Genomic DNA, 114,817 nt, shown 5'->3' on the forward strand with positions numbered 1-114,817 from the left:
ATCAGGCGCGCGGAGAACGATTTCGAGGACCGCGCCGCGCTGAATCGCACCGTGAACGACCAGCCCGTTTAGGGGCGCGCGCAACGACCTGTCCGACGGCTTCGCCGGCGGACCCCACACCATCGGGTTATCGCGACGGGATCAATGTCGCGAGGGGCGCACTCGCGCCTCGTTCCTGAACATGAAGAGGACAGGTGCATGACACAGTTATTCGATCTGAGCGGCCGCACGGCGCTCGTCACCGGTTCGGCCCGGGGCATCGGCTTCGCGCTCGCTGAAGGGCTGGCGACCGCGGGCGCGAGCGTGATCCTGAACGGCACGCGTGCGGACACCGTCGCCGAAGCGGTCAGCCAGCTCGCAGGCAAAGGATTCAACGCACGAGGCCGCGCCTTCGACGTCACCGACGAACAGGCCGTCGCCGATGCGTTCGCGCAGTGGGACAAGGACGGCGTGCAGGTCGACATCGTCGTCAACAACGCCGGCATCCAGTTTCGCAAGCCGCTCGTCGAACTCGAACTGAGTGACTGGCAGCGCGTGATCGACACCAACCTGACGAGCGCGTTCATCGTCGCGAAGCAGGCGGCGCGCCGCATGATCGCGCGCGGCACGGGCGGCAAGATCATCAACATCGGCTCGCTCACGAGCGAAGCCGGCCGCGCGACAGTCGGCGCGTACACGGCGGCGAAGGGCGGCATCAAGATGCTGACCCGCGCGATGAGCGCCGAATGGGCGGCATCGGACATTCAGGCTAACGCGATCGGGCCCGGCTACATCCTCACCGACATGAACAGGCCGCTGATCGAGAACGCCGCCTTCGACGCGTGGGTCAAGAGCAGCAATCCATCGCAACGCTGGGGCAAGCCGGAAGAACTCGTCGGCACGGCGGTGTATCTGGCGTCGCCGGCATCGAGCTATGTAAACGGCCAGATCATCTACGTCGACGGCGGCTGGCTGGCCGTACTTTGAATGCAGGCTCGCGCGGCGACATCAAAACTAAAGCGGCTCGCGTGAGGCAAACCGTCTGTGTGACGTATCGATCTGGAGACATCATGGAAAGCGTCAAACCCGTGGCAACCCAAAGATGGTGGTATCTGATGCCCATCATCTTCATCACCTACAGCCTCGCCTATCTCGACCGCGCGAACTACGGCTTCGCGGCGGCGGCCGGGATCAACAGGGATCTCGGCATTTCGCAGGGCACGTCTTCGCTGATCGGCTCGCTGTTCTTTCTCGGCTACTGCCTGTTCCAGGTACCCGGCGCGATCTACGCGCAGCGCAACAGCGTGAAGAAGCTGATCTTCTTCAGCCTGATCCTGTGGGGACTGTGCGCCGCGGCAACCGGGATGGTCAACAACATTCCGATGCTGATGGTGTTGCGCTTCGTGCTCGGCGTGGTGGAAGCGGCTGTCATGCCGTCGATGCTGATGTACATCAGCCGATGGTTCACGCGCAGCGAGCGCTCGCGTGCCAACACGTTTCTCATTCTCGGCAATCCAGTCACGGTGCTGTGGATGTCGGTGGTGTCGGGCTATCTGGTCCACAGCTTCGGCTGGCGCGAGATGTTTATCCTCGAAGGCCTGCCGGCGCTCATCTGGGCAGTGGTCTGGTGGTTCACGGTGCAGGATCGCCCGGCCGACGTCACCTGGATGACCAACGCGGAAAAGACCGAATTTGCCGCCCGCCTGAAGGCGGAGCAGGCGGACATCGCGCCCGTGCGCGACTACAAGGCGGCCTTCCGTTCGCCGATCGTGCTGAAGTGCTGCGCGATCCATGCGCTGTGGAGCATCGGCGTATACGGCTTCATCATGTGGCTGCCGTCGATTCTCAAGGCCGCGTCCACCATCGACATCGTGTCGGTCGGCTGGCTTGCCGCTGTTCCGTATCTCGCGGCAATCATCCTGATGCTGCTCGCGTCCTGGCTTTCGGACAAGACACGCAACCGCAAGCTGTTCGTCTGGCCGCTGCTGCTCGTGGGGACCATCGCGTTCGTGGCTTCGTACCTGATCGGCGGATCACATTTCTGGATTTCGTTTGCGCTGCTGGTCGTTGCCGGTGCAACGATGTATGCGCCGTATGGCCCGTTTTTCGCGCTGATTCCGGAACTGATTCCCGGCAACGTGCTGGGCGGCGCGATCGGTCTCGTCAACGCATGCGGCGCACTGGGCGCGTTCGCGGGCTCCTATGTCGTCGGGTATCTGAACGGCGCAACCGGCAGCCCCGCGGCCTCGTATATCTTCATGGCGGCCGGCCTGCTGCTTTCCGTGATCCTGATGATCACCGTGCCGGCACATTCCGGCCAGCGCGCGAAGGATGAAGATTCGCTCTCGCTGCGCCGCACGTAAGGACCCACGCGATGCGTCTTCGTTTTATCGATTCGATTCTGGCAGGCTGAAAATGGCAACCCTGATTACTGACGTAAAGGTCATCCTGACCGCGCCGGAAGGCATCAACCTGACTGTCGTCAAACTCGAGACGAACCAGGCCGGACTGTACGGGCTCGGCTGCGCGACGTTTGCCTACCGGCATGTCGCGGTCAAATGCCTGATCGAGGAATATCTGAGACCGCTCCTGATCGGCAGGGACGCCGAAGCGATCGAGGAGCTTTGGCAGTTGATGCACCAGAACGCGTACTGGCGCAACGGTCCGGTCGAGAACAATGCGATCTCCGGCATCGATATGGCGTTGTGGGACATCAAGGGCAAGATGGCCAGCATGCCGCTGTACCAGCTGTTCGGCGGCAAGTGCCGTGAAGGCGTGCCGATATATCGCCACGCCGACGGCAAGGATCTGAACGAGCTATGCGACAACATCCAGAAATACCAGGAACAGGGCATTACCCATATCCGCTGCCAGAACGGCGGCTATGGTGGTGCCCGTTACGGCAAGGCACCCTCCTCTGCACCTGAAGGTGCGGTGGAAGGCGTCTACCTCGACAGCAGGAAATACATGCGCGAGACGCTCAAGCTGTTCGATGGCATTCGCAGCAGGATCGGATTCGATGTTGCCTTGTGTCACGACGTGCATGAACGTCTAAAGCCTGTTGAGGCCATCCGGTTTGCGTGCGAACTGGAGCCGTATGACCTGTTCTTTCTCGAAGATGCCATCTCGCTGGAAGAAGGCGAGTGGATACGCCAGTTGCGGGCAAAGACGACCACACCGCTGGCTCAGGGTGAACTGTTCAACAATCCTGCTGAATGGAAATTCCTGATTACCGAGCGGCTGATCGATTACATCCGGGTTCATCTCAGCCAGATTGGCGGCATTACCGCTGGCAGGAAGCTGCAGATCTTTGCCGAGCAGTTCGGCGTGAGGACGGCATGGCACGGTCCAGGTGATATGTCGCCGCTGGCTCACGCGGCCAATATTCATCTTGATCTGCCAGCGCGGAATTTTGGTGTGCAGGAGTGGTCCGGCACCGAGCCGCCTAACTTCGTCATCCAGGACCTGAAGGGACCGAAAGAGGCTCTGCTCGATGTATTTCCGGGCCTGCCCGAATTCAGGAACGGTTATGTCTATGCCAACGACAAACCGGGTCTGGGCGTGGACATCAACGAGGTCGAGGCGGCGAAATACCCCTGCGAAAATACGATAGCGACGTGGACGCAGACGCGTTTGAAGGATGGGACGCTGCAGGCTCCGTAAGGCGGTGGATCCAGCGTCGGCTTTTCCGGGTACCCACGTTAGCGGCACACTCAAGTCTCTCTGCCATTTACATGGCAGATATCGAACGCGATGCCGTTGCGCGCCCAACTATCCGCTGTCGTCGAACCATTGCTCCGGGTGACAGCTGATCCAGCCCGGCGCCTGCGTTCAGACAAGCGGTGCTTCGTCCGTCGACTGTTGCCCAGTCTTCGCGCGGCCCTTTTTAGCCGTCGCCGGGTCGCGCACGATCGTGACGGGGCACGGTGCATAGGCGAGAACCTGGCGGGCGACCGAACCGATCAGCCAGCGATCGAACGGCGTATGACCGCGATGCCCGACGACAAGATGATCGATCTCGTGCTGTTCCGCGTATAGCACGATCTCCTTCGCGGGCTGCCCCACCACGAGATCGAACGCCGGATGTTCACCATCGGAGGCGAGCTTCGCCTTGATGTCGTCGAGGATCTCGTTGGCATGGCGCAATTCGAAATCGATGATTGTCTTTTTTTCCAGATCTATCGCGCCCCAATCCGGCGCGCGCGCCACGACGAGCACATGCAGACGCGCGTCAAAGCGCTTCGCGAGATCGACCGCGAAAGTGACGGCATGTCGCGCGGATGGCGACCCGTCATAACCTGCCAGCACGTTTTGCATGATCTGCTCCCGTCCGGTTCACCGGAGCATGCTTCGATTGAACTGCGACCGTTCCTCGACATCGCGGCGTCCGCGGAAAAACGCGTGTGAGCATTTTCCGCGCATGCCGCGTGGACCCATGCGAACGACGCCAACCTCTGTAACGCCAGATCAGTTGTCGTCGCTTCGGCTTGGAACATGCTCGTGAGGGACGGGCTCGGCCGCGTCGGCGTCGGGAAAATCGTCTTTCGCGGGTTTCGTCGATTCCGGCGAACCGGTCTTGCGGGTCGTCCCGGATGAGGGCTGTGCGGGGTCGAGAGGCTTGTCAGTCGACTCAGCGGACGGATAGGAGGAGGACATGATTTGCTCCTGCGCTGATGAATGCTGCTTCTACCATGATAGACCGCATTGAGTTCGGGGTTGCGCGAAAGCCGTGCCGGCGGCTGCGTTTTGCGGCGATGCCCAAACTGGCGACGCAACGTTCGCCCGGCCTGGTCGTGTTCGCAGGCGTCGCCATCGTTTCCGCCAGGGATTTACCCTCATCAGCCTCTTTCCATACCGCGCCGCACCATTGACCTCGGGCCTTACTGCTTAAGCAGGGCAAGCCACAAAGCACGCCAGCCTTGTGCGCATGCTCACGACAAACCTTCATTGACACTTCACCTCCCACCTGCTGTACTAAATAAAGGCAATTGATTTAGTCTCTCCTTGCAGTCACGCGAAGGCGGGATACCGAATCAACAACCAAAAAGACGCACGCAGCGTCCCGCATGTCATTGAATCGACCTTGAAGTCGAAACGTCGTTGCCAATAACCCGGAGGAGCGATCCATGAATTCCAGCAAGCATCTTGTCGTCAAGCGTGTTGTATCGATGTGCGTCGCCGCCAGCGCCGTATGGTGTGCGGGCGTGACCCATGCCGCCGACCAGCCTGTTATCGGCCTGATCACGAAGACCGACACCAACCCCTTCTTCGTGAAGATGCGCGAGGGCGCCGAAGCCCAGGCGCAGAAAGACGGTGCGAAACTGCTGACGGCCGCGGGCAAGTTCGACGGCGACAACGCAAGCCAGGTGACCGCAATCGAAAACATGCTGACGGCTGGTGCCAAGGCGATTCTGATCACGCCAAGCGACACGAAGGCGATCGTGCCGAGCATCAAGAAGGCACGCGCGGCCGGTGCACTCGTGATCGCGCTCGACACGCCGACCGATCCGCAAAGCGCAACGGATGCCCTCTTCGCCACCGACAACTTCAAGGCCGGCGTGCTCATCGGTGAATACGCGAAGGCCGCGCTTGCCGGCAAGCCCGCGAAGATCGCGACGCTCGACCTGGCGCCAGGCGTGTCGGTCGGCGTTCTTCGCCATAACGGCTTTCTCCAGGGCATGGGCATCAAGGAAGGCGACCCTTCCATCGTCTGTAGCCAGGACACGCGCGGGGACCAGGCCAAGGGCCAGACGGCGATGGAAAACTGTCTGCAGAAATCACCCGGCATCAACGTGGTCTACACGATCAACGAACCCGCTGCAGCGGGTGCATATCGCGCGCTCAAGGCAGCAGGCAAGGAAAAGGGCGTGATGATCGTATCGATCGACGGCGGCTGTGAAGGCGTGCGCAACGTGAAAGACGGCGCCATCGCCGCGACCTCCCAGCAATATCCGCTCAAGATGGCAGCGCTTGGCGTGAGCGCGGGCGTCGACTATGTGAAGACCGGCAAGAAGGCCACCGGCTATCACGACACCGGCGTCACGCTTATCACCGACAAGGCGATGTCAGGTGTCGAAAGCAAGGACTCGAAGTTCGGTCTCGAGAATTGCTGGGGCAAGTAACACGCCCTGACGCCACGTAGCGGGCGAACACAACGTTCATGTATCAGTGGGACCCGCGCCCGCGGGTCCCTGCGGATTCGCGCGTGCCACCCATCACGCGATCGCATCGAGGAACACATCATGTCTACTCCGTCGGCCTCCGGCGCCCGCCGTTTCGGCGATCATCTGCCCTCTCTCGCTGAAATCGGCCCATTGCTGGCACTGCTGCTCGCATGCGCTTTCTTCGTCTCGCAGAGCAACCGTTTTCTGTCGTTCCAGAATCTCTCGCTGATTCTTCAGCAGACGATGGTCGTCGCCGTCATCGCGATCGGCCAGACGCTGATCGTGCTCACCAGCGGCATCGATCTTTCGTGCGGGATGGTGATGGCGTTCGGCTCGATCGTGATGACCAAATTCGCCGTCGTGCTCGGCGTGCCGCCCGTCATTGCGATTTTCTGCGGCATTGGCGCAAGCGCGCTGTTCGGCCTGCTCAATGGCCTGCTGATCACGCGCATCAAACTGCCCGCCTTCATCGTGACACTCGGCACGCTGAACATCGCGTTCGCGTTGACGCAGCTTTATTCGAATGCGGAGAGCGTCACGAATCTGCCCGACGCGATCATGTTCTTCGGCAACACGTTTCGCATCGGCCCCGCGGAAGTCACGTACGGTACCGTGCTGACCCTGCTGATGTATCTGGCGACGTGGTTCGTGCTGCGCGACACGGTGCCGGGCCGGCATCTCTATGCGCTCGGCAACAACGCGGAAGCCGCTCGCTTGATGGGCCTGAAATCGCAACGCATCCTGATCACGGTATATACGCTTGCCGGCGTGTTTTACGGCATCGCCGCGCTGCTTTCGGTGTCGCGCACCGGTGTGGGTGATCCGCAAGCCGGGCAGACGGAAAACCTCGACAGCATCACGGCGGTCGTGCTTGGCGGAACGAGTCTTTTCGGGGGGCGCGGGTCCGTCGTCGGGACGCTGCTGGGCGCGCTGATTGTCGGCGTGTTTCGCAACGGCCTCACGCTGATCGGCGTCTCGTCGGTGTATCAGGTGCTGATAACGGGGATTCTCGTCATTCTCGCGGTCGCCGCCGACAAACTGTCACATCGCCGCTAACGCGAAGAGGAGCCTGCCATGTCGACACCTCACACTACTTCTTCCGCCACGCCGGTTCTGGAGGCGCGCGGACTGATCAAGCGCTACGGCTCGGTGACCGCGCTCGACGGTTGCGATTTCGAAGTGCTGCCCGGCGAGATTCTCGCTGTCATCGGCGACAACGGCGCCGGAAAGTCATCGCTGATCAAGGCGCTTTCCGGCGCTACCGTGCCCGACGAAGGCGAATTGCTCCTCGATGGTGCGCCCGTCAGGTTTCGCAGCCCGCTCGACGCACGTTCGCACGGGATCGAAACGGTTTACCAGGACCTCGCGGTCGCGCCGGCGATGAGCATCGCCGAAAATCTTTTCCTCGCACGCGAACTCGTCAAACCCGGATGGCGCGGCTCGATCCTCAAGATGATCGACAAGCGCCGCATGCTGGAGGAAGCGACCGCTCATATGAAAGGGCTGCAGATCGGCATTCGTTCGATGCGTCAAGCCGTTGAAACATTGTCCGGCGGGCAGCGTCAGGGCGTAGCTGTAGCACGCAGCGCGGCGTTCGCGCGACACGTCGTGATTCTCGATGAGCCGACGGCGGCGCTCGGCGTCAAGGAAGGCAACATGGTGCTCGAACTGATCCGGCGCGTGCGCGATCGCGGCCTGCCTGTCATCCTGATCAGCCACAACATGCCGCACGTGTTCGAAGTCGCGGACCGTATCCATATCCAGCGGCTTGGACGGCGCGCCGCACTCGTGAACCGCGCGGACATCCATATGTCGGAAGCCGTTGCGATCATGACGGGTGCAAAGGAAGCCGACGTCAAGGCGATCGCATGACATCGACGCTTACCACCGGCGCGTGATGATGGATAACACCCCACAATCGCCGCTCAGGCACCCGGTCGGCTCGAACCAGGTCGGCATGCGGCAGTTCAACGAACGGATCGTGCTGCAGGCGATACGGCTGCACGGTCCGTTGCCGAAAGCCGACGTGGGGCGGCTCACGCGCCTGTCGATGCAGACGGTATCGATGATCGTCGACCGTCTGATCAATGACGGCCTGCTTTCGAGGCAGCCTCGCGTACGTGGCCGCATCGGGCAACCGTCGGTGCCGATCGCGTTGCGCGCGGACGGCGCGTTCACGATCGGCATCAAGGTCGGCCGGCGCAGCCTCGATGTGCTGGCGATGGATTTCGTGGGCAACGTCTGTAGCCGCGACGTGTTCGAGTACACCTACCCCGATCCGGCGCTGCTGTTTCCCGCGCTCGAAGCAAGACTCGCGCGTACCCACGCGGCGCTCGGCGCGCACGCTAAAAAGGTCGTGGGTGTGGGGGTTGCGGCGCCGTTGTGGCTCGGCGGCTGGCGCGACTTTCTGGGTGCGCCGCCCGAGGCGCTCGAGGCATGGAACGAGATCGACATCCGCGCGCGTATCGAGACGATGACCGGATTGCCCGTCGAGTTCGCCAAGGACACGACCGCTGCATGCGCGGCGGAACTCGTGATGGGCCAGGGGCGTGGCATTCACACTTTCCTGTATCTGTTCGTCGGGACGTTTATTGGCGGCGGACTCGTGATCGATGGCCGCCTGCATGGCGGCCCGCACGGCAACGCAGGCGCGGTCGGCTCGATTCCGCTTGCGCGCACCGGCACGAAACCCGCGCGACAGCTTTTGCATGCGGCATCGGGCTTCGTCCTCGAACGGATTTTCGCGGATGCCGGCGCGCCGCCCGCGGCCGCGCACGATCATCGCGCGTTGAGCCCCGAACTGTGGCGTTTGACCGAACAGTGGCTCGATACCGCGTGCCCCGCCATCGCCACCGCGCTCACGAACGCTTCGGCGTTGCTCGATCTCGAAGCAGTGGTGATCGATGGCGAACTCGACCGGCAGTTGCTGCGCGAGATCATTCGCCGCACGGAGCGCGTGCTCGATCGTTTCGAGTGGGAAGGCATGGTGCGCCCACAACTGCTGGAAGGCGCGATCGGTGCCGACGCGCGCGCGATGGGTGGCGCCATTCTGCCGCTATACGCGCATTTCGCGCCGATGCACGAACTGTTTCTCAAGCCGGCGGTGGAAGCCGGCTTCTAGCCGGCTTCTAGCCGGCTTCCTTGCGCGGCTTTAGCAGACCGATATCAACCCTTGGTCGCACCAAACGTCAGACCGGCGACGAACTGCCGCTGCATCGCAAAGAACATCGCCACCGAAGGCAGCGCCGCCAGAATCGAGCCTGCCGACACGAGATTCCATGCGGTCGTCCACTGCCCCTTGAGCGCCGCGACGCCGACGGTGATCGGGGCGGCCTCGTCGCCTTGCGTCAGGCACAGTGCCCAGAAATAGTCGTTCCAGACGAACGTGAAAACGAGAATGCCAAGCGCCGCAAGCGCCGGGCGGATCAGCGGCAACACGATGCGAAAGAATACGGTCCACTCGCCGGCCCCTTCGATCCGCGCCGCTTCCACGAGTTCGAACGGCAACTGCTTGATGAAGTTACGCAGGAACAGCGCGCAAAATCCGGTCTGAAACGCGATGTGAAAGAGGATCAGCGCGCTGACCGTGTTGAAGAGACCCATTTGCAACGACAGGTCGCGCACCGGAATCATCAGGATCTGGATCGGCACGAAATTGCCTGCCACGAACGTGCCGAACAGCAGCATGTTGCCGCGAAAGCGGTAAACGGCAAGCGCGAATCCGGCCATCGCGGCGAGCGCGATCGAACCGATCACCGAGGGCACGGTAATCAGCACGCTGTTCCAGAAGTAATGCAGCATGGGCGAGGTGGTCAACGCCTCGCGATAGTTCGCGAGCAGCGTGATGTGTTCGGGCCAGCCCCAGTAGTTGCCGCGCGCAAGTTCGTCGGTCGAGCGCACGGACGTGACGAGCACCGCGATCATCGGCAGCAGCCAGATGATGAGCGCGACCGGCAGCGACATCTTGTACAGCACCCGGTTGGCCGGTTTCCATTTTTCGACGGGAAGCGGATACATGGCGATCTCCTTTACTGCTCTTCGCGCACCATGCGGCGCAACTGGAAGACGATATAGACGAGCACGATCGCGAACAGCACCACCGCGATTGCGGCTGAATAACCGAGGCGGTAATACTTGATCGCCTGGTCATACATGTAATAGGCGAGCACCGTCGAGCTTTCGAACGGACCGCCACCGCTCATCACCGCGATCAGGTCGAAACTGCGCAGCGCGCCGATCACGGTCACCACGATCGCCATGAACGTCGTGGGCCGCAGTTGCGGCAGCACGACGTGCCACAGCATCGCCCAGCCTTTCGCCCCTTCCATCCGCGCGGCTTCGAGCTGCTCGGCGTTAAGCGACGTGAGGCCCGTGAGGTAAAGAATCATGCAGTACGCCGTTTGAGGCCACAGCGCGGCGAAGATAATGCCGAACGTCACGTAGTGCGGATCGCCCAGCACGGGCACGCCGTGCCCGACGATCACTTTCAGCAGACCGAACGTCGGGTCGTAAAACCAGCTGAAAATCAGGCCCACGACGACACCCGAAAGCACGAACGGCGCAAAAAACAGCGATTTCACGAAGCGGATGCCACGCACCGCCTGATTCAGATACAGCGCGATCGCAAGCCCCATCGGCGGCGAAAGCATGAAGAGGACGAGCCACAGCACGTTGTTCCTGAGTGCCGTGTAGAACGTCGGCGCATGGAACAGCTCGACGTAGTTCGCGAGGCCGACGAACGTCTTTTCCGTCATGCCGTCCCAGTTGTAGAAACTCAGCAACAGCGACGAAATGATCGGCCACACGACATAAATCGCCACCATGATGCAGGCAGGCGCGAGAAACAGAAACGCGGCGCGCCGCTGCTGCCTCGCGCTCGGCGATGTCCGGCGCGATTTCACGCGGCGCGGCGTCGCAACCTGCGGCACATCGACGTCAACACGATGAGTCGGGACAGTTTTCATGACGGAATACCTTTACGGCGTCTTCGATTTTGCGGGGCCGGCATGGGTGAAACCGCGTCACGCATGCTGGCACCATTCGATACCCGGCTTACTTCTTGTAGATCCGCTTGCGGGTCTGTTCGAGCTGCGCGAGGATTGCGTCGAGCTTCGTCGGATCCGACACGAACTCCTGCATTCCCTTCATGCCTTCATCGGCCATTTCCTTCGTCATGTCGCGGTCGTAGAACTGCGCGATGCCGCCCTTCGTGTTCGACAGGATCTGGAAACCGATCTTCGAGATCGGATCTTCCGGTTCCGGCGACTTGCTGTTAGCCGGCAACGATCCCAATCCCTGTGCCAGCTTCGAGCTGATATCCGGTGTTTCCATGAAGGCCAGGAACGTGTGCGCATCCGCCTTGTTCTTCGCTTTCGACGGAATATGCAGCGATTCGACCGGACCATCTTCAGCTGTCGGCACCTTCGCATCGATGATCGGGAACTGGAAGTAGCCCATCTTCGACTTCACGTCAGGCGGAAAGCCGCCGGTAATGAACGTGCCCATCAGCATCATCGCCGCCTTGCCCTGGAACAGGAACGGCTGCACGGCGTCCAGATCGTACGACAGCGAGTTGTCGATAAAGACCTTGTCGTCGAGCAACTGCTTCCACGTCGTGTACACCTTCTTCACGCGCGGGTCGGTGTACGGCACTTCGCCCGCCATCAGCTTCTGGTGGAACGCGTTGCCGTTGATGCGCAGGTCGAGATAGTCGAACCAGCCTGCAAGCGTCCAGGCATCGCGCCCGGCCACGGCAACCGGCGTGATGCCAGCCGCCTTCAGCTTCTTGCAGGCGTCGAGAAATTCATCCCACGTCTTCGGCTCAGCGGCGATGCCGGCCTTCTCGAACAGGTCCTTGCGATAGAACATGCCCCACGAGTAGTACACGGTCGGCGCGGCGTACTGCTTGCCGTTATACGACGAAGCTTCCTTCGTCGACGCGTACATGCTGTTCCAGTTGTTTTTGTTCCAGTCATTGGTGAGGTCTTCCAGGAGACCGCGACGCGCGTAATACGCCATCCGTTCGCCGTCATGCCAGTTCACCACGTCGGGGGCGACTGTCGAGAGCCAGCCCGGCAGCTGTACCTTGTACGCTTCCTCGTCGATGAACGACACCTTTACGTCGACATCCGGATGCGCTTTCTTGAAGTCGTCGATCGCCGATTGCCAGACCGCGCGCTGGCTTGCGCCCTTGAACGCGATGTTGACCGCGAGCGTGCCGGCCTGCGCGATGTTGCCGACGACGCTCGTCAAACCGGCGGCAGCCAGCGCGATGCCGATCAGCCCCTTGCGTACCGCACTTTTCGTGCTTGTCATACCTGTCTCCTGATGGATTTTGGATGATGGAATGTCATGCGGCGCGATAAACCGCCACGCCCTGCGGTTCGACCGACGACGACCCGATCACGAACGCATCCGCACGGACGTTGTCGATCGTGTAAGCGGTATCGCCGTAGTTGAAAACGTACTTGAGCGCACCACGCTGGCTGACGCGAATCGTGTCGGCGAGCGGTGCCGCATCGAGGTGCGCGGCTGCTGCGACCCGCGCGAAGATGCGCTGCGTGAGCGCGTCGTCGAAGAGGCTTGCGCAGTAATGCAGCGCGCCATGTCGCACGAAAGCCGGATGACCGTCGTCGAAACGCGCGAGTACGTCCATGTTCGCCGGCACCTCGAGCAGATCGCGCCAGTGGCGTGACTCGCCCTTTAGCGCAGCGCTGTCGCTCGTGACCGGCACGGTGACGTTCGGGCGCATCGAATCGACGCGCCAGACGCGCAACGGCAGCACGTCAGCGAGCGCGCCCGGCGGCAGGTTAGCGGGAATCCGCAGGTCGCGCGTCTTGGAACCCGTGCGCGGTCCGAACACGACCTGCGCGCCGCTTGCCCCGAGCCTCGCGCCAAAGTCATCCGGCACCACCGGCAGCGGCGGCACGACGATCATGCTGTAGCCGTCGAACGATGCATCCGCCGGAATCACGTCGACATCGAGACCGAGCGAGCGAAGCGCCGAGTAATACTCGAACGCGAAACGCGGATAGTGGAAGTCGGCGGCCTGCGGATGAATCTCGAACAGCCACTTCGCCTCGTAGTCATAGACGAGCGCGACCTTCGCACGCACCTTCGGTTCGCCGTCGGCGGACACGACCGCGCGGATTTCCTCCGCGACGCGGGCGGCTTCCTCGCCGCCCAGATCGAGCCGGTTGTCGGGCGTGTTGAGTCCTGCGTGCATCTGCTCCTGCGCGAACGGCGCCTGACGCCAGCGGAAATACGACACGCAGCCCGCGCCGTGCGCGAACGCTTCCCAGCTCCACAGGCGCACCATGCCCGGCAGCGGCGCGGGATTCCACTGCGCCCAGTTCACGGGGCCCGGCTGCTGCTCCATCACCCAGAACGGCTGCTTCGACATGCCCCGATAGACGTCGTGATTGAACGACGCAAAATCCGGATGACCAGTCCGCAGGTAACGCGCCTTGATATCGGGCGCGAACCATTGCTCTTCGAGCGCGCCAAGCGGATAGCTGTCCCACGCCGCGATGTCGAGATCGGCCGCGACCTTGTAGTGGTCGAACTCCGTGAAAAGCTGCATGAAGTTGTGCGCGACCGGGCGGCCCGGCGAATGCTCGCGCAGGATGTCCGTCTGCATGCGGTTGAACCGGACCAGTTCGTCGGAAGCGAAACGGCGATAGTCGAGACGATGCGACGGATGCGCCTCGGTCACCGTTGCGACCGGCGGATCGATTTCGTCGAAGCTGCGGTATTCCATGCTCCAGAACACCGTGCCCCATGCGTTGTTCAGCGCATCGATCGTGCCGTAACGCTTTGCGAGCCAGCCGCGAAAACGCTTCGCCGCCGCCGGCGAATAACTGACCACGGTGTGATGGCAACCATATTCGTTGTCGGTCTGCCAGAACGCGACCGCCGGATGCGAACCGTAACGGCGCGCCACCGCTTCGCAGATGCGCCGCGACGCCTCGAAATACGACGGCGACGAGAAATCATAGTGACGTCGTGAACCAAACGCACGCGGCCGGCCGTCCGCGCCCACGGCGAGAATGTCGGGATGCTGGTCGATGAGCCACTTCGGCGGCGTGGCGGTCGGCGTACACATGACGACCTTGAGGCCCGCCGAGCCGAGCACGTCGATGGCCTGGTCGAGCCACGCCCACTGATACACGCCGGGCTCCGGCTCGATACGGCTCCACGCGAATTCGCCGATGCGCACACGCTCGATGCCAAGCGCTTTCATGCGCGCGGCGTCGTCGCTCCACATGTCGGACGACCAGTGTTCCGGGTAATAGCAGACTCCTAAACGCATGCAGCGCTCCTACGCAACCTGAGTGATGGGATGAGCCGAGGCGGGTACACGATGCGGCAGTGCGAAACCGTCCTCAGTGAAGAGATGACACGACGCGGCGGGTAGGTTGAATGCCAAACACTCCCCCGTGCGCGCGCTGATATCGCCCGGCGCCTTGGCGATCAGCGTGTCGCCGCCAGGTTGATCGAGATGCAGATAGCTGTGCTCGCCAAGCTGTTCGATCAGCGTGACGCTGCGTTGCACGGTTTGCGACGGCGCGCTCGCCGGCGTGTCACTGGTTGCGTCCGCAACCGCGTTGACTTCGAGATGCTCGGGACGGATGCCGAGCGTGACCGACTGCCCGGGCGTCAGCGTGTCGGCCACCACCGGCACATCGAGCGACTCTCCCGTGTGCGCAAGCGTGATCCGCACCGATTGCGCGCTGATCGACGCGACGGTCGCCGGCAGGAAATTCATGCGCGGCGAGCCGATAAAGCCCGCCACGAAGCGGCTCTTCGGCCGGTGATACAACTGGAGCGGCGTGCCCACCTGCGCGATGCTGCCGTAGCGCTCGGTGTCCTTGCCGGCATGCAGCAGAACGATGCGGTCCGCGAGCGTCATCGCCTCGATCTGGTCGTGCGTCACGTACACCACGCTCGCCTTCGCGAACTGCTTGTGCAGGCGAGCGATTTCAATGCGGGTCTGACCGCGCAGCGTGGCGTCGAGATTCGACAGCGGTTCGTCGAACAAAAACACACCGGGTTCACGCACGATCGCGCGGCCAATCGCGACCCGCTGACGCTGCCCGCCGGAAAGCGCTCGCGGCTTGCGGTCGAGCAGCGCTTCGAGCTGCAGCACGCGTGCGGCTTCCTTCACCCTGCGGTCGATTTCGTCTTTCGGTTTTTTCGCGAGCTTCAGGCCAAACGCCATGTTCTCGAACACGGTCATGTGCGGAAACAGCGCGTAACTCTGGAACACCATCGCGACGCCGCGTTCGGCAGAGGGCACGTCGTTCATGAGCCGGCCGCCGATGTGCAGGTCGCCGTCGGTGACGTCCTCCAGACCCGCGATCATCCGCAGCAACGTCGACTTGCCGCAGCCCGACGGCCCGAGGAATACGCAGAATTCGTTTTCGCCAATCTCCAGATCCACGCCGCGAATCACCGGCGGGTGTTCGCCGTACGCTTTGTGTACTGCCTTCAACGAGATGCTGGCCATTGCCCTGCCTCCATGTTCTAATGCGTCACAGCAGGAGGTTAAGCGCTTAATCAAGCGGCAGAGAAAAAGACGATTGAAACCCAATCGCCTGATCTTGCGCTGTCTCCGGTATGTTCTGTTTCAACGACTCTATCGCGATCGCCGCCGTTGTTGCAAATGTCAGGATGCCATCCCACATGTCAGGCCGTCGATGACCACGCTGAACGAAGTCGCCGCCCACGCGGGCGTCACGCCCGCGACGGTATCCAACGTATTGCGCAACCGAGGACGGGTCGGCGCGGCCACGCGCGAACGCGTGCTGCACGCGGTCAAGGAACTCGGCTATCGCCCTCACCTCGCGGCACGCGCGCTGGCCGAAGGCCGTGCCCCGACGTTTGCGCTGATGGTATCGAGCATCGCCAATCCGTTCTACCCGGAATTTACCCTTGCCGCCGAACGCGCGGCGCGCACCAGTGGGCACTTTCTGATCGTCTGCAACACGAACGACGATCAGGAGACGGGCCGCGCCTACCTCGAACAGATCGCCGGCACGCTTTCGGAAGGCGTGCTGGTGACGAACGCGGAGCTTGTTTTCGACGACCTGCGCGCCATCGCCGAACGCGGCACGCCGGTCGTGCTGTGCATGTGGGAGCGTCCCGACGATCCGCCTGGGCTGCCGTGCGTGGCGGTCGATTTCCGGCTTGCGGGCGCGCTCGCGGCGCAACATCTGCTCGACCTCGGACACACGCGCGTGGGCGCGCTCGTCGGCAGCAAGAGCAGTCACGATGACCTGTCGCCGTTCGGCATTCATGGCGCGCGGCGCGACGGTTTCGTCGAACGCTTCAACGCAGCCGGCAACGCGCGGATCGTCGCGGAGTTCATCTGCGAGGCGGATACGATACGCGGCGGTTATGACGCGGCGCGGCAACTGCTGAAGGCGCATCCCGACGTCACCGCGCTTTACGCCACGAACGACCTGCCCGCACTGGGCGCCATGCATGCCGCGGCCGACATGGGCCTTTCGGTGCCCGACGATCTTTCCGTGGTCGGCATCACCGATATCCAGCTTGCGCGCGAATCGCGCCCTGCACTGTCGACCGTCGCCGTGCCGACGGAAGAAGCCGCGCGCATGGCCGTCGATCTGTTGCGCGAGTTGATCGACCGTGCGCCGCGCGCGTCACGCGGCAACCCGGGCAATACCGGCACGCCGCCGATGCGCGTCACGTCGGCGCCCGTGATGGTGCCGCGCGCCTCCACCGCGCCGCCCCGCACGCAGGATCAGCGCACGCGCTCTAGCTTGCGCAGGCGCTGAATGAACTGCTGCGCAGGAGACGAAAGCACGCCGCCTTTACGCGTGACGATGCCAAACGTCGGCGAAGGCGATTTCAGCGCGACGGGCAGGATGCGCAACATCTTCTGACGCGCGAAGCGTTCGGCGATATCGGTCGGCAGCAGCGCAACCAGATCGGTGCTTTGCTGAAGCAGCGTGAGGGTGACGAACGTCGATGCCGTCGATATCGGATTCGTCGGCATGCTGATTCCGGCGAGGTCGAGTTCGCGCTCCAGCAACGCATGCAGCGGCATGTGACCCGGATACGTGATCCATCGATAGCCGCTTAACGCATGCAGGTCGATTTCCTTCGCGATGCGCGGATGATCGTAGCCGACCGCGACCGAAAGTGGTTCGTCGCCGAGCGATTGATAGTGATAGCGCGAAGGCTCGTCGCTGACGGTCGAGCGGCCGATCACGAGATCGAGACGGCCGTCGTCGAGCAACATCAGCATGCGCGCGCTCGTGTCCTCGACAATTTCAACTGAGAGATTCGGCAGGCTCGCGTGCAGCTCGTCCAGAATGGGTGCGACGACAGCGGGAATCGCACCCATGATCGTGCCGACTGCAAGCCGGCCGCCTTTTCCCGAGCGAATCTCGGCCATGTCGTCGCACAGCGCGCTCAGGTCCGTCGCGACGAGCCGTGCATAGCGGATCACGCAGTGACCGAACTGGTTCACGATCAGGCCGCTTTTCGCGCGCTCGAAGAGCGGTGCCTCGAGCATCGACTCCAGTTCGTGCAGCGCCTTGCTCGCCGCCGACTGTGTCATCGACATCGCGCTCGCCGCCTTGTGCAGCGACTTGTGATCGTCGAGCGCGATAAGCAGTTGAAGCTGCTTCATGCGCAGCCTCGACATCAGCACCTGCAGCGTGTTTTTCATGTGAGTCGCAAAAGTGATCGCCGTCTGGAAACGATCACTATACCGCGATCAATACCTGACACCGGCCTGACCATGACATCAGGAACCAGCCCGACCGTTCTAAACCGGGGCAACCGCGTGATGCCCACGCTGGCCCGCGAAACTTGAGTAACATAGCCACGCATGCCGTCACTCCATCCGCCATGACAGTTGGGCGGCTCGCCGAACCCAACCGCACCTGTCGTATTCAACGGCCGGCTGCAGGCTGCTGTCGGCCGGTTTCCTGAAACCACGTTAAGCATCCCGTGCCCTCCTGGGGTATCGGACACCTGAATCCATATGCAGAGTTTCTACGAAGCAACCGTCACGCGTCCCGAGCATGCGCGGCTCACCGGCCGGCGGAGCGCTCAGGTGTGTATCGTCGGCGGCGGGCTGGCGGGGCTTTCGACGGCGCTCGGGCTCGTCGAGCGCGGCGTTCGTGACGTCGTCGTGCTCGAAGCGAAGCAGATGGGCTTCGGCGCGTCGGGCCGCAACGGCGGTTTCGTGTTCGGCGGCTACAGCCTCGATTGCGCGGACCTGCTGAAGGCGCTCGGTCCCCAACGCGCGCGCGAACTCTATGCGCTCACCACCGACGCCGTCGACCTGATGCGCGTACGCATCCAGCGTTATCACATCGACTGCGACGCGACGCACGCCGGCGTGATTCTCGCGAACTGGTTCGATGAACCCGCGCGGCTCGAAACGCAGCGACGTCTGATGAAAGATTCGTTCGGCGTCGACTGGGTGCCGCTCACCAAAACGCAACTCGCCGAAAAACTGAAATCGCGGCGCTATCACGGCGGCCTGCTCGAACCCAACGCGTTCCACTTTCATCCGCTGAAATACGTACACGGCGTGGCGCGCGCCGCGGTTTCAGCCGGTGCGGATCTTTACGAACACTCGCCGGTCGTGAGCCTCGTGCGTCAGGGAAACGGCTTTCTCGTCACAACCGCCGAAGGCGCGATCGACGCCCGGCACGTCGTGATGGCAGGCGGCGGCTATGCACGCAACGTGTATCGCCGGGTCGAGCGCGCGGTGTTACCGGTGGCGACCTACGTGATGGCGACCGAGCCGCTCGGCGCCCGCCTGAAAGACGCGATCGACTGTGCGTCGGCGGTATACGACACGCGCTTCGCGTTCGACTATTACCGTCCGCTGGCCGACACGCGGATTCTGTGGGGCGGGCGCATCTCGATACGCGATCGCGAGCCGGAGGCTATCGCGCGCCTGCTGCGCCGCGATCTGCTAAAGGTGTATCCGCAACTACACGACGTGCGCATCGACTACGCATGGGGCGGCTTGATGAGCTACGCGCGGCACAAGATGCCGCAGATCGGCCAGAGCGCCGACGGCGTCTGGTATGCAGTCGGCTTCGGCGGACATGGCATGGCGCCCACCACGGTTTCGGGCGAACTGCTCGCGGCGGCGATCGCGGGCGAGCGCCCGGTTCCCGAAGCATTCGGCCATTTCGGCCTGACACGCACGTTCGGCGCGCTCGGCCTGGCCGCGGCACAACTCACGTACACGACGATGCAAACGCGCGACGCACTCGCCGCACGCCACCGGCGGGCACGCTAGCAACACGCGCCCGCAACGTGCGAAAGGCGCGCCGAAACATGCCGCAAACCCGCGCCGGACGGGGCTTTTCGGCGTGCTAGAATGCGCCGTCATCGCCGCTGAAATGCAAAATGAAAAAGGGAATCAAGGCAGCCGGGCCCGACCATACCGGCATCCCGTCTGAAGCCCGGCGCAAGTACGATCCCGAACAGACCAGACGGAACATCCTCGACGTCGCGACCGAGGAATTCTCCGCGATGGGCCTCACCGGCGCACGGGTCGACGCGATCGCCGAACGCACGAACACCACGAAGCGCATGCTGTACTACTACTTCGGCAGCAAGGAAGGGTTGTACGAGGCCGTGCTCGACAAGGTGTACGGCGACATCCGCACGCACGAGCAGGATCTGAACATCGGCGAACTGGATGCGCGCAGCGGCCTGCATACGCTCGTCGAATTCACGTTCGACTATCACGACAAAAACCGTGACTTCGTTCGTCTCATCAACATCGAGAACATCCACGACGCGAAATACATCGAGCAGCTGAAGACGTTCAAGCAGCGCAACGCGAGCGTGCTGCGAACGATCGAGGACCTCCTCGCGCGTGGCGTGGCCGCCGGCCAGTTCCGCGACGACATCGACGCGTTCGATCTGTATCTGATGATCAGTTCGCTGTGCTTTCATCGCGTCGCGAACCGTCATACGTTCGGGGCGGCGTTCGGGCGCGATCCCTCGCATCCGCGCCTGCGGGCGCGCCATCGCGCGATGGTGGTCGACGCGGTGCTGCGTTTCGTCAAGCGCGAGGACTGACGGGCCGCGCAGACGTTGAGGGCCCCTGCCCGGCTTCGCCTGATATAACCCGTTTCGCAATAGTTCACACCATTGCGAAAAAATCTGTCAAATACTTTGCGATCCTGATAATCATCAAAGACTCACCGTATCGGCTTTGACGGCACTTCGGTGCGCGCGGGACAGTGTTGAACGCTGTACCCGTCACCGCAGTCCTTTCAAACCCACTACAACGAGAATCCGAAGATGCCGAGTACCCGACATGCCGCCACGTCATCCGCTCAATCTGCTCCTCACGCAACCGCTCACGCGCACAAAAACCCGCCCGCGCACAACCGTTATCCGACCGTGCTCGTTCACGGCATGGCCGGCTGGGGGCGTGACGAAATCTTCGGGCAGCTTTTCCGTTATTGGGGCGGCGCCAAAGGCGACATCCAGGAATACCTGAACAGCAAGGGTTACGAAACGTTCACTGCATCGATGGGACCGCTGTCGAGCAACTGGGACCGGGCTTGCGAGCTGTATTGCTTCATCAAGGGCGGAGTCGTCGATTACGGCGCGGTTCACTCGGCGCGTTACGGCCATCAACGTTACGGGCGCAGCTATCCAGGCGTGTTCCCGCAATGGAGCGAAGCGCACAAGGTACACATGATCGGCCACAGCATGGGCGGCCCGACAGGACGCACGCTGATCCAGCTGCTCGAACACGGTGACCCCGACGAGGTGGCATTCAATCCGGGCCCGCGCGAGGCGCCTACCTCGGATCTGTTCAAGGGCGGCAAACAGTGGGTGCATAGCTTCACGTCCGTGGCAGGCGTGCAGAACGGCGCGCTCACGGCGGATGACTACCTCAACTTTCCGACGTTTCTCAGGGATATTTTCTATAGCGTGGCGGCGCTCGCGGGCGTGGCCGGCAAGGAACCGCTCTACGACTTCAACCTGCAGCATTGGGGCCTGGAGCGCGAGGAAGGCGAAGGCCACGAGGAATACATCCGGCGCGTGTTCGAAAGCCACATCTGGAAAACCAATGACGGCTGCATCTACGACCTGTCCACCGTCGCCGCGCATTTCCAGAACACATGGGCGCTGACGTCGGAGAACGTGTACTACGCGTCGTATGCGATCGACGGCACGTTCCCTGGCCCGCAAGGCATTCGCGTGCCGACACCCAACATGAATCCGCTGCTGAAACCCACGGGCTCGGCAGTGGGCCTGAACAAGAAAGACCTCGGCGGCGGCTATGCGGCCTGGCGCCCCAACGACGGCCTCGTGAGTGTGCCTTCAGCGCAGTTTCCGCTCGGTCACGCGCATGCGTTCGTCGAACCGGGCAAGCCGTTCGAGCCGGAAAAGGGCGTCTGGTATGTGCATCCCACCCTGATGGGCAAGGACCACTTCAATATCGTGATGCCGCTGCACGAAGTCACGATCGACGAACTGAACGCGTTTTACGAGGACATCGCGCGTTACAACCACGCGTTGCCCGCATGACGCCGGTCATTTCAACAGCGATTCGAAGTGCGCGAACATGCGCCCCGCGTCGGGCTCGCGCCCGGTAAAGAGCCGGAACGCATCGACCGCCTGATAAACCGCCATGCCGCCGCCGCTCAGCGTGCGGCATCCGGCGGCCTCGGCGGCCTGCAACAGCGCCGTGCGGATCGGGAAATAGACGACGTCGGCGACCCACATGTCCGTGTGCAGCAGTTCCGCGGGCAGCGGCATGCCAGGTAGCTTCGCCATGCCGACCGGCGTTGCGTGAATCAGGCCAGTCGCGCCCGCCATGACCTCCGGCAGCGAGCCGCCGGATTTCACGCGGGCTGTGGGGAAGCGCGTTTGCAGGTCGTCGGCGAGCGCGGTGGCTCGCGCCGGTTCAACATCGAACACCGTGAACGCGCGCGCACCCATCGTCAGCGCGGCGTGTGCAACGGCCGCGCCTGCACCACCCGCGCCCAGTTGCACCACATCATCCAGCGACACATCCGGCAGACCGCGTTTGAACGCGCGCGCGAAGCCGGACCAGTCGGTGTTGTGCCCGATGCGCCGGCCGTCCTTCAGCAGCACGGTGTTCACCGCGCCGAGCGCACGTGCGTCGTCGGACAGTTCGTCGAGTAGCGCAATGACCTGCTGCTTGCACGGGTACGTGATGTTCAGCCCGTTGTAACCCATCCGCTCGGCGGCGACGAGCAGGTCCGGCAGCGCGGACACGTCGAGCTTCAACGCCGCCAGATCGATGCGGCGATAAACGTAGTTCAGGCCAAGCTGGCGCGCCTCCTGCTCATGCATCGCCGGGCTCAGCGAACCGTCAATGCCTGAACCGATCAGGCCCACGAGATACGATGTCTGCTCCTTCATTTCCACTCCTGCCTTCGTCCGGGCCCGGTGGGCCGGTGTTGCGTGCGTGCAGCGCGCCTGTCACGGTCGCCGGCGTACACGCGGGGTTTTATGAAAAATTTGTACGATCTAGTTAGTTTGTTTATAGTGTAGCGCAAGTTATCCGGCCGGTGTGCATCGCCGTATTCTGCAAACATGTAGTTGACGGGTACGCCCCGGTGTCATGACACTGCGATCTGCTGAGCGCGCCGTCATGCCGTCCGCACGTTCCGTTTTTAGCCTCAGTCAGGCAGGAGTCGTCCATGAAGCGTTCGATCGCCACCGTGTCCATCAGCGGGACGCTTGTCGAGAAACTGACGGCCATCCAGGCGGCTGGTTTCGACGGCATCGAGATCTTCGAAAACGATCTGCTGTACTTCGACGGCTCGCCCGCCGACGTGCGGCGCATCGCCGCCGACCTGGGTCTGGAAATCGTGCTGTTCCAGCCGTTTCGCGATTTCGAGGGGGTGAGCACCGGGCGTCTCGCGCGCAATCTCGACCGCGCGAAACGTAAGTTCGATCTGATGCATGAACTGGGTACGGACCGCATTCTCGTGTGCAGCAACGTGTCGCCGGATACGATCGGCGACGACGCCCTGATCGTCGACCAGCTCGGCGCGCTCGCGCGCGCGGCGCAGGAAGCCGGCGTGATCGCGGGTTACGAAGCGCTCGCGTGGGGACGGCACGTGAATTCGTACCGCCACGCGTGGCGGCTCGTCGACGCGGTCGATCATCCGAATCTCGGGCTCGTGCTCGACAGCTTCCACACGCTGTCGATCAACGATCCGGTCGACGAAATCGCGGCCATTCCGGGCGAACGCATCGCGTTCGTGCAGATCGCGGACGCGCCGAAGCTCGCGATGGACGTGCTCGAATGGAGCCGTCACTACCGCTGCTTTCCGGGCCAGGGCGATTTCGATCTGGCCAGCTTCACGGCGCGCGTGATCGAGACCGGCTACGCCGGCCCGCTGTCGCTCGAAATCTTCAACGATGGTTTTCGCGCGGCCCCGACGGCGATCACCGCCGTCGACGGCTACCGCTCGCTGCTCTTCCTCGAGGAAGAAACGCGCGCGTCGCTCGCGCGCGAGGGCAAGCCGGCCGAAAAGACCGGACATCTGTACGAATCGCCGTCGGCGCCCGTTCACGTCGGCTTCCAGTTCCTCGAATTCGCCGTCGACGACACCGCGCGCAATCAGCTCATCGACTGGCTGACGCGGCTGCGTTTCCGGCGCACCGGACAGCATCGCTCGAAGGACGTCGCGCTGTACCAGCACGGCGCCGCGTCGATCGTGCTGAACGCCGAGGCCGATTCGTTCGCGAGCGCGTTTTTCATGCAGCACGGGCTTTCGCTGTGCGCGTCGGCGTTTCGCGTCGACGATGCGAAGCTCGCGTTCCAGCGCGCCGCCGGCTTCCGGTACGCGCCGTTTTCCGGTCGCGTCGGGCCGAACGAACGCGTGTTGCCGGCGGTGCAGGGGCCGGACGGCAGCCTCAACTATTTCGTCGACGAAACCCCCGACGAGCCGACGCTCTTCGAAGCCGATTTCGTGCTCACCGATGCAAACGGCCTCGACGAGGCCGGAACGCTGACGGGAATCGATCACGTGTGCCTGTCGCTGCCGGCCGATTCGCTGAACGCGTGGGTGCTGTTCTTCAAGACCGCGTTCGGCTTTCAGGCGGAAGCCGACTGGCTCGTTCCCGACCCGTATGGTCTCGTGCGCAGCCGTGCGGTGCGCAGTCGCGACGGCTCGGTGCGCATCGCGCTCAATGCCTCGGTGGACCGGCACACGGCGGTCTCCGAATCGCTGTCGATGTATCGCGGATCGGGCCTGAACCACGTCGCGTTCGGCACCGCCGATATCTTCAGCGCCCTCCCCGAATTCATCGCGAACGGCCTGCCGCTGCTGCGCATTCCGCGCAACTATTACGACGACCTTGCCGCGCGTTACGGCCTCGCCGACGATCTGCTCGACGCGTTACGCGCGCACAACATCCTGTATGACCGCGACGAGCGCGGCGGCGAATTCTTCCACGCGTACACGGAACAGCTCGACCACCGGTTCTTCCTCGAAATCGTCGAGCGGCGTGGCGGTTACGACGGCTACGGCGCGGCGAATGCGGCCGTCAGGCTCGCCGCGCAGGCGCAGCAGAAGAAAAAATAGAACGACCGCGCCGGTACGCCCTGCTGCCCTCGCCGGAGGAACCGCTCAAGCCCCCGGCACGGCATCCTGACGTCCGCGTGCGCGGCCAGTTGGGGGCCGCCCAGGCCGGGCCCGATATAATGACGGTTAATCCGCACCCTCGCGCCTGCCCGTGTTCACGCTGAAATACGGCCTGACGGCGCCATCCTGGCGTCACGAACACGGCCCGCGCGGACTGAAATGGCCAGGAGCGTTATGAAGAAAGTTGCCGCAACCCTGTCGATCCCTCTTTTTCTCGCTGCCTGCGCGCAGTTCCAGAACCCCGATTCCGGCGAGCCGGTCGCCGATCGTCCGACACAACACTCCGTGAGCGACGTGGTCAGTTGCCTGACCGGACAAGCGCAGAAACACAACGCCCCGTTCAAGACGACGTCGATTCCGCAAGGCGAGATGCTCGACTTCGGCGATTCGAATATCGTGAAGGTGCGCACCGACAATGGCGCAACGCAATACCGCTTCTACGCGGGCACGCGCCACGTGGACAACCTGTGGCTCGAAAGCGCCAGCAAGACCTGCGCGCCCTGATTCGCCGGATATCGCACACCTGCGTCCCATGCGTAGCGACGGGTGCCGGCAGCGCGACCGGCGATTCCGCGTAAGCACCGGTAATGCGGGCCGGTTCGCATCCCCGGACGCGGCGCGCGCCCTTAATAATCGTTTAAGAATGGCTCCGTAGGATTCGCCGGACACCAACGTAGACAAGGTGCGCCCAATGAACGAACAGAACACGAATCCCGGGATGGCCCCCGCCACCCCAAAGCGGCCGACGATATTGCGCCGGCTGCTGAGCCATCACGAACTCGCCACGTTGCTGCTCCTGCTGCACGCGCCGGTCGATGCAATGGCCAAACCCGAAATTCCCGGATTGCAGGAAGCCGGCCTCGTCGAGCAGGTCGCGTCGGCGGACGCAAGTGCGCCGCGTTTCCGTTTGACGCCGGAAGGCAACGCGATCCTGCGAGGTCTGGGTGTTAAATAAGCACCTAAACATAAGCACAGGCAGGTAGCCGGACCGGTTTCAAACGCCGATGGTCTACGTCGGCGCTGTCAGGTGTGGGCATGGCCGTCAGGCCTGCCACACCGCGTACCCTGCCTCACGCAGTCCGATTCCAAGCTCCACTTCCATGTCGGCCGCTCCGTCGTACGGCATCGGGTTGTACACCTCATACAGATGCGGCAGCAGCCGCAAGCCATAGTCGCGCACGTAGCGGTTCGACTGGATGCCGGCCTTGTGCCGGTCGAAGCGCAAGTCCGGGTCGAGCCCGGTCATCCCGACATAGACACACGGTTTATCAAAGCGGTAATCCGGATTCGCGCGACGAAAACGCGCTTCGTTCCACACGGTCTCGTCGAGTTCGACGACGTACACGTAGTAGTGGTAAGTCTTCTTCAGACGCGCCATGTGCCCCTGCTTCAGCCTCGCGCGCTGCCGTGCAGCAGCATCCGGTATTCAGTCGGCGTGAGGCCGACCGTCGCCTTGAACTGCCGCGTGAACGCGCTGTGATCGGTGTAGCCGCAGAGCGCGGCGACATCGGTGACCTTGTCGGTGGTGACGAGCAGCGCGGTCGCGGCGTCGAGGCGCGTTTTCAGCAGCACCTGACGCGGCGTCAGGTGAAAGACCTTGTGAAAATACCGTTCGAGCTGGGCCACCGACATGTCCGCCATCTCCGCCAGTTGCTTGAGGTTGAGCGGCTGCACGTAGTTGTCCTGGATGTACTGCACGACGGCCGCCAGCTTGCTGTACGCCGGATGACCGCTCTCGTCGGCCCTGAGGTCGCGCGAGATGCCCGCGAGGCCCACCACGTGGCCTTGCGCATCGTGCAGCGGCTGCTTGCACGTCAGACACCAGCCGGGCTGCCGACCGGGATACAGATGCAGTTCGAGCTGGTCGAGCATCTGGCCGCCGGCGCTGATGACCGCCTTGTCCTGCTCGGTATAGATGCGGCCGAAGCGCCGTGGAAACACCTCTTCGGCGGTTTTGCCCAGCAGCCCGGCTTTCTCCTTGAAGCCGCAACGCGAAGCGAGCGTGCGGTTCACGAGGACGTAGCGTGCCTCGGTATCCTTGATGAAGAAGGCGACGTCGGGCATCGCGTCGAAAACCGGCTCCAGCAGCGTGAAGTGTGAAAGCATGCCGGCCAGCGTCGCGGCGGCCGGCTCGAGCGTTGCGGCCAGCGTGTTCATCGTACGGGTCCCGTGAGGTCGGTAGCGGTGCGGCAGGTGGAGTCGGCTCGATTATAGGGCTGTACGGCGCGTGGCAAAAATCGGTGAAGGCAGCGGCGTTTCAACTTTAGCGCGTGGATTCGCTGTCGTCGCCAGCGGCGATCAGCGTCGCGATCCGCGCGGGGCTGAATGGCGGACGAGGCTGCGACTGGGCGGCATCCCAGTCGAAGAAGGTCTGCGCGGCCGCGCCGCAGATGCGCCCCTGACACGCGCCCATGCCGCAACGCGTGTGCAGCTTCGCGTCGCGCCAGCTGACGTGCGCGCGAACCTCGCCCACCGTGACGTCTTCGCAGCGGCACAGCAGCGTGTCACCGGACGGCAAGGCGCGCGCCCGGTCGGTGAGCGTGAAGGCGTCTTCGACGCGTCGGGCGAAGCGTCGCCAGCGATCACGTTGTGCGTGCAACGAAGCGGCCTCCTGCGTGGCGACACCCGCGGCAGTGAAGCCCGCGATCTGCCCTTCGATACGTGCCAGTTCCATGCCGCCGATTCCCGTGCATTCGCCCGCTGCCAGCACGCCATCGATCGAAGTGCGCTGCGCGTCGTCGACGGCAATCGCGCCCGCGGCATCGAGCACGCAGCCGAGCGACTGCGCGAGCGTCACGTTTGGCACGAGACCGTAACCGCACGCGATGCGATCACATGCCAGCGTCACTTCGTTTGATCCGCGCACGATCACGACGGCTTCGACACGGCCATTGCCTTGCGCTTCCTTCACCACGCTGTTCGTCCAGTAGCGCAGCCCCGCGAAACCGTGCGTGAGCCGCGCGGCCTGCAACAGTTTCGACGGTGTCCGCACAAGCGCCACGCCAAATCGCGCGACCGCGGCGGCCGATGCCTGCTCGATCACCGCGACGACGTGCGCGCCCGCTTCGCGCGCGCTGGCAAGCGCCGCGATCAGGAGCGGCCCGCTGCCCGCGATCACGACCCGCTCGCCACGCACGGGCGTGCCGCCCTTGATCAACGCCTGCAACGCGCCCGCGCCGGTCACGCCGGGTAGCGTCCAGCCCGCGAACGGCAGGAAGCGCTCGCGCGCGCCGGTCGCGAGAATCAGCTGACCGTAACGCAACGTGACGCCGCCTTCGACACCCGATTCGAGCAACAGTCCGCGTTCGGGCAACGGCGCGACGACACGCGTCGAAGGCCAGAGGCTGACGTTGGCGCGACCTTCCAGCGCGGCAAGTGCGTCGCCCAGCAACGCGCCCGGCGCATGCGCCGGGCCCTGCCGCCAGACCTGGCCGCCGGGGCGCGGATTGTCGTCGAGCACGGCGACGCGCGCGCCCTGCCGCGCCGCCGTGCGCGCCGCGTCCAGTCCCGCCGGACCGGCGCCCACGATCACGACGTCGTAGTGCGCGATCATCGCGGCCCCGTCGTTTCGATGATCTGGCCTTCGCGGCAAAGCGTCTGGCAGGCGAGCACGTGCGCGCGGCCATCGATCGTCACGCGGCACTCCTGGCAGACACCCATTCCACACAGCGGCGCGCGCGGCTGCCCGCTCACCGAGGTGCGCGAACAGCGTGTACCCGCAATCGCAAGCGCGGCCGCGACCGTTGCGCCCCCGGCGATCGTGATCGTGTCGCCATTCACCGTGACACGAACCAGCGCGGTCTTTGCTTCACGCATGATGCGTTTCCTCGCTGAAGCGGGCGGGCAGATACGGTTCAACCGGAATCGGCGGCGCATCCTGCGTGATCTGCGCGGCGAGGAGTTTTGCGCTCGCAAGCGAAGTCGTCACGCCGAGACCTTCGTGTCCAAGCGCGAGCCACACGCCGGGCGCCATGTCGCCAGCTGGACCGATCAACGGCAAGCCATCCGGCGACGCCGCGCGAAACCCGGTCCATGCGCGGATGCCGTTCAGCGCCGGCAACGCGGGCAGATAGTGCGCCGCGCGCCGCAGCATCTGCGCGAGGACGGGCATTTCGACGGCCGGATCAGTCGAATCGAACTGGCGCGACGAGCCGATCAAAAGCTGCCCCGTCGGACGCGGCTGCGCGTTGAACGCCACCGACGTGCCGCTCGCGTGATGCGCGCTCTTGATGTAGCCGAGTTCGAGCAGCTGATGTTGAATCACGCCGGGGTACCGGTCGGTGATCAGGAGATGGCCTTTCTTCGGCTGCAACGGCACCGACGGCACGAGGTGGTGCGCCGCGATCCCGTTCGCGACGATCACATGCGCCGCGCTGATCCGCTCGCCGCTGCGTAACGTCACATGCCGGGCCTCGACGTTCGTCGCATCGGTGCTGAGCCGCACGTTGATGTTCGCCGCGGCCGGCGATTGCGTGAGCAACCATTGCGCAGCGGTCGGCGCGTACACGATACTGTCGTGTTCGATGCGCAGGCCGCCTGCCATCGAGGGCGCGAGCGCCGGTTCGCACGCGCGCAGCGCCTGCGCGTCCAGCAGTTGCGCCGCGACGCCCTGCGCCGCGAACGCGTCGTGCATCGCGCGGGCGGCTGCGAGTTCCTCATCGTCGGCGGCAACCCATAGCGTGCCGCAGCGCGCGAACGCGTCGCGTGTGCGAAGCTGCGGCGCAAGCTCCAGCCACAGGTCGCGCGAGTAACGGCTCAGTGCGAATTCCGCCGGCGTGTCGTTCATCACGACAATGTGACCCATGCCGGCCGCCGTCGCACCGCCACCGATGCCGCCCGCGTCGATCACGTCCACGCGCATGCCGCGCGTCGCCAGTTCCGCCGCGCACGCGGCGCCGACGATGCCCGCGCCGACGATCAACACATCCGCCGTCATTGCGTCCGGATGCCCCACGCGAACGGATCGCGTTCGTCGAAGCACAGCTTGCCCTCGGCCATGATGTGCGCGTGACCGGTAATCGTCGGGATGACCGTATCGCTCATATGGCTCGCATCGCCCGCGCGCCAGCTCGCCTCGAACACGCTGCCGATGATGCTTTCCTGGCGCCACACCGCGCCTTCGGCAAGCTTGCCGTCCGCCGCGAGGCACGCCACTTTCGCGCTCGTGCCGGTGCCGCACGGCGAGCGGTCGTAGGCGTTGCCCGGACACAGCACGAAGCTGCGGCTGTCGTTGCCCGGCAGCGCCGGCGGCCCGAACAGTTCGATGTGGTCGATCAACGCGCCGTCGGCGCCGGTGATGTTCTGCGCGATCAGCGCGTCGCGGATCGCCGAGGTATACGTCGTGAGTTCCGCGATGTTGGCCGGCAGCAGCGTGTACCCATGATCCGCGACGAGGAAAAACCAGTTGCCGCCCCAGGCGACGTCGCCCGTCAGCGGGCCGTAGCCGGGTACGTCGACCGTCACGGCACGTCGATGCCGGCGCGCAGGCACGTTGCGCACGGACACGCTGCCGTCGTCGTTGAGCGTCGCGTCGACCACGCCCACCGGCGTTTCGATGCGATGCTGACCGGGCCCGATGCGTCCCATATGCGCAAGCGACACGACGAGCCCGATCGTGCCGTGCCCGCACATGCCGAGATACCCGACGTTGTTGAAGAAGATGACGCCCGCCGCGCTTTCGGGGTCGTCCGGCTCGCACAGCAGCGCGCCGACCACGACGTCCGATCCGCGCGGCTCGGTGACGATGCCCGCGCGCCAGTCGTCGAAGCGCGTGCGCAGCACGTCGAAACGCTCCGCGAGCGTACCGCCGCCCAGCTCCGGGCCACCCGACACGACGAGGCGGGTCGGCTCACCGCCCGTGTGCGAGTCAATCACGTTGAGGGTTTTCATGTCGCCATGGTAGGAACGAAGCCCCCGCCAGTCTTGTCGCGATTCCACGCACACGATGACGATTTCGGCATAGCGCGCGGCGAGGCGCGTTGTTTCGTCACGGGCGCCGCCTTGCGCCAGCGTGCGCCGGGTGGACGCGTGCGCGCCCTGTGCTGAAATCGTCATCCGGTACGCGAGAATCACGCAAGACCCCGATATTTTCGGCGATTAGACTTCGCTCAGATCATCATCATCAACAACCATCTTGCATGGGACCAGAGTAACGCGCTAAAGCGCGAACTCTGGTCGACAGGAGAGCCGCCGTGGCGCATATCTGGGAAGGCGTATTGCCCGCAGTCACCACCAAATTCAACGCGGATTTCAGCATAGACCGCGCGTGGACGAAGAAAAACATCGAGGCGCAGATCGATGCCAGCGTCAACGGCATCATCGTGTGCGGCTCGCTAGGCGAAGCATCGACGCTCTCGCTCGACGAAAAGCTCGAGGTGCTCGACATTGCCGTCGACGCGTCCCGTGGACGCGTGCCGGTGTTGCTGACCATCGCCGAAAACAGCACGCTCGATGGTTGCCGTCAGGCCGAAGCCGGTACGAAGCGCGGGGCGTCGGGTTATATGGTGCTGCCGGGTTTGCGTTATCTGTCGGACCGGCGCGAGACGTTGAACCACTTCCGGATGATCGCGAACGCGAGCGCGTTGCCGCTGATGGTCTACAACAATCCGCTCGCGTACGGCGTCGACATGACGCCCGACATGTTCGCGGAAATCGCCGACGAAAAGAAAATCGTCGCGATCAAGGAATCGAGCGGCGACGTGCGGCGCGTGACGGACCTGATCAACGCGGTGGGCGATCGCTTCGCGATTCTGTGCGGCGTCGATAACCTCGCGATGGAAGCGGTGCTGATGGGCGCGCATGGCTGGGTCGCGGGCCTCGTGTGCGCGTTTCCGCATGAGACGGTCGCGATTTTCAGGTTGATCAAGGCCGGCCGTATCGAGGAAGCGCGCGCCATCTATCGCTGGTTCGCGCCGCTGCTCGCGCTGGATGTGTCGGCGAAACTCGTGCAGAACATCAAGCTCGCCGAGGCGATCGTCGGGCTCGGAACGGAGCCCGTCAGGCCGCCGCGCCTTCCGCTTGCGGGCGACGAACGCAAATCCGTCGAAGCCTTGATCCGCCATTCGATCGAGACGCGCCCGACGCTGCCTGCGCTTTGAGTGTGATCCGCACGCGAGGGTTGAACGTGTGTACACGTTCGCGTGCGCCATGAGGTTTTCAGCGTCTTCGCACGCCCGCGTCATGATTCACGGGCGCTGCGCTCACGCGGCCTTTTGCTGCTCCGCTTCACCGGGGCGCAGATAGAGCAGCCGGTAGCCGCTCTTGTAGACCGGCTGCAGGCGGAAATCGTTTTGCGGATCGATGGCGAGCAGCACGCGCAGGCGGGACACGTGGCTGTCGATCGTGCGCGTGAACTCGCGGAACTCGCGCCCCCACACCATCGCGAAGATGTGATCGCGCGACAGCACGCGGCCGATGTTGGAAAAAAACAGCGACGCCAGTCGGTACTGGGTGCCCGACAGATGAATCGGGTTGCCGTGCAACGTCACCAGCTGGCGACGCGTGTCGAAGTGATACGGGCCGCAGTCGAAACGCGCCGCGCCGTGCCGCTCCGGATACGCGCGGCGCAGCAGCGCGCGAACGCGCGCGCGAAATTCGAAGGGACGCACCGGCAACGTCATATAGTCGTCCGCGCCGTACGACAGGGCGCGCACCATGCTTTCCTCCGAACCATCCGTCGATGCGAACATCACCGGCAGCTGTTCGCCGCCCACCGCGCGCACCGATTTCAGAATGTCGGTACCCGACAGACGCGACCCATGCCAGTCGAGCACCAGCATGTCGACGCTCGAACGCACCATTGCCTTTGAAAGACTCATGCCGTCCTGATACGTCAGGCACGTATGCCCTGCCTCGGTGATGATCTTTTCGATGATCTTGCAGTACACAGGGTCGCGCTGGAGGATAGCAATACGCATGAGAGAACTCTTAACAGGTGGATTCGCCCGCGATTCTGTTGGCGCGCTCTCCCCCGGCCCATAAGAACAGTCCGAATTTCGGCACGCGCTGGCATATACGCGGATACGCGCTGCCAGGTATCACGGTGCACCCACACGGTGCGCCGTCTGCGTTTACGCGTGATGAGCGGTAACGCATCCACACTTCACGGCAGCACGAAACATCGCGGGCCGCGAACGTCTACGATGTTTCGTATGAACTCGCCCCACACCATTTTCACCCCCGCATTCGCGCGCATCGTCGCGACGGTCAGCGTGGGCTTCGTCGTCACACAGCTCGACGTGACCATCGTCAACATCGCGCTCGCGAACCTGGGCGCCGACCTGCACACGAACGTATCGGGCCTGCAATGGATCGTCGATGCATACACGCTCGCCTTCGCGGTGACGATGCTGTCGTTCGGCGTACACGGCGACCGCTTCGGCGCGCGTCGTCTGTACGCGTTCGGCATGGTGCTGTTCGCGCTCGCCTCGCTGGCCTGCGGACTGTCGGTGAACGGCGCGATGCTGGTCGCCGCGCGCACCGCACAGGGCATCGGCGCGGCGGCGATGCTGCCCAATTCGCTTGCGTTGCTCAACACGGCATGCGGACACGATCCCAAACTTCGGGCGCGTGCCATCGGATGGTGGACGGCTGCCGGTGCCATGTCGATCGCGGCCGGCCCGGTGGTCGGTGGCGCGCTGATCGCCGCGTTCGGCTGGCGCAGCATTTTCCTCGTGAACCTGCCGATCTGTGCGGGCGGGCTCCTTGCAACCTTCGCGTGGATTCCGCGCGGCAGCGCTGAATCGAAAACATCGAGCCAGGACGCGCAAAGGCCACGCAGTGTCGATCTGCCGGGGCAACTGCTCGCCATCGTCATGCTGACCGCGCTCACCGGCGCCGTGATCGAATGGCGACCACTAGGTCTCGCCCATCCGCTGGTAGCGGGTGGACTGGCGCTTGCGCTCGTCGCCGGGATTGCGTTCGTGGTGCTCGAAAGCCGTGTTCGCGAGCCGATGCTGCCGCTGTCGCTGTTTCGCAACCGCACGTTCAGCGCCGCCGTGCTGTTCGGCAGCTGCGTGAATCTGACGTACTACGGCATGGTGTTCGTGCTGAGCCTGTATCTGCAGCGCGTTCGCGGCGACACGCCGTTGCAGGCCGGCCTCGCGTTTCTGCCGCTGACAGCCGGCTTTCTCGTCTCGAACGTGGCGAGCGGCTGGGTGGTGAGTCACTGCGGCGTGCGCCTGCCGATGATCGCGGGCGCGTGTGTCGGCGCGGCAGGCTACGGCCTTTTGCATTTTGTCGGCGCGTCGACGCCGCTCATCGCGATACTCGTGCCGTTTCTGCTGATTCCTTCCGGCATGGGACTCGCGGTTCCTGCGATGACCACGGCCATTCTGGCTGCGGTCGAACCGCGGCGCGCGGCGACGGCATCCGCCGTGCTCAACACCGTGCGCCAGGCAAGCGGGGCGATCGGTGTGGCGGCGTTCGGCGCGCTTGCGAGCGGTGCCGGGACCGCGAACATCGTCGATGGATTGCAGACGTCGGCGGCCATCTGCACGGCGCTGCTGCTCGCGGGTGCCGCACTCGGGTGTCTCGTACATCCTGAACCCCACGCGCGCGAACCAGACCGCCTGAATCTCGCGCCCAACGGCGAATCATGATTTCCATGAACCGCTAAAAACACAACACCCACGATGCCTGAGCAGCGTGGGTGTTGTCATCGCACGGGCCATCCGATGTGGCGCGTGACGAAACCTCTCGTCAATCAGGCGTCAAAGCGGGGCTTCCTGGATTTCGCCGGTATCGAGCGCGCGTTCGACAAGCCCTTCTTCCTGCACCTTGCGGATTGCGTTTTGAAGGAGTTCCGCCGGGTCCTCGATTTCCGCCTTGATGGTGCTGAGAAAACCTGATGCGTCGAGTATGACCAGCGTCTTCGCCGAACCGGCGTCGCTGATGATCACGCGATGCGGCGTCGGTCCTTCACCGAGGCTCGCGCAAAGCTGAAACACCTTGCCGCCCACGGTCTGGTTGAAACTTTGAATCATCATCTGCTCCCTGCATGGAGATGCCAGAAACCATCCTCGCACAGCCGGCGAATTCCCGCTGGCGCCCGCCCGCCGCATCCCTCAAAGGACCGGCACAACCGGACCGGCAACTTACAGACCCAGCCCGCGACGCGGCGCACGCGCGCCGTCGATGCTGATACGGCCGGCGCCCGTCACGAACAGCAGCAGGAAACCGCCGGCAATCCCGATGTTCTTCCAGAAATGAATGACCATGTCGTGCTGGAGCGCGGCATCGGTGATGTTCCAGAAGTCGTGGCCCATGATCGCGGTGGCGACGGTATACAGCGCCATGACGATGCCAAGCGGACGGATCTTGAAACCGAGCACGAGAAAGAGGCCACCGAGCGTTTCGACGGCAACCGCAATCGGCGCCGCGATCGGCACGAACGGCACGCCCTTCGACTGCAGGTATCCGACGAAGCCTGCGTAACCGGTCAGCTTCATGACGCCCGACCACAGAAACAGCACAGCGAGGGCGATGCGTGCGATGAGGATTACGCCGGAATCGACGGAACGCGTCATGAGAGGGCTCCTGTGGGAAATAGACAGAAGACCGGGCGAAAGTGCGACAGTTCCCGGACGTTGACCGTCAGAATATGTGTATTGGCGCGGTTTTCCAAGCGAAAAGACGTGCGCCGACGCTGCGTCCCGGCCGCGAAGCCGTTCGCGGTGCATTTCACCTGGGGACTTCCTTCGGGGCGTCTGGTGCGAGGAGTACGCCCTTCTTGAAGACGAAGCAGCCATAGCCGCGCGCTTCGCCCGTCACGATCACGCAATACGCGTTGCGCGCGCGTTCGTAGAACGCAAACCGGTCGAGCGAGGCAAGCGGAACTTCGCGGCCTTCGGCGGCGTTGATTTCGGCCTGCACTTCGCGCTGCACGACAGGAATCGTGTCCGGTTCGCCGACCACTTCCATGCGCAGCGCGGGATCGTCGACGAATGTATCGAGCGGCATCACGGAAAGCACCGCGCGAACCGCGCGCGCCGAGTCGACACCATCGAGACGCAGCAACGTGCCGCGCACCGTTGCGCGGGCAACCGAGTCGGACGGAAAATTCGCATCGCAGATGACCAACTCGTCGCCGTGCCCCATCGCGCGCAGCGCATGCAGAATGTCAGCGTTTAGCAGCGGGTCCAGATTCTTCAGCACATCGTCTCCTTCGGTTCGGTTAGCGCGACGGCCGCCTTCGCATGCGGCGCGGTCGGGAGCCGCATACGAAGGCGGCCCGTCCCGCATGGTAACGACACCCGGCGGATCGTGCTCGCGCGCACATACTGGACATGCGGCCGTCGCGCGTTCGTGCGGGTCCGGGTTTTGGGCCCGCACGAACGGCTGACACAGGCACGTGCCGCGCACAGGAATCCGCGAATCAGACCGCAAGACCCGGAGTGTGCCGCGCGGTCCGGTTGCGTAAGCTGTCGCCATGACATCGCTGAATGAAACCGGACCGGACATGGACCAGACAACACTCTTCGAACCAGAACGCGAACCGGCATCCCCCAACGCGGGATGTACACGACGTGACTCTCCGGAGCCGGCCGGCTCGATTGCACAGCGCGTCGCGGCCATCGACTGGCCGTGCATCGAAGACAACCTCGACCGGTACGGTTGCGCCACCGTGCCGCAACTGCTCACCGCCGCTGAATGCGAGGCGCTGACGGCCGGCTACACACGGGGCGACCTCTATCGCAGCCGCGTCGTGATGGCGCGCCACGGGTTTGGGCGTGGCGAGTATCAGTACTTCACGTATCCGTTGCCGGATGTCATCGGCAGCTTGCGGGCCACGCTTTATCCGCATCTCGTGCCGGTCGCCAATCGCTGGAACGCGCTCATGCATCTCGATCCGCGCTATCCGGCTGCGCACGACGCATTCCTGCACCGCTGTCACGCGGCGGGCCAGGTGCGCCCCACGCCGCTGATCCTCCAGTACACCACCGGCGACTACAACTGCCTGCATCAGGATCTGTACGGCGAACACGTGTTTCCGATCCAGGTGGCGATCCTGCTGTCGGTGCCGGCGCGCGACTTCACCGGCGGTGAATTCGTGCTGACCGAGCAGCGGCCGCGCATGCAGTCGCGCGTCGAAGTCGTGCCGCTCTCGCAGGGTGACGCCGTGATCTTCGCGGTCAACGAGCGCCCAGTGCAGGGCACGCGCGGCGCGTATCGCGTGAAGCTGCGGCATGGCGTCAGCCGTCTGCGCTCAGGGCGTCGGCACACGCTGGGCGTGATCTTTCACGACGCACAGTAAGACGCGACGCCCGCGTCGCTTCGACATCGATCCAAAACCGCTCCCGCCAGCAACGGCGCGGGCTGACGGCCTGTTTCCCGGCTACGGGGCCCATCTGGCCTGAGGTTGTAATATTCGCGCCGATTTTAGTGGCATCGTGTCAGGCAGCCTGCATGGCTGGCTCGGACTGGTCGCTCTGCTCTCCAGTAACATTTTCGGCACCTGGTTGCGCCCCTTTTTCGGGCTCGAAGGGGTTCGAATCCGCCAGATCGGCTGTCGACAGTTACAAACCTGGTGTGATTTGTAACAGTAGATCGTGAGTTATGCGTTACAGATCATCACAAACGGGACCGCCAGATGGCACCGTATCTTTTACCGAATTGAAAGGTTTTTTTTACGGGCCTTTTTCAGTCGCGTTTTGACCCCGCCCTGCATCTCCCTCTCATCCGCTTTCCTCAGTACTTTCCCGAATGCCCATTTCATAAGGCTTTCCGGTGAATCAGACTTTTAATCCGACGAATTAAACACGCTACAGAGTCTGTGTTTCAGGCAGATGAAAAAGTTACCGGAAATGCCGTCTGTTTTTTGAGATATTTTTTGAGAAAGGGATTGATTTTCAGGAAATGTCTTCATACAATTCGCTGCAAGGTGTTACGAGATGTAACACCTTGTATCAAAGTTTTGATGACGCCGGAAATCTTCAGTGTCCGGGGTGGGTACAAAACATAACGGCAAAAAATGCCGAAAAAATGTAATTCGGGGCTTCGGGAAACGCAAAATGGACCGCAGCAGCGAGACGCTGGATTCAATCCGCGAGATTAACTTGTCTTACATCATGCTTGCGCAACGCATGCTGCGCGAGGACAAGCCCGTCGGCATGTTCCGGTTGGGACTGTCGTCGCAACTGGCTGATTTGCTGTCGGGGCTGTCGCTCGCGCAGATCGTCAAGCTGGCCGCTTCCGACCAGCTTTTATGTTTTTTCCGCTTCAACGACCACGCCATGTTGTCGGCGTTGACGCAAACGACGAAGCATGCGGAAGTCGCGCCGACTCACGCGGCTATCCTGCTTGCGGGCCAACCCGCTGAGCAGTTCGCATAAAGGTGACAGCGATGTTGAAGCGAAGTCTGACGGAAGACGCGCAGGAAGTATTTCGCGCCATCGCGCTGATCGAACTCGGCGCACGCATGCAGGTGCTCGAAAGCGAACTGACGCTCTCGCGCGACCGCATGATCCGCCTGTATCGCGAGGTCAAGGGCGTGTCGCCGCCGAAGGGCATGCTGCCGTTCTCGGCCGACTGGTACATGACGTGGCTCGCCAATATTCATGCATCGCTCTTCTATAACACCTACCTGTTTCTGAAGAACGAAGCGCGCTGCTCGCATCTCGAAGCGCTCACCAAAGGTTATCGGCTGTATCTGGAACATTGCCGGCACAGCGATTCCGAACCGGTTCTGGATTTGACGCGCGCATGGACGCTCGTGCGTTTCTTCGACGCGGACATCCTGCAACTCACGCCGTGCTGCCGTTGCACGGGCAAGTTCGTGGCGCATCGTCACGATCTGCAGCACAACGTGGTGTGTGGCGCATGCCAGCCGCCTTCGCGCGCGGGAAAGACAAAGAAAGCCGCCGCTGCGGCAAAGCTGGAAATGGCGCAGATCGCTGAAGCTGCCTGAGTTCAGCGTGTGAAGTGAAGTGCCTTTAAAAGCCGGTGCCCACGCGCCGGCTTTTGTTTTTGTGCGCCATGTTTTCCATGCAAAGTTTGGCCGACCTCGGCGCCGCGTGATCTACGTTAGTTAGTCAGGCAATCCAGCCAACGGTCTGCACCACGAGCCAGAGGTTCGCCGCGCTGATCACGCCAAACAGCAGCCACGCCAGCAGACGCGTGGACAACCGGTTCGTGAAGTCGCCCATCAACGCACGATCGTTCGTCATGCGGATCAGCGGCCAGAGCGCGAACGGCAATTGCAGGCTCAGCACCACCTGGCTCGCGACGAGCAGTTTGCCCACCGCGCCGCTCCCCATCATCTGCACGCCGATCAGGGCTGGAACCAGCGCCAGCACACGCGTGATGAAACGGCGCTGCCAGCACGGAATCTTCAGGTTCAGAAATCCTTCCATGATGACCTGCCCGGCCACGGTGCCGGTGAAGGTCGAGCTTTGCCCGGACGCGAGCAACGTCACCGCGAACAGCACCGCCGCGAGCCCGCTGCCGACCACCGGTGCGAGTAGCTTGTACGCATCCTCGATTTCGGTGACCTGGTTGTGACCGGTTGCATGGAACGCGGCTGCGGCGAGAATCAGGATCGCCGCGTTGATGAGGAGCGCGAGCACGAGCGACACGATCGTATCGAGGCGCGACAAACCGATCGCCGAAGCGATGCTGCGCCGGTCGCGCCTGACGACGCGCGTCTGCACGATCGACGAATGCAGATACAGGTTATGCGGCATCACGGTCGCGCCGAGAATGCCGATCGCGAGATACAGCGGTTCGCGCTCGCCGAGCGCGTGCCACGACGGCACCAGCCCGCGCGCCACCGAAGGCCAGTGCGGCTGCACCAGCACGAGTTCGATGATGTAACCGACGCCGATGGTCGCGATCAGTCCGAGGATGATCGCTTCGAGCGAACGGAAGTTCTTGCCCTGCAGGCCGAGCACGATCAGCGTATCGAACGCGGTAAGAATCACGCCGGTCGTCAGCGAACATCCGAGCAGCAGATGAAATGCGAGCGCACCGCCCAGCACTTCAGCCAGATCGCACGCGACAATCGACAGTTCCGCCAGCAGCCATTGCACGCGCGCGACGTTCGGCGAATACCGCGCACGCGAAAGCCGCGCGAGGTCCTGCCCGGTCACGATGCCAAGACGCATGCTCAGACATTGCAACGCCATGGCCGCGAGACTCGACAGCATCACGACAAACAGCAGGTTGTAGCCGTAGCGCGAGCCGGCTTCGATATCGGTCGCCCAGTTGCCCGGGTCCATGTAGCCGATCGAAATCAGCAGGCCCGGCCCCGCGAACTGCAGGATTTTTTTCCAGAACGGTGCGCCCTGCGGCACCTCGACCGATCCCTTGACCTCGGATGGACAGAACGGCGCGGTAGCGGTGGTGGGTAATCGGTATGACAAGCGGGTCGTCTCTCGAGGTGAATGAACGCCTGCCAGCAGGCGTTGCGGGGCGACCTCAAGTGTACAAAGAAACGTCCGGCAGTGTCCCGCCCGGTGCAAACGCGTACACGCCGAAGCGGCGAAGCCCAGGTCGAACGCATTCAAAAAAAACGGGCGAAAATCCGGAGGATTTCGCCCGTTGCGCTGCTACACAATCAATTTTTACTGCGACGATGCCAGGCTGGAACCGCTTTGCGCCGGGTTCTTCGCAACCGGCTGCGGCGTGGCTTTGTTCGAGCCGACATCCGTTTTCGCGTCCGCCTTCACGTCACCCCAGCCGCCGCCCAGCGCGCGGATCAGGTTGACGGTCGAAACGGCCTGCGTGCCGGCCAGATGGCTCGACTGCAGTTGCGACTGCAACACCTGGCGCTCGCTGTCGATCACGTCGAGATAGCTGATCTGGCCTTCCTGATACTGCGTGTGCGACAGATGCGACGCGCGCTGCGATGCGCTTACCGCATCGTTCTGTTCGCGCATCTGGTCGTCGAGCAGACGCAGGTCGGCCAGGTTGTCTTCCACTTCACGGAACGCGACCAGAACCTGCTGGCGATACTGCGCGACGTCCTCGTCGTACTTCGCACGCGCCTGGTCGAGCCCGGCCTGACGACGGCCGCCGTCGAAGAGCGGCAACGTCAGCGCCGTACCGGCGAACGGCCCGAGCAGGAACGCACGGCTCGACCACATGAACAGGTCGCCGAGCGTCGCCGATTCAAAGCCGAACGCCCCCGTGATGTCGAGCTTCGGGAAGAACGCCGACTTCGCGAGCCCCACCCGTGCGTTAGCCGCGGCCATCGCGCGTTCTGCCGCGGCAATGTCCGGCCTGCGTTCGAGCAACGCGGAAGGCAATCCCGCCGGCACACGCGCGGTGACGAGCGCAAGCGGCGTTTCCGGGAACGAGAAATCGGCGGGCGGCTTGCCAAGCAGAATCGCGAGACTATGTTCAGACGCCGCGCGTTGACGTGCGACCCCCACCGCATCGGCGCGTGCGCTCGACAACTCGTTCTTTGCCCGCGAAACGTCAAGCTCGCTGATATCGCCTTCCTTGAAGCGCTGCTGGACGAGTTTCAGCGTGTCTTCACGCAGCACGACCGTCTGGCGATACAGGTCCTGATCGGTGTCGAGTTCGCGCAGCTGGAAGTAGTTCTGCGCGACGTCAGCCTGTAACGCAAGCTGCACCGACAGGAACAGCGCTTCGCTTTGCTGTGCATCCGCACGCGCGGCGTTGACGTTCGAGCTGACCCGGCCGAACAGATCGGCCTCGTACGCGACCGTGCCCTGCGCACGCCACACCGTTTGCGTCGGCACGTTCGCGTTCTGCGGCAGGCCTTGCGACACCGGCGAAAGGCGTTCGCGCGTCGGGCTGAAACCTGCGTCGACCTGCGGGAACCACGCGGCACGCGCGGACTGCTGCAACGCACGCGATTGCTGCACGCGCGCCGCGGCCGCTTTCAGATCCTGATTCGCATCCGCGGCCTGCTTCTCCAGATCGTTGAGCGTCGCGTCGCCGAAAATCGTCCACCATTCGCCGCGATGCGCGTCGTCGGCCGGTTGCGCGGGCATCCACGTGCCCGCGTCCTTTGCGTCGATCACAGGTGCTTCCTTGAACGCAGCAGGCATCGGCACATCTGGACGCTTGTACGTCGGCTCGACCGAGCAGGCGACGAGCAGCATCATCAACAGGCTGCTCGCTGCCGCGCGGCCCCACCCGCGCATGGATTCAAACCGTTTCATTGTTTTCTCCCTCAAGCGTCCGTCGCCGGCACGCCACCCTTGAAGCGCGGCGCGTCTTTCTGCGCGACGTGAATCGTGCCCCCGGCCAGCGTGCGCAGCACCACGTAGAACACCGGCGTCAACATCAGGCCGAACAGCGTGACACCCAGCATGCCGAAGAACACGGCGATACCCATTGCATGACGCATTTCCGAACCTGCGCCCGACGACAGCACGAGCGGCACCACACCCATGATGAAAGCGATCGACGTCATCAGGATCGGGCGCAGGCGCATCCGGCTCGCCTCGATTGCGGCGGCCAGCGGCGTGCGTCCATCGTGTTCCAGCTCGCGCGCGAACTCGACGATCAGGATCGCGTTCTTCGACGCGAGCCCGACGAGCACCATCAACCCGATCTGCGTGAAGATGTTGTTGTCGCCATTCGTGAGCCACACACCGGTCAGCGCGGACAGCATGCTCATCGGCACGATCAGGATCACCGCGAGCGGCAGCGTCAGGCTTTCATACAGCGCGGCGAGCACGAGGAACACGAGCAGCACGCTGATCGGGAACACCCACATCCCGGCGTTGCCAGCCAGAATCTGCTGATACGTGAGATCGGTCCATTCGAGCTTGATGCCATGCGGCAACGTCTCCGCCGCGATGCGCTCAGCCGCGGCCTGCGCTTCACCCGATGAGTAGCCAGGCGCCGGACCACCGTTGATATCCGCGGCGGTGTAGCCGTTGTAGCGCACGACCATCTCAGGGCCAAACGTCGGCGTGACTGTCACGAGCGACGACAGCGGCACCATGTCGCCATTGCGGTTACGCGTCTTCAGCTGCAGGATGTCGTCGGCACGCTGACGGAACGGCGCGTCGGCCTGGACCCGCACCTGATACACACGGCCAAAGCGGTTGAAGTCGTTCACGTATAGCGAGCCGAGATAGATCTGCATCGTGTCGAACACGTCCGTCACCGGCACACCCAGCTGCTTCGCCTTGACGCGATCCAGATCGACGTTCAGCTGCGGCACGTTGATCTGATAGCTCGAGAACGTCGGGCCCAGTTCGGGCGCCGTCGCCGCACGCTTCACAAACGCTTCGGTTGCCTTGTTCAACTCTGCGTAGCCGAGCGCGCCGTGATCCTCCAGCTGCATCTTGAAGCCGCCCAGCGTGCCGAGCCCCAGCACTGGCGGCGGCGGAAACACGGCGACGAACGAATCCTTGATCGCGCTGTATTTGCCATTCAGCGCACCCGCGATCGCACCCGCCGAAAGCGACTTGTTGCCGCGATCGTGGAACGGCTTGAGCGTGACGAACACAATGCCCGCGCTCGAACTGTTCGTGAAGCCATTCACCGAAAGACCCGGGAACGCCACCGCGCTCTCGACGCCCGGCTGCTTCAGCGCGATGTCGCTCATTTCGCGAATCACCTTTTCCGTGCGGTCGAGCGATGCACCGTTAGGCAATTGTGCAAACGCGATCAGGTATTCCTTGTCCTGCGCCGGAACGAAGCCGCCTGGCACGACACGCGCGACCAGCAACGTTGCGCCCAGCAGCACCGCATACACGACGAGCATCGCGCCCTTGCGGCCCAGCACGCCCTTTACACCACGGCCATAGCCTTCCGAACCGCGATGGAACACCTTGTTAAAGCCGCGGAAGAACGGTCCAAGCACACGGTTCATGACACGCGTCAGCCAGTCTTCCTTTTCACCGTGGCCACGCAGCAACATCGCGGCGAGCGCCGGCGAGAGCGTCAGCGAGTTGAATGCCGAGATCACCGTCGAGATCGCGATGGTCATCGCGAACTGCTTGTAGAACTGGCCCGTCAAACCGGTCATGAAAGCGAGCGGCACGAACACGGCGACGAGCGTCAGCGCGATGGCGATAATCGGCCCGCTCACTTCCTGCATCGCCTTGTACGTCGCGTCGCGGGCACTCAACCCGCTTTCGATGTTCCGCTCGACGTTTTCGACGACCACGATCGCGTCGTCCACCACGATGCCGATTGCGAGCACCATGCCGAACAATGACAGCGCGTTGATCGAAAAGCCGAACGCCAGCAGCAGCGAGAACGTCCCGATAATCGACACCGGCACCGCGATCAGCGGAATGATCGACGCGCGCCACGTTTGCAGGAACACGATCACGACGATCACGACAAGCGCGATGGCTTCGAGCAGCGTGTGAATGACCGCCTCGATACTCGAACGCACGAACTGCGTCGGGTCATAGACGATCTTGTAGTCCACGCCCGCCGGCATGTCCGCTTTCAGTTCCTTCATCTGCTTGCGGACTTCATCGGAAATCGCGAGCGAATTCGCGCCCGGTGCCTGGTTGATCGCGAGCGCAACCGCCGGCTTGTTATCCAGCAGCGCACGCAAACCATATTCCGAAGCAGCGAGTTCGATCCGGCCCAGATCGCGCAGATACGTCACGCCGCCATCAGGGGTGGTCTTGACGACGATGTCGCCGAATTCGCCTTCGGTCGAAAGACGTCCACGTGCATTGATCGACAGTTGCAGCGCCGTGCCCGGCACCGAGGGCGACCCGCCGATCGTGCCCGCGGCCACCTGGATGTTCTGCTCGCGGATCGCGTTGACGACCTCGGTCGCGGTCAACCCGCGTTGCGCCACTTTCGTCGGGTCGAGCCAGACGCGCATCGCGTAGTCGCCCGCGCCCCACAGCTGCACCTGCCCGACGCCCTGGATCCGTTCGAGCCGGTCCTTCACGTTCAGCAGCGCGTAGTTGCGCAGGTACGTCATGTCGTACCGGTTGTTCGGCGAGATCAGGTGGACGACCATCGTCAGCGTCGGCGAACTCTTGATCGTCGTAACGCCCAGGCGTTGTACGTCTTCCGGCAGGCGCGGCAGCGCCTGGTTGACGCGGTTCTGCACGAGCTGCGTCGCGAGGTCCGGGTTCGTGCCGAGCTTGAACGTGACCGTCAGCGTGAGATTGCCGTCGCTATTTGCCTGCGACTGCATGTAAAGCATGTTCTCGACACCGTTGATCTGCTCTTCGAGCGGCGAAGCCACGGCTGCCGCGATCACCTTCGGGTTCGCGCCCGGATACTGCGCATGCACCACGACGGAAGGCGGCACGACTTCCGGATATTCGGAAATCGGCAGCTGGAAGAGCGCAATCACGCCTGCCAGCAGGATCAGGACCGATAGCACACCCGCGAAGATGGGCCGGTCGATGAAGAATCTGGATATGTTCATTGAGGGCTCTTGATATTGGAGAGCTTGCGCGAAATGAAAGCGAATGCGCAGATCGCGTTCAGGTCTTCGCTCATGAGTTTTTCGCGGTCGTGGCACGGGCCGGCGTTTTCGTCTGTGCGAGCGGTGCGCCGTTCGGGTCGGTGTCGCCCGTCATCGGCACCATGTGCGCGCGGACTTCCGCACCCGGACGCACGCGTTGCGTACCGTTTACGACAATGCGATCGCCGCTCTTGAGGCCACTCGTGACGACCCGCAGATTGCCCTGCTGTCCGCCCAGCTGCACCTCGCGATACACAACGTGGTTGTCCTTGTCGACCACGAACACGAACTGCTTGTCCTGGTCCGTCCCCACGGCCGCGTCGTCGATCAGCAACGCAGGATGCGGCGCGCTGCCGCCCACCTTGATGCGCGCGTAAAGGCCGGGCACGAGCGTGCCATCGCTGTTGTCGAAACGCGCGCGAACGCGGATCGTGCCCGACGACGTATCAAGGCGGTTGTCCACTGAATCGATCGAACCCGAGCGCGAATAGCCGCTTTCGTCGGCAAGGCCGAGATCGACCGGCACCTTGCGGCCGTCCTTGACGTGGCTGATGTATTTCAGATACGTCTGCTCGTCGGCGTCGAACGATGCGTAGATCGGCGAAACGGAGACCAGCGTCGTCAGCGGCGCCGCGCCGGCACCGGCCGAGACGACGTTGCCCACCGTGATTTCCGCGCGCGAAACACGGCCCGCCACCGGCGCGACGATGTTCGTATAGCCGAGATTGATCTTCGCGGTTTCAAGTGCGGCGGCCGCGGCCTTCAGGTTCGCGCTCGCTTCACGCGCCGCGTTCTGCTTCTCGTCGTAATCGCGTTTGGCGATGGCGTTGTCGGCGAGCAGGCGTTGCGCGCGCTCCCAGTCGCTTTGGGTGTAGCCCGTGCGCGCCTGCGCCGCGGCGAGCTGTGCCTCTGCGCGATCGACTTCAGCGGCATACGGACGCGGATCGATCACAAAGAGCGTATCGCCCTTCTTCACCAGCGCGCCGTCCTTGAAGTTCACCGAGACGATCGTGCCCGACACCTGGGGGCGGATTTCGACCTTTTCGACTGCTTCGAGCCGGCCGGAATAGGTCTGCCAGTCGGTAATGGTCTTTTCGATGACCGTTGCGACGTCGACCTCGGGCACGATGGTCGGCGCGGCCTGAGCAGGCGCGCGCGCATCGACGCGAATCGCGCCGAGCGTGCCCAGACCTGCAACAACGAGAACTGAAACGACAGCAATCGTTAGACGTGGACGAGAAAGATTGAAAATGGACATGACAGACTCCCGGATTCGTTGATGAAGTTGTGGTTATCTTTGGGTGCGCGCGGCGAAACGGCATTGCAGAAACCGGACTGCTTCCTGCAACGCAGCCGGATGTTCCGCGAGCGCCGCGTGCGAAACACTGGGGTAGCGGGCGACCTGCGTCAGCACGCCCGCATCGATCAGGCTGCTGGCGTATTTCTCCGCCTCGACGTGCAGCACGTCGTTTTGCGCGGTGACGATCAGCGTCTCCGGCAAGCCGGCAAGACGCGACGACTCGAGCGGCGCGGCATACGGATGCACCCGCTGCGACGCCTGCGGCAGGTACGCGCGATAACACGCCGCGCACTCGCTCGCCGTGATGTCGGAACGCAAACGCTTTTCGTCGCCCAGCCGCGTCAGGCTTGGATCGAGCATCGGCGCAAAGAGCACCTGGGCGTCGATGCGCACGTCGCCGCGGTCGCGCGCAATGAACGCAAGACAGTTCGCAAGCTGGCCGCCTGCATCGTGTCCCGCCACGCCCAGCCGTTTCGTGTTGCCGCCAAACGCGCGCGCCCGCGTCTGCACCCAGAGCGCGGCGCGATGTGCGTCTTCAGGCGCTGCGGGAAACGGGAATTGCGGCGCAAGCGAATAGCCGACCGACACGACAAGCGCTGGTAAGTGTTCTGCGAAATAACGCGCGGGGGCGTCCGCGCAATCGATCGAACCCTTGACGAAACCGCCGCCGTGAAAATAAAGCAGTACAGGCAGTGCGGTTTTACCCGGCCGTCGATAAAGGCGCAGCGTGATGTCCTGCGCGTACCCTTCGATCTCCACGTCGGTGACGGCCAGTGCGGGCGCAACGTCCGCCGCGAGGCCTTCGACGGCGACAAAAGGGTAAGACGGCTTGAAAGCATCCATGTCGAAGCGGCGCAATGCGCGAAGTTTCCGAATGGAGCGAATTGTGGGTTCTGCAAACTCACAGATAAATGCCTATAATCCGGCAACACAATTCGGTGCCCCTGAACAATCGGATCGCTCATTCGCGATTCGGGTGACAGTCCAGTTGCACCCGCCCCTATCCGGAGGTCAGCCATGGACCGTCTCCAGGCCATGCAGGTGTTCACACGGGTCGTCGATACCAACAGCTTCACGCGTGCCGCGGAAACGCTCGACATGCCGCGCGCGTCGGTCACGACCATCATCCAGAATCTCGAAGCGCTGCTTGGCGTGCGCCTGATGCACCGTACGACACGGCGCCTCTCGTTGACGCCGGATGGTGCCGCTTACTACGAGCGCTGCGTTCGTATCCTTGCCGACGTCGAGGAAACGGAATCCAGTTTCCAGCGCGGCAACAAGAAGCCGACCGGCAAACTGCGCATCGACATGCCGGGCTCGATTGGCCGGCTGATCGTGATTCCCGCGCTGTGTGAATTCCACACGCGCTACCCGGACATCGATCTGCAACTTGGATTGACTGACCGTCCGGTCGACCTGCTGCAGGAAGGCGTCGACTGCGTGGTGCGCGTGGGCGCGCTGCAGGATTCGTCGCTGGTCGCGCGGCGCATCGGGCTCTTCGAGCATGTGTCGTGTGCTTCGCCGGACTATCTGGCGAACTTCGGCACGCCCCGTTCAATCGAGGATCTCGAGAACCACAAGGCCGTGAATTACTTTTCGAGCCGCACCGGCCGCGTGATCGACTGGTCGTTCAAGGTCGACGAAAAGGAAATCGAGGTGAAGATGAAAAGCATCGTGTCGGTCAACGACGCAGATGCTTACGTGACGTGCGGTCTCGAAGGTTTTGGGCTGATCCAGCCGGCGTTCTACATGGTGCTGCCGCATCTGCAATCAGGCCAGCTCGTGGAAGTGCTGCCCGACCTGCGGCCGTTGCCGATGCCGATTTCGGCGGTGTATCCGCATAGCCGTCACCTGTCGGCAAAGGTGCGCGTATTCGTCGACTGGATTGCGGAAGTATTCGATCGTTGTCCGCTCTTGAGCGGTCGCGGCAGTCTCGACAAGACCTGCTCGATGCGCACGTTCGAGCAGCGCGAATCGGCGCCCGCACTTGAAACGCCGGTCACGCCGGAGTGGGTCGCCTGACCCATGTCTAAAGGACGATCGCGGCCCCGCGCCGCGATTGTTCTGAAATCCCGACAATTCATTTCGCCGAATCCGGGTTTATCCGGAGTGCCACAAAGCCTACATTTCACCCTGTCGCAGCGCTGACTGACAGCGCGGCAAACAGAATCGACAGGAGTGAATCATGAAGCGCAATCTCTTTGCAGGTCTCGCACTTTCGTTGCTCGTCAGCGCACCGGCTTTTGCAGGCGGCGGCATTGGTCACGCTGGTTCGTATAACGATCAATGGTGGAATCATTCGAGCACGACGACGCGCGCCGAAGTGAAGGCTGGCATCACCGACGCGTATCGCGACGGCACGTTGCCGGCGCTGAACAAGACGAGCTATCCGGAACAAGGCCTGATCGGCCGCACCCAGGCTGAGCGCCTTGCCGTTCAGGCGGGTGACGGCGGTGTCACGCGCGTCGCGCGCGCCGGTCAGTAACACGGTTGGTACTTCGCGGCGCCTCGGGTGCGAAGCTTGCGCGGTGGCGCCGCCCTATTTTCAAGGAGTTGATCATGAACAACGCCAATCCTTCTGAACTCGACCACTGGAATTCGGACGCCCCTGTATGGGTGCCCTTTCGTCAAGTTCAGCATTGAAGTCTTTATCGGACTTCTGCTTGCCTCTGTGGCGCTTGGGGCTTTAGGGTTTTTCGTTTTCCTCGCTTTGATGTACTAAGGTCTGCAGGCATTCAAAACGTTGTCGCCACGGGAAACCCTTCGTTGAAAAAGGCGTTGGGCTTCCGTGTGTGGCGGCGCTGCGAGAACCAGCGTGATCGAGGCCACGGTGAAGCTGGCTACCGGATGGTTTAACGCTCGCATGTTTCCACGCTTCAAGAGATCCCCACCGGCCCTCCGACGCAGGCGGGTCGGATCAGGCGAGTGACGAACTGGATGTGATCGCCCCGGTAGTACAACTTCTCATAATCCACCGGACGACCTTCAGCCGAATATGAGTTACGTTCGATAAAAAATATTGGGCTGCCAGGCTCGATGTTGAGAACCCCGGCAACTTTGCTGTCAGCGGATATTGCCTCAAGGCGATATTCAGCCTCCGAGAGCGGCGTCTGGTATTTGAGTTCAAGCAGCGTGAAGATCGGCTCGGTCTCAAGGTTATCGGCTATCACCTTTTCGCCGAGGTCGCGTGGCAGATACGTCTCGTCATAGCAAAGGGCGATGTCGTCAGCAAGTCGAACGCGCCGGATGTACATCACTGATGTACCAGTCTCCACCTGCAACTTTGTTGCCACGGTCTCGTCCGCAGGCACGATCTGATAGCCTAGCAGGCGCGCCGTCGGCCGTCGGCCGAGTGCATGCATGTCCTCCACGAAACCCGTCAAACCTGCCAGGGACGTTGCTATTTTCGGTTGAGCGACGAAGGTGCCCTTCCCGCGACGAATCTCGACCATTCCGCGTCGCGCCAGATTCTGGATGGTCGTACGCACTGTGGTGCGACTCACTTCGAATTCGCTCACCAGTTGATCTTCAGCGGGCAGTTGATCTCCCGGATTCAGCTCGCCAGCATTGATTCGCTGGGAAAGGATCTCTTCAAGCTGCGCATAGAGCGGCAGCGCGGATTCGGCGTTTGGTTTCACGGTGGGACCCTGACGTTATGACGTCATTATATCGATAGACCTGGTCCGTCGCTGTCTGCGCACCGCAACCATCACGCTCCGCCGGCCATGCGATCCGTGCGCACCGCGCAAAGAACCGATCGTCACCCACTTGTCACCCCCTCGCCTGATCACCCGTTGGCACGCTCATCACAACGCCACGAACACAACGCAAGGTCAATTCGACATTGACATAACGACATCATGATGTCATGATGTATTACATCAACTACCGCATTCTGGTGCGAAAACGCTCCTCTCGCTGCGACCCGCCGTAGCGACTGCAGTCGCTATCTGAATGACGGGCACGACAAAAACAGTATTCAGGTCGATCGAACAGGAAAAAAAATGCACGTCGGATTCACCCTCTGGCTTTTCTTCGTAGCATTAGGCGCCAGCGCCCTGGGCGGTATGCTGGGCATGGCGAGTGGCCTCTTTATCGTGCCCGCGCTGACGGTGTTCGGTCATATGGATATCCACACCGCGATTGGTGCAAGCATCGTGTCCGTCATCGCCTGCTCTTGCGGCGGTGCAGCCCATTTTCTTCGGGAGCGCCTGACCAACGTCAGACTGGCTGTTCTTCTGGAGACTGGAACAACCCTCGGGGCACTATCAGGAGTTCTGGTAGCGGGTGTGATCCCGGTCGGCGCACTTTACTTTCTCTTTACCGGCATTCTCCTACTCTCCGCGTGGCAGATGTTCATGCGGCGCGTCGACCCTTCAATCGCGGCCGGCCCGGGCCCGCGTGGACGTCTCGCTACTACACTCAACCTGAACGCCAGCTACCCTGATTCCGCATCTGGACGCGATATCGCCTATGAAGTCCAGCGAGTCCCAGCGGGCCTGTCACTGATGTATGTTGCCGGGCTTGTCTCCGCACTCCTTGGAATCGGTAGCGGTGTACTCAAGATTCCGGCGATGGATACCGCGTTGCGACTGCCGATCAAGGTATCCACGGCAACGTCTAACTTCATGATCGGAGTCACTGCGGCCGCGAGCGCCTGCGCGTATTTCCTTCGCGGCGAAATCGTGACTTCCATCGCGGGGCCGGTCGCCCTGGGGTCCGTAGTCGGCGCAATCCTCGGCGCCCGTATCCTGATGAAAGTGTCCAGCGAGAAGCTCCGGCTTCTGTTCGTCACGGTCCTCGTAGCAGTCGCAATGCAGATGCTGTTGCAGGGGTTCGGACTCAATCCCTTTGGAGGTACAGCCTGATGAACACCACAACGATCAGATCATCCACGCTTGAACGATTACTTGCCGCATTCCTCGAATACGGAACGTGGGTAGGCTCTACCGTCGTGGCAGTGGGAATTGTGCTTGCTGTGTGTGTCCCCCTGGGTTTCACAGGGCTGGCCGGATCACATGCGAGCATGACCACGGTTTCGACCGGCGTCGCCATCTTCATTCTTCTTCCGATCCTTCGTCTTGCGCTCATGCTCGGTGTCTATCTGCATCAGCGGGACTACCGGTTCAGCTTTATCGTGGCGCTGGTCCTTCTGATCGTCGGCATGGGCTGCTTTGCCGGTGTCCGACTGGGCCCACTTGCCGGATGAATCCACCGTGCAGAAGAACAACCTGCCATGAAATACACCCCGGACTGCAATCAGAGATTTATCCCTGGATTTCAAATCGCCACCCGATTCTTTCCATTTAATTAGTTAGCCTTACAGTATTTCCTAATTTAGATTTGCTATTAAAAAAATGATCTATCAGGAGACATATCGTGACGACGTTTCGGAAAACACCTGACGCGAACCGGTTAATTGAGGTTGACACTCGCGAAAACGACAATGTACTTACTCGCATCGCCCTTAAGCTTACGGGCTGGATGGAAAAGTGGTTTCCTGACGCATTCGTTTTCGTTCTCCTCGCCGTTGTGTTCACGGCCGGAGGAGCGCTGGGCATAGGAGCGAGCCCTATTGCGATAGCAAAGGCGTTTGGCGATGGTTTTTGGGACCTCATCTCCTTCACTTTACAGGCGTCCCTTGTTGTCATCGGCGGCTATGTCGTCGCCAGTTCGCCGATTGCCGCGCGCACAATCCGCTCGCTCGCCGGCATTCCCAGGACAGGACCGAGCGCGGTTGCTTTCATCGCAACCGTCAGCTGTGTGACCTCCCTGCTGAACTGGGCATTCAGCCTGGTCTTTAGTGCGCTGCTCGTCAGGGAAATCGCACGACGCAATGCGGATCTTGATTATCGTGCGGCGTCCGCAGCAGCGATCCTCGGCCTCGGTAGCGTATGGGCACTGGGGCTCAGTTCCGCTCCTGCCCAGCTTCAGGCAAATGCAGGCAGTCTGCCGCCCGCGCTACTGCGCATCACGGGCGTTATTCCATTTAGCGAGACCATCTTCCTGTGGCAGTCCATCGTCATGCTCTGTGTCCTGCTCATCGTTTCGATAACGGTCGCCTATCTGTCCACTCCGCGCGGTGCGAATGCAATGACTGCACAATCTCTGGGCATCGATCTCAACGCTCAGGTCAGCCGCGAAAAGCGCGCTGAACGTCCGGGTGAGTGGCTCGAATGCAACAGGCTGCTGCCTATGCTGATCGTCGGAATGGCTGCCGTCTATCTGGGCTTCACAATGGCGGAAAAGGGCATTCTCGCTACGATATCGAATCTCAACACCTACAACTTTCTCTTTCTTGCACTCGGCCTGCTTCTGCACGGAACGCCCCGCCGCTTCACACGTGCTGTAAGCGCCGCGGTCCCGTCCGTTAGCGGCGTGCTGATCCAGTTTCCTTTCTATGCTGGTGTTGCGGCGATTCTCACGCACGCCGCAAATTCAAACGGTCTCACTCTCGCAACAGCGATTGCACACGCGTTCACCTCGTTTTCGGGTCAACAATTCGCTCCGGCGGTCGGCGTATATTCCGCCGTGCTTGGCGTTCTCATTCCTTCTGGCGGCGGGAAGTGGCTTGTCGAGGCCCCTTATGTGATGCAGGCCGCCAATAACGTCCATGCACATCTCGGCTGGGTCGTCCAGATCTATAACGCTGCGGAGGCGTTGCCCAACCTGATAAATCCGTTCTGGATGATCCCCGTGCTGGGTCTCGTGTCGCTAAAGGCGAGAGATATCGTGGGATTCTCATTCCTGCAGTTTCTGATCAATACACCGCTCGTCCTGTTCATGGCGTGGTTCTTCGCCGGCACGCTGCATTACCATCAACCCGTGTTTCCTTGACGAAGCTACGCCGCGCGACAGATTCCGTCATCATCGATACGCACAAAGCACTTAGTCGAACCTGGTATTCATTCTGGACCTTGAGGCAGTGGGAAGTCACACACACAGAAGGATGTCGATGAACAGCACTAACGAAATCACCTCGTTATCCGCCCTTACGCTCTCGGCGCTGATCCGTGAGCGGGAACTCTCATGTGTGGAAGTCACCGAGGCCTTCCTGAAAAGGATTGACTCGCTCAATCCCACAGTCAATGCGTTCTGTACCATTGCGCACGAAGTCGCGCTCGCCGCGGCAGCGAAGGGCGACGAAAACTTCGCAAAAGGACGCGCAATCGGGCCATTGCACGGACTACCCATCGCACTGAAGGACTTGACTCCAACCAGGGGAATCCGGACAACTCGAGGCTCGCTGCTTTATGCCGACCATGTGCCGGAGACAGACGCCGGACTCGTACACAGGCTCAAGAGCGCCGGTGCGATTATCGTTGGAAAGACAAACACATCGGAATTTGGCCACAAGGCCGTGACCGACAATCTTGTTTTCGGCCCCACTCGTAACCCGTGGAGCCTCGACCGGATTGCCGGCGGCTCAAGCGGCGGGTCGGCAGCGGCTGTGGCTGCCGGGCTCGTGCCCTTCGCAGAGGGAAGCGATGGTGCTGGGTCGATCCGCATTCCCGCCAGCCTGTGCGGAGTTTTTGGTTTTAAGCCGACATATGGGCGTGTGCCGGACGTTGCGGGAGCGTTCTCAAGCCACGCTCCGTTTTTTCACAACGGCCCGCTTGCCCGCAGCGTGGCTGATGGTGCATTCCTCTACCAGGCAATGACGGGTGAGGACTGGTCTCACCCATTCTCCATCCCGACGGAGCAGGACGTGCTTGCGTCCCTCGATACGGGAATAGCGGGACTGCGCGTCGGCTTCAGTTTTGACCTGGGTCGCTTTGAAGTCACTGACGATGTGAAGTCTGCCTGCCTCCGGGCAGTCAACGTGTTTGAAAGTCTCGGCTGCACCGTTGAAGAAGCCTCGATCGAGCTTCCGCCCGACATCGAAACAATGTTTTATACGCTGTGGCGGATAAAGTTGTCGGGTGCGTATGCCGGTCTTGCTGATCACGAGTTCGATCTTCTCGACCCCGTCGTACAGACCTTGATAAGGCAGGGCAAAGCATTGTCCGCTAGTGACTACAGTTACGCCAATCGCGGAAGGGAAATCGTTTGGGGCATATTCTCGGCGTTTTTCAGCAGCTACGATCTGCTGATTTGCCCGACTACTGCAATCCCTGCTTTTGCTTCTGACAGCGGCCCGCCTGCAACGATTAACGGGGTAAGCGTCGATCCTTTACTTGGCTGGCTCCTGACCTATCCGTTCAACCTGACCGGGAACCCCGCCGCCTCCATTCCTTGTCCCGTTGCGTCCGGCAGCATGCCCATTGGCATCCAGGTCATCGGCAGGCGACTGGCCGACTCGCTTGTGTTACGTGCATGCAGGGCCTTCGAGCGGGTTTCTCCGTGGCCCAGATTCGCAGATATAGTCTGAGGCAAACGCGACGCACATCAGGGCGTTTTCAAAACCCGGGTCCGCCTGAGACTGGACCCGGCAGCAGCACCGCGATGCGCGCGTACCAGGCGTCAAGCAGATGCGCACGAACCATCCTGTATATCTCCCAAAGACAGGATGTTGGCAGATTTCCGACGAAGTTAACACAGCCCCGTCTCACGGCGGCAACGTTCTGAATGTCTACAGACCCCGGCTGGCCGATCTCATCGGCGAACCACATCGGGCTCGAAGAACACCCATCTCACTTGTGGAAATCGCGCCTGCATGTCGGCCTCGATCACGTTGATCGCGTCGACCATCGCGCGCCCGCTGTCGTAGTCGATCATCTCTGCCTGCACGGCAACCACCACGTCCTTGCCCCATTGCAGCGTAATCAGGTTAATCACGCCGCGTACTTCAGGCCGGGCACGCACGAACGCCTCGACTTCGCGACGCACTTCCGGGCTCGCGGATTCGCCGACGATCATCGACTTCACCTCCGTCGCCACGAGCCACGCAATCACCATCAGCAGCACGCCGACGCCAATCGATCCCAATGCATCGAAGACCGGATTGCCCGTGATCATCGTCAGCAGCACCGCGACGAACGCAATGGCGAGACCCGCAAGCGCGGCGACATCTTCACCGGCAACCACCAGCAATTCCGACTCGCGCGTTTCGCGAAACCATCGCCACATCGACTTGCGCGGATGGCCCTTGCGGATTTCCCTGACGGCGCCCGCCAGCGAAAGCGCCTCGAGCACCACCGAAATGCCCAGCACCGCGAGCGCAACGTACGCATGCGAAAGCGGCTCACGCGCAATCAGACGGTGAATGCCTTCATAAACGGAAAACGCGCCGCCGACAAAAAACAGCAGCAACGCGACCAGCAGCGAATAAAAATAGATCTCGCGGCCCGACCCCATCGGATGCAACCGGCTGGCCGGCTTGCGCGCCTCGCGCAGGCCAACGAGCAACAAGATCTGATTACCGCAGTCAGCCGTCGAGTGAATCGCCTCCGCGAACATCGAACCCGATCCGGTGAACGCCGCGGCAGCGTACTTGCAGATCGCGATGCCCAGATTCGCGGCAAGCGCGTAAAAGATGGCCTTCGGTGATTCTTCTGTCATCGTGTGAAAAAGGATTGAAGGTTGAAGTCAGGCAGCAAAAAAAATCCGCCGACGATGACATGCGGCAGACATGCATCTGCTTATCCAGCGAAAGCCAGGACAGCGCCGCATGGCGCTGCCCTGATGCGTCTCACGCCCGTTCAAGCACCGCCATTTCGCGCACGATCACGAGCAGCATCGAAAGACTCGCGCCCCCCGTTGCACGCAGATCGGCAAGCAGCCGCGCGTAGCGTTCAAGCGCGGCTTTGCGCTTTGCGTCCCATGTCTCGACCATCGACTCCGGCGTATCGTGTTCTGAAGCAGAAGCGAGCGCGCTGGTCGTCAATGCACGTTTGAGGCGCGCCAGTTCGGCGAGCGCGGCCGCGCGCGCAAGCATATCCCAGTGTGTCGGCGTTGGGAGCGCCATCGCGCGTTCGGCAATCCAGCTGTAGTTCAGCCGCGTGCCAAGTGCGAAGTACACCCCCGCGACGAGTTCGAGATTGAGATTGCACGTTGCCGCCACCTCGGCAATGTCGAGCAGCTCGGCCGAAATTCCGCCGCTTGCCACGCGCAACGCCAGATCGCCATCGACGCCCGCATCCACCAGTACGCGCTGACGCTCCGACAACGCTTCCATATCGGCCTGCGGCAACAGCGCCGGCAGTTGTGGTGCGAGTCGCTGCACGGCCTCGCGACACCGGCCAAGCAGATCCGCCACGCCGCCATCCTGCACGGCGCCAAGCTGAAGCTGCCGCATGAACCAGAGCGCGGCACGCTCGAGCAGATGCGTGACCTCGACGAACATGCGTGCCTGAACGTCGTCGGCGACGCGGTTATCCAGTGCATCGATCTGCCGCCACACCGCGTTCAGATCGAACACGTCGCGCCCCATGATGCACGCGCGCACGATATCGCCCGGTTTCGCATCGGTCTCTTCCATCAGTCGATGCACGAATGCGCAGCCAACCCGGTTCACCAGCGCGTTCGTCAAATGCGTCGCCAGAATTTCGCGCTTTAGCGGATGCTGCGTCATCGGCGCGCTAAAGCGCTTTTGCAGCGGCCGCGGGAAATAATCGACCAGCATGTCCGCCACCAGCGGATCTTCAGGCATGTCGGATTCAAGCAGCGCGTCGTAGAGCCACATCTTGCTGTAGGCGAGCAACACCGCACGTTCGGGCGTGGTCAACCCCAGCTTGCCCGCCTGGCGCTCCGCGATTTCTTCGTCGGTCGGCAGGAATTCGATCACCCGGTTAAGGCGGCCAGCCCGTTCCAGCCAGCGCATCAGGCGCACCTCAGTGTCGAGCATCTCGACGCCATAGCGCCCTGCAATCGAGAGCGCCTGGGTCTGATAGTAGTTGTCGTGCAGCACCAGCAGCCCGACCTCGTCGGTCATTTCCGCGAGCAGCGCATTGCGCTGCTTCTCCGTCATCTCGCCATCGGCGACCACGAGACCCAGCAGAATCTTGATGTTGACCTCGTGATCCGAGCAGTCGACACCCGCCGAATTGTCGATCGCGTCCGTGTTGATGCGCCCGCCGCGCTGCGCGAACTCGATGCGGCCCAGTTGTGTCAGGCCAAGGTTGCCGCCTTCCGCGACGACCTTGCAGCGCAGATCCGCGCCGTTCACGCGCAGCGCGTCGTTCGCGCGATCGCCCACCTGCAGGTGCGTTTCGCCGCTCGCCTTCACATAGGTGCCAATGCCACCGTTATAGAGCAGGTCGACGGGCGCCATCAGGATCGCGCGCATCAATTCGTTTGGCGCCAGCGTGGGTGCCGTGATGCCAAGTGCCGCCTGCACCGCAGCGGACAACGGAATCGTTTTCGCGGTGCGCGGGAACACGCCGCCGCCCGGAGAAATCAGCGCGGTGTCGTAATCGGCCCAGCTCGAACGCTCCAGCGCGAAAAGACGGCCGCGCTCGGCAAGACTCGTCGCCGGGTCCGGAGTGGGATCGAGAAAAATATGTCGATGGTCGAACGCCGCGACGAGGCAGATATGCGGCGAAAGCAGCATGCCGTTGCCAAACACGTCGCCGGACATATCGCCGACGCCAACCACCGTGAAATTCGTCGTCTGCGTGTCGACGCCCATTTCGCGGAAATGCCGCTTCACGGATTCCCACGCGCCACGCGCGGTGATGGCCATGCGCTTGTGGTCGTAGCCAACCGAACCGCCGGAGGCGAACGCGTCGTCCAGCCAGAAACCGTATTCGTGCGAAATGGCGTTCGCGTAGTCGGAAAACGTGGCCGTCCCCTTGTCCGCGGCGACGACAAGATAGGGATCGTCCGGATCGTGACGCACCACGTCGGCAGGCGGCACGATCGCGCCGCCCGCGAGGTTGTCGGTCACGTCGAGCAACCCGCGCAGGAACGTCTGATAACACGCGACGCCTTCGCGCAACCATGCTTCGCGATCGGAAGGCGGCGGCGGATTCTTCACGACAAAACCGCCTTTCGAGCCCACTGGCACGATCACCACGTTCTTCACCATCTGCGCCTTCATCAGGCCCAGCACTTCCGTGCGGAAATCCTCGCGACGGTCGGACCAGCGCAATCCACCGCGTGCCACGCGCCCGCCGCGCAGATGAACGCCCTCGACACGCGGCGAATACACCCAGATTTCAAACATCGGTTTGGGCTCGGGCAAGCCCGGCACCTTCGACGGATCGAACTTGAACGAAAGATACGGTTTGGGCTCGCCGTGTTCGTCGTGCCGGTAATAGTTGGTACGCCGTGTCGCGTCGATGACGCCAAGAAACTGCCTGAGAATGCGGTCTTCGTCGAGATTGGGCACCTGATCGAGCGCGGTGCCGATCGCCTTGTTCAACTGCCCGATTCTTGCATCGCGTGTCGCGGTCGCGGACGGATCGAAATGCGCGATGAACAGGTCCACGAAGTGGCGCGCGATATCCGGGTTGCCTGTGAGCGCGCGCTCGATATAGGCGTCGCTGAAAGTGGAACCCACCTGGCGCAGGTATTTCGCGTAGGCGCGCAGGATCGTCACTTCGCGCGCGTTGAGTCGTGCGCGCAGCACCAGGCGGTTGAAGCCGTCGTTTTCGATCGCACCTGTCCAGACCTGTTCGAACGCATGTTCGAACAGGTCCTTGACGTGCTCGATATCGAACTCGACGTCATCCGCGAGTTCGAGGCCGAAATCGTGAATCCAGGCGGGCGTCGCATCGGGCGCCTCGATCAGGTACGGACGCTCTTCGTCCACGCGCACGCCGAGATTTTCGAGCATCGGCAGGCTGCGCGACAACGCAATCGGCTCGCCCGCCCGGTAGACCTTGAAGCGGAACGCGCGCGGCCCCGACTCGATCGGACGGTACAGGTTCATCGCAAGCCGGCCGGTACCCTGGAGACGCTCGATCAGATCGATATCGTGTACGGCCGTTCGTGCCGGATAGTCGTCGCGATAGCCGGCGGGAAACGAGTCCGCGTAGCGCTGCAGCAGCCGGTTGCCCTGCTCTTCGCCGAACGCGTCGAGCAACGCATCGGCCAGATCGTCCTGCCAGCGGCGGGTCACCTGCACGAGGCGCGCCTCGAGTTCGCGCGTGTCGACGTCGGGCATCGCGCCCGGCTCGGCATGCACGACAAAATGAATCCGCGCGAGCGTCGACTCCGACAGCAGCGGCGTGAACTCCACGCTCGCGCCGTTAAAGGCGCTTCGCAGCAGCTTCGCGATACGGTGACGCAGATCGGTGTTGTACTTTTCGCGCGGCACGAAAACGAGGCACGACACAAACCGGTCAAAGCGGTCGCGTCGCACGAAAAGCCGTGTGCGCTGATGTTCCTGCAGACGCAGCACGCCTAGCGCGGCGTCATATAGCGATGCTTCATCGGCCTGAAAAAGCTCGTCGCGCGGCCATGTTTCGAGCACGGTGACGAGCGACTTCGCGAGATGTCCCTTGGGCAGGAAGCCCGCCCGCCTGACGATATTCGCGCACTTGCGGCGCACGATCGGAATCTCGGCGCTCGACACCATATACGCCGTCGACGTATACAGCCCGATAAACCGCCGCTCGCCGATCACCTTGCCGTCCGCGCCGGTCAGCTTCACGCCGACGTAGTCGAGATACCCCGGCCGGTGCACGGTGGCCCGCGAATTGGCCTTGGTCAGAAAGATCGGCGACGCACCCTCGATAATTTCAGCCGCCGCCGGGGGCAACGGCGTCACGTCGGCCGAGCCCGCCGGGCGCTGCGTTTCGCGCAGGATGCCAAGCCCCGAACCCGGGACGCCGCGCAGTCCGAAGCCACCGCCATGCGATACCAGTTCGTAATCGCGCTGGCCGAGAAACGTAAAGTGATCCACCGCCATCCATTCGAGGAACGCCCGTGCCTCGACCGCTTCGGGGCTCTTCTCGTGTGCTTTCATGTCCTTGATCGTATTGCGCGCGATATCGACGATCTTCGACCAGTCCTCGACTGCCGCGCGCACATCGGCGAGCACCTTCGCGATATCGCTGCGCAGGGCTTCGAGTTTCGCTGCGTCGCCGCATCGATCGACTTCGAAGTGAATGAACGACGCAAGTTGCGATTGAGGATCCGCGGCATCCGCCGAACCCTGACCTGCCCGCACGATACTGCCGTCGCTGCCTCGCCAGATACGAAACACCGGATGCACGACCGAATGCAGCGCGAGGCCCAGCCTGTTGACCGCCATCGACACCGAATCGACCAGGAACGGCATGTCGTCGTTCACGATTTCGATGACCGTGTGGTCTGAGTGCCAGCCATGCTGTTCGAGTATCGGGTTATAGACCCGCAGCCGTTCGCTACCAGGCACAAAGCGCTGCGCGGTTTGCCAGTGCGCCATCGCGGCGCCATACAGATCGGCGATGCCACGGCTTTGCAGATCGTCGGCATCGACGAAGTCGTAGTAGTGCAGCAGAAACGGCTCGACGATCGCGAACGCGGGTTCCGGTAATCGGCCACGCGCGAACTCGACAAGATCATTCAGCAGATGCCCAACGGCCTCTTCGTTCCTGGCTTGCATGGCGTCCTCCACGGCGGGTGACCATCGATTGCACTGTCAAAGCGAAAGTATGCGCCTGCCATGTGAAAAGCAATGTGCGTCCGCACATCCGCGCCATCCTGCCGCCTCGGGGGCACCCCGTTGTGTCCTGCTCCGTGTTCCGGATTTTCTTCGCTTCTCCGCACACTTTCCGTGGAAGCGCGTTGCACGGAGACGGCCGCATCGTCTGAAAACAACTTCGTCGTGACATCAGCGTGACATCGCGGGTTATGTGGTCCAGCGCACAGATTTTTTCCCAGACCAAAACCACATGGACTCCAAAACAGTTCGTATAAAAATAGTGAATGTTGCTTAAATAACGAATCTCAGGGGTTCAACTAATTAGCGCTCTGGCAATGCATGAACTAGTCTTCTAAGGTCCATGTCAGCGTCGATAAACGGACCGGAAAATCCGGGTTGATATATGACGCGTGGGCTCGCATGACTGATGCTTCCATATGTATCAACGGACTGTCGCCGGTGTCGTCTGACGAGGCGTTGATGCGGGATTTCCGCTCGTTTCCAGCGCCGGATCCGGACCGTTCATGTCTTTAGCTCTGGCCTGTTGTCCGGTCAAAACCGGGATGGCTCAGCAGGCAGGATCATGGGAGATTGAACCATGAAGTGCGTGCCCTATCGACGCATCGGCGTCATCAGCTACGCAGCATTGCTGATGTTCAGCGCCGAAAGCCACGCGCAGTCACTCGAGACGCAGGCCGAACAGGCCAACCAGGCCGGCGTCGGCGCATTGCGCGACGAACTCAATCAACGCATCAAGGAAATCGATACGCTCAAGCGCAAGCTCGCCGAGCAGGAGGCGGGTCTTGCGCGACTCAGCCGCGCGCTGGATGCCGGCACACTCGATACCCAGCGTGGCACAGGGGGAACCGATGCCAACGGGTTGCCCGTCGGCACCGCCGCGCCGGACGCGGGCGCGGTGGCAGGCGCCGCCGCTGCCGCGCAGGCCGATACCTCGGGCCAGGCAACCGCGCCCGCGCAGACGGCGCAACCCGCTGCCGGTCAGACGGCGCAGCAGGCTCAGCCGGTGGGCCAGGCACCCGTGGTCGACTCACGTCCGCCTGCGGTCGCGCCGATCTTCGACCAGCCAGGCGTGCTGACGCCGCGCCATACGCTGGTGGTCGAACCGTATTTCAATTTTGCGTATTCGTCGGAGAACCAGCTTTCGCTCGTGGGGTACACGGTCATCCCGGCGCTGCTGATCGGGTTGATCAACGTGAGCGAGGTAAAGACGACGACGCTGACAGGTGGCGTTGCCTTTCGCTACGGCCTGACGAACCGGCTCGAATTCGAGCTCCGTGTGCCGTACGTGTATCAGACCAACGACACCGTGGCGCGCCAGATCTTCACGGGAGCCGCGTCGAACAGCGTGATCAGCAGCAACGGCAACGGTATCGGCGACGTCGAGATGACGTTGCGTTACCAGTTGAACGAAGGCGGCCCGGACAAGTTCTACTACGTCGGCTGGCTGCGCTTCAAGACGGCAACCGGCAGGGGCCCATTCGACGTCGTAACCGACTGCGTGACGACCTGTATCGCCAATACGACAGGAACCGGTCTGCCGCTGCGGCAACCCACCGGCTCCGGGTTCCTCGCGATCCAGCCAGGTCTCACCTGGCTCTTCCCGACCGACCCGGTCGTGTTTTTCGGCAACTTCAGCTATCTGCACAGCTTCGGGAAAGACGAGAGCCTCACGCTCATCAACGGCCAGGAACCGCTTGGCAAGATCCAGCCGGGCGACATCTGGGGATTCAACATCGGCATGGGCCTCGCGCTGAACGAAAAGGCGTCGGTCAGCATCGGCTACGACATGAGCATCGTTCAACCGACGAGCCAGAACGGCCAGACAGTGGTCGGTTCAGTGCGCACCATTCTCGGCACGCTGCTGATCGGCTATTCGTACCGGGTAACGCCGAAGACCACGGTCAACTTTTCGATCGGCGCCGGGTTGACGCGCGACACGCCGGACCTCTCCCTCACCATGCGCGTGCCGATCTCCTTCTGATTCTGAACAACGTGGCGGCGGTGCGCGGGCCGCATCGCCGTGCCATCGCATCCCCCAGCGACCGTACCGTATCTGCTAGCGTGGACGCACGGCGGTCATGAGCGCGGAATTCAGCGTCGAGCCGATGTTGAACGCCTTGAATGCGGCAAGCGAGTTGACACTCGTGTTGATCGTCGTCAGCGCCGCGACCTGCTGGTTGTTCAACGAGTTCTGGATGACCGAGCCGGTCAGCGCGGGCAACCCACCCGGCGCCACCGTGTTGTTCAATCCGTTCTGAACCAGCGCGCCGGTGTTGGCGTTCGCGAGCATCTGCGCCTGCTGCGGCGTCATCTGCGCGACGTTCGGAATGTTGAAGCTCGTCGACGCAACGAGATTGCCGTTCACGAATGCCTCGCGCGAAATGCCGAACGACACCACGAGGCCCGACGGCAGGTCGAACCCGCCGCGCATGCTGTCGAGACGGTCGCTGTCCACCGCGACAAGGTCCGCTGACGCCCACGCCGGGTCCTCATCATCGTGTTTCGTCACATACGGCATCGCCGGCTGGGCCGTCAGATCCACGGTGGATTTCAGCGACACGGCCGCACGTTCGAGCAGACCTTCTCCCGATGACGCCGTCACGGGTGCCGCTTCGTTCGAATGCGGGACGTTCGGGGGAACAGTAGCTGGCGTCGTGCGTGTCGCGCTACCGGTGCGGGCAACCGCTGAATCTGCGTTGCGCGTGATATTAGAGCGTGCGTCAGAAGTGGAAACGATGTGTCTGGCCGGATCATCCGGCGCGTTTGGCACAGGCGTGGAATTGTGTACCGTGCTCATCACTGGAACAGCGACGCTCACCGACACGCGCGGAACATCCGCAACGCGCGCGGACTTCGGCGCGGCATGCTTCAGTGGTGCGGCATTGTCGTCTGCTGAAACAGCCGGACGATCTTGCGCGCGTATGGGATGCGCAGCGTGCGTGACGTGCGCGACGTGTTGCACGGTAACCGTCACGGGCACGGCGGCAGCGCTTGTCGAACCGGCCGGCGCTTCGTCCGCCTGCAACGTGTCTGGAGCGGCATCCGCCGCTATCGGTGCGGCATCGTTTGCCGATGAAGCCGGGCCATCCTGCTGCGCATGCACGACATCCGGCACGACGCTCAATACCGCCTCGACATGATCTGCCGGCACAGCGTTCGACACCGCCACAACTTCATGCACCGACGCAACATCATCGGCAGACGCAACCGGCATCGCCTGCGAATCCGGGACCGCGCTCACCACCGGGGCACGCTCATCCACCGACACGGCAGGCACGGAGAACACCGTGTGTACGTACGGCACATGCGCGGCGTCAGGTACGACGATCGAAGCCTCGCCGGAACCCTGCGATGGCCAGACCGCCCTGCGCGCTGTGTACACGACATCGGACGTTGCATCCGTTTGCGAAGACGCAACCACATCCGTTGCAGGCGCAACACCCGCGCCAGTACCCGCATCAGCCTCGGGCACAACGTCGGGCACATCGCCTTGCGCCACGGGCTCCGTATCCCGAACGGTGTCGTCCGTCATGCCCGGCGCCGGGTCCGTCAGCGTATTGCGCAACGAAAGAACTCTTCCGGTAGCCAGCGCCGAAGGGTCGCTGGTCGCGGCCTCCGCGCCCAACGACGACATCGCCCCACACACAAGGGTCGCGATGCCAGCGAGCTTCAGATGTTCAGGTTTCATCATCGCTCTCAGAATTCACCGGGGCCGAGCTTCGGCACCACCACACTAAACAGGCCTTCGCGCGGAATGCCGGTGTAAAGCGGCGCATCCGGCGCGACGTGCCAGTCTCCGGCGTCGTTGAATTTCGCCATCTCGTGCCGGTTGTGAATCACGAACAGCACGCGGTCCTGCCACTTCTCCTCGAAACTCGCCTTCGACATCGCCCGCGTGCCGGTGGCCGGATCGCCAATCAGGATCCGTCCGTTGCGCACGCCCTTGATCACGACGAAGTGGTGATAGCCGTGTTCGACGATCAGCACGATCGCAGGCGTTTTTGTCTGCTCGAGCTTTTCGAGCGGTGCTTCATAACCGTCCGCCTCGAAACCCCGTGAGCCCAGAAAGCGCCGGATATCGAGCAGGGAAAATCCTTCCCTGCGGATTTTTTCCTGGTCGCCGTGCTGGAACATCTCGGCGAAGACCTGCTGTTCGTTGACCGGATAATCGTATTGATAGGTCAGCAGTGTCGCCAGTGCCGCCGAGCCGCAGCTGAAGTCATATTGCTGCCGGATGGTCCGCTTGAAACGGGCCTCCTTCAGGCTCGTCACGTGCATCGCGTAATAGCCGCCGGAAGGATCGGCGATGGCGATCGGATCCGCGAGGGCGGCCGACATCCCGACCCCGCACGAAAGCGCGATGCAGGTGGCGAAGAATTTCATCACTCAGTTCCCGAAGCGAACGTTCAGCACCGTCGCGTTCTGGATCAGCACGTTGGCGCCGGTGTTCTGAATGACCGTCGGCAGTCCGCTCGAACTGGCGAACGAACCTTCGCTGATCGAATTCGAGCCGGTCTCGACCTTGTAAGCCGAGTTGTTGGCCACCGCTCCGGTCAGGTAGTTCTGGCCAATCAGTACGTCGCCGCCCCGATGTTCATCGAGTTGTCCGTCGGTCATCGCCACGCCGAAGCTGTCGCGCGACGTGCTTCCGGATGCGGGTGTCGAGGAGGCGGTTGCAGGTGTGACGGTGTCGGACACCGTCGCGGGTGCGACCGGCGCTTCACCCGTCGCGGCGGCCTGCGCCGCGGGAGGAGGCAATGGCAACTCGTCCGCCGCCTGGGCAGCGAAAGCAGCTGTCGCCATCACGACCGGTAACACGAGCAGCGAAATACTCTTTCGCGCTTGCATGAATGTCTCCTTGGTCTTGCATGCGGCGAGCGGCAGCCGCATGAGCAGACCGGATAGTTGCGTGCTGTGCTGGCCGGAGGCCGGAGACCGGTCACGCTGTCTGCCTGACATCGTGCCGGTGCTGCCGTGAGGCGCTTCGGTGTGCGCCCCACGGCAAACCCCCTTTCAGCGTTCAGGAGAATCCACCATGGCTCAACGGCCCACAGTCAGATTCGCCTGCACGGTGACCGCCTGTTGCACGAGCGAAGCAGCGCCGGCGTTCTGGCTCATGACCGAGATACCCGCTGCCGACTGTGCCGCCGCCGTCATCGTGTTGCTCATGTCGAACGTGCCTGCATCGACCGCATTGGCACCACCCGCACCGCCCGCGCCGCCAACACCACCGTTGCCGGTTCCGCCGGTACCCGTGGCCCCTGCCGCGCCCGCTACACCTGCCGCACCTGCCGCACCTGCGCCGCCGGTTGCACTGCCGTTGCTGGCTGTCGACATCGAGCTGCCGTTGGTACCGCTACCGCCGGTACCCGTGCCGCCCGCGCCGCCATTGCCCGCGGTAGCGGTCGCCGCGCCGCCGTTGCCGCCGGTACCCGCGCCCGAACCGCCCGATGCCGTGACCGCGCCGGTCGTGCCCGCGCCGCCCGTCGCCGTGCCAGCTCCGCCGGTACCGCTACCCGCGCCACCTGCTCCGCCTGCGCCGCCCGCACCACCGGCCGACGTCGAGGTTGCAGTGGAGTGACGCACTGCGCTCGACCCGCCGCCGTCGCCGCCACCACCACCGCTGCCGCCCCTGCCGCCGTTGCCGCTGCCGTAACCGCCAATGCCGATGGCGGGGCCTCCGCCAGCCGCGCTGAGCGCGACGGACGATCCACCACGGCCTGTGCCGTTACCGCCCTGCGTGCCGCCGGCGCTCGCGGAGCCACCGCGGGCACCATCGCCGCCGTAACCCGTCCCGGCAGTCGCGCTGCCGTTCTTGACGTTACCGGCGCTTGCGCTGCCGTTCTGCGCACTACCGCCATCGCCGCCGCTACCGCTTGCGCCGGCGTTACCGCCATTGCCGCCGTAGCCGTCGCCGCCATAGCCCGCACCGCCCTTGCCACCACGGGCGCCTGCCGCGCTGCCCCAGTTCCCGGCGTTGTTGCCGATCCCTGAGACGCCGACATAGCTGACCGAGCCATTCAGCCGGGTCAGTGCGACAGCCTTGGAACTGTTAAAGGAGTCCTGATTCACCGCCGCATACGACGCGATTTCGTTGGCGTTGCTGCCACTCGTCGTCGTTTGATTGCCGGTTGCGGAAGCGGTCAGACTGTTCGCGCCTGTCGTGGACGTCTGGTCGCAGGACTTCGTGTTGTCGCTACAGGGGTTGGCCATTGCGTACCCGCTGCAACCCAGGGCCAGGGCTGCAGCAGACGCCATTAGCGTTCTTTTCATCACACTCTCCTGGTGCCTAATGGCCAACGGTCAGATTCGCCTGAACAGTGACGGCTTGCTGTACGAGCGACGCCATCCCGCTGTTCTGGTTCATCACCACAATGCCCGCCGCCGACTGTGCCGCACCCGTCATGGTGTTGGCCATGTCGAAGGTGCCCGCGCTGACAGCATTGGTTCCACCTGCGCCACCGGCACCGCCGACTGCTCCGTTGCCGACTCCGCCGTTACCCGTTCCACCCGCGCCGCCCGCACCACCAGCCGCGCCCGCCGCACCGACACCCGCGGTTGCGCTGCCGTTCGACGCCATCGAGCTTGCGCCGCCGTTGGTCGCCGAGCCGCCGGTACCTGTGCCGCCAGCACCGCCCGCACCCGCCGTCGACGTCGCTGCACCGCCGTTGCCGCCAGCGCCCGCACCGGAGCCGCCCGTACCCGAGGTCGCGCCAGTCGTGGCCGCTCCGCCGGTACCTGAACCCGCGCCGCCCGTGCCGCCGCCTGCACCGCCTGCCGCACCGGCGCCGCCCATACCGCCTGCGGAAGTTGCCGTCGCGGTCGAATGATGATTAGCGCGGGCACCACCGCCGTCGCCACCATATCCGCCGCCACCGCCACCGCCGCCGTTGCCGCCTACCGAGCCGCCAACGCCACCCGCAAAGCCGCCTGCTGCGAGGCTTCCTGCTGCGCCCAGCGCGCCGTTGCCGGAGCCATTGCCGCCCTGCGTGCCGCCCGCGTGCGCGGAACCGCCTCTGCCGCCATCGCCCGCATAACCGTTGCCGGCCGTTGCGCTGCCATTGGTGGCCTTGCCGGCTGTCGCGCTGCCGTTGTTCGCGTCGCCGCCGCTACCGCCGTTGCCGCCAGCGCCGCCATTGCCGCCATTGCCACCATAGCCAGCACCGCCATAGCCAGCACCGCCCTTGCCACCGGTGGCGCCTGCCGCGCTACCCCAGTTGCCGGCCTGATTGCCGATTCCGGAGACGCCGACGTTGCTGACCGTGCCGTCCAGCTTGCTCAGGGCGACGACCCTGGTGCTGTTGAAGGAGTCCTGCCAGACACTGGCGCCGGATGCAATTTCGTTGGCGTTACTGCCAGTGCCCGCTGTTTGAGTTGATGTCGCAGTGCTGTTCAGCGTATTGGCGCCGGTTGTAGAGGTCTGATCGCAAGCTTTTGAGTTGTCACTACATGGATTTGCCATCGCGTAGCCGCTGAAGCCTAAAGCCAAGGCCGCAGCGGACGCCAGTAGAGTCTTTCGCATGGAATCCTCCTGATCTTCATTCGGGGGTGGGCGGCTTGGCAGACTTCACCAATCCGCCGCACCTAAACGCATAGGCGATGCCATCTGCGTAAGTGCTTGAAATTAAAGAGGAAGATCGTTTTACCGCAATGCGGGACAATTTTCCGAGGGTTTTCCCTGTAGTTCTTTGTTTCGAAATTGAAACATGTAGCCATGCGAAACAACCGTCCCCGTTTTTTGTGCAATTGCACATTTCGTTTTAATTCAAACGGTTAGCGGTTGATCGTGAGACAGAAGATGTATTCCGAAAAACGTTTCGGTTTTGTCGGACCCAATTGATGCATGCGGGGAAATGTGGGCTCGGGACGTCCCACCAATTGGGGGTGCAGCCTTGGCTGGCGTGGCTTCTGTGCGATAGAACACATTTGTCGGGGGTCGAAAGAAAGAATCGCGATCCCCTCGAAAACGTATCTTTTGAAGTCAAGGCGCGTTTAAACGTTTGCTTTTCGCGGCCCTCATCACTCATTTGCGGGACGGGTAAACCCGTTCTGAGCGCACCGTATTTTGTATTTGATTCGCACTGCAGCAGAAATCGTTACCGGCTTTGTTCGACGAACTGACATCACCCAGCCAGTCATTGCGATATCTTGAATAAAGACCGGTCGTCTGACTGGATCATCCACCTGGAAACTGCTTCACATACCCACGCGGAATCGTCGTGCGGCAGGTCGTGACCCGCCCACGGATGCCGACGATGCGGCGCACGCCAGGCCGCGGCAAGCTGCGCGGAACACGCCGGATTCACGAGGCGGTCATCTTCCGACGAGAGGATCAGCGTCGGGCATGATGGCGGCGTTTTCCCCGCATTGAACTGCGCTGCAGCAAACAGCTGACGCAGTGCATTTGCGCGACTGACGGGCGAACTCATGCGGATGGCACGCCACGTCGCAAGATCGTCGATGATGTTCTGGCGATTGCCGCACGTCAACCGGTGAACAATCGCCTCCACCTGCTGCGGATCGCTCCACTTCGCCGCAATGCGCAACAGGTCCGGCCACGCCTGCGGACGTAGCCGTTCCCGCGCGCGACTGAACGGGCGCATGCTTGTGTTGATCAGAACAATGCGTTCGATATCCTGCGGGTGGCGCTGTGCCCACGCCGTCGCGACCATGCCGCCGAGCGACATCGCGAGCAGCCGGTAGGGCTTCGGCAGGCCGCTTTGCAATGCCACGAGCCGCACGAACCCAACCATGTCCGCGACGTCCAGCGGGGCCCGCAAACGGGTGTGGATGCCGTTGCCGGGCAGGTCGGGCAGCAGCACATGCTCCGTCTCCGTGGCGGTGCCCAGCAGCGCTGGCAGTACACCCCAGTGTCTCGCTTCGCGCGTGAGTCCGCGCAGCAAAATCCATGTGCTCATGTGTCCGCGTCCCGGTACCAGTGATCGATCGCGCTTTGCTGTAACTGCTGCCTCTGTTTGCCCTCGGGCAGCCAGCGATGCGCGGAAAACGCCGCGCGCGTGAGGAACTCAAGCAGGTTCGCGTGCCGCCTCAGCACGCGTGCCGTGCGATGCGCCTTCACCGGATTGAACATGCCCTGGCGTGAAAACAGTTGCCACGGATTTTTCTTGATCCACAGCCATGAGCCAAGCTCGAGCGTCATGGGCAGCATGACGTTCTGCGCGGGCGTGCGATCGTACGCGCAATCCCACAGGTCGCCGTGCAGCAGGTACTGATGGCTTTGCGGCTCGAACGTGTAGCCGTGATACGGATGCGCGCGCTCGAACATGGTCTTGAGCGCGAACATCTCCGGCAGATGACGCATCAGCTTGCGCGTGCGCGCATACGGAAACCAGATGCTGTCGCCCCAGCCGTATCCCGAATGACAGTCGAGCGCGAAGCTAAGGGGCCGCGTCGCGAGCTCGTTTTCGACGACCCGCAGCAGCGCCGCCGCTTCCGGCTCCATCGGCGCGCCGCGACTTCCGCGATACCACGGCAGCCACGCACCCACGCGCTGCCCGCCCGCGAGAAACGGAACCCGCGCATCGGCGTCCTGCGGCGCGTTGCGCATCAGGTCGACGCCGTTCGGATTCGCGCGCGTCGCGGCCCACATGCCACCGGGATTGACGATCGGCATGAAGATGAGGCGAATGGACTGCAGTTGCCGCACGAGCAGTTCGTCCCATTCCAGCCGGCCAGGCAGCGCGCGCATGTAGTCGAGCACGAGTTGCGTGCCGATGCGCTCAAGCCCGTGAATGCCGCCGAAGAAACCGATGGCCGGCGCCCGCGGATCGGTCGAGCCGATGCTGGCCATGTGGACCGCGAACACGCGTCCATGCACGCGCGTTTCGCAGACGGTGGTGATGTCGAAGCTGGCGCTGCCGTCATCGAGGATCGACTTGAGGTCCTCGTATTCCGCAAAGCTGTCGGGCAGGAAGCTGAGTGGTTGCATGGCGACGCCAGAATTCATTCAAACGTTAATGGGGACGGCACGCGCTGATTCGCCAATATATCCCGCAAGCGGGTCGCGAAGCATGACAACGCGTGTCGTTAAAGCGCGTGTCACGCCGGTGTCACGGAACGACACCGCCTTGCGCGGCAACGGCTTTCGCTTTCGCCTGATTAAAGATTCTGATAGAAAGGCGTGTCCGGCGACCTGTCCGGCCGCCGGCCGGGTTCCCCTGAAACAGTCACATGTCCGCGGTTGCCGCCGCCTTCCCGTCCAGGCTCTTGATGGAAACGTTTGTCGTCTTGCTGGTTTTGTTTTCCGCGTTGCTGCACGCCAGCTGGAACGCGTTTCTGCATCTTTCCGAAGACCGCATCTGGCTGCTCGGCATGATGGCGATTCCGTACGTGATCGTCAGCGCGATCGGCGTGTGCGTGCTGCCGTTGCCCGCGCCCGGCGCGTGGCCGTATATCGCGGCCTCCGTCGTGCTCGAATGCGGTTATTGCCTCGCGCTGATCCGCGCGTATCGCAGCGGCGACTTCGGCCAGATCTACCCGATTGCGCGCGGTCTTTCTCCGATGCTGGTCGTTGTCGGCGCGTTCGTCTTCGCGCATGAGGAACTCAAGCCGCTGGCCGTGGCCGGCGTCGCGCTCGTTTCGTCCGGCATCATCTCGCTCGCGTTTCGCCGCGACATGCGCTTCTCCGGCGAAAGCGTGCCGTTCGCGCTGCTCACCGGACTCTTCATCGCGACGTATTCGGTCGTCGACGGCATCGGTGCGCGCGTGTCCGGCAACGGACTCAGCTACATCATGTGGGTCTACCTGATCTGGAACGTGCCGCAGTTTCTGCTCGTGTGGAAATGGCGCGGCGGCGCCCAGGGCCTCTTCATCGGACGTGAAAAGGTCTTCAAGGGCATCCTCTCGGGTGTCATCGCGCTCACGGCGTACTGCTTCATCATCGAGGCGTACCGCTATCTGCCGATCGCGATGGTGTCGGCGCTGCGCGAGCTCAGCACGATTTTCGCGGTGCTGATCGGCTGGCTCGTGATGCGCGAAAAGCTCACGACGCGACGTATCGTTGCCTGCACGCTCGTCACGCTCGGCGCGGTGCTGATCCGGATTTGAGGGCGGGCGTTACGCCGCGCGTCTCGTCTCAAGCCTGGGCGAACTGCACGAGCGTCGAGTCGATTGCATCGGCAAGCGTGTCGAACGCGGGCGCGATCTCTTCGTCGGGTACGCACGCGTAGCCGATCAACAGGCCCGAAGGCGCGCTGGCCGGCTCGGCGTAATAGCCCGACAACGGACGCACGATGATATTGCGTTCGAGCGCCGCGGCCGCCACCGCGCGATCGTCGGCGTCGTCCGGCAACTGCATCACGAGATGCAGCCCCGCATCGCCGCCCACCGCCGGCAATTCATCCCCGTAGCGGCGCCCGGCGGCGTCGAGCAGTGCCTCGCGACGCTGCCCGTAGAGCGTGCGCATTCTGCGGATATGCGACGTGAAGTGCCCTTCCGCGATGAATTCGGCCAGCACCGCCTGCTGCAGCAACTGGCCTTCGCGATACAGCTCCGCGCTCGCCGTCGCGAAACTCTCGGCGAGCGCTTCGGGCACCACCAGATAACCAATGCGCAGCCCCGGAAACAGCGTCTTGCCGAAGCTGCCGACATAGATCACCTGCCCCGCCGTATCCAGTCCCTGCAGCGAAGCGAGCGGCCGGCTGCCGTAACGGAACTCGCTGTCGTAGTCGTCTTCGATAATCCAGCATTGATGCTGGCGCGCGTATTCGAGCAGCATCCGGCGCCGCGCGAGACTCATCACCATGCCGAGCGGATATTGGTGTGAAGGCGTGACGAGCATCAGCTTCGGCGGCTGTGCGAGATCGTCGGATGACGGGTTGATGCCTTCTTCGTCGACGGCGACCGGATGCGACTGCAGGCCCGACACGTGCAGCACGCTGCGCACGCCCCAGTAGCACGGGTCCTCGGTCCAGATCACGTCGCCGGGGTCTGAAAGCAGACGCACGGCGAGATCCACGGACTGATGGATGCCCGTCGTGATCACGATCTGCTCCGGCGTGCAGCGCACCGACCGCGACGTGCGCAGATACTCGGCCAGCGCATGGCGAAGCAGCGGCAGGCCACCACCCGGCGCGTACGTCAGCAGGTCCGGCCGCATGCAGCGCCAGTACTTGTTGTGCAGGCGGCTCCAGACGCGCGCCGGAAAGCGCGTGACGTCCGGCACGCCGGGCATGAACGCGCCCCACTGACGCTTCGACACGCCCGCGCCCGACAGCAGCCGCGCACCGCGCGCGGACAGCGCACGCGCGGCGGCCCGCGGCGCGGCATCGGAGGCGACAGTAGCCAGTGGAACGGAGGCGCTACCCGCCGCGCCTGTATCCGGAGCGCCGACGATCTCATCCGGCGCGCTGTCGGCAACGAACGTGCCGCGCCCCGTCGCCGAGGTCACGTAGCCTTCCAGCGCGAGCTGCTCGTAGACCTGCGTCACCGTATTGCGCGCGATACCGAGTTCGGCGGCGAGAAGCCGCGACGACGGCACCTTGCTGCCAGCGGGCAGTTCCCTCGACAGGATTGCCTGCTGGAGCAACCGGTGCAGCTGCCGGTAGACCGGCTGACCGTTGCCACGGTCCAGCCGCTGGGCCAGCCAGTCCGACAAAACGCTCGCGCGCATGATTGGCTCCTGTATTTTTATTGAAATGGCTCTGAAGTTTAGAGCCAAATCTGATTATAGTCGCTGCATGTGCTGTCAACGGGCGGCAACCCGATCCTGCCTGTTTCCAGCGTGTTTCCCGCGTATTCCCAGCGTATGCCCGACAACCCGGATGTGAAGGAGATGACCATGGCCGACAACAAGAACGCAGGACTTCAGGCTCGCAAGGACGCCGCCACGCCGCGCGGCGTTGGCGTGATGTGCGATTTCTACGCCGAGCGTGCCGAAAACGCCGAGCTGTGGGACATCGAAGGTCGCCGCTTCATCGACTTCGCGGCGGGCATCGCCGTGACGAATACGGGTCATCGTCACCCGAAAATCGTCGCCGCGATCCGCGAGCAGCTCGACCATTTCACGCACACGGCGTATCAGATCGTGCCGTACGCGTCGTACGTCGAACTCGCCGAGAAGATCATCGCCCGCGCGCCTGGCGACTATCCGAAGAAGGCCGCGTTCTTCACGACCGGCGCCGAAGCCGTCGAAAACGCCATCAAGATCGCGCGTGCCGCGACCGGTCGTCCGGGCGTGATCGCGTTCACGGGTGGCTTTCACGGCCGCACGATGATGGGCATGGCGCTGACCGGCAAGGTCGCGCCGTACAAGATCGGCTTCGGACCGTTCCCGTCGGACGTCTTCCACGCACCGTTCCCGAATCCGCTGCACGGCGTCACGACCGCCGATTCGCTGCGCGCCATCGAGCACCTGTTCAAGGCCGACATCGATCCGAAGCGCGTCGCCGCGATCATTTTCGAACCGGTTCAGGGCGAAGGCGGCTTCAATCCCGCGCCCGCTGACTTCGTGCGCGCGCTGCGCAAGCTCTGCACGCAGCACGGCATCCTGCTGATCGCCGACGAAGTGCAGACCGGCTTCGCGCGCACCGGCAAGCTGTTCGCGATGCATCATCACGACGTCGTGCCCGACCTGATGACGATCGCGAAGAGCCTCGCGGGCGGCATGCCGCTATCGGGCGTGGTCGGCCGCGCCGACATCATGGACGCCCCGGCGCCAGGTGGTCTCGGCGGCACATACGCCGGCAACCCGCTGGCGCTCGCCGCGGCGCACGCCGTGCTCGACATCATCGACGAAGAAAACCTGTGCGAACGCGCGACGACGCTCGGTGACCGCCTGAAGGCGAAGCTTCTCGCGCTGCAAGGCGAAGTGCCGCAGATCGCCGACGTGCGTGGTCCCGGCGGCATGGTCGCGGTCGAGTTCTTCAAGGCCGGCACGCGCGAGCCGGACGCCGACTTCGCGAAACGCGTGCAGACGCGCGCGCTCGAACGCGGCCTGCTGCTGCTGACGTGCGGCGTGTATTCGAACGTGATCCGCTTCCTGTTCCCGCTCACGATCCAGGACGCGGTGTTCGACGAGGCGCTCGCGATTCTCGAGGGCGTGTTGAAGGAAACGGTCGGCGTCGCCGCGTGATTCCGGATTTTCTCCAGACTGGCTCGGGCAAACCCACATGACGATCAACGCATTTGACAACCTGAAGGACCCGTCGCTGCTGCGCACGGACGCCTTCATTGCAGGACGCTGGCAACAGGCGGACGACGATTCGACGTTCGACGTCGTCAACCCGGCAACGGGCGAGCGCATCGCGAAGGTGCCGCGCATGGGCGCGCAGGAAACGCATCGCGCGATCGAAGCGGCGAACGCGGCGTGGCCCGCCTGGCGCGCGAAAACCGGCAAGGAACGCGCCGCGATTCTGCGTGCGTGGTACGAGCTGATGCTCGCGAACGCCGACGACCTCGCGCTGATCCTCACCCTCGAGCAAGGCAAGCCACTCGCCGAGGCAAAAGGTGAAATCACGTACGCTGCGTCGTTTCTCGAATGGTTTGGTGAAGAGGCAAAGCGCGTCAACGGAGACACGATTCCGACACCTGCTGCGGACAAACGCATCGTCGTGACGAAGGAGCCGATCGGTGTCTGCGCGGCGATCACGCCGTGGAATTTCCCGGCTGCGATGATCACGCGCAAGGTCGGCCCGGCGCTCGCCGCCGGCTGCCCGATCATCGTGAAGCCGGCCGAAGCCACGCCGCTCTCCGCGTTCGCGCTCGCCGTGCTCGCCGAACGCGCGGGCGTGCCTGCCGGCATCTTCAGCGTGCTGACGGGCGACCCGAAAACGATCGGCGCCGAGATGACCGGCAACCCGGTCGTGCGCAAGCTGTCGTTCACGGGCTCGACGGCGGTGGGGCGTCTGTTGATGGCGCAATGCGCGCCGACGGTGAAGAAGGTTTCGCTCGAACTCGGCGGCAACGCGCCGTTCATCGTGTTCGATGACGCCGATCTCGACGCCGCCGTTGCGGGCGCGATCGCGTCGAAGTATCGCAACAGCGGACAGACGTGCGTGTGTACGAACCGCTTCTACGTACACGAACGCGTCTACGATGCGTTCGCCGCGAAGCTGCGCGACGCGGTGGCGGGCCTGAAGGTCGGCTTCGGCACCGGGGCGGGCGTCACGCAAGGACCGCTGATCAACGAAGCGGCCGTGCTAAAGGTCGAGTCGCATATCGAGGACGCGCTCGCCAAAGGCGCGCGTATCGTGACCGGCGGCAAGCGGCACGCGCTGGGCCACGGCTTTTTCGAGCCGACGATTCTCGCGGACGTCACGCCCGCGATGAAGGTCGCGCGCGACGAAACGTTCGGCCCGCTGGCGCCGCTCTTCCGCTTCTCATCCGACGAAGAAGTGATCCGTCTCGCGAACGATACCGAGTTCGGGCTGGCTGCCTACTTCTTCAGCCGCGATATTGGTCGCGTGTGGCGCGTGGCTGAAGCGCTCGAATACGGCATGGTCGGCATCAACACCGGCCTGATTTCGAACGAAGTCGCGCCGTTTGGTGGCGTCAAGCAATCGGGGCTCGGGCGGGAAGGCTCGCACTATGGCATCGATGATTACGTCGTTATCAAGTACATGTGTATCGGCGGTATCTGAAGCACGTATCTGACGCTGAACCGCGCGTGACGTCGACCGGCACGCGCGGTTTATAAGCAATGTCAGGCGCCGAGGCTCGCCACCTGGTCCGCGTGATACGACGAACGCACCAGCGGCCCCGCTACCACCTCGCGAAATCCCAGCTTCAATCCCTCCTCACGTAAAGCGTCGAACGCATCTGGCGGCATGTAACGCCGCACGGGCATGTGAAACCGCGACGGTGCCAGATACTGCCCGAGCGTCAGGATATCGACGTCATGCGCACGGATATCCTGCATCGTGCGCAGCAGTTCGCCATCGGTTTCGCCAAGACCGACCATCAATCCAGACTTCGTGACGACGCGCCGGTTCGAGCGTTTCACACGCGCCAGCAGTTCAAGCGATCCTTCGTAATGCGCCCCCGCGCGCGCGGCGCGATACAGCGAAGGCACGGTTTCGATGTTGTGATTGAACACGTCGGGCCATGCCGTTTCGAACGCTGTCAACGCACGATCGATGCGACCTCGAAAATCCGGCGTCAGCACCTCGACGCGAATTCCCGGCACGCGCTCGCGAATCAGCGCGATAGAGCGGACAAAATGCGCGGCGCCGCCATCGCGCAGATCGTCGCGGTCCACCGACGTGATCACGACATAGCGCAAGCCGAGCGCCGCCACCACGTCCGCAAGCCGCTCGGGCTCTTCTGCATCGAGCGGCTCGGGCCGCCCGTGCGCCACGTCGCAGAACGCACACCGACGCGTACAGATCCCTCCCATGATCATGAACGTCGCCGTACGTTGCGCGAAACACTCGCCGATGTTCGGACACATCGCCTCCTCGCATACCGAATGCAGGCGATGTGCGCGCAGAATCGCCGCCATTCCCGCGACGGTTTCGCTCATCATCGGCCGGGCGTGCAGCCACGGCGGCTTCGGCAGGCCGCCGCCATCACCCGCTGACACGGGCACGATCTTCACGGGAATGCGGGCCAGCTTCTCGCGGCTGCGCAACCCGTGCTGACCGAGCGCGGTCGTGCTCTGATTCCCGGGCACGGTATTCATCGTCATTGCCCGAAAAATTCATTGAGCAGACGGTTCACTTCCGAAGCTGCTTCCATCTGCACCATGTGCCCCTTCCCCTGGACCACATGAACACGCGCGTTCGACGGCAACCCTTCGGCGTGACGTGCCGGGATGATCTGGTCTTCGCTGCCCCAGATCACCAGCGTGCGCGGCGCGAGCGTCTCCAGCCGGTCGCGATAGTTTCGCCGCTGCACGCCGCCCTCGAAGGCCGACGCGGCGATCTTCCGCAACGCGTCGCTCACGCCTTCGAGCCGCTTGTAGCGAACGATGTCTTCCACGAGCTGGCGCGTGACCAGCGATCCATCGGCGAACAGTTTCGTGAGATGCGGCTTCAGCGTGTTGCGGCTGGTGCCGGCCGTGAAACCTTCGATGTACTCGCGGTTGATCTCGTCGCCAAGGCCCGCGCCACCAATCAACGCAAGCGAAGCGACGCGTTGGGGCGCGCGCGCTGCCACCGTCATCGCGACGAGCGCGCCCATCGAATGCCCGACGAGATGCGCCCGTTCGATGCCGCGATCGTCGAGAAACGCGATCACGCTGTCGGCGAGTTCATCCGCGCTGCCGGTTTCGACTGCTTTACCCGAGTCGCCGTGCCCGGGCAGATCGAGCGCCCACACCGTGCGATGCGCGGCGAGATCGGCGTGATTGAAGAGCCAGTTGTTGAGATCGCCGCCAAAGCCGTGAATCAGCACCACCGGCGTGCCGCCATCACCGAGCTTCAGGTAACGCATCGTGCGACCGCCAATCTGCGTTTTCTCGGGCTGCGGACCCGTGTCGCCGTCCGCGGCCGTCGGCGGCACGAAGTCGCGCTGGAACGCTTCGACGGCCGCATCGATTTCACTGTCGGGCGTTTCCACGTCGGCCACGACGCCAAGCAGCGCGCCGACCGGCAGCGTCTCGCCTTCCTGCGCGACCTGCCGCCGCAACGTGCCGACAAACGCGCATTCCACGCCGGAGGAAATCTTGTCGGTTTCCACGTCGAGTACTTCGTCGCCTTTTCCAACCTTGTCGCCCACCGACTTCAGCCAGCCGTTGACCTGGCCCTGCTCCATCGAAAGACCCCACTTGGGCATCGTGATCATGTGAATCGACATTGCTCAGCTCCTTACCTTGCGCACGGCCGCCGCGATCTGATCCGGCGAAGGGATATACATGTCTTCAAGCACACCGGAAAACGGCACGGGCGTGTGCGGCGCGGTGACCAGTTCGATCGGCGCCTTCAGTGAATGGAACGCGCGCTCAGCGATCAACGCCGAGATGTCCGTCGCCATCGAGCAGCGGCGATTCGCCTCGTCCACGACGACGACGCGCCCCGTGCGTTCAGCGCTTTCGAGAATGGTTTCCTCGTCGAGCGGCGAGGTCGTGCGCAGATCGATCACGTCGACCTGGATGCCTTCTTTGGCGAGTTTTTCCGCGGCTTCGGTCGCGTAATGCACCATGCGGCCGTAGGTGACGATGGTTGCGTCGTCACCTTCGCGCACGACGTTCGCCTCGCCGAACGGAATCGCATACGACTCTTCCGGCACGTCACCTTCGCGGGTGTACAGCAGCTTGTGTTCGCAGAAAATGACCGGATCGTCGTCGCGGATCGCCTGGATCAGCAGACCCTTGGCATCGTACGGCGTCGAAGGACACACCACCTTGAGGCCGGGAATATGCGTGAAGAGCGACGTCAGCATCTGCGAATGCTGGGCCGCCGCGCGCAGGCCCGCGCCCTGCATCGCGCGGATGACAACGGGCGTCACCGCCTTGCCGCCGAACATGTAGCGGAATTTCGCGGCCTGGTTGAAGATCTGGTCGAAGCACACGCCCATGAAGTCGATGAACATCAGCTCCGCCACGGGCCGCAAGCCGCACGCCGCCGCGCCGACCGCCGCGCCGATATAGCCGCCTTCCGAAAGCGGCGTGTCGAGCACGCGCCCCGGGTACTTGTGATACAGCCCTTTCGTGACGCCGAGTACACCGCCCCACGCGTCCTGTTCACCGGGCGAGCCTGCGCCGCCCGCGTTGTCTTCGCCCATCACGATGACGCTGTCGTCGCGCGCCATCTCCTGGCTCAGGGCTTCGTTGATTGCCTGAGAAAATGTGATCTTCCGTGCCATGTCTGTCTCCTGTCGATCAGAGTTCGCGCTTTAGCGCGTTACTCTGATCCCATGCAATTTATTGCGGTCGACCGGAGTTCGCGCTTTAGCTGTCGATCAGAGTTCGCGCTTTAGCGCGTTACTCTGATCCCATGCAAAGCTCTTACTCTGGTCCCATGCAATTTATTGCGGTTCTGTCGGGTTCTTCTCGCGTTTGCGCCACACCGTGACGACGTTACGGATACGACACGTAAACGTCGGTCAGCAGGTCTTCGGCGGTTGGCATCGGCGCGGCCTTGGCCTCGCTGACAGCCGCGTCGATCAACGTCTTCACCTTCGCGTCGATGCCGCGCAGATCGTCGCTCGTCGCCATCTCCGCGCGCACCACGCGTTCTTCGAAGCGCTTGAGACAATCCTTCTCATCGCGCAGTTTCTGCACCTCGCCAGGCGCGCGATAGGTTTGCGCATCGCCCTCGAAATGCCCGAAATAGCGGGAGAATTTGACTTCGACGAGCGTCGGGCCGCCACCGCCGCGCGCACGTTCGATCGCTTCACCGAGCGCTTCATGCACGGCAAAGAAATCAAAGCCGTCGACGATCACGCCCGGCATGCCAAAACCGCTCGCGCGGTCGGCGATGTTGTCGGTCGCCACCGAGTACGTCGACGACGTGGCTTCCGCGTAGCCGTTGTTTTCCGCGACGAAAATCACCGGCAACCGCCATACCGAAGCAAGGTTCATCGATTCAAAAATCACACCCTGATTCGATGCGCCGTCGCCAAAGAAGCACACGCCCACGCCACCGGTTTTCTTCTGCTTCGCGGCGAGCGCCGCGCCGCACACGAGCGGCCCGCCCGCGCCGACGATGCCGTTCGCACCAAGCATGCCTTTGGACAGATCGGCGATATGCATCGAGCCGCCCTTGCCGTGGCACACGCCGGTCTTGCGGCCGTAAATCTCGGCCATCATGCCGCGCACGTCCACGCCCTTCGCGATGCAGTGACCGTGGCCGCGGTGCGTCGTCGCGACATAGTCCGCGTCGTTCAGATGCAGCATCGTGCCGACCGCCGACGCCTCCTCGCCGGCATACAGATGTACGAAACCGGGGATTTCTCCCGTCGCGAATTCGACGTGCAAACGTTCCTCGAATTCGCGAATCGTGCGCATCATCCGATACGCCTCCAGCAGTTTGTCCTTGCCCAACTGTGCTGAAACAGACATGGTGCGTCTCCTTGATTGATTTCACTGCCTGCTGCAATGAGCGTCGAACGAACGCCATCCGTTTCGTCCGACACCGACTCCTTACACACTGTCTCCTGCCACCACTTCACGCATGAGCTGCCGCGACGCCGAATACCGCAGCACGCGCTCGACATCCACCGTGAGCGGCCCATGCCAGTCGAGCGCCACTTCATAGCGGTCGCCGCGTTCGAGTTCGATCTCGCGTTCGCCGTCGAACGCGAGCGTGCCGTGTTCTGCATGAAGCGGCGTCCACGCGCCCGCTTCGAGACGCTCGCAGGCGCGCATCGTCACCTGGTCGACGCGTCCGGGCGCAATCGGCGCGACGATCGGCACGCCGGGCTCGCCGGGGCGCGCGAACGTCAGATGCAAGCCGTGCGACGCCGCGCGATCGACGGGCGCAAACGCGCCACCAATCGACGACAGCCCGATGCCATCCGGTGCCGCGAAAGTCAGAAAGAGCGTTTCGATATCGGCGGGCTCGGACACCGCGCGCGCACCGACAAAACGCTGACGGCTCACGCACACGTCAACGAGCGCGATTTCCTCGCGTCCGCGGTTTGGACCGTCGACGCAGCGCACGACAAGCCGCTTGTTGCGCACGAGCGCGATGTCGGGCGGTACCGCGCGCGAAGCCACCAGCGCACCCGCGAGACCTGCGACGGTGGCTTCACGCAGATCGGGAAATGCGTTGTTGGTGCCGGTCGAAAGCGTCAGCAACGGCACGTCGCCGCAATGCGCGGCGGCCGCGCGATGGGTGCCGTCGCCGCCGAGCACCGCGATCAGGCCAACGCCTTCACGCACCATGTGCTGGACGCCCGCGTGCGTATCCGCGGCGCTGTCGGAAAACGGCAATGCCAGGAATTCGACCTCGGGCCAGCGCTGACGCGCGGCGATGGCCCGGTGTGTTTCGATCGCGCGCAGCAGCAACGCGGAAACGCCCGTCTTGTCGCGCAGCGTCAGCACGCGATCGACGCCGAGCGCGCCGAGACCCGCGAGCAGCCGCACGATCATGTTGGCTTTCTCCGCCGTCGGGAAAACGGAGGCGTACGTGGTGAGGCGCCGGATATCGCGGCCTGATGCAGGATTCGCAATCACGCCGACTGTGACGGGAACAGACACGGGCTTGTCTCCAACCAGAGTTGTCCGCGTATCCACGGACTGATCTTTTTGTGAAACGCAACGCGCGCTTCGGTGCAGGGAGACTCTGCAAGGGGTGTGCCAGAACGCATCCGGCGCCCCGGAATACGAAGAAAAGCCCGTATTTAAAGGGGTTTGCGCCATCGATGCCGTTTCAACGCGCGGGGAAAAACGCGGGCGTGGGCACGCATGCTGCGTCTCATCGCCGACGCGATGCACACACGCGCGATACGCCACACTGCGAACGAATCCGCGTGTGCCATGCGGGGCGTGCGATTGCCGGCGGCCGCCAGCATCTCAACGCACGTTGAGACAAACGTCTCAAGCGTCTTACGTGCTGCAGTGCAGTGTGATCGCGTTTCCGAGTTGTGCTACAAGGTCGGACAGGAATCCTCCAGCATCGCTCGACGGGAGTCGATCATGCCTTACGTCTCGCAAACACAGCACGTCGATCGCGTGCGGGGCGCCATCGAAGGACGTCTGCCCGCGCCCGCCGGCTCGCCGCGCCTCGTGTCCTCGTGGCAGCGCTCGTTCGAAACCTGGCAGCTCGACCCCGGCTCGGCCATTGGCCCGCGCGTGTTGACGTCATCGGAACTGCGTGAAATCCAGGGGAAGGAAGAAGCCTTTCTGCGCGCGTCGGGCCAGTGCCTGACGCGGTTGCACGACATGATTCGCGTCGCCGATTACTGCGTGATGCTGACCGACGCGCACGGCGTGACGATCGACTACCGGATCGATCGCGACCGGCGCAGCCATTTCAAGCACGCGGGTCTCTACATCGGCTCGTGCTGGTCCGAACGCGAAGAAGGCACCTGCGGCGTCGCGAACGTGCTGACGGATCTCGCGCCGATCACGGTACACAAGACAGATCATTTTCGCGCCGCGTTCACGACGCTGACGTGCAGCGCCGCGCCGATCTTCGCGCCCGCGGGCGAACTGATCGGCGTGCTCGACGCGTCGGCGGTGCAGTCGCCGGATAACCGCGACAGCCAGCGCCTCGTGTTCCAACTGGTACGCCAAAGCGCGGCGCTGATCGAAGACGGCTACTTCCTGAATCAGACGACGCAGCACTGGATCCTGTTCGGCCATCAAAGCCGCAACTTCGTCGAAGCGCAGCCCGAACTGCTAATTGCGTTCGACGAATGCGGCAACATCGTGACGGCCAACCGCAAGGCGCGCGAATGTATTCCGGACCTGGGCGGGCCGCGCCACATCGACGACATCTTCGATACGTCCGAGGTTCATCTGCACGACCTCGCGCGCACCGACGCAATCGTCGGATTGCGCCTGCGCGCGACGGGTGCCACGCTTCACGCGCGCATCCGCGCGCCGATGCGGCGGCCCACGCGCGTCACCGCGACAGGGGCAGCCGCGCCGCGCGAGTCGCACGCCGGGCGCCATCTCGGCGCGATGAGCCGGTTCCTGCATAGCACCGATCCGCGCATCGCGCAGAACGCGCAGGTTGCGCTGCGTATTGCTGGAAAGCAATTGCCTGTTCTTATTCTCGGCGAAACGGGGGTGGGCAAGGAGGTGTTCGCGCGGGCAATTCACGAGGCGGGTGAGCGTCGCGCGCGACCGTTCGTCGCCGTGAACTGCGCGGCGATTCCTGAATCGCTGATCGAGAGCGAACTGTTCGGCTATGCGCCCGGCGCCTTCACCGGCGCCCGAAGCCGCGGTGCGCGCGGCAAGATCGCGATGGCGAGCGGCGGCACGTTGTTTCTCGATGAAATCGGCGACATGCCGCTCAGCCTGCAGACACGTCTGCTGCGCGTGCTGGCGGAAGGCGAAGTCGTGCCGCTCGGTGGCGACGTGCCGGTGCGCGTGGACATCGACGTGATCTGCGCGACGCACCGCAGCCCTTCGCAGATGGTGAGCGAAGGCGCGTTTCGCGAGGACCTGTTCTACCGTCTGAGCGGCGCGACGCTGACGATGCCGCCGCTCCGTGAGCGCACCGACATTCGCGACGTGATCGAAACTGTCTTCGATGAAGAAGCCCGGAACGCCACTCATGTGCTGACGCTCGACGCGCATCTCGCGGAACAGCTGGGGACGCTGCCGTGGCCCGGCAATATCCGCCAGTTGCGCAACGTGCTGCGCTACGCGTGCGCGGTATGCGATTCGTCGCGGGTCGAGATGCGCCACGTCGCGCCGGATATCGCCGTGCTGCTTTCACCTGCTAACGTACGTGAACTGTCACATGCATCTTCACCAACGGATGAACGTGCGCACATTGTCGAAGTGCTCACGCAACAGCGCTGGCGTCCCAACGCAGCGGCCGAGGCGCTAGGGATGTCGCGTGCGACGTTGTACCGGCGCATGGCAAAGCTGAAGATCGTCGGGCCGCATCGCTGCTGACATCAAGCGCCGACGCTTCGCTGTTCATGCTGGAGGATGAGCCGGCGAAAAAAAGCCCGTTGCGATTGCAACGGGCTTTTCGTTTCATGACGGGCACGAAGCCACGGGCTTACATCGGCGTGACCTTGACGGCCGCCGCGGAAATGAACACCGCATGCACGGTGTCGCCCACTTTCACGCCACTCAGATCGATATCGGGGCGTGCTTCGACGGTCTGCGTCCGGTATGGCCCGCGCAGCGTGACGAGGCGCTTCTTGCGATCGATCTTCTGCACAGTCGCGAGAATCTCGATCTGCCGTGTCGACTCGAAGCCACCCGATGCCGGTTGATAAGCCTGCGTATCGACGCGCTTTCGCAGGCCCGCATCGGCGCCGGTGACCTTGTCGGCGGTGACCAGCAACGCGTTCTTGTACAAAACGTCGACGGTGTCGCCGATCTTGAGCGTGTCAAAACCGGCGACTTCCTCGTTCACCACGACGACGACCACGTTGCCCGCCGCACCTTTCACCGTTAGTGTGCGCGAAGCGGGCTCGATGCCAATGATCTGTCCTTTCATGTGAACCGGCTGTACCGCGTCAAGCACGCCTTTTGCCGAACTCGCCAGCGAGTCCTCTGCCCAGACGGGTTGCGCGGCAGCCAGCGAGAGCAGCAAGGCGGTTCCAAGGGTTGCGACCTTCATCGAACGTTCTCCTTTGAAAGACTGATCCAGCGATTTCGAACGGGCTGAAAAACGCGCGCAAACCGCGAAAAAAGACACAATCGAATGAATCATGCTGCCGGCTGAAACAGTCGACGGCATCCGGCGAAATGATTGTACAGACCCCGCCTCGCACGTTCAAAAACAAAAGGACACCCTCGTGGGTGCCCTCTCTACGCTTAAGACGCGCTAAAGCAGCAAACCTTAAACCCGCTCGATCGCGATGGCGATGCCCTGACCGACGCCGATACACATCGTACACAGCGCAAAGCGGCCCTTCGTGCGCTGCAACTGATACATCGCGGTGGTGACGAGGCGCGCGCCGCTCATCCCGAGCGGATGGCCCAGCGCGATCGCGCCGCCGTTCGGATTCACGCGTGCGTCATCATCGGCAACGCCGAGCATGCGCAGCACCGCGAGACCTTGCGACGCAAACGCTTCGTTCAGTTCGATCACGTCGAACTGGTCGATCGTCATGCCGAGGCGCGCAAGCAGTTTCTGCGTAGCCGGAGCCGGGCCGATGCCCATCACGCGCGGCGCGACGCCCGCGGTCGCGATACCGAGCACGCGTGCGCGCGGCACGAGACCAAAGCGCTTCGCGGATTCTTCGTTCGCCAGCAGCAGGGCCGCGGCGCCGTCGTTCACGCCCGAAGCATTGCCTGCCGTCACCGTGCCGTCGGGGCGCACGACGCCCTTCAGTTTCGCCAGCGTTTCGAGGCTGGTTTCGCGCGGATGTTCGTCCTGCGACACGACAATCGGGTCGCCCTTCTTCTGCGCAACCGACACCGTCACGATTTCCTGCGCGAGCGTGCCGTCACGCTGCGCGCGCGCCGCCTTCTGCTGGCTGCGCATCGCGAACGCGTCCTGATCGGCACGGCTCACACCATGATCCTGTGCGACGTTTTCACCGGTTTCCGGCATCGAGTCGACACCGTATTGCTGCTTCATCAGCTTGTTGACGAAGCGCCAGCCGATGGTCGTGTCATGGATCGCCGCTTCCCGCGAAAACGCGCTGCCGGCCTTGTTCATCACGAACGGCGCGCGGCTCATGCTTTCGACGCCACCGGCGACCATCAACGCAGCCTCGCCCGATTTGATCGCGCGCGCGGCGATGCCCACGGCGTCCATGCCCGAGCCGCACAGACGGTTGACCGTCGAGCCCGGCACGTCCAGCGGCAACCCCGCGAGCAGCAGCGACATGCGCGCGACGTTGCGGTTGTCTTCACCCGCCTGATTGGCGCAGCCGTAAATCACATCGTCGATGGCGGACCAGTCGACGTCCTTGTTGCGCTCCATCAGCGCCCTGAGCGGCACGGCGCCCAGATCGTCGGCGCGAACCGACGACAGCGCGCCTGCATAGCGGCCTATCGGCGTACGAATTGCATCGCACAGGAAAGCTTCAGTCATGTGATGTCTCCAGTTGTGAGCTGCGCCGCTTCGTGCTTCCGGCCGGCAGCCTGGCGCGAAACCCGCCCGCCAGCCGGGCATCGTTCACGCTGAGCGGAACAGATTCCGTCACGCCCGGCCGCATGGCAACGGTGACGTCCCACGCCGCTCATCGCGGGACCGGAATGATTGGGCCGCAACCCGAAAATTGTTCTTTATACGAACAACATGTCGAATAGCGAACATTGAGCCTCAATAGTAGGGTCCGTCGGCGACATATGTCAAGCCGCGTCGGGCGCGAAGACGGGTATACGTACACGCAAAAAGTGCCGAAACACAGCGCGCGGACGACAACCCGCGCATAGGCACGCAAAACCCGCCGCGCTACGGGCAAAAGTTGTCCAGATCACGCTCTCAAGCAGCACGTTCACCGAAAAATCCCGCGCCGCCAGGATGAGTATGTTCGCGTTTCCGGTCCCGGCGCCACACGCGTTACAACCAGCGTCTGAGCCATCCCAGCCCGGCCGACGTACCCGCGCGCGGCAGGTATTCGCAACCGGTCCAGCCGTCGTAGCCCAGCGAATCGATCAGCTCGAAAAGATACGGATAGTTGATTTCGCCGCTGTCGGGCTCGTGCCGCTCCGGCACGCCTGCAATCTGGATATGCCCGATATGCGCCATATCGCGCCTGAGTTTGACTGCCAGATCCCCTTCGACGATCTGGCAGTGATAGCAGTCGAACTGCACCTTCAGGTTCGACGCGCCGACTTCCGCGCAGATGGCCTGCGCATCGTCCTGGCGGTTCAGAAAGAAGCCCGGCATGTCGCGCGTGTTGATCGGTTCGATCACAACCGTGATGCCGTCGCCCTGAACGGCCTGCGCGGCGTACGCGAGATTCTTCAGATAGACCTCGCGATGACGTTCGCGCGACTGGTCCGCGGCGATCAGCCCGGCCATCACGTGCAGCCTCCGGTTGCCGAGCACGCGCGCGTATTCCAGCGCGTGGTCGATGCTGCGGCGGAATTCGTCCTCACGCCCCGGCACCGATGCGAGCCCCCGGTCGCCGGCGGCCCAGTCGCCGCACGGCGCATTGAAGAGCGCCTGTGTCAGTTGATGTTCGTCGAGCCGCGCTTTCAGATCGACGGCAGGAAACGCGTACGGGAACAACATCTCGACGCCCTTGAAGCCATCACGCGCCGCGGCGCCGAAACGATCGAGGAACGGGTGTTCGTGGTACATCATCGTGAGATTCGCGGCAAAGCGTGGCATCGTGCTGTCTCCTGCATGACGGGTTTGCGTCCGTCTATCATACAAAGAGTTGTGGTCCCCCCAAGGTGTCGCCAGGGTTGGCGAAACGCGGGCCATACGCTATCGTCTCGGCTTTCGAGGCCACTTCGCCGGCCGTCGCTTTTTCCCTGAGGCACATGAGCAAAGCTCTTCCCGCATCCCCGTCGCTGTCCGCCAACGTCGCGCAAACACCGGAAGCCCCCGACAAACCGGGCGATTCGTACGTGCAGTCGTTTGCCCGCGGCCTTGCGGTGATCCGTGCGTTCAACGCGGAGCGCCCCGAACAGACGCTCACCGACGTCGCCGCCGCGGCCGGTCTCACGCGCGCCGGCGCGCGCCGCATCCTGCTCACGTTGCAGACGCTCGGTTACGTCGAAACCGAAGGCCGGCTGTTCCGGCTGACACCGAAAATCCTCGACCTCGGTTTTGCGTATCTGACGTCGATGCCGTTCTGGAATCTCGCTGAACCGGTGATGGAGGAACTCTCGGGGAAAGTACACGAGAGCTGCTCGGCGGCTGTGCTCGACCGCACGGAAATCGTCTACGTGCTGCGCGTGCCGACACACAAGATCATGACGATCAACCTGTCGATCGGAAGCCGTCTGCCCGCTTACTGCACGTCGATGGGACGCGTGCTGCTCTCCGCACTCGACGACGAAACGCTCGACGCGACACTCGGTGCGACGCAGCTCTACGCCCACACGCCGCGCACGGTGACCGACAAGGACGAACTGAAAAAGCTGATCGCGCAGGTGCGCCGCCAGGGATGGGCGATTGTCGACCAGGAACTGGAAGGGGGTTTGATATCGCTGTCCGCGCCGATCCGCAACCGCCAGGGTCGCGTGATCGCCGCGATGAACATCAGCGGCAACGCGCAGCGCAATTCAGCGAAACAGATGGTGAAGGCGTTTCTGGAACCGCTGCAGCACGCCGCGCAGACCGTCTCCGACATGGTCGCGCGACGCGGCTAGCATCCGGGCCGCGCCGCGTCCGGACGTCGATATAACTACTCGAGAAAACGCTCGACGAGGCGCGTCCAGAACGCGGCGCCCACCGGCAGATTGAAGTCGTTGAAATCGTAATGCGGGTTGTGCACCATGCACCCGTCCTCGCCAACGCCGTTGCCGATACGCAGGAACGTGCCGGGACGCTCCTGCAACATGAACGCGAAATCCTCGCTGCCCATCAGCAGGTCGGCGTGCGCGACCACCTTGTCGTCACCGACCAGTTCGCGCGCCACGTCGATCGCGAATTGCGTCTGCGCGTCCGAGTTGACGACGACCGGATAGCCTTCGATGTATTCGACCGTCGCCTTGCCGCCGTAGCTGGCCGCCTGGTCTTGCGCGAGTTCCGTGATGCGCTGTTTCAGCAACGCGCGCACTTCCGGGCTGAACGAGCGCACGCTCAGTTCGAGCTTCGCCGAACTGGGGATCACGTTGTTCGCGATGCCCGAATGCATCGAGCCCACCGTCACGACCGCCGGCTGCGACGGATCGACGTTGCGCGCGACGATGGTCTGCAACGCCATCACGATGCTCGCGGCGATCACGATCGGATCGACCGTCAGATGCGGTCGCGCTGCGTGACCGCCCACGCCTTCGATGTCGATGATGGCCTTGTCGCCGGCCGCCATGAACGCGCCCTTGCGGAACAGCAGCTTGCCCGGCTCGGCGCCCGGATGGTTGTGCAGGCCGAACACGGCGTCGCACGGAAAGCGCTCGAAGAGCCCGTCCCCGATCATCTGCTTCGCGCCGCTGTCGATGCCGGTTTCCTCGGCGGGCTGAAAATACAGATGCACGGTGCCCGAAAAACGGCGCGTCGCGGCGAGATGCTGCGCGGCGCCGAGCAGCATCGTCGTATGGCCGTCGTGGCCGCATGCGTGCATCTTGCCGTGCGTGCCGCTCGCGTACGGCAGGCCGGTCTGCTCGACGATCGGCAATGCATCCATGTCGGCGCGAATCCCGATGCTGCGTGTGCCTTCGCCCAGTTTCATCGTACCCACCACGCCCGTCCTGCCGACGCCGCGCGTCACCTGCCAGCCCCACGCCTCGAGCTTGTCCGCGACGAGCGCCGCGGTGGCGACTTCTTCGTACGCCAGTTCGGGATGGTGGTGAATGTGGTGGCGAATCTCGCGCAGGCTTTCGGCGGCGGGAACCAGGTCGTCAATTTCGGCAAAACGCCGTGCTACGTTCATCGCTGACTCCAGTCATATCAGGCAGGTCGCGCCGCGCGTCGCGGCGAATGGCCAGCATTATATCGACGCCATCCCGCTTCGATACGGTGCCCGTGTTCCTGCCCGAACCCCGAACCGGACGGCGCCGGTGCTATCGTCGCGTCGCCGCGCGACGCACGACTTCGACGAACGCGTGCCCCGCTTCCTCGAGCGCACCGGAGTTGTCGATCACGGTCAGCGAGACGCCTTGTGGCAACGTGAAGGTGGCGCGCCGCGCCAGCCGCGCGGCAACCTGCCCGGGCGTTTCGCGCGCCCTCGCGCCGAGCCGCGCTTCGAGAATATCGGGCGCCGCGTCCACATGCACGACGGCTGCGCGCGGATAACGCGCCAGCGCCTGTGCCAGATGCGCCCGCGAGCCGTTGACGACCACGGTGCAGCCGCGTGCGAGCCATGCATCGAGCTCGATGCCGATGCCATAACGCAACGCGTGGCTCGACCACTCGAGCGCAAACAGGCCCAGCGCGGAGCGCGCGGCGAATTCTTCTTGCGTCAACGCAACGTGGTTTTCCCCCTCGCCTGCCGCACGCGTGATGTAACGATGCGCGAACACAACGGGCTCACCGGGGATTTTCTCGCGCGCGAAGCTGAGCAGCGAGTCCTTGCCCGCGCCGGATGGCCCCATTACGTAAATCAACTGGCCACTCATCGAGTCTCCATCGAACGGGGTAAAACGCCTGACGCTACCGGTCAGGCCCAAGGATGGCCGCTTTCCTCGATGCATTCTAACGCGCGTGCCACATCGACCCCGCGACATGGCGCGCGCGCCAAAGCCGCGTCCGGTGCGCCTGTCGCGTCGATGAAAGCGCTGCCGCGCGACGCCGGAGTTCGAAACCCTGCCGGTTTCCGGCAGCGCGGCGTTACGTGGCGACGCGGCGCGCCCACGCCCATAAGGAACGACAACCTGGCTCCAGTCATCGACAGCAAAGCTGTCAACCGCCTTTCATCCAGACCTTCAAAACGCGCTTGCTGCAGATGCACATTGGCGCGGAAAGAGCACGCCCGTTTGCTATCCGGTGTTTCACTAGCTACATGGATTTTTTTTCTTGGTAAGCTTGGCGCGCACTGCTGGCCCAGGCTGGCAGACAATAACCATGTCCGTGCGCGACTCGCGCCGGGCAGTGTTCCGCGGCGGCACAACCCATGCGGGGCAATCTGAACCACTCCGAGGAGTAAATAAGTGAAAAAACTGCTGGCGACTTTGACGGTTGCCCTGCTTGCCACCGTCTCGATTACCGCACACGCTAAAGACTGGTCCACGATCCGCTTCGGCGTCGACGCCAGCTACGCTCCGTTTGAATCCAAAGGTCCGGATGGCAAACTGGTCGGCTTCGACATCGACCTCGGCAACGCAATCTGCGAACGCCTGAAGGCAAAGTGCGTGTGGGTTGAAAATGACTTCGACGGCATGATCCCGGCCCTGAAGGCCAAGAAGTTCGACGGCGTGCTGTCGTCGATGTCGATCACGCCGCAACGCGCGGAACAGATCGCCTTCTCGTCGAAGCTGTTCAACACGCCGACGCGCCTGATCGCGAAGAAGGGTTCGGGCATCCTGCCGACGGCCGAATCGCTGAAGGGCAAGAACGTGGGCGTCGAGCAGGGCACGATCCAGGAAACCTACGCGAAGGCGTACTGGGAAGCCAAGGGCGCGAAGGTCACGCCGTACCAGAACCAGGACCAGGTCTATGCCGATCTGCTGTCGGGCCGTCTGGACGCAGCGCTGCAGGATGCGGTGCAGGCTGAGATCGGCTTCCTGAAGACGCCGCGCGGCGCGGGCTTCGAGTTCGTGGGCAAGGATCTGAATGATCCGAAGATCCTCGGCACCGGTGCTGGCATCGGCATGCGCAAGGAAGACACGGATCTGAAGGCGAAGGTCGACAAGGCTATCGCCGAGATCATCAAGGACGGCACCTACAAGAAGCTCGAACAGAAGTACTTCGACTTCGACGTGTACGGCAGCTGATCCACGACGGCGCGTCTTCGGGCGCGCCGCTGAGGTTTGAGGAAACGGGCTCCGCGAAACACGCGGAGCCCGTTTTTTTTCGGCCTCGCGCCGGGTTCTCCTGCTGGCCTGTCCGGGCCGGCGCGACATGCGGCTTGCGCTGCTTCGTCTGACGGAGAAACCACGCTACCTCGTCAGAATCGGCTAAGATCGAACGATTCGCAGCCAGTTCGTGCAGGAAGCGTCACGACGTGTCTCCCGTTTCATGACGGCAGAACCCGCTGGTTGTCACTGATTTTTCGTTCGCCTGTTCAACGCTTTCACCCTCTGCAACCAACCGAAAAACGCTGCCTGCCATCTGCTCGCAGCGTCTGAAGAACCATGCAAACCCAGACCCATCCGCTGATTTCCCCGACGCTCGGCACCGCGCGTAACCTGACGAGTTTTCACTACGGCGCTGGCGGTGGACAGAAAATCTATATCCAGTCGTCGCTGCACGCCGACGAGTTGCCCGGCATGCTGGTTTCGCACGTCCTGCGCCAGAAGCTTGCCGCGCTCGAAGCGGCCGGCAAGGTGCGCGGCGAGGTCGTGCTCATGCCCGTCGCCAATCCGATCGGCCTGAACCAGCACGTACACAGCCATCTGGCGGGACGTTTCGAAGCGAACAGCGGACAGAACTTCAACCGTAACTTCTACGATCTGGCCGGGCTCGTGCAGCCTGTGATCGAAGCGCGTCTCACGCCTGACATCGATGAAAACCGTCAGGCCATCCGCCGCGCGATGCGCGAAGGCCTCGACGCGCAACAGCCGAAGAACGAACTGGAATCACAGCGTCTCGCGCTACAAAAGCTCTCGTACGATGCCGACGTCGTGCTCGATCTGCATTGCGACTGGGAAGCCGCGATGCACATCTACACGAACCCGGACATCTGGCCGGAAGTCGAGCCGCTTGCGCGCTATCTGGATTCGAAGGCGTCGCTGCTCGCGCTCGATTCGATGGGTAACCCGTTCGACGAAATCCACAGTTTCGCCTGGTCGGATCTGCGCCGCCGTTACGGCGACCGTTTCCCGATTCCGAACGGCTCGGTCTCGGTCACGATCGAACTGCGCGGCCAACGCGACGTGTCCTACGAACTCGCCGAACGCGACGCGCAGGGCATCATCGAATATCTGACGCATCGCGGCGTGATCGAAGGCACCGCGGCCGACATGCCGCCGCTCGAATTCGCCGCTACGCCGCTCGCCGGCAACGAACCGCTCGCCGCGCCGATCACGGGTGTCGTCGTGTACCGGCCGGCCGCCCAGGTGGGCACGTGGGTCGATGCAGGCACAGAGATCGCCGATATCGTCGATCCGCTGACAGGCCAGGTCGCGACGCTGAAGAACACGGTGGCCGGCGTGCTGTACGCGCGGCATTCCGCGCGCTTCGCGACCGCCGGGCTGGAAGTGGCGCGTGTGGCAGGCGCCAAGGCGTATCGCACGGGGTCGCTGCTGTCGGCATGACGCGCGCGGCTTGCGCGGTTTCATGACCGCCGTGCCCAATGGAAATCGCCCGCTGATGCTGATGCGGGCGATTTCCGTTTGAGAGCATGCGCGCTGCAAAGAAGCGCCTTAAAACGCCGGCACAATCGCGCCCTTGAACTGCGTGTCGAGGAACCGGCGCACATCATCCGATTCGTACGCGGCCACGAGTTTCTTCACCCACGGCTTGTTGCGGTCCTGCTCGCGCACGGCGATCAGGTTCGCGTAGGGTCCCTTCAGGTCTTCGATGGCGATCGCGTCTTTCGTCGGCTGCAGGCCGGCTTTCACCGCGTAGTCGGTGTTGATCGATGCGGCGTCGAGATCGTCGAGTGCGCGCGGCAACTGCGCGGCATCGAGCTCCACGAGTTTGATTTTCTTCGGATTTTCCGTGACGTCGAGCGGTGTTGCGTTGACGCCGTTCACGCCGGCACCCGCCTTCAGCCTGATCACGCCATATTTCTGCAGCAGCAACAGCGCGCGGTTGCCGTTCGACGGATCGTTCTGGATGCCGACCTTCGTGCCTTCCGGCAGATCTTTCAGCGACCTGTATTTCTTCGAGTAGAAGCCCATCGGCGACGTGTAGGTCAGGCCGACGTTCACGATCCTGTAGCCCCGCTGTCTGATCTGGCTGTCGAGAAACGGCTGATGCTGAAAGCCGTTCGCATCGAGATCGCCCGCGTCGAGCGCGGCGTTCGGCTGCACGTAATCGTTGAACTCGATCACCTTGAGTGTCAGGCCGTCGCGCGCCGCGACCTTCGTCACCACCGACCAGATCTGCGCATCAGGGCCGCTCATCGTGCCGACCTTGATGACCTTGTCACCGGCATGAGCCAGGCTTGTCGCCAGTGTGGCGCTGGTGGCCGCCAGCACGGCGAGCGTCTTGATGAGTGTTCTGCGCTGCATGCGTTCCCCGTTGAATCCATGAATGGTGGATGCGCATCGTCACACAGTGCAATCGCGGCGATAACCAATGAATTGTCATACGCATATGCGGTCGCTCGCGCAGAGCATATGGGCGCTTGCCCTGCTCGAATACGTCGACGAGAAACGGCGGTTGTCGCGCGCACGCGACACATTTTCAAAAATAACCGGCCTGTCATATTCGGTTCCCAGCAGTCGCTTACATTCTGGGCCATCGCATGACCGGCCGTAGAGCGTGGCGTGTCGATCGCATCTTTTCTAATCGGAGAAACGTCTTGAACAAGAAAGTACTGACCACCGCTCTTCTCGCCACGTTCGCAGGAGCGGCCCACGCGCAAAGCAGCGTGACGCTGTATGGGCTTATCGACGCAGGTATCAGCTACGCGAACCACTCCAAGGTGGGCAACTCGCACGACAACCTCGTCAAGTACGACGACGGCGTGGCGTCTGGCAGCCGTTGGGGCCTGCGCGGCACTGAAGACCTCGGCGGTGGCCTGAAGGCGATCTTCGTGCTCGAAAACGGTTTCAACAGCGGCAACGGTACGGCAAGCCAGGGTGGCGCGATGTTTGGCCGCCAGGCATTCGTTGGCTTGACGAAGGACGGCATCGGCTCGTTCACGCTGGGTCGTCAGTACACGTTCAGCACGGACTACCTCGGCGCGAACTATTCGACGGGCGCGAATACGGTTGCCGGTAACTACGCGTATCACATCAACGATATCGATCAGTTGACATCGAGCCGTATCAACAACGCTGTCAAGTTCAGCAGCGCCAACTTCGCGGGCTTCACGTTCGGCGCGTTGTATGGCTTCTCGAACTCGACCTCGTTCGCAGGCGCGCCGGCAGTCGGCACGACGGCGGGTTCGTCGCGTGCATACAGCTTCGGCGCGAACTATGCGGCAGGTCCGTTCAGCGTCGGTGCTGCATACACGGACATCCATTACCCGAACCAGTCGACCCCGGCTTTCTCGACGAACATCTCGAACGTCAATCCGGGCACGGTCCGCGACCTGCGCACGTTTGGCGCCGGTGGCCGCTACATCTTCGGACCGGCTACGCTGTGGGCGTTGTACACGAACACGCGTCTCGAGCCGCTCACGGGTGGATCGACGACGTACACCGCGTATGAAGCGGGCGTGAAGTACGCCGTCACGCCGGCACTGACGGGTGGCCTCGGCTACACGTACATGCACCTGTCGGACGCGAACACGGGCCACTGGAACCAGTTCGACGCCAGCATCGACTACGCACTGAGCAAGCGCACCGACGTGTACGTGCTCGGCATCTACCAGCAGGCATCGGGTCACAACACGGGAACCGGCGACGTGCAGGCACAGATCGGTTCGTCCACGAGCTACTTCGGTACGGCTGGTGCGAACACGCAGCTGGCTGCTCGCGTGGGCCTGCGTCACAAGTTCTGATCGTATGGCGTGAAGACACCGGCGAGGCTTGAGCAGGTTTAAAAGCGTGGTCGGAAGAAGCAGAAAAATGCCGTTCAGTGTTCATGCTGAACGGCATTTTTGTTTTTGGCGTTTAGCCTGCGCGCGTCAGCAGGCTCCCCCGCTGTGCGCTCAGGCAGCCAGTTTCATGCTGACGAGGCGGTTCAGGCTGACGCCCTGCTCCGCGGCCTGCATGGCCAGCGCGCGATGCTGCTCCGGCGGAATCCGGACACGGAATTCGCCGCTATAGCGCTTTTCCGCGAGCGGCTCCGGTACCGGTTCGTTGTTCTCGCGCAAGTCGGCAACCGTCTGCGCGACGAGCGAGCGGATGCCTTTCAACGCCGCGTCGGGCGAGCGCGCGAGCCACGACAACGAGGGAAATTCGGCGCAAAGGCCAACGTGTTCGTTGTCCTCAGGCGACCAGGTGACGCGGTAAGTGTAGTGATCAACGGGCATGTTGGCTCTCCTTCAATTTATCAATGGCTTCGAGGACCTGACGTACCTGGTACGCTTTGGCCTTGCCTTTATCGTTCTGGATGTTGACGCGAGGGTCACCCGGCCACGGCATTTTAAAGACAGCATGACTGCTGCCAGCCTGGCGCGGTTGACCAAAATACGCTTCGCATACATTGAACAGCGCCAGGAACCGGACGCCGGCGGGTTGACGGCGCATCTGTTCGAGGGTTTTATTTATCATTTGCGTATGGTTCCATTATTGGCACCATTTGTCAAATCCTGGGCGCTGCTTCCTCCATCGTTTTGCACGCAGCCTGGCAACGCCATCGTCGCTTCTGTTACTCTGCGGCCTTTCCCCGCATCACTTCGAATCGATGGAAATTCCTTTCAATGAGCGCGGCGTGTCGGTCACGCGCAACTCGCTTTCGGCAGCCGGTCAGGTCTTCGCATTGCGCGAAATCCAGCAAACGCGCGTCGTCACCGTGCAGAAGAACCGCGGCGTGCCGCTCGGGATTTCGCTCGCGGGTCTGGCGGGCGCTATCGTCGGCGGGGTGCTGTCCTCGCCGGCGGGTCTTGTCTGCGGCGTGATGATCATCGTGGTGGGCGCGCTGACGTGGCTCACGCAGGACGTCACCCATCGCCTGGTCGTCGAAACGCACGACGGCAAACGCGAAGTGCTGTCCAGCGTCGACCGTGACTTCGTCGAACGCGTCGAGCAGACCGTGCTGCAGGCCAAAGCCGCGCAGCAGCAGGCCGCGGCAACGGCAGGCGCAGCGGCCACCGCCGCCGTCCGGGAAAATCCGCAGGCGTAACACCTGTCAAGCCCGTTGTGTCCGTTGCGGGCCAGCGCGGGGGTTGCATTCGCCGATGCAGCAGCTGGGGCCTCGTTAACACAAAATTGACGTCGGACTGACGGCCTTTATCGCGGGCTTTAGGCCTGCGTCGCTATAGTGGACGCGTATCAACAACGCGTGCCGGCACGCCACTGCCGGCGACCCCCGATGCTTCAATCCACCGCTTCCGCCGTCGCTCCCGTCGCGCGCACCGCGACCGCGCGTGCGCCGCGCACCCCGCGTCGCACAAACGAGGTCGTCTCGCTCGTCACCATCGACATCACCGTGCCTGGTACGGCCTCGACGGAAAGCCGGCGCGCGCTGCACACCGCGCTCGGCGACGACCTGCGTCTCTATGTGATGACCATCGACCGCGCGAACGAGCGCGTCACGTTTCGCGCCGAAATCACCGCGCGTACGCTCGACGACGTCATTTCCGCGGTCACCGCATCACTTGCACGGGCAACCCTCGGCCGCGCCGTGTCCACCATGCTGCGGCGTCCACGACAGCGCTGATCCGCGGCCTTGACACATTGTTTCAAGTGCGGCGGACCCGCCGCGTACAGTGAGCGCCCCGCGATTGCGCGCTCACTGCGAAACAGGTGCTCATGCTCAAGTCCTTTCTGCGCGGCCGGCTGGCCGTCGTTCTGCTGTCGACCAGCGTATCAATCGGCATGCTGAGCAGCTGCTCGACGCCCATCTCCACGCCGGCACCGCCGCCGCCCGCCGCGAGTCTTCTGAACGGCGGCCGGGATGGCGTCCTGATCGCGCTCAACGTCGAGCGAAGCGACCGAGGTCAGTCGCGCCTCGGCCTGCCAGTCCAGATCGACGGCAAGGCGGTCTACATGATGCTCGACACCGGCACCCAGGGCGTTCGCGTGCTCTCCTCGGTGTTGCCGCGCACGGACTATCCGCCAGTGGGCGGCAGGACGTCGATGGTGTTCGCGAACGATGCGCAGGTGTCGGGGCCACTCGTCAAACTGCCGGTTGGCTTTGTCGGCGCCAAACCGTTCGACGTCACCGCGCAATCCGTCGACGATGTCCGCTGCCAGCCAGGCGCGAAACGCTGCGTCGCGATGGACGGCTACACCGGTGAATTCGGCTGGGCGTTTTCGGGCCTGTTCGGCGTCGGCGCGGAACAACCGGACGACACGTGCTGCACGCAACCGTTGCGCGCGCTGCCCGGCAACATCGGACTGCGCTATATCGTCCACGCGAATCTCGCGCGGCCGTATCTTCTGTTGACGCCATCGAAGACATTGAGCAGCGAGTTCACGATGTTTCCGATGCGGGCCGGCAGCGACGGCGTACGCAAATGGCCAGCGGGTTGCGTGCAGGTCGCCGACAAAATGAGCTTCTGTGCGCCCGTGGTGTTTTCGACGGGCGGCATGGACATGATCCGCCTCGAGACCGACACCACGCCCAACTGGCTCGACGACGACAGTGAAGGCAAGGTGCTCAGGCAGGGCAACTTCAACACCGCGTTGGGCGTCGGGTCGTGGGTACATCGCTTCGATGCCGCGCAGGTGACGATCGTGAAGGCACGCAGCGGGCAGAACCGCATCGTCATCGGCCTGATGGCGATGCAGAACATCGACGTGCTGTTCGATTTCGCGAGCGGCCAGATCGGCCTGCGGGCGAGAAAGCCGACCGAGGCGCTCGGCGGCTAAGCGTCAGCCAGCCGTGCAGGACAACAGTGCAGCGAGTGCCATGAATCCCGCCTCGCCGCACCCCTTCGTCATTTCGGCGACGCTGGCAACATCGCCCGAACCGCGTCATCCGAGATCGAGCGATTTGACATGCCAGATGCCCTGCGCGTACTCGGCGATCGTGCGATCCGACGAAAACTGCCCCATGCCCGCGACGTTTTCAATCGCGCTTTCAGTCCACGCGCGCGTGTCGCGGAAGCGCTCGTCGACGGCTTTCTGCGCCTCGGCAAACGCGACGAAATCGGCGAGCACCATGTAGTGATCACCCCAGTCGACGAGCGTGTGGAAAATATCCGAGAAGCGCGGCGGGTCTTCCGGTGAAAAGAAGCCCGTCCGGATCTGGTCGAGCGCGGTGTGCAGTTCCGGGTTCTCTTCGTACAGCTGGCGCGGGCGGTACCCTTTCGCGCGCAGATCGTCGACCTCGTCGGCGGTGTGGCCGAAGATGAAGATATGCTCGCGGCCCACCGCATCGCAGATTTCAATGTTCGCGCCGTCCATCGTGCCGATGGTCAACGCCCCGTTCAGTGCGAGCTTCATGTTGCCGGTGCCCGACGCTTCCGTGCCCGCCATCGAGATCTGCTCGGACAGATCGGCCGCCGGAATGATGAGTTCGGCGACGCTCACGCCGTAGTTCGGCACGAACACGACCTTCAGCCGGTCGCCGATCACGGGGTCGCTGTTGACCTTCGCGCCGACGTCGTTGATGAGCTTGATGATCGTCTTCGCCATCCGGTAGGCGGACGCCGACTTGCCCGCGAACATCACGACGCGCGGCACCCAGTCGCGCTCCGGATGGGCGCGAATCTGGTTATAGCGGACGATCACGTGCAGCACGTTCAGCAACTGCCGCTTGTATTCGTGAATGCGCTTGACCTGCAGATCGAACAGCGCCTCGGGATCGAACGACACGCCGGTCGCCTGCGTCAGCCGATGCGCGAGCCGTAGCTTGTTCTGGCGCTTCGCCTCATGGAACGCGGCGACGAACGCGTCATCGTTGCGCAGTTCGCGCAGCTTCGCGAGTTCGAACAGATCGCGCCGCCAGTGCGTGCCGATCTGCTGGTCGATCAGCGACGACATCGACGGGCTCGCCTGCGCGAGCCAGCGACGCGGCGTGACGCCGTTCGTCACGTTCGTGAAGCGCTCGGGGAACATGCGCGCGAAGTCGGCGAAGATGTGTCTCGTCATCAGTTGCGAGTGCAACTTCGATACGCCGTTCACCTTGTGGCTCGCGACAATCGCGAGGTGCGCCATGCGCACGCGCCGCTGCCCGTATTCGTCGACGAGCGAGATGCGCCGGATCATTTCGGCGTCGTGCCCCGACTTCTCGCTCACGTGCTTCAGAAATTCCGCGTTGATCTCGAAGATGATTTCGAGGTGGCGCGGCAGCAGGCGCGCCAGCATCTCGACGTCCCACGTTTCGAGCGCCTCGGGCATCAGCGTGTGGTTCGTGTACGAGAACATCTGCTCGATGTGCTTCCACGCCTTGTCCCACGGCACGTGATGCACGTCGACGAGCAGCCGCATCAGTTCCGGAATCGCCAGCACCGGATGGGTATCGTTCAGATGCACCGCGACCTTTTCCGCGAAGCGCCCGAACGTGCTGTGCGTCCTTTGGTACCGGCGGATCAGGTCCTGCATCGTCGCCGACACAAAGAAGTATTCCTGGCGCAGGCGCAGCTCGCGACCGGCCGGCGTCGAGTCGTCCGGATACAGCAGGCGCGAGACGTTTTCAGACATCTCTTTCGCTTCGACCGCGCGCCGGTAGTCGCCGCGATTGAACGCCGTGAGGTCGAGCTCCTCTGTCGCGCGCGCGGACCACAGCCGTAGCGTGTTGGTTGCGCTCGTCGCGTAACCCGGGATCACCGTGTCGTACGCCATCGCGTTGACGTGCTCGGTATCGATCCATTCGATATGGCCGTTGCGCTGCACGGTACGCCCGCCGAAATGCACGAGGTACTGCACTTCCGGTCGTGGAAATTCCCATGGATTGCCCGCGCGCAGCCAGTAATCCGGCGTCTCGACCTGCTCGCCATCCACGATCTGCTGACGGAACATCCCGTATTCGTAACGGATGCCGTAACCAAAACCCGGAATGCCGAGCGTCGCCATCGAATCGAGGAAGCACGCCGCCAGCCGCCCCAGGCCGCCGTTGCCGAGCGCCGCATCGGGCTCGAGATCGGTCAGGGACTCCATGTCGACGCCCAGATCGTGCAGCGCTTCCTTCATCTGGTCGTGGATGCCGAGCGCGAGCAGCGCGTTCGTGAACGTGCGGCCGATCAGGAATTCCATCGACAGGTAGTAGACGCGCTTGACGTCCTGTTCGTACTGCAGACGCGTGGTCTTCATCCAGCGCGCGACGAGCCGGTCACGCACGGCGAGCGCCGCCGCATGCAGCCAGTCCTGCGGGCGTGCCGTCACGGCATCCTTGCCGACGCCGTACATCAGGCGATTGGAAATGGAGCGCCGTAGCGCGTCGACGGTACTGTTGAGCTGGTCGAATTCCAGATCGACGGTTGTCATCGAAGCCTCCGGGTTGTGCCTGTCCGGCGCGCTCCGGCCGCGCGGTCGGCGGGCAGAATGGCGCGTGCCGGTCAGGCGGTTAAATAAGCAGAGTAGGACATTTGCGGCTTCGCGTCATGGGCCGCGCCAGGCGCTCGGCCCGCACGACCCTTCTCCCGGATGAACTGTTATTGCCCGCTTCCGCACGAATCCAGTGCATCGGGGCGCAACGTGCGCGGCCCGGTGCACTAACATGAAATGGCGCGCACACAGCGCCGAAGGCCGCGAACGACGCACACGCGATCGTCACGGCCAGGTCCCGGGAGAAAGCGCCATGAACGTACAGACAATGCTCGGCATGTTCCATGCCCAGGAGCTGTTCCTCGTTTCGGTAGTGCGCTCAATGCCGCCTGACGCGCGACGCAGGATCGCCGACGAGTTCCAGGCGCAGGTCGAACTCGCGGAGGCGCCACATCTGACTTCAGCGCACGATCGTGAGACGGCCGAAGCATTCAAGGCACATATCCGCAAGCTGTCGATCCTGCTCGCTTCGTTTTCCTGAGGCCTGCGTGCCTGCCCGTGCGCACGGCTCGGGTGTTACGCGGGCGGCATGGCCGGCCATACGGCGCCCATGGGCCGGCGCGATGCGCTTTGTACCCGGTGTGCGCCCCACGTGTCAGCAAAGCCGTGGCAGGCTCGCGACGCCCTTCTGCTGGCCTGAACGCCAGTGTCCGCCTGGTTTATGTCACCGGCGTGCGTGTTCGATGATGGCTCGCGGGCTTGACCGTTAGTTGCGTCTTTGGATAAACGAAACGGCCCGTCCAGCGAAGCCGGCGGGCCGTCACGATCGGGCCGTTTGTTGCTCAGCGTGCGAAATACGCCTTCACTGCCGCGAGGAACGTGTCGATGTCGGCGCGCGACACATCCATGTGCGTCACGAAGCGCGATGCATACAACATCTGCGTGAGGATGCCGCGCGCCTTGAGCCACGCTTCGAGCGGTGCGCAGTGCTCCTGCGGAAACTGCGCGAACACCATGTTGGTCGCCACCGACTGCACCTTCACCTGATCGATCTGCCCGAGCCCCGCCGCGAGATGCGCGGCGTTCGCGTGGTCGTCGGCGAGACGCTCGACGTTGTGATCGAACGCGTACAGGCACGCCGCCGCCAGCACGCCCGATTGCCGCATGCCGCCGCCCAGCACCTTGCGCCAGCGATGCGCGCTGTCGATCAGCGCCTTGCTGCCCACCAGCACCGAGCCGACCGGCGCGCCCAGTCCCTTCGAAAAGCAGATCGACACCGAATCGAACGGATCGCACAGCGCTTTGACCGGCTGGCCCGAACCGACTGCCGCGTTGCAGACCCGCGCGCCGTCGAGGTGAGTGGCGAGGCCGCGCTGGCGCACGAACGCCACCGCCTCAGCGACGTAATCCGCCGGCAGCACCCTGCCGCCAATCGTGTTTTCGAGCGCGAAGAGCCGCGTGCGCGCGAAGTGGTCGTCGACCGGCTTGATCGCGGCCGCGACCTTGTCGAGCGGCAGCGTGCCGTCGGCGGCGTTTTCGAGCGGCTGCGGCTGGATGCTGCCCAGCACCGCCGCGCCGCCGCCTTCGTATTTGTACGTGTGCGCGAGCTGGCCGACGATGTATTCGTCGCCGCGCGCGCAATGCGCCATCAACGCGGCGAGGTTGCTTTGCGTGCCGCTCGGGAAGAAGAGCCCGGCTTCCTTGCCGGTGCGTTCCGCAACCGTCGCCTGCAGGCGCAGGACGGTCGGATCGTCGCCCCAGACGTCGTCGCCCACTTCGGCCGACGTCATGGCGGCCAGCATCGGCGCGGTGGGACGGGTAACGGTATCGCTGCGCAAATCGATCATGTGTAGGTCCTGTACGGGCTGTCGGTGCCGTGCGGCACCGCGAAACACACGCAGCGACACGGCAGATGGAACCTGACAGTGTATGCAAATATGGATGTGCTGAGAACCGCGCGAACGGCCAGGGCCGTTCGCGCACATAGTGGGACTGGTTTGGCCTGGGCGAGCACGCGGCGCGGGTTTGAAACGCGATCGGAGGCGTTACCGCGGGCGCGGCCAGCCGGACGACGCGCGCCTTCGTGTGCCCGGCTTCGCGTGAACGTGACGAGGATCAGCCGCCCGGCTTCGGCAACAGGGTCAACGGATCGACCGGCTTGCCGTCGTTGCGCACCTCGAACTGCAGCGAACCGGAACCGTTCGCGTCGGCGCCCATTTCGGCGATCGTCTGGCCTTGCGTGACAGCGTCGCCTTCCTTCACGAGCAGCACACGGTTGTGGCCGTACGCGGTGATGATCGTCGCGTCGTGCTTGATGATGATGAGCGGCCCGTACGCCTCCATGCCCGTTCCCGCGTAGACCACGCGCCCGGTCGCCGCCGCCTTGACCGGTTCCCCCGGTTTGCCGCCGATCACGATGCCCTTGCGGGCAGCGGTGAACGTCGACAGGATCGGGCCCTGCACGGGCCACGCCAGCCTGACCATCGACACCTCCGGCGCGGGCGCGCCACCCGTACGCGGAACGACGCCGCCGGGTCCCGTCACGACGGCCGCGGGTGGCGCGACGCGCAGAATCTGCCCGGACGTGACAGGCGCGTTCGGCGCCAGATGGTTCCAGCTCGCGACATCCTCGGCACGCTGGCCGAAGGCCGTCGCCACCGAAAGCAGCGAATCGCCCGGATTCACGCGGTAGTAACCCGCCGGCACGCCGCCCGCAGACTGGTACGCGCCGGCTGGGGTGCCAGGACGCGTCGTATCGTTCCACGGAACAATCGTGCAGGCGGCCGTCGATAGCGCCGCGCCCGTGAAAAACAGAACCTGCGCCGTACGGCGCGACCACGCTGCGGTCATTGTTCCTCCTCGCTAGAGTTGCACTGCATCAGACGCTGCCTCCGGTTTCAACGACCAGAATGCGCGCCTCGCCGAGTGGATATGCGACATGCTCTGTACCCATAGACGCATAAAACACGTCGCCAGTTTCCAGAATGGTGGATTGTTCGTCGCCGTCGACGCGATAGCGCATCTCGACGCGGCCATCGAGGACGGCGAAGGCTTCCTCGCCGTCGTTGACGTGCCATGTGTAGGGCTGGTCGGTCCAGTGCAGACGGGTGGTGATGCCGCCCATGTTCGCGATGTCGAGGGCGCCCCACGGACGGCTCGCCGTGAAATGCCGCGTACGGATGATTTTCATGATCGTGCCATGCGTTTGCGGTTCGTCGCCAGGCCACACCGGCCCGGCCGACCTGTGCGAGCTGGATCAAATGACGGACGACCCGCCTGCTGTTCGGGACAAGGTGCCGGATCATTATATGGCTCGCGGGTCCGCAGCAGGTCGTCTCGGGGCGCGGCTGGCGGCATTTGACACGGAATCGGCGCTTCGGGACCCCCATTGATTACACCCGGCACTGGCCTATACTGCCCCTTACTGTCCCTTACCGCCCTACTGTCGCGAGCCCCCGCGGGTGAGCCGGTTGCCGGTTGCCGCGATGTCCTGTCCGCGAGGAGTTCGAGGATGAACAAGGCCACGTTTCTGTCCCTGCAACTCAATGTCGAGGATGTCGCGACGTCGCCCGGGCTGGCGGAGTTGCTGAACACACACCTCGTCTTCGCCACCGATGTCGCCGAGGCGGCCGACGCCCTGGTTCAGCTTGCCAGCGTCGCGCGCCTGTCGAGCGGCGTGGAGGCGACCGTCGAGCTGCCCGCTGTCGCGATCGAACGCTTGCGTGAAGCGCTCGACACGCTAAGCGGCTACGACGAAACCTGGCTGCTTGCGCTGGAGCCGAGTCGCGAACTGTTCGACGACATCGCGCGCCGTCATCGCACGCTGCACTGATGCAAAAAAAACGCTGACCGGATGACTCCTGTCAGCGTTTTTTATTGCCTGCGATCCTGCCCGCATGCGCTGCGGGCTGCCTGCCAACCGCACGATGCGGGGTCATCGCCCCTCGGTGACTTACTTCAGCCTAGTTGCCGAAGAAAACCGATTGCGGACCCGTCTGCTCAGCGCGCGCGCCGGCTTGCGACGAACCCTTCGTCGCCGGACCGTAGCTGGTGTTCACCGGCGAGGCGCCGTTTTGTGCCGCAATGCGGGCCTCGGCTTCCTGGATGTGAACCGGATAGCTGTTGCGGTCGTCGAGCGGGTTGTAGCCGGCCTTCTGGAGCTGCACGAGTTCTTCGCGAACCTGGGCGCGGGTGAGCGGCTCGTTCGACTGCGCGAACGACACGACAGGAGCGGCGAGAACTGCGGCGACAACGGCTGCCTTGATCAGTGCTTTCATGGTAACTACCTCCGGACTTGTTTTGAATCGCTGCGGGATCATGTCCTTCAGCGCTTAGGCGCAAGTCTAGTGAAGTTGCCAATCAGGGGTAACCACTAATTCGGTGAAACTCTCTTGCTGGAATTGCAACAATTATCGTTCTGACGGTTCGATTACCGAGGCTGTCCTGTTACGTTCAGCAACAGTCAACGGAGCAGGAAGGGCGTGCTACCGCCCCGCCCACCCATGTCACGTTGCCGGTGCCATGTATCGGATCAAGCGAGGATCAGACGTCGATCAGGACCAGTTCGCGTGGAAGCTGCCCGGCTTGTCGATGCGCTCGAACGTATGCGCGCCGAAGAAGTCGCGCTGCGCCTGCACGAGGTTCGCGGGCAGACGCTCCGAGCGATAGCCGTCGAAGTAGGCAATCGCCGAAGCAAACGCCGGCACGGCCACGCCAGCCTGCACCGCCGCGACGACCACGTCGCGCAGCGCGCCCTGATACTTCGTCGCGATATCGTTGAAGTACGGATCGAGCAGCAGGTTCGCGATTCCCTTCTCTTTCGAATAGGCGTCGGTGATCTTCTGCAGGAAGCGGGCGCGGATGATGCAGCCCGCGCGGAATATCTTCGCGATCGTGCCGTAGTCGAGATCCCACTTGTATTCGTCCGACGCCGAGCGCAACTGGGCGAAGCCCTGCGCATACGAAATCACCTTGCTGAAGTACAGCGCGCGACGCACCGACTCGACGAAGGCCGCGCGATCGCCGCTGAACGCCTTCTTCTGCGGGCCGGTGACGACCTTGCTCGCGGCCACGCGCTGATCCTTCAGCGAAGACAGCACGCGCGCGAACACGGCCTCGGTGATCAGCGGCAGCGGTATGCCGAGGTCGAGCGCGTTCTGGCTCGTCCACTTCCCGGTGCCCTTCTGCGCCGCGCGATCGAGGATCACGTCGACCAGATCCTTGCCCGTTTCGTCATCTTTCTTGCCGAAGATCTTCGACGTGATCTCGATCAGATAGCTGTCGAGTTCGCCTTCGTTCCATTCGGTGTAGACCTTGCCGAGTTCTTCGTTCGACAGGCCCAGCACCTGCTTGAGCACCCAGTAGCTTTCGGCGATCAGCTGCATGTCGCCGTATTCGATGCCGTTGTGCACCATCTTCACGAAGTGGCCCGCGCCGTCCGGACCCATGTAGGCGACGCACGGCTCGCCGTCCGGCGCCTTCGCGGCGATCTCGGTGAGGATCGGGGCGACCAGATCATAGGCGTCGCGCGGGCCGCCCGGCATGATCGACGGTCCCTTCAGCGCGCCCTCCTCGCCCCCCGACACGCCCGTGCCGATGAAATGCAGGCCCGCTTTCGCGAGTTCCTGGTTGCGGCGGATCGTGTCGGTGAAATGCGTGTTGCCGCCGTCGATCAGGATGTCGCCCTTGTCCAGCAGAGGCTTGAGCGATGCGATCGTGTCGTCGGTCGGCGCACCGGCCTTGACCATCATCAGGATGCGGCGCGGTTTTTCCAGCGAGTCGACGAATTCTTCCAGCGTGTAAGCCGGCACGAGCTTGCGATCCGGACAGTCCTTGATCAGTTCATCGGTTTTCTCGCGGCTCCGGTTGTAGACGGAAACCGCGTGACCGCGGCTCTCGATGTTGAGCGCCAGATTGCGGCCCATGACCGCCAGCCCTACCACGCCGATTGCCTGCTTGCCCATGATATGAATTCTCCAGATTCCAGAAAGACGGGATGCCGCGCCGGATTGCCTGCCTGCGCGGCGTCGAGAGTGAAAGGATAAAAGAAATGGCCGGATGCCGCTTGTTTGCGGCCCACCGGACGCACGCTAGCGCTTGCGGAACACGAGACTGAAGTTGTTCGCGGGCATCGCCACCGGGTCTTCTCCTTCGAACGCCGCGGCAGCGGCCAGTTCCACGACGGCTTCCATATCGCGCACGCCCCATTCGGCGTCGCGCAGTCGCAACTGCTGATCGAACGCCGCGTTGCTCGGTGCGGTATGCGCACCGTTGCGACGGTACGGCCCATACAGAAACAGCACGCCGCCGCGCTCCAGTATGCGCCCGGCGCCGGCGAAGAGCGCTTCGGTCGCGGCCCACGGCGAAATGTGGACCATGTTGATGCAGATGACCGCGCTCGCGGCGTCGATACCCCACGGCATACGACGCACATCGAGCGCGAGCGGCGCGCGCACGTTCGCGAGCCCGGCATGCGCGATCCACGCGGCAACCGATGCGCGTGCTTGCGCATCCGGATCGCTCGGCTGCCACGTGAGCGCCGGCAGCGCAGACGCAAAATGCGTCACGTGCTGGCCGGTGCCGCTCGCGATTTCGAGCACGATGCCGCTTTGCGGCAGCACCTGTTGCAGCACGGTGAGAATGGGCTCGCGATTGCGGACGGCGGAAGGCGAGTGCTGTCGCAAGTTCGGCAGATTCGGGTTCGGTGTGTTCATCGATTCGGGAAGGTGCTGGGCGAGGTCATGGGCGGGTCACGTGTTTGCGCGGGCTGCGAGTTGCGCGGCAAGCGCGGTCAGCGTGTCCGCACACGGCGCGGCCACTTTCAGCGCCAGCAACGGGTCGGCGCGCGTCCTGCCGAGATTGATCGCCGCGACCGGCTTGCCGGCCTTTTCGGCCCAGACGCAAAAGCGATAGCCCGAATACACCATCAGCGAAGAGCCGACCACGAGCATCGCATCCGCTTCTTCGAGCGCGCGCGCAGCCGACTCGACACGCTCGCGCGGCACGTTCTCGCCGAAAAACACCACCGCCGGTTTCAGCAAGCCACCACACACAGGACATGGCGGCACGCGAAACGTGTCGAGGTCGTGCCATTCGAGATGCGCGTCGCCATCGGCGGCGGGTTCGGCACTTGCATCGAGGAGCGCGGGATTGTCAGCCACGAGCGTGTGCTGGATCGTGGCACGCGCGTGCCGCGCACCGCAGTCGAGACACGTCACGCCGCCGATGCTGCCGTGCAGTTCGATCACGCCCGAGCTGCCGGCGCGCTGATGCAGGCCGTCGACGTTCTGCGTCACGAGCGTCTCGACGTGTCCAGCGGCTTCGAGTTGGGCAAGCGCGCGATGCGCGGCGTTCGGCGCGGCATCGGCGACCACCGGCCAGCCGATCATGCTGCGCGCCCAGTAGCGCTTGCGGGAATGTTCGGCGCCGAGGAATTCCTGGAGCGTGATCGGCGGCGAACGCTTCCACTCGCCGTTTTCGTCGCGGTAGCCGGGGATGCCCGAATCGGTGCTGATCCCCGCGCCCGTCAACACGAAAAGCCGTGGATGACGCCGCACGAAATCGTGCAACGCGGCGAGCGCGTGCGGTTCGATGACTGGAGCGGCAGGTAACAGAGGTTCGTTCATGAACGGGTACGACGGGGTTTCTTTTCGCGCGCGACACGTGCAGTGCCGGCGCGCGGTGTGCGCTTCGCACGATGCCGCGCTTCCCACGCGGCGAGCGCGACACGATAACGTTCAAGCGCGGCTTCGTAAATATCGAAGATGCACGGATCGCACCCGCTGCCGCAACAATCCTCGAGTTCTGGCTGCGTGGGCGGCACCGGCATCGGGTCGTCCCCGTTCGAGGCTTGCGGCACGACGGTATCCGGGTAATGACAGGGATTGGACAGTATAGGGGGAACCCGCGCGGCGCGCTGGCCTGCCCCCGGCCGACGAACGTCGCGGTACCGTGCGGCGCCGCAATGAAAAAGCGGGCGATGGCCGCATCGCATCGCGTCGCGTCGCGTCAATCAGTCTCAGTCGTCGCAGCGTCCGAAGGGCGGCTCGAAACCGTCATCGTGGCCACGCGAACCACCATGCTCGTCGTGACCGTGCTGACCGAGCCGTTGCGGCACGTACGACGGCAGATCGCTCGCGTCGAAGGCAAACACGAAGAAGCGGTTCGGATTGTCGATGCCTGCGGGATGGTTCGTGTCCGTCACGGTCGCGATAAAGTCGTTGTCGTTGGCAAGAAACAGCGTGTGCTTCTTCACGCCGTTCACGACCACGTCCGGTCCGAACGCCGTGCCTTCGAGCTTGGCCGGAATGTCAGCCGGATTGAAACCGTGCGCGCTCAATACCGCTACCACGTCGATGAAGAGCGTCTTCGGAACCGCGAACGGCGCAAGCCCGCTTTCGCCAGCCGCATGCGTCACGTCCTGCGCGCCGCTCAGGTCGATGCGCGAGAGCTGTTTGAACGCCGCCGTCGAATCGTCGCCGAGACCCTTGCCGTCGCGTTCGTCGACGAGCAGTTCGTGATCGTTGATCGCCACGACGTCGCTGATCGTCGGGTACTTGGGCTTCTTCGCGGTGCCGATGTTGGTCAACGGATACGCGTATTGAGTCGTCGCGCCCGTCGCGATGTCGATCTTCAGGATTCGCGTGTAGCCGCCATTCGTGCCGTTGTCCTGCAGCAGCGGACTTTGCATCGCCCCGAACAGCGTGCGGCCGTCCGGCGAGATCGCGAGCCCTTCCATGCCTTTGTTGGCGACGCGCCCCGACGTGTTCTGGCTGATTTCCTGATCGCCGAGCGCGCTCAACGTCGTCACCGCGAAGGCGTCCGGCACCTTGATCACGCCCGTGCGTTCGCCGGTGCGGCGATCGAAGCGGTAGATGTACGGGCCGTATTCGTCCGAGATGAAGACGCTCGCGCCGTCGTTGCTCACGCGAATGCTTTCCGGATCGAAGCGGGCGTCGCGCGGCCAGGTCGACAGATGCGTCACGTCGAAATTGTCGGAGCGGCCCGTGAAATACTGGGTGTGGTGTCGTGCGTTGAGCGCCGGCGCGCCGTTCGGCAGACCCGCCGCGCTGCCCGAACCGTAGACGAGACGATCGTCGCTGTGCAGGAGCGTCGTCGCGACGAGCGTGGGCGTGAGCGTCAGCGGCAATGCCGCGCCCTTCGCGGAAGGCGTGAGACGCATGCGCAACGTGTGGAAGCGGTTGATGTACGACGCGGTATCGTCGACGGCCGCGTTGAACGGCACGGCGTTCGGGCCACGGTCCGGCACGGCAAGGAACGTGCGGCAGCCGGCGTACGCGATGCCCGAACCCAGACCGCCGAGCAGGTTGCCCGCGACGCCGTTTTCGAGCGGTGCGGCCGTCTCGGTCGAGCGGTCGGCCAGATGTCCATCCAGGCTGCCGGTGGCGACGAGGTCAGGGGCGGCATGCGCCGCGGGCATCGCGAGTAGCGACGCAATGGCGATGGATAACAGTTTCGGCTGCGACACAGTGATGTCTCCTGGTGTTCGGAACGGGTGATCAGGACTGGCGAACTGACGGGACCAGCGCGACCCGACGCATACGGCGACGGGCCGGATTGCAGGACAAGGCCGGCCCTGAAGAAACAGGCGAACAGCGTGAATAGCGTGGAACGGGCGAGGCAGAGGAAAGCAGCGGAACGACAGAAAACCGGTTGAAGCAAGGTACGTGACGCGTATGGCGAAAATGTGACGACGGACCCGGACGCGCGCAAATGGTATCTTTGGCTGTTCAGGCGCGGATTCGCGCGCACCCGCAAGCCCTCCCTCGCACGAGGAAGGTGGACAGAAGCATCATGATCGAATCAAGTCCGGCCCCGCAGCGCGGGCCTCGCATTCCCTCCGTGCGCCGCTGGCGCTACGAAGGCTTTCCGCCCATGCTGAAGGCCACCATCGCCTGGCACGCGCTCGCGCTTGCCGGCTTCCTGAGCGCGCCCCGCGCATGGCCGTGGTGGCTCGCGTTCGTGATGATCAACCACGCGACGGTGACCATCGCCGGCTTATGGCCGCGCTCGTCGCTGCTGGGGCCGAACTGGACGCGTCTGCCTGCCCACGCAGGCAACGCCGATGCCATCGCGCTCACCATCGACGACGGCCCGGACCCGGTTGTCACGCCCCAGGTGCTCGACCTGCTCGACCGTTACCGCGTGCGCGCGACGTTCTTCTGCATCGGCGCCAAGGCGCAGCGCCATGCCGCGCTGACGCGCGAAATCGTCGCGCGCGGGCATGCCGTGGAAAACCACTCACAGGTCCACGTCCACACGTTTTCGGTCACGCTGCCCGGCGCGCTCAGGCGTGAAATCGAAGCCGCGCAGCAGACGTTCGAAACGCTGACCGGCGAGCGCCCCTACTTTTTCCGCGCGCCCGCCGGGCTGCGCAACGTCTTTCTCGAACCGGTTCTGGGGAAACTCGACCTGCGTCTCGCGGCGTGGACGCGGCGCGGCTTCGACACGCGCGAGCGCGATCCGGCAATCGTTGCGCACCGGCTGCTCGACGGGCTCGCCGCCCGCGACATCCTGCTCCTGCACGACGGCAACGCCGCGACCACGGAGGACGGCGAACCGCTGGTGCTCGCCGTGTTGCCACACGTGATCGAAGCGGCGCGGCGTCGGGGCCTGCGCTTCGTCACGTTGCGCGAAGCGCGCAAGGTTGCATGAAACCGGGTGGTGCCGCGACATGCAACGTGACGCGGTATCGGCGACACCGCGTCACGCCCACACACATACACGCGCACGGAACGGCCACCTGGAGCGGCGGCAATCCCGCACGCGCGGGTTCAGGCGCTACATCCGGCGCTTGACGAAACCGACGATCACCAGCAGCACGATCGCGCCGACCACGGAAGCGATCCAGCCCGCCGCCTGGCCAGGCTGATACCAGCCGAGCGCGCGCCCCACGTAACCCGCGATCAGCGACCCGACGATACCCACGACCATCGTCATGATGATGCCCATGCTGTCGTCGCCGGGCTTGAGTGCCCGTGCGATCAGCCCTATGACCAGCCCCACAATCAGCGTACCGATGAGCGCAAACATATAACTCTCCCGTTGAACCAGCTGTTGCACACGAATTTTGCCGACCGGGAACACGTCGCACGAGCGCGTTGATATGCGAAGCGTGTTCCGCGACCAGCCACACTACACACGAAAATCGGCGGCCATGTCCTCGTCGGTGCGCGCTTCGAGATCGCCGTTGCGACACGCCTTGATGAATAGTTCGTAGTCTTTCTCGACCTGATCCGCGTAGGCGGAAGCATAGCCGACCAGCGCTTCCGCAAACTGGTCGCTGCGGCCGATATATGCGCTGATCTCGATGGCCTGACCGCTCGCCTTGGCGTGCGCCCGGGCCATGATCCAGCCGCATATGCGCGCGTACCCTTCCAGCAGAGTGTTGTCGAACAGTTCGATGTTGGCGGACAGCTTCATGTCGCGTAACTGGCGGACATAGAAGTGCCGTCCCATCGGGCCGGTTGTCCAGCCAAGGAAGATATCGCTGACGGCCTGCAGCGCACGCTGCCCCCGCACGACGCGCTCGCCGTGATGGCGGATGCCCGCCGCCGTCCGGAAATGCTGCGGCGGCTTGAAGTACTGCCCGATCACCGACTGGCTCGCTTCCTTGATCTGCAGGAAGAGCGGCTTGTCGAGGTGGTCGGTGTTGAGCATCACGAGGCATCGCGTGCCGACGCTGCCCACGCCCACCACCTTGAACACCAGATCCTGCGGCGCGAAGTGACGAAGCAGATTGCGCCGGTCGTGCGTGAGCGTCTTCAGGTAGTCTTCGTACATGCTGCCGATGAGCGAACGCCAGTCGCCCGCCGCCAACCCGTCGTCCTCCGGCTCGAACAGCGTGTTGTTGCCGCGCATGTGAAAGAGACCCGGCGGCGCGTCGCGTATGTGCCATCTATCGTCGACGCGTTCAGCCATCTTCTCAAGCATGCTTTCGTGCGTGCGCGACGCCGCTTTTTCCAGACCGCGCCTGAGAGCGCGGCGCACCTCCGGCGAGACCGCCGTCTCGATCATCCGCTCGAACGTGATGCGGTCGTACCAGAGCTCGAGCGTGCCGTACCCGGAATACGTCCGCATCCAGTCGCGGTACGTGGTGGCGACCGTCATCACGAGTTCGTCGGCCGTGCTGCGGCTTAGCCGCATATGTCTTGCCGCGACGACAAAGCTCGCGGTCAGCCGCTTCAGATCCCATTCCCACGGGCCGTACGCGACTTCGTCGAAGTCGTTCAGATCGAACGCCAGTTGCCGCTCGGGCGTCGCAAAGCCGCCGAAGTTCATCAGATGGCCGTCGCCACAGATCGGCATGACGATGCCCGTGTCCTGCACCTTGCTGAGGTCGTGCGCCTGAATGATCGAGGTACCGCGAAAGAACGTGAACGGCGACACCGCCATGCGCCCATACCGCAATGGCACGAGACGCCGCACGCGCCCTTCGCTGCTCTTCTTCAGCAGCGCGATGGGATCGCGGTCGAAATCGCCAACCGCACGATGGCTGGACCGTTTGCTATGTTCGCGCGCGGCGCGACCGGCCGCTTCCCGTTCAGCGAGAGTGCTCGACGTCATGCATTTCTCCGGTTTCTTCGAATCATCATGGACTGGCACGCGGCGGCTGCCTGCCCGCTGCGGGCAGAACACCTGACCCGCATCGAACCTGTGCTCCGCGCGGCTCGCGCCAGCGCCGGCAGCGCCCCTGCGGCCTTGAGGAGCAGCATCGCCTGCCGGTATTAAATCCCGCGGCGAACGCCAGCGCAAGGGGCCGGACCATGGCGCATCACTTTGTGACAACTGGACCGTCCGGCCATGCGTCTCGCCATAAAGATCGATATGTTTATTTCGATTGTTTAGAATCGACACCGGACGGAGACAAAATTAACCGATCAGGACAGACCAGAACAGATGAAAACGCCCTTTGCCTTTTCGGATACATCCCATTTCGCCGGCACGTCGTCTTGCCCAACACTTTCGCCCTTTCACAGGAACCGCGCGCACGCGACGCATCGCAGCGCGCACGCATCCATCGAACCGGCGAGCCTCTGACGACGTGAACCCTTCCCTCTTCGCCCGCTGCGGCGTGTTCGGCAGCGCGATGCTGCTGTCGGCGTGCTGCCTCTTTCCGGGCTACCGGCACAAGACCGACGCCATTCCCCACACCACGGGCTCCCTTACCGTCGCCCCCGCTTCGAGTTTCGCCTATGTGCCCGCGGAGGACGGCCGGCTTTCGCCGAACCGCATCCAGAACACGGCTTCGTCGAGCATCACGCTCAAGAAGAACATCGATGCGAGCGTACGCGATGCGGTTGCAAAAACGCTCACGCGCGCCGGCATCAACACCGCCGACAACGCGCGCATCCTGAGCGCGCGCATCGAGGTGTTCTCGGTGGAAG

102 protein-coding genes, 1 tRNA gene and 2 pseudogenes (2 of these 105 running past the window's edge) are annotated in these 114,817 nt (G+C 63.3%); 44 read left to right on the top strand and 61 right to left on the bottom strand.

Translation table 11 applies throughout. The features are described from left to right. From BLV45_RS15140 to BLV45_RS15155, 4 genes are all read left to right on the top strand, one after another. Positions 1-72, top strand: the final stretch of a protein-coding gene (locus BLV45_RS15140; protein ID WP_090534388.1) for a FadR/GntR family transcriptional regulator. The gene continues 648 nt to the left of window position 1, outside the view; 72 of the gene's 720 nt are visible here — the last part of the coding sequence; its start codon lies off the left edge, out of view; the stop codon is at positions 70-72. 126 nt (positions 73-198) lie between these two features. Then, a complete protein-coding gene (locus BLV45_RS15145; RefSeq protein WP_090534391.1) occupies positions 199-966 on the top strand; it encodes an SDR family oxidoreductase in 768 nt (255 codons plus the stop codon). An 83-nt stretch (positions 967-1,049) separates the two neighbouring features. Further along, positions 1,050-2,342: an MFS transporter gene (locus BLV45_RS15150; RefSeq protein ID WP_090534393.1), complete on the top strand. Its 1,293-nt coding sequence runs from the start codon at positions 1,050-1,052 to the stop codon at positions 2,340-2,342. 52 nt (positions 2,343-2,394) lie between these two features. Beyond that, on the top strand, positions 2,395-3,642 hold the full coding sequence (locus BLV45_RS15155; RefSeq protein ID WP_090534395.1) for an enolase C-terminal domain-like protein: 1,248 nt from the start codon (positions 2,395-2,397) through the stop codon (positions 3,640-3,642). 168 nt (positions 3,643-3,810) lie between these two features. On the opposite strand, the gene BLV45_RS15160 is transcribed toward BLV45_RS15155, so the two are convergent. After that, on the bottom strand, positions 3,811-4,296 hold the full coding sequence (locus BLV45_RS15160) for a universal stress protein (protein WP_090534397.1): 486 nt from the start codon (positions 4,294-4,296) through the stop codon (positions 3,811-3,813). 150 nt (positions 4,297-4,446) lie between these two features. After that, complete coding sequence (locus tag BLV45_RS15165; protein ID WP_090534399.1) at positions 4,447-4,635, bottom strand: hypothetical protein; 189 nt, start codon at positions 4,633-4,635, stop codon at positions 4,447-4,449. Between the two features lie 470 nt (positions 4,636-5,105). Here BLV45_RS15165 and BLV45_RS15170 point away from each other — a divergent pair, with 470 nt between their 5' ends. The 4 genes from BLV45_RS15170 (at position 5,106) to BLV45_RS15185 (ending at position 9,264) form a co-directional block, all read left to right on the top strand. Further along, positions 5,106-6,101 (top strand): sugar ABC transporter substrate-binding protein, encoded by a 996-nt coding sequence (locus tag BLV45_RS15170; RefSeq protein ID WP_090534401.1) that lies wholly within the window; start codon positions 5,106-5,108, stop codon positions 6,099-6,101. 120 nt (positions 6,102-6,221) lie between these two features. Next, complete coding sequence (locus tag BLV45_RS15175; RefSeq protein WP_090534403.1) at positions 6,222-7,199, top strand: ABC transporter permease; 978 nt, start codon at positions 6,222-6,224, stop codon at positions 7,197-7,199. Between the two features lie 18 nt (positions 7,200-7,217). Next, positions 7,218-8,015: an ATP-binding cassette domain-containing protein gene (locus BLV45_RS15180; RefSeq protein WP_090534405.1), complete on the top strand. Its 798-nt coding sequence runs from the start codon at positions 7,218-7,220 to the stop codon at positions 8,013-8,015. Positions 8,016-8,043: 28 nt separating this feature from the next. Beyond that, positions 8,044-9,264 (top strand): ROK family transcriptional regulator, encoded by a 1,221-nt coding sequence (locus tag BLV45_RS15185; protein WP_090534697.1) that lies wholly within the window; start codon positions 8,044-8,046, stop codon positions 9,262-9,264. Positions 9,265-9,308: 44 nt separating this feature from the next. On the opposite strand, the gene BLV45_RS15190 is transcribed toward BLV45_RS15185, so the two are convergent. The 5 genes from BLV45_RS15190 to BLV45_RS15210 form a co-directional block, all read right to left on the bottom strand. After that, positions 9,309-10,160 (bottom strand): carbohydrate ABC transporter permease, encoded by an 852-nt coding sequence (locus tag BLV45_RS15190; protein WP_090534407.1) that lies wholly within the window; start codon positions 10,158-10,160, stop codon positions 9,309-9,311. A gap of 11 nt (positions 10,161-10,171) precedes the next feature. Next, complete coding sequence (locus BLV45_RS15195) at positions 10,172-11,107, bottom strand: carbohydrate ABC transporter permease (protein ID WP_090534408.1); 936 nt, start codon at positions 11,105-11,107, stop codon at positions 10,172-10,174. An 88-nt stretch (positions 11,108-11,195) separates the two neighbouring features. After that, positions 11,196-12,458, bottom strand: coding sequence for an ABC transporter substrate-binding protein (locus BLV45_RS15200; protein ID WP_090534410.1), 1,263 nt, complete (start codon positions 12,456-12,458; stop codon positions 11,196-11,198). Positions 12,459-12,492: 34 nt separating this feature from the next. Then, positions 12,493-14,454 carry a beta-galactosidase gene (locus BLV45_RS15205; protein ID WP_090534411.1) on the bottom strand — a complete coding sequence of 654 codons (1,962 nt, stop codon included), beginning with the start codon at positions 14,452-14,454 and terminating at the stop codon, positions 12,493-12,495. 9 nt (positions 14,455-14,463) lie between these two features. After that, the gene (locus BLV45_RS15210) at positions 14,464-15,651 is read right to left on the bottom strand and encodes an ABC transporter ATP-binding protein (protein ID WP_090534413.1); all 1,188 of its coding nucleotides are present in this window, start codon (positions 15,649-15,651) and stop codon (positions 14,464-14,466) included. A 190-nt stretch (positions 15,652-15,841) separates the two neighbouring features. Here BLV45_RS15210 and BLV45_RS15215 point away from each other — a divergent pair, with 190 nt between their 5' ends. Beyond that, positions 15,842-16,942, top strand: coding sequence for a LacI family DNA-binding transcriptional regulator (locus tag BLV45_RS15215; protein ID WP_090534415.1), 1,101 nt, complete (start codon positions 15,842-15,844; stop codon positions 16,940-16,942). Here the strand turns inward: BLV45_RS15215 and BLV45_RS27570 are convergent. The 3 genes and pseudogenes from BLV45_RS27570 to BLV45_RS28245 form a co-directional block, all read right to left on the bottom strand. Then, a complete protein-coding gene (locus tag BLV45_RS27570; RefSeq protein WP_176954171.1) occupies positions 16,909-17,514 on the bottom strand; it encodes a LysR substrate-binding domain-containing protein in 606 nt (201 codons plus the stop codon). The genes BLV45_RS15215 and BLV45_RS27570 overlap by 34 nt on opposite strands. Next, positions 17,490-17,571 (bottom strand) — tRNA-Ala (locus tag BLV45_RS27575). The genes BLV45_RS27570 and BLV45_RS27575 overlap by 25 nt, the downstream gene beginning before the upstream one ends. Positions 17,572-17,685: 114 nt before the next feature. After that, positions 17,686-17,841 (bottom strand): annotated as a pseudogene (locus BLV45_RS28245) (helix-turn-helix domain-containing protein); the annotation flags it as partial. 318 nt (positions 17,842-18,159) lie between these two features. Between BLV45_RS28245 and BLV45_RS15225 the strand changes: the two are divergent. From BLV45_RS15225 to BLV45_RS15235, 3 genes are all read left to right on the top strand, one after another. Continuing rightward, positions 18,160-19,437 carry an NAD(P)/FAD-dependent oxidoreductase gene (locus BLV45_RS15225; RefSeq protein ID WP_090534420.1) on the top strand — a complete coding sequence of 426 codons (1,278 nt, stop codon included), beginning with the start codon at positions 18,160-18,162 and terminating at the stop codon, positions 19,435-19,437. A 110-nt stretch (positions 19,438-19,547) separates the two neighbouring features. Continuing rightward, the gene (locus BLV45_RS15230) at positions 19,548-20,228 is read left to right on the top strand and encodes a TetR/AcrR family transcriptional regulator (RefSeq protein WP_090534422.1); all 681 of its coding nucleotides are present in this window, start codon (positions 19,548-19,550) and stop codon (positions 20,226-20,228) included. A gap of 225 nt (positions 20,229-20,453) precedes the next feature. Then, complete coding sequence (locus tag BLV45_RS15235) at positions 20,454-21,695, top strand: esterase/lipase family protein (protein ID WP_143130432.1); 1,242 nt, start codon at positions 20,454-20,456, stop codon at positions 21,693-21,695. A 6-nt stretch (positions 21,696-21,701) separates the two neighbouring features. Here the strand turns inward: BLV45_RS15235 and BLV45_RS15240 are convergent, their stop codons facing one another. Beyond that, complete coding sequence (locus tag BLV45_RS15240; RefSeq protein ID WP_090534426.1) at positions 21,702-22,556, bottom strand: shikimate dehydrogenase; 855 nt, start codon at positions 22,554-22,556, stop codon at positions 21,702-21,704. Between the two features lie 281 nt (positions 22,557-22,837). On the opposite strand from BLV45_RS15240, the gene BLV45_RS15245 reads away from it, so the two are divergent. The 3 genes from BLV45_RS15245 to BLV45_RS15255 all read left to right on the top strand — a co-directional run bounded on the left by BLV45_RS15245 (position 22,838) and on the right by BLV45_RS15255 (position 25,748). Further along, positions 22,838-24,733, top strand: a complete 1,896-nt coding sequence (locus BLV45_RS15245; RefSeq protein WP_090534428.1) for a bifunctional sugar phosphate isomerase/epimerase/4-hydroxyphenylpyruvate dioxygenase family protein — start codon at positions 22,838-22,840, stop codon at positions 24,731-24,733. Positions 24,734-24,967: 234 nt separating this feature from the next. After that, complete coding sequence (locus tag BLV45_RS15250) at positions 24,968-25,297, top strand: hypothetical protein (protein WP_090534430.1); 330 nt, start codon at positions 24,968-24,970, stop codon at positions 25,295-25,297. Positions 25,298-25,484: 187 nt separating this feature from the next. After that, a complete protein-coding gene (locus BLV45_RS15255; protein WP_090534433.1) occupies positions 25,485-25,748 on the top strand; it encodes a hypothetical protein in 264 nt (87 codons plus the stop codon). An 87-nt stretch (positions 25,749-25,835) separates the two neighbouring features. Here the strand turns inward: BLV45_RS15255 and BLV45_RS15260 are convergent, their stop codons facing one another. The 6 genes from BLV45_RS15260 to BLV45_RS15285 all read right to left on the bottom strand — a co-directional run bounded on the left by BLV45_RS15260 (position 25,836) and on the right by BLV45_RS15285 (position 30,682). After that, a complete protein-coding gene (locus tag BLV45_RS15260) occupies positions 25,836-26,171 on the bottom strand; it encodes a hypothetical protein (protein ID WP_090534435.1) in 336 nt (111 codons plus the stop codon). Positions 26,172-26,182: 11 nt separating this feature from the next. Beyond that, positions 26,183-26,950, bottom strand: coding sequence for an AraC family transcriptional regulator (locus tag BLV45_RS15265; RefSeq protein ID WP_090534437.1), 768 nt, complete (start codon positions 26,948-26,950; stop codon positions 26,183-26,185). A 106-nt stretch (positions 26,951-27,056) separates the two neighbouring features. Beyond that, positions 27,057-28,346 carry an FAD-dependent oxidoreductase gene (locus tag BLV45_RS15270; protein ID WP_090534439.1) on the bottom strand — a complete coding sequence of 430 codons (1,290 nt, stop codon included), beginning with the start codon at positions 28,344-28,346 and terminating at the stop codon, positions 27,057-27,059. Then, positions 28,343-28,609, bottom strand: a complete 267-nt coding sequence (locus tag BLV45_RS15275; RefSeq protein ID WP_090534441.1) for a 2Fe-2S iron-sulfur cluster-binding protein — start codon at positions 28,607-28,609, stop codon at positions 28,343-28,345. The genes BLV45_RS15270 and BLV45_RS15275 overlap by 4 nt, the downstream gene beginning before the upstream one ends. Continuing rightward, positions 28,602-29,729 (bottom strand): NAD(P)/FAD-dependent oxidoreductase, encoded by a 1,128-nt coding sequence (locus BLV45_RS15280; protein WP_090534443.1) that lies wholly within the window; start codon positions 29,727-29,729, stop codon positions 28,602-28,604. Before BLV45_RS15280 ends, BLV45_RS15275 begins: the two co-directional genes overlap by 8 nt. Continuing rightward, entirely contained in the window at positions 29,726-30,682 is a 957-nt protein-coding gene (locus BLV45_RS15285) for a 4-hydroxyproline epimerase (RefSeq protein WP_090534699.1), read from the bottom strand. Before BLV45_RS15285 ends, BLV45_RS15280 begins: the two co-directional genes overlap by 4 nt. Before the next feature lie 302 nt (positions 30,683-30,984). Here BLV45_RS15285 and BLV45_RS15290 point away from each other — a divergent pair, with 302 nt between their 5' ends. Further along, on the top strand, positions 30,985-31,890 hold the full coding sequence (locus tag BLV45_RS15290; RefSeq protein WP_090534445.1) for a dihydrodipicolinate synthase family protein: 906 nt from the start codon (positions 30,985-30,987) through the stop codon (positions 31,888-31,890). A gap of 102 nt (positions 31,891-31,992) precedes the next feature. On the opposite strand, the gene BLV45_RS15295 is transcribed toward BLV45_RS15290, so the two are convergent. Continuing rightward, positions 31,993-32,709, bottom strand: coding sequence for a response regulator transcription factor (locus BLV45_RS15295; RefSeq protein ID WP_090534447.1), 717 nt, complete (start codon positions 32,707-32,709; stop codon positions 31,993-31,995). Positions 32,710-32,934: 225 nt separating this feature from the next. Here BLV45_RS15295 and BLV45_RS15300 point away from each other — a divergent pair, with 225 nt between their 5' ends. After that, on the top strand, positions 32,935-34,392 hold the full coding sequence (locus tag BLV45_RS15300) for an MFS transporter (RefSeq protein WP_090534449.1): 1,458 nt from the start codon (positions 32,935-32,937) through the stop codon (positions 34,390-34,392). Positions 34,393-34,503: 111 nt separating this feature from the next. Here BLV45_RS15300 and BLV45_RS15305 read toward each other — a convergent pair whose 3' ends face one another. From BLV45_RS15305 to BLV45_RS15315, 3 genes are all read right to left on the bottom strand, one after another. Beyond that, the gene (locus tag BLV45_RS15305; RefSeq protein WP_090534701.1) at positions 34,504-34,776 is read right to left on the bottom strand and encodes a hypothetical protein; all 273 of its coding nucleotides are present in this window, start codon (positions 34,774-34,776) and stop codon (positions 34,504-34,506) included. A gap of 111 nt (positions 34,777-34,887) precedes the next feature. After that, positions 34,888-35,319 (bottom strand): DoxX family protein, encoded by a 432-nt coding sequence (locus BLV45_RS15310; protein WP_090534452.1) that lies wholly within the window; start codon positions 35,317-35,319, stop codon positions 34,888-34,890. A 154-nt stretch (positions 35,320-35,473) separates the two neighbouring features. Continuing rightward, positions 35,474-35,947, bottom strand: a complete 474-nt coding sequence (locus BLV45_RS15315) for an RbsD/FucU family protein (protein WP_090534454.1) — start codon at positions 35,945-35,947, stop codon at positions 35,474-35,476. A gap of 274 nt (positions 35,948-36,221) precedes the next feature. On the opposite strand from BLV45_RS15315, the gene BLV45_RS15320 reads away from it, so the two are divergent. The 4 genes and pseudogenes from BLV45_RS15320 to flhC all read left to right on the top strand — a co-directional run bounded on the left by BLV45_RS15320 (position 36,222) and on the right by flhC (position 38,699). Next, positions 36,222-37,046, top strand: a complete 825-nt coding sequence (locus BLV45_RS15320) for a 2OG-Fe(II) oxygenase (protein ID WP_245753291.1) — start codon at positions 36,222-36,224, stop codon at positions 37,044-37,046. A gap of 67 nt (positions 37,047-37,113) precedes the next feature. Continuing rightward, a pseudogene (locus BLV45_RS27910) lies at positions 37,114-37,332 on the top strand (YeeE/YedE thiosulfate transporter family protein); the annotation flags it as partial. A 471-nt stretch (positions 37,333-37,803) separates the two neighbouring features. Then, positions 37,804-38,124, top strand: a complete 321-nt coding sequence (gene flhD / locus BLV45_RS15330) for a flagellar transcriptional regulator FlhD (RefSeq protein ID WP_090534456.1) — start codon at positions 37,804-37,806, stop codon at positions 38,122-38,124. An 11-nt stretch (positions 38,125-38,135) separates the two neighbouring features. Then, complete coding sequence (gene flhC / locus BLV45_RS15335; protein WP_090534458.1) at positions 38,136-38,699, top strand: flagellar transcriptional regulator FlhC; 564 nt, start codon at positions 38,136-38,138, stop codon at positions 38,697-38,699. 124 nt (positions 38,700-38,823) lie between these two features. On the opposite strand, the gene BLV45_RS15340 is transcribed toward flhC, so the two are convergent. From BLV45_RS15340 to BLV45_RS15360, 5 genes are all read right to left on the bottom strand, one after another. Next, the gene (locus BLV45_RS15340) at positions 38,824-40,152 is read right to left on the bottom strand and encodes an Nramp family divalent metal transporter (protein WP_090534460.1); all 1,329 of its coding nucleotides are present in this window, start codon (positions 40,150-40,152) and stop codon (positions 38,824-38,826) included. A gap of 201 nt (positions 40,153-40,353) precedes the next feature. Next, positions 40,354-41,922, bottom strand: coding sequence for an efflux transporter outer membrane subunit (locus BLV45_RS15345; RefSeq protein ID WP_090534462.1), 1,569 nt, complete (start codon positions 41,920-41,922; stop codon positions 40,354-40,356). An 11-nt stretch (positions 41,923-41,933) separates the two neighbouring features. Then, the gene (locus tag BLV45_RS15350; protein WP_090534464.1) at positions 41,934-45,125 is read right to left on the bottom strand and encodes an efflux RND transporter permease subunit; all 3,192 of its coding nucleotides are present in this window, start codon (positions 45,123-45,125) and stop codon (positions 41,934-41,936) included. A 70-nt stretch (positions 45,126-45,195) separates the two neighbouring features. Beyond that, positions 45,196-46,422, bottom strand: a complete 1,227-nt coding sequence (locus BLV45_RS15355; protein WP_090534466.1) for an efflux RND transporter periplasmic adaptor subunit — start codon at positions 46,420-46,422, stop codon at positions 45,196-45,198. A gap of 33 nt (positions 46,423-46,455) precedes the next feature. Then, a complete protein-coding gene (locus tag BLV45_RS15360) occupies positions 46,456-47,307 on the bottom strand; it encodes an alpha/beta hydrolase (protein ID WP_090534468.1) in 852 nt (283 codons plus the stop codon). Positions 47,308-47,481: 174 nt separating this feature from the next. Between BLV45_RS15360 and BLV45_RS15365 the strand changes: the two genes are divergently transcribed. Both BLV45_RS15365 and BLV45_RS15370 read left to right on the top strand, forming a co-directional pair. Next, positions 47,482-48,486 (top strand): LysR family transcriptional regulator, encoded by a 1,005-nt coding sequence (locus BLV45_RS15365; RefSeq protein ID WP_090534473.1) that lies wholly within the window; start codon positions 47,482-47,484, stop codon positions 48,484-48,486. A gap of 163 nt (positions 48,487-48,649) precedes the next feature. After that, the gene (locus BLV45_RS15370; RefSeq protein WP_090534475.1) at positions 48,650-48,949 is read left to right on the top strand and encodes a DUF4148 domain-containing protein; all 300 of its coding nucleotides are present in this window, start codon (positions 48,650-48,652) and stop codon (positions 48,947-48,949) included. 391 nt (positions 48,950-49,340) lie between these two features. Here the strand turns inward: BLV45_RS15370 and BLV45_RS15375 are convergent, their stop codons facing one another. Next, a complete protein-coding gene (locus BLV45_RS15375) occupies positions 49,341-50,102 on the bottom strand; it encodes a GntR family transcriptional regulator (protein ID WP_090534477.1) in 762 nt (253 codons plus the stop codon). 366 nt (positions 50,103-50,468) lie between these two features. Here BLV45_RS15375 and BLV45_RS15380 point away from each other — a divergent pair, with 366 nt between their 5' ends. The 4 genes from BLV45_RS15380 to BLV45_RS15395 all read left to right on the top strand — a co-directional run bounded on the left by BLV45_RS15380 (position 50,469) and on the right by BLV45_RS15395 (position 54,835). After that, on the top strand, positions 50,469-51,332 hold the full coding sequence (locus tag BLV45_RS15380; RefSeq protein ID WP_090534480.1) for a sulfite exporter TauE/SafE family protein: 864 nt from the start codon (positions 50,469-50,471) through the stop codon (positions 51,330-51,332). Next, a complete protein-coding gene (locus BLV45_RS27115) occupies positions 51,332-51,673 on the top strand; it encodes a DUF1634 domain-containing protein (protein ID WP_143130433.1) in 342 nt (113 codons plus the stop codon). Before BLV45_RS15380 ends, BLV45_RS27115 begins: the two co-directional genes overlap by 1 nt. Positions 51,674-51,843: 170 nt before the next feature. Next, positions 51,844-53,301 carry a short-chain fatty acid transporter gene (locus BLV45_RS15390; protein WP_407671018.1) on the top strand — a complete coding sequence of 486 codons (1,458 nt, stop codon included), beginning with the start codon at positions 51,844-51,846 and terminating at the stop codon, positions 53,299-53,301. Between the two features lie 118 nt (positions 53,302-53,419). After that, the gene (locus BLV45_RS15395) at positions 53,420-54,835 is read left to right on the top strand and encodes an amidase (RefSeq protein WP_176954172.1); all 1,416 of its coding nucleotides are present in this window, start codon (positions 53,420-53,422) and stop codon (positions 54,833-54,835) included. 224 nt (positions 54,836-55,059) lie between these two features. Here BLV45_RS15395 and BLV45_RS15400 read toward each other — a convergent pair whose 3' ends face one another. Continuing rightward, positions 55,060-55,965, bottom strand: a complete 906-nt coding sequence (locus tag BLV45_RS15400) for a cation diffusion facilitator family transporter (protein ID WP_090534486.1) — start codon at positions 55,963-55,965, stop codon at positions 55,060-55,062. A gap of 130 nt (positions 55,966-56,095) precedes the next feature. After that, on the bottom strand, positions 56,096-60,937 hold the full coding sequence (locus tag BLV45_RS15405; protein WP_090534488.1) for an NAD-glutamate dehydrogenase: 4,842 nt from the start codon (positions 60,935-60,937) through the stop codon (positions 56,096-56,098). Positions 60,938-61,574: 637 nt separating this feature from the next. On the opposite strand from BLV45_RS15405, the gene BLV45_RS15410 reads away from it, so the two are divergent. Further along, positions 61,575-62,978, top strand: a complete 1,404-nt coding sequence (locus BLV45_RS15410) for an acetate kinase (RefSeq protein ID WP_090534490.1) — start codon at positions 61,575-61,577, stop codon at positions 62,976-62,978. A gap of 75 nt (positions 62,979-63,053) precedes the next feature. Here the strand turns inward: BLV45_RS15410 and BLV45_RS15415 are convergent, their stop codons facing one another. The 7 genes from BLV45_RS15415 to BLV45_RS15445 form a co-directional block, all read right to left on the bottom strand. Continuing rightward, positions 63,054-64,685 carry a hypothetical protein gene (locus BLV45_RS15415; RefSeq protein WP_143130434.1) on the bottom strand — a complete coding sequence of 544 codons (1,632 nt, stop codon included), beginning with the start codon at positions 64,683-64,685 and terminating at the stop codon, positions 63,054-63,056. A gap of 8 nt (positions 64,686-64,693) precedes the next feature. Next, positions 64,694-65,380 carry a C39 family peptidase gene (locus BLV45_RS15420; protein ID WP_176954173.1) on the bottom strand — a complete coding sequence of 229 codons (687 nt, stop codon included), beginning with the start codon at positions 65,378-65,380 and terminating at the stop codon, positions 64,694-64,696. 3 nt (positions 65,381-65,383) lie between these two features. Then, a complete protein-coding gene (locus BLV45_RS27915; RefSeq protein WP_090534707.1) occupies positions 65,384-65,845 on the bottom strand; it encodes a hypothetical protein in 462 nt (153 codons plus the stop codon). A gap of 192 nt (positions 65,846-66,037) precedes the next feature. After that, on the bottom strand, positions 66,038-67,270 hold the full coding sequence (locus BLV45_RS15430) for a hypothetical protein (RefSeq protein WP_090534495.1): 1,233 nt from the start codon (positions 67,268-67,270) through the stop codon (positions 66,038-66,040). Between the two features lie 16 nt (positions 67,271-67,286). Further along, positions 67,287-68,519 (bottom strand): hypothetical protein, encoded by a 1,233-nt coding sequence (locus tag BLV45_RS15435; protein WP_090534497.1) that lies wholly within the window; start codon positions 68,517-68,519, stop codon positions 67,287-67,289. A gap of 613 nt (positions 68,520-69,132) precedes the next feature. Next, positions 69,133-69,915: an alpha/beta fold hydrolase gene (locus tag BLV45_RS15440; RefSeq protein WP_090534499.1), complete on the bottom strand. Its 783-nt coding sequence runs from the start codon at positions 69,913-69,915 to the stop codon at positions 69,133-69,135. Then, positions 69,912-70,946 (bottom strand): M14 family zinc carboxypeptidase, encoded by a 1,035-nt coding sequence (locus tag BLV45_RS15445; protein ID WP_090534501.1) that lies wholly within the window; start codon positions 70,944-70,946, stop codon positions 69,912-69,914. The genes BLV45_RS15440 and BLV45_RS15445 overlap by 4 nt, the downstream gene beginning before the upstream one ends. Before the next feature lie 281 nt (positions 70,947-71,227). On the opposite strand from BLV45_RS15445, the gene BLV45_RS15450 reads away from it, so the two are divergent. Then, positions 71,228-72,064, top strand: a complete 837-nt coding sequence (locus BLV45_RS15450) for a DMT family transporter (RefSeq protein WP_090534503.1) — start codon at positions 71,228-71,230, stop codon at positions 72,062-72,064. Positions 72,065-72,092: 28 nt separating this feature from the next. Here the strand turns inward: BLV45_RS15450 and pdxR are convergent, their stop codons facing one another. After that, entirely contained in the window at positions 72,093-73,628 is a 1,536-nt protein-coding gene (pdxR, locus tag BLV45_RS15455) for a MocR-like pyridoxine biosynthesis transcription factor PdxR (protein ID WP_090534505.1), read from the bottom strand. 162 nt (positions 73,629-73,790) lie between these two features. Between pdxR and BLV45_RS15460 the strand changes: the two genes are divergently transcribed. Together BLV45_RS15460 and BLV45_RS15465 are read left to right on the top strand one after the other, a co-directional pair. Beyond that, entirely contained in the window at positions 73,791-75,089 is a 1,299-nt protein-coding gene (locus tag BLV45_RS15460; protein WP_090534709.1) for a 4-aminobutyrate--2-oxoglutarate transaminase, read from the top strand. A gap of 37 nt (positions 75,090-75,126) precedes the next feature. Next, on the top strand, positions 75,127-76,596 hold the full coding sequence (locus BLV45_RS15465; protein ID WP_090534506.1) for an NAD-dependent succinate-semialdehyde dehydrogenase: 1,470 nt from the start codon (positions 75,127-75,129) through the stop codon (positions 76,594-76,596). 62 nt (positions 76,597-76,658) lie between these two features. Here the strand turns inward: BLV45_RS15465 and lipA are convergent, their stop codons facing one another. The 5 genes from lipA to BLV45_RS15490 all read right to left on the bottom strand — a co-directional run bounded on the left by lipA (position 76,659) and on the right by BLV45_RS15490 (position 82,097). Continuing rightward, positions 76,659-77,636, bottom strand: a complete 978-nt coding sequence (lipA, locus tag BLV45_RS15470; RefSeq protein WP_090534711.1) for a lipoyl synthase — start codon at positions 77,634-77,636, stop codon at positions 76,659-76,661. A 2-nt stretch (positions 77,637-77,638) separates the two neighbouring features. After that, the gene (locus BLV45_RS15475; protein WP_090534508.1) at positions 77,639-78,751 is read right to left on the bottom strand and encodes an acetoin dehydrogenase dihydrolipoyllysine-residue acetyltransferase subunit; all 1,113 of its coding nucleotides are present in this window, start codon (positions 78,749-78,751) and stop codon (positions 77,639-77,641) included. Positions 78,752-78,754: 3 nt separating this feature from the next. Then, entirely contained in the window at positions 78,755-79,759 is a 1,005-nt protein-coding gene (locus BLV45_RS15480) for an alpha-ketoacid dehydrogenase subunit beta (protein WP_090534510.1), read from the bottom strand. 214 nt (positions 79,760-79,973) lie between these two features. Then, positions 79,974-80,957, bottom strand: a complete 984-nt coding sequence (locus BLV45_RS15485; protein ID WP_090534512.1) for a thiamine pyrophosphate-dependent dehydrogenase E1 component subunit alpha — start codon at positions 80,955-80,957, stop codon at positions 79,974-79,976. 81 nt (positions 80,958-81,038) lie between these two features. Continuing rightward, entirely contained in the window at positions 81,039-82,097 is a 1,059-nt protein-coding gene (locus BLV45_RS15490; RefSeq protein WP_090534514.1) for an ATP-NAD kinase family protein, read from the bottom strand. A gap of 438 nt (positions 82,098-82,535) precedes the next feature. Between BLV45_RS15490 and BLV45_RS15495 the strand changes: the two genes are divergently transcribed. Next, positions 82,536-84,470, top strand: a complete 1,935-nt coding sequence (locus tag BLV45_RS15495; RefSeq protein ID WP_090534516.1) for a sigma-54-dependent Fis family transcriptional regulator — start codon at positions 82,536-82,538, stop codon at positions 84,468-84,470. Positions 84,471-84,579: 109 nt separating this feature from the next. On the opposite strand, the gene BLV45_RS15500 is transcribed toward BLV45_RS15495, so the two are convergent. The 3 genes from BLV45_RS15500 to otnI form a co-directional block, all read right to left on the bottom strand. Beyond that, complete coding sequence (locus BLV45_RS15500; protein WP_090534713.1) at positions 84,580-85,149, bottom strand: hypothetical protein; 570 nt, start codon at positions 85,147-85,149, stop codon at positions 84,580-84,582. A gap of 222 nt (positions 85,150-85,371) precedes the next feature. Then, a complete protein-coding gene (gene pcaF / locus BLV45_RS15505) occupies positions 85,372-86,574 on the bottom strand; it encodes a 3-oxoadipyl-CoA thiolase (protein ID WP_090534518.1) in 1,203 nt (400 codons plus the stop codon). Between the two features lie 471 nt (positions 86,575-87,045). After that, a complete protein-coding gene (gene otnI / locus BLV45_RS15510; protein ID WP_090534520.1) occupies positions 87,046-87,822 on the bottom strand; it encodes a 2-oxo-tetronate isomerase in 777 nt (258 codons plus the stop codon). A gap of 155 nt (positions 87,823-87,977) precedes the next feature. On the opposite strand from otnI, the gene BLV45_RS15515 reads away from it, so the two are divergent. After that, positions 87,978-88,811 carry an IclR family transcriptional regulator gene (locus tag BLV45_RS15515; RefSeq protein ID WP_090534522.1) on the top strand — a complete coding sequence of 278 codons (834 nt, stop codon included), beginning with the start codon at positions 87,978-87,980 and terminating at the stop codon, positions 88,809-88,811. Between the two features lie 35 nt (positions 88,812-88,846). Here BLV45_RS15515 and BLV45_RS15520 read toward each other — a convergent pair whose 3' ends face one another. Together BLV45_RS15520 and phnN are read right to left on the bottom strand one after the other, a co-directional pair. Beyond that, positions 88,847-90,034 carry a M20 aminoacylase family protein gene (locus tag BLV45_RS15520; protein ID WP_090534524.1) on the bottom strand — a complete coding sequence of 396 codons (1,188 nt, stop codon included), beginning with the start codon at positions 90,032-90,034 and terminating at the stop codon, positions 88,847-88,849. A gap of 130 nt (positions 90,035-90,164) precedes the next feature. Further along, positions 90,165-90,719 carry a phosphonate metabolism protein/1,5-bisphosphokinase (PRPP-forming) PhnN gene (gene phnN, locus BLV45_RS15525; RefSeq protein WP_090534526.1) on the bottom strand — a complete coding sequence of 185 codons (555 nt, stop codon included), beginning with the start codon at positions 90,717-90,719 and terminating at the stop codon, positions 90,165-90,167. Positions 90,720-91,250: 531 nt separating this feature from the next. Here phnN and BLV45_RS15530 point away from each other — a divergent pair. Beyond that, positions 91,251-92,033, top strand: coding sequence for an ABC transporter substrate-binding protein (locus BLV45_RS15530; RefSeq protein ID WP_090534528.1), 783 nt, complete (start codon positions 91,251-91,253; stop codon positions 92,031-92,033). A gap of 360 nt (positions 92,034-92,393) precedes the next feature. Beyond that, the gene (locus BLV45_RS15535) at positions 92,394-93,515 is read left to right on the top strand and encodes a succinylglutamate desuccinylase/aspartoacylase family protein (protein WP_090534530.1); all 1,122 of its coding nucleotides are present in this window, start codon (positions 92,394-92,396) and stop codon (positions 93,513-93,515) included. 108 nt (positions 93,516-93,623) lie between these two features. Here BLV45_RS15535 and BLV45_RS15540 read toward each other — a convergent pair whose 3' ends face one another. Next, positions 93,624-94,436, bottom strand: coding sequence for a MetQ/NlpA family ABC transporter substrate-binding protein (locus tag BLV45_RS15540; RefSeq protein ID WP_090534532.1), 813 nt, complete (start codon positions 94,434-94,436; stop codon positions 93,624-93,626). 293 nt (positions 94,437-94,729) lie between these two features. Between BLV45_RS15540 and BLV45_RS15545 the strand changes: the two genes are divergently transcribed. Beyond that, on the top strand, positions 94,730-95,875 hold the full coding sequence (locus BLV45_RS15545; RefSeq protein WP_090534534.1) for a porin: 1,146 nt from the start codon (positions 94,730-94,732) through the stop codon (positions 95,873-95,875). Positions 95,876-96,025: 150 nt separating this feature from the next. Here the strand turns inward: BLV45_RS15545 and BLV45_RS15550 are convergent, their stop codons facing one another. After that, a complete protein-coding gene (locus BLV45_RS15550; protein WP_090534536.1) occupies positions 96,026-96,349 on the bottom strand; it encodes a type II toxin-antitoxin system HicB family antitoxin in 324 nt (107 codons plus the stop codon). Between BLV45_RS15550 and BLV45_RS27590 the strand changes: the two genes are divergently transcribed. The 4 genes from BLV45_RS27590 (at position 96,348) to BLV45_RS15570 (ending at position 98,852) form a co-directional block, all read left to right on the top strand. Beyond that, positions 96,348-96,743, top strand: a complete 396-nt coding sequence (locus BLV45_RS27590; protein ID WP_176954174.1) for a hypothetical protein — start codon at positions 96,348-96,350, stop codon at positions 96,741-96,743. The genes BLV45_RS15550 and BLV45_RS27590 overlap by 2 nt on opposite strands. After that, positions 96,724-97,161, top strand: a complete 438-nt coding sequence (locus BLV45_RS15560) for a DUF6232 family protein (protein WP_090534538.1) — start codon at positions 96,724-96,726, stop codon at positions 97,159-97,161. The genes BLV45_RS27590 and BLV45_RS15560 overlap by 20 nt, the downstream gene beginning before the upstream one ends. Before the next feature lie 189 nt (positions 97,162-97,350). Further along, positions 97,351-97,698, top strand: a complete 348-nt coding sequence (locus BLV45_RS15565) for a hypothetical protein (RefSeq protein WP_090534540.1) — start codon at positions 97,351-97,353, stop codon at positions 97,696-97,698. Between the two features lie 92 nt (positions 97,699-97,790). Beyond that, a complete protein-coding gene (locus BLV45_RS15570) occupies positions 97,791-98,852 on the top strand; it encodes a hypothetical protein (RefSeq protein WP_407671019.1) in 1,062 nt (353 codons plus the stop codon). A 105-nt stretch (positions 98,853-98,957) separates the two neighbouring features. Here BLV45_RS15570 and BLV45_RS15575 read toward each other — a convergent pair whose 3' ends face one another. After that, complete coding sequence (locus tag BLV45_RS15575; protein ID WP_090534541.1) at positions 98,958-101,411, bottom strand: glycogen/starch/alpha-glucan phosphorylase; 2,454 nt, start codon at positions 101,409-101,411, stop codon at positions 98,958-98,960. A 313-nt stretch (positions 101,412-101,724) separates the two neighbouring features. Here BLV45_RS15575 and BLV45_RS15580 point away from each other — a divergent pair, with 313 nt between their 5' ends. Continuing rightward, on the top strand, positions 101,725-101,952 hold the full coding sequence (locus BLV45_RS15580) for a hypothetical protein (protein WP_090534719.1): 228 nt from the start codon (positions 101,725-101,727) through the stop codon (positions 101,950-101,952). 301 nt (positions 101,953-102,253) lie between these two features. On the opposite strand, the gene ltaE is transcribed toward BLV45_RS15580, so the two are convergent. From ltaE to BLV45_RS15595, 3 genes are all read right to left on the bottom strand, one after another. Further along, on the bottom strand, positions 102,254-103,258 hold the full coding sequence (ltaE, locus tag BLV45_RS15585; protein WP_090534543.1) for a low-specificity L-threonine aldolase: 1,005 nt from the start codon (positions 103,256-103,258) through the stop codon (positions 102,254-102,256). A gap of 268 nt (positions 103,259-103,526) precedes the next feature. Beyond that, positions 103,527-104,261: a peptidoglycan DD-metalloendopeptidase family protein gene (locus BLV45_RS15590; protein ID WP_090534545.1), complete on the bottom strand. Its 735-nt coding sequence runs from the start codon at positions 104,259-104,261 to the stop codon at positions 103,527-103,529. Between the two features lie 28 nt (positions 104,262-104,289). Further along, on the bottom strand, positions 104,290-104,601 hold the full coding sequence (locus BLV45_RS15595) for a cupin domain-containing protein (protein WP_090534721.1): 312 nt from the start codon (positions 104,599-104,601) through the stop codon (positions 104,290-104,292). Positions 104,602-104,922: 321 nt separating this feature from the next. Here BLV45_RS15595 and BLV45_RS15600 point away from each other — a divergent pair, with 321 nt between their 5' ends. After that, positions 104,923-105,243, top strand: a complete 321-nt coding sequence (locus BLV45_RS15600; protein ID WP_090534547.1) for a hypothetical protein — start codon at positions 104,923-104,925, stop codon at positions 105,241-105,243. Between the two features lie 130 nt (positions 105,244-105,373). Here the strand turns inward: BLV45_RS15600 and BLV45_RS15605 are convergent, their stop codons facing one another. The 6 genes from BLV45_RS15605 to BLV45_RS15630 form a co-directional block, all read right to left on the bottom strand. Continuing rightward, positions 105,374-105,688, bottom strand: coding sequence for a DUF4148 domain-containing protein (locus tag BLV45_RS15605; protein ID WP_090534549.1), 315 nt, complete (start codon positions 105,686-105,688; stop codon positions 105,374-105,376). 276 nt (positions 105,689-105,964) lie between these two features. Further along, on the bottom strand, positions 105,965-107,374 hold the full coding sequence (gene gndA, locus BLV45_RS15610) for an NADP-dependent phosphogluconate dehydrogenase (RefSeq protein WP_090534552.1): 1,410 nt from the start codon (positions 107,372-107,374) through the stop codon (positions 105,965-105,967). A 126-nt stretch (positions 107,375-107,500) separates the two neighbouring features. Next, positions 107,501-108,124, bottom strand: coding sequence for a DUF938 domain-containing protein (locus BLV45_RS15615; protein WP_090534554.1), 624 nt, complete (start codon positions 108,122-108,124; stop codon positions 107,501-107,503). Between the two features lie 36 nt (positions 108,125-108,160). Beyond that, complete coding sequence (locus tag BLV45_RS15620; protein WP_090534556.1) at positions 108,161-109,036, bottom strand: NAD-dependent protein deacetylase; 876 nt, start codon at positions 109,034-109,036, stop codon at positions 108,161-108,163. Then, positions 109,033-109,269 carry an oxidoreductase-like domain-containing protein gene (locus BLV45_RS15625; protein ID WP_407671021.1) on the bottom strand — a complete coding sequence of 79 codons (237 nt, stop codon included), beginning with the start codon at positions 109,267-109,269 and terminating at the stop codon, positions 109,033-109,035. Before BLV45_RS15625 ends, BLV45_RS15620 begins: the two co-directional genes overlap by 4 nt. Positions 109,270-109,428: 159 nt before the next feature. Continuing rightward, positions 109,429-110,850 (bottom strand): esterase-like activity of phytase family protein, encoded by a 1,422-nt coding sequence (locus tag BLV45_RS15630; RefSeq protein ID WP_090534724.1) that lies wholly within the window; start codon positions 110,848-110,850, stop codon positions 109,429-109,431. 374 nt (positions 110,851-111,224) lie between these two features. On the opposite strand from BLV45_RS15630, the gene BLV45_RS15635 reads away from it, so the two are divergent. Continuing rightward, positions 111,225-112,085 carry a polysaccharide deacetylase family protein gene (locus tag BLV45_RS15635; RefSeq protein ID WP_090534560.1) on the top strand — a complete coding sequence of 287 codons (861 nt, stop codon included), beginning with the start codon at positions 111,225-111,227 and terminating at the stop codon, positions 112,083-112,085. A 126-nt stretch (positions 112,086-112,211) separates the two neighbouring features. Here BLV45_RS15635 and BLV45_RS15640 read toward each other — a convergent pair whose 3' ends face one another. Then, entirely contained in the window at positions 112,212-112,463 is a 252-nt protein-coding gene (locus BLV45_RS15640; protein WP_090534562.1) for a GlsB/YeaQ/YmgE family stress response membrane protein, read from the bottom strand. Between the two features lie 102 nt (positions 112,464-112,565). Then, a complete protein-coding gene (locus BLV45_RS15645) occupies positions 112,566-113,996 on the bottom strand; it encodes a DUF2252 domain-containing protein (RefSeq protein WP_090534564.1) in 1,431 nt (476 codons plus the stop codon). A gap of 478 nt (positions 113,997-114,474) precedes the next feature. On the opposite strand from BLV45_RS15645, the gene BLV45_RS15650 reads away from it, so the two are divergent. Continuing rightward, positions 114,475-114,817: the 5' portion of a hypothetical protein gene (locus tag BLV45_RS15650; protein ID WP_090534566.1), read on the top strand. Its footprint extends 206 nt past the window's final position; the window shows 343 of its 549 coding nt (coding positions 1-343); it begins with the start codon at positions 114,475-114,477; its stop codon lies off the right edge, out of view.

The organism is Paraburkholderia sartisoli, from assembly GCF_900107685.1.
Lineage (GTDB): Bacteria > Pseudomonadota > Gammaproteobacteria > Burkholderiales > Burkholderiaceae > Paraburkholderia > Paraburkholderia sartisoli.

Coding starts and splice junctions, on each gene's coding strand:
- lipA (WP_090534711.1), bottom strand. CDS start 77,636: ATGAATACCGTGCCCGGGAATCAGAGCACGACCGCGCTCGGTCAGCAC.
- flhC (WP_090534458.1), top strand. CDS start 38,136: ATGTTGAAGCGAAGTCTGACGGAAGACGCGCAGGAAGTATTTCGCGCC.
- BLV45_RS15355 (WP_090534466.1), bottom strand. CDS start 46,422: ATGTCCATTTTCAATCTTTCTCGTCCACGTCTAACGATTGCTGTCGTT.
- BLV45_RS15155 (WP_090534395.1), top strand. CDS start 2,395: ATGGCAACCCTGATTACTGACGTAAAGGTCATCCTGACCGCGCCGGAA.
- BLV45_RS27115 (WP_143130433.1), top strand. CDS start 51,332: ATGAACACCACAACGATCAGATCATCCACGCTTGAACGATTACTTGCC.
- flhD (WP_090534456.1), top strand. CDS start 37,804: ATGGACCGCAGCAGCGAGACGCTGGATTCAATCCGCGAGATTAACTTG.
- BLV45_RS15400 (WP_090534486.1), bottom strand. CDS start 55,965: ATGACAGAAGAATCACCGAAGGCCATCTTTTACGCGCTTGCCGCGAAT.
- BLV45_RS15410 (WP_090534490.1), top strand. CDS start 61,575: ATGAAGTGCGTGCCCTATCGACGCATCGGCGTCATCAGCTACGCAGCA.
- BLV45_RS15580 (WP_090534719.1), top strand. CDS start 101,725: ATGAACGTACAGACAATGCTCGGCATGTTCCATGCCCAGGAGCTGTTC.
- BLV45_RS15415 (WP_143130434.1), bottom strand. CDS start 64,685: ATGAAACCTGAACATCTGAAGCTCGCTGGCATCGCGACCCTTGTGTGT.
- BLV45_RS15565 (WP_090534540.1), top strand. CDS start 97,351: ATGCTTCAATCCACCGCTTCCGCCGTCGCTCCCGTCGCGCGCACCGCG.
- BLV45_RS15615 (WP_090534554.1), bottom strand. CDS start 108,124: ATGAACACACCGAACCCGAATCTGCCGAACTTGCGACAGCACTCGCCT.
- BLV45_RS15265 (WP_090534437.1), bottom strand. CDS start 26,950: ATGAACACGCTGGCCGCAACGCTCGAGCCGGCCGCCGCGACGCTGGCC.
- BLV45_RS15520 (WP_090534524.1), bottom strand. CDS start 90,034: ATGAACGTAGCACGGCGTTTTGCCGAAATTGACGACCTGGTTCCCGCC.
- BLV45_RS15260 (WP_090534435.1), bottom strand. CDS start 26,171: ATGGCGCGTCTGAAGAAGACTTACCACTACTACGTGTACGTCGTCGAA.
- BLV45_RS15465 (WP_090534506.1), top strand. CDS start 75,127: ATGACGATCAACGCATTTGACAACCTGAAGGACCCGTCGCTGCTGCGC.
- phnN (WP_090534526.1), bottom strand. CDS start 90,719: ATGAGTGGCCAGTTGATTTACGTAATGGGGCCATCCGGCGCGGGCAAG.
- BLV45_RS15360 (WP_090534468.1), bottom strand. CDS start 47,307: ATGGATGCTTTCAAGCCGTCTTACCCTTTTGTCGCCGTCGAAGGCCTC.
- BLV45_RS15560 (WP_090534538.1), top strand. CDS start 96,724: ATGGAAATTCCTTTCAATGAGCGCGGCGTGTCGGTCACGCGCAACTCG.
- BLV45_RS15180 (WP_090534405.1), top strand. CDS start 7,218: ATGTCGACACCTCACACTACTTCTTCCGCCACGCCGGTTCTGGAGGCG.
- BLV45_RS15170 (WP_090534401.1), top strand. CDS start 5,106: ATGAATTCCAGCAAGCATCTTGTCGTCAAGCGTGTTGTATCGATGTGC.
- BLV45_RS15380 (WP_090534480.1), top strand. CDS start 50,469: ATGCACGTCGGATTCACCCTCTGGCTTTTCTTCGTAGCATTAGGCGCC.
- BLV45_RS15225 (WP_090534420.1), top strand. CDS start 18,160: ATGCAGAGTTTCTACGAAGCAACCGTCACGCGTCCCGAGCATGCGCGG.
- BLV45_RS15275 (WP_090534441.1), bottom strand. CDS start 28,609: ATGCGTGAAGCAAAGACCGCGCTGGTTCGTGTCACGGTGAATGGCGAC.
- BLV45_RS15190 (WP_090534407.1), bottom strand. CDS start 10,160: ATGTATCCGCTTCCCGTCGAAAAATGGAAACCGGCCAACCGGGTGCTG.
- BLV45_RS15475 (WP_090534508.1), bottom strand. CDS start 78,751: ATGTCGATTCACATGATCACGATGCCCAAGTGGGGTCTTTCGATGGAG.
- BLV45_RS15365 (WP_090534473.1), top strand. CDS start 47,482: ATGGACCGTCTCCAGGCCATGCAGGTGTTCACACGGGTCGTCGATACC.
- BLV45_RS15480 (WP_090534510.1), bottom strand. CDS start 79,759: ATGGCACGGAAGATCACATTTTCTCAGGCAATCAACGAAGCCCTGAGC.
- BLV45_RS15630 (WP_090534724.1), bottom strand. CDS start 110,850: ATGCCCGCGGCGCATGCCGCCCCTGACCTCGTCGCCACCGGCAGCCTG.
- BLV45_RS15185 (WP_090534697.1), top strand. CDS start 8,044: ATGGATAACACCCCACAATCGCCGCTCAGGCACCCGGTCGGCTCGAAC.
- BLV45_RS15205 (WP_090534411.1), bottom strand. CDS start 14,454: ATGCGTTTAGGAGTCTGCTATTACCCGGAACACTGGTCGTCCGACATG.
- BLV45_RS15550 (WP_090534536.1), bottom strand. CDS start 96,349: ATGCCCGTTGATCACTACACTTACCGCGTCACCTGGTCGCCTGAGGAC.
- BLV45_RS15270 (WP_090534439.1), bottom strand. CDS start 28,346: ATGATCGCGCACTACGACGTCGTGATCGTGGGCGCCGGTCCGGCGGGA.
- BLV45_RS15350 (WP_090534464.1), bottom strand. CDS start 45,125: ATGAACATATCCAGATTCTTCATCGACCGGCCCATCTTCGCGGGTGTG.
- BLV45_RS15540 (WP_090534532.1), bottom strand. CDS start 94,436: ATGCAGCGCAGAACACTCATCAAGACGCTCGCCGTGCTGGCGGCCACC.
- BLV45_RS15535 (WP_090534530.1), top strand. CDS start 92,394: ATGCAAACCCAGACCCATCCGCTGATTTCCCCGACGCTCGGCACCGCG.
- BLV45_RS15605 (WP_090534549.1), bottom strand. CDS start 105,688: ATGAAAGCACTGATCAAGGCAGCCGTTGTCGCCGCAGTTCTCGCCGCT.
- BLV45_RS15575 (WP_090534541.1), bottom strand. CDS start 101,411: ATGACAACCGTCGATCTGGAATTCGACCAGCTCAACAGTACCGTCGAC.
- BLV45_RS15310 (WP_090534452.1), bottom strand. CDS start 35,319: ATGACGCGTTCCGTCGATTCCGGCGTAATCCTCATCGCACGCATCGCC.
- BLV45_RS15450 (WP_090534503.1), top strand. CDS start 71,228: ATGGAAACGTTTGTCGTCTTGCTGGTTTTGTTTTCCGCGTTGCTGCAC.
- BLV45_RS15215 (WP_090534415.1), top strand. CDS start 15,842: ATGACCACGCTGAACGAAGTCGCCGCCCACGCGGGCGTCACGCCCGCG.
- pcaF (WP_090534518.1), bottom strand. CDS start 86,574: ATGACTGAAGCTTTCCTGTGCGATGCAATTCGTACGCCGATAGGCCGC.
- BLV45_RS15345 (WP_090534462.1), bottom strand. CDS start 41,922: ATGAAACGGTTTGAATCCATGCGCGGGTGGGGCCGCGCGGCAGCGAGC.
- BLV45_RS27915 (WP_090534707.1), bottom strand. CDS start 65,845: ATGCAAGCGCGAAAGAGTATTTCGCTGCTCGTGTTACCGGTCGTGATG.
- BLV45_RS15495 (WP_090534516.1), top strand. CDS start 82,536: ATGCCTTACGTCTCGCAAACACAGCACGTCGATCGCGTGCGGGGCGCC.
- BLV45_RS15295 (WP_090534447.1), bottom strand. CDS start 32,709: ATGCGTATTGCTATCCTCCAGCGCGACCCTGTGTACTGCAAGATCATC.
- BLV45_RS15165 (WP_090534399.1), bottom strand. CDS start 4,635: ATGTCCTCCTCCTATCCGTCCGCTGAGTCGACTGACAAGCCTCTCGAC.
- BLV45_RS15500 (WP_090534713.1), bottom strand. CDS start 85,149: ATGAAGGTCGCAACCCTTGGAACCGCCTTGCTGCTCTCGCTGGCTGCC.
- BLV45_RS15305 (WP_090534701.1), bottom strand. CDS start 34,776: ATGATTCAAAGTTTCAACCAGACCGTGGGCGGCAAGGTGTTTCAGCTT.
- BLV45_RS15145 (WP_090534391.1), top strand. CDS start 199: ATGACACAGTTATTCGATCTGAGCGGCCGCACGGCGCTCGTCACCGGT.
- BLV45_RS27590 (WP_176954174.1), top strand. CDS start 96,348: ATGTTGGCTCTCCTTCAATTTATCAATGGCTTCGAGGACCTGACGTAC.
- BLV45_RS15195 (WP_090534408.1), bottom strand. CDS start 11,107: ATGAAAACTGTCCCGACTCATCGTGTTGACGTCGATGTGCCGCAGGTT.
- BLV45_RS15440 (WP_090534499.1), bottom strand. CDS start 69,915: ATGAGCACATGGATTTTGCTGCGCGGACTCACGCGCGAAGCGAGACAC.
- BLV45_RS15445 (WP_090534501.1), bottom strand. CDS start 70,946: ATGCAACCACTCAGCTTCCTGCCCGACAGCTTTGCGGAATACGAGGAC.
- BLV45_RS15280 (WP_090534443.1), bottom strand. CDS start 29,729: ATGACGGCGGATGTGTTGATCGTCGGCGCGGGCATCGTCGGCGCCGCG.
- BLV45_RS15460 (WP_090534709.1), top strand. CDS start 73,791: ATGACCATGGCCGACAACAAGAACGCAGGACTTCAGGCTCGCAAGGAC.
- BLV45_RS15430 (WP_090534495.1), bottom strand. CDS start 67,270: ATGAAAAGAACGCTAATGGCGTCTGCTGCAGCCCTGGCCCTGGGTTGC.
- BLV45_RS15285 (WP_090534699.1), bottom strand. CDS start 30,682: ATGAAAACCCTCAACGTGATTGACTCGCACACGGGCGGTGAGCCGACC.
- BLV45_RS15175 (WP_090534403.1), top strand. CDS start 6,222: ATGTCTACTCCGTCGGCCTCCGGCGCCCGCCGTTTCGGCGATCATCTG.
- BLV45_RS15255 (WP_090534433.1), top strand. CDS start 25,485: ATGAACGAACAGAACACGAATCCCGGGATGGCCCCCGCCACCCCAAAG.
- BLV45_RS15600 (WP_090534547.1), top strand. CDS start 104,923: ATGAACAAGGCCACGTTTCTGTCCCTGCAACTCAATGTCGAGGATGTC.
- BLV45_RS15640 (WP_090534562.1), bottom strand. CDS start 112,463: ATGTTTGCGCTCATCGGTACGCTGATTGTGGGGCTGGTCATAGGGCTG.
- BLV45_RS15645 (WP_090534564.1), bottom strand. CDS start 113,996: ATGACGTCGAGCACTCTCGCTGAACGGGAAGCGGCCGGTCGCGCCGCG.
- otnI (WP_090534520.1), bottom strand. CDS start 87,822: ATGCCACGCTTTGCCGCGAATCTCACGATGATGTACCACGAACACCCG.
- BLV45_RS15420 (WP_176954173.1), bottom strand. CDS start 65,380: ATGAAATTCTTCGCCACCTGCATCGCGCTTTCGTGCGGGGTCGGGATG.
- BLV45_RS15570 (WP_407671019.1), top strand. CDS start 97,791: ATGCTCAAGTCCTTTCTGCGCGGCCGGCTGGCCGTCGTTCTGCTGTCG.
- BLV45_RS15620 (WP_090534556.1), bottom strand. CDS start 109,036: ATGAACGAACCTCTGTTACCTGCCGCTCCAGTCATCGAACCGCACGCG.
- BLV45_RS15235 (WP_143130432.1), top strand. CDS start 20,454: ATGCCGAGTACCCGACATGCCGCCACGTCATCCGCTCAATCTGCTCCT.
- BLV45_RS15515 (WP_090534522.1), top strand. CDS start 87,978: ATGAGCAAAGCTCTTCCCGCATCCCCGTCGCTGTCCGCCAACGTCGCG.
- BLV45_RS15300 (WP_090534449.1), top strand. CDS start 32,935: ATGTTTCGTATGAACTCGCCCCACACCATTTTCACCCCCGCATTCGCG.
- BLV45_RS15150 (WP_090534393.1), top strand. CDS start 1,050: ATGGAAAGCGTCAAACCCGTGGCAACCCAAAGATGGTGGTATCTGATG.
- BLV45_RS15230 (WP_090534422.1), top strand. CDS start 19,548: ATGAAAAAGGGAATCAAGGCAGCCGGGCCCGACCATACCGGCATCCCG.
- BLV45_RS15250 (WP_090534430.1), top strand. CDS start 24,968: ATGAAGAAAGTTGCCGCAACCCTGTCGATCCCTCTTTTTCTCGCTGCC.
- BLV45_RS15635 (WP_090534560.1), top strand. CDS start 111,225: ATGATCGAATCAAGTCCGGCCCCGCAGCGCGGGCCTCGCATTCCCTCC.
- BLV45_RS15200 (WP_090534410.1), bottom strand. CDS start 12,458: ATGACAAGCACGAAAAGTGCGGTACGCAAGGGGCTGATCGGCATCGCG.
- BLV45_RS15245 (WP_090534428.1), top strand. CDS start 22,838: ATGAAGCGTTCGATCGCCACCGTGTCCATCAGCGGGACGCTTGTCGAG.
- BLV45_RS15160 (WP_090534397.1), bottom strand. CDS start 4,296: ATGCAAAACGTGCTGGCAGGTTATGACGGGTCGCCATCCGCGCGACAT.
- gndA (WP_090534552.1), bottom strand. CDS start 107,374: ATGGGCAAGCAGGCAATCGGCGTGGTAGGGCTGGCGGTCATGGGCCGC.
- BLV45_RS15435 (WP_090534497.1), bottom strand. CDS start 68,519: ATGCGAAAGACTCTACTGGCGTCCGCTGCGGCCTTGGCTTTAGGCTTC.
- BLV45_RS15395 (WP_176954172.1), top strand. CDS start 53,420: ATGAACAGCACTAACGAAATCACCTCGTTATCCGCCCTTACGCTCTCG.
- BLV45_RS15405 (WP_090534488.1), bottom strand. CDS start 60,937: ATGCAAGCCAGGAACGAAGAGGCCGTTGGGCATCTGCTGAATGATCTT.
- BLV45_RS15210 (WP_090534413.1), bottom strand. CDS start 15,651: ATGGCCAGCATCTCGTTGAAGGCAGTACACAAAGCGTACGGCGAACAC.
- pdxR (WP_090534505.1), bottom strand. CDS start 73,628: ATGCGCGCGAGCGTTTTGTCGGACTGGCTGGCCCAGCGGCTGGACCGT.
- BLV45_RS27570 (WP_176954171.1), bottom strand. CDS start 17,514: ATGGGTGCGATTCCCGCTGTCGTCGCACCCATTCTGGACGAGCTGCAC.
- BLV45_RS15595 (WP_090534721.1), bottom strand. CDS start 104,601: ATGAAAATCATCCGTACGCGGCATTTCACGGCGAGCCGTCCGTGGGGC.
- BLV45_RS15590 (WP_090534545.1), bottom strand. CDS start 104,261: ATGACCGCAGCGTGGTCGCGCCGTACGGCGCAGGTTCTGTTTTTCACG.
- BLV45_RS15240 (WP_090534426.1), bottom strand. CDS start 22,556: ATGAAGGAGCAGACATCGTATCTCGTGGGCCTGATCGGTTCAGGCATT.
- BLV45_RS15485 (WP_090534512.1), bottom strand. CDS start 80,957: ATGTCTGTTTCAGCACAGTTGGGCAAGGACAAACTGCTGGAGGCGTAT.
- BLV45_RS15370 (WP_090534475.1), top strand. CDS start 48,650: ATGAAGCGCAATCTCTTTGCAGGTCTCGCACTTTCGTTGCTCGTCAGC.
- BLV45_RS15320 (WP_245753291.1), top strand. CDS start 36,222: ATGACATCGCTGAATGAAACCGGACCGGACATGGACCAGACAACACTC.
- ltaE (WP_090534543.1), bottom strand. CDS start 103,258: ATGATCGATTTGCGCAGCGATACCGTTACCCGTCCCACCGCGCCGATG.